At 50.6% G+C, this 109344-nt stretch carries 80 protein-coding genes; 43 read left to right on the top strand and 37 right to left on the bottom strand.

Annotated features, from left to right (window positions below):
• Positions 1-478: 478 nt before the first annotated feature.
• The 3 genes from NDI45_RS17480 to NDI45_RS17470 are packed head-to-tail and all read right to left on the bottom strand — an operon-like array spanning position 479 to position 6640.
• Positions 479-2677 carry a response regulator gene (locus NDI45_RS17480; protein ID WP_348248097.1) on the bottom strand — a complete coding sequence of 733 codons (2199 nt, stop codon included), beginning with the start codon at positions 2675-2677 and terminating at the stop codon, positions 479-481.
• 7 nt (positions 2678-2684) lie between these two features.
• Positions 2685-3152: a response regulator gene (locus tag NDI45_RS17475; RefSeq protein ID WP_190790868.1), complete on the bottom strand. Its 468-nt coding sequence runs from the start codon at positions 3150-3152 to the stop codon at positions 2685-2687.
• On the bottom strand, positions 3143-6640 hold the full coding sequence (locus NDI45_RS17470; RefSeq protein ID WP_348248096.1) for a PAS domain-containing protein: 3498 nt from the start codon (positions 6638-6640) through the stop codon (positions 3143-3145). Before NDI45_RS17470 ends, NDI45_RS17475 begins: the two co-directional genes overlap by 10 nt.
• Positions 6641-7253: 613 nt before the next feature.
• Between NDI45_RS17470 and NDI45_RS17465 the strand changes: the two genes are divergently transcribed.
• The 4 genes from NDI45_RS17465 to NDI45_RS17450 all read left to right on the top strand — a co-directional run bounded on the left by NDI45_RS17465 (position 7254) and on the right by NDI45_RS17450 (position 11474).
• Entirely contained in the window at positions 7254-7991 is a 738-nt protein-coding gene (locus NDI45_RS17465) for a hypothetical protein (protein ID WP_199296632.1), read from the top strand.
• Between the two features lie 4 nt (positions 7992-7995).
• A complete protein-coding gene (locus NDI45_RS17460; RefSeq protein WP_199296631.1) occupies positions 7996-8442 on the top strand; it encodes a surface-adhesin E family protein in 447 nt (148 codons plus the stop codon).
• A 425-nt stretch (positions 8443-8867) separates the two neighbouring features.
• On the top strand, positions 8868-9362 hold the full coding sequence (locus NDI45_RS17455; RefSeq protein WP_348248095.1) for a helix-turn-helix transcriptional regulator: 495 nt from the start codon (positions 8868-8870) through the stop codon (positions 9360-9362).
• A 438-nt stretch (positions 9363-9800) separates the two neighbouring features.
• Positions 9801-11474: an ATP-binding protein gene (locus NDI45_RS17450; protein WP_348248094.1), complete on the top strand. Its 1674-nt coding sequence runs from the start codon at positions 9801-9803 to the stop codon at positions 11472-11474.
• Between the two features lie 256 nt (positions 11475-11730).
• On the opposite strand, the gene NDI45_RS17445 is transcribed toward NDI45_RS17450, so the two are convergent.
• Positions 11731-12660, bottom strand: coding sequence for a protein-glutamate O-methyltransferase CheR (locus NDI45_RS17445; RefSeq protein ID WP_348248093.1), 930 nt, complete (start codon positions 12658-12660; stop codon positions 11731-11733).
• A gap of 511 nt (positions 12661-13171) precedes the next feature.
• On the opposite strand from NDI45_RS17445, the gene NDI45_RS17440 reads away from it, so the two are divergent.
• The gene (locus NDI45_RS17440) at positions 13172-13774 is read left to right on the top strand and encodes a hypothetical protein (protein ID WP_348248092.1); all 603 of its coding nucleotides are present in this window, start codon (positions 13172-13174) and stop codon (positions 13772-13774) included.
• A 265-nt stretch (positions 13775-14039) separates the two neighbouring features.
• Here the strand turns inward: NDI45_RS17440 and NDI45_RS17435 are convergent, their stop codons facing one another.
• Positions 14040-15077, bottom strand: coding sequence for a chemotaxis protein CheB (locus NDI45_RS17435; protein ID WP_348248091.1), 1038 nt, complete (start codon positions 15075-15077; stop codon positions 14040-14042).
• A 247-nt stretch (positions 15078-15324) separates the two neighbouring features.
• Between NDI45_RS17435 and NDI45_RS17430 the strand changes: the two genes are divergently transcribed.
• From NDI45_RS17430 to NDI45_RS17405, 6 genes are all read left to right on the top strand, one after another.
• Positions 15325-18321, top strand: coding sequence for a chemotaxis protein CheB (locus NDI45_RS17430; protein ID WP_348248090.1), 2997 nt, complete (start codon positions 15325-15327; stop codon positions 18319-18321).
• Positions 18322-18388: 67 nt separating this feature from the next.
• Positions 18389-19444: a response regulator gene (locus NDI45_RS17425; protein WP_348248089.1), complete on the top strand. Its 1056-nt coding sequence runs from the start codon at positions 18389-18391 to the stop codon at positions 19442-19444.
• 318 nt (positions 19445-19762) lie between these two features.
• Positions 19763-20257 (top strand): helix-turn-helix transcriptional regulator, encoded by a 495-nt coding sequence (locus NDI45_RS17420; RefSeq protein WP_348248088.1) that lies wholly within the window; start codon positions 19763-19765, stop codon positions 20255-20257.
• Between the two features lie 711 nt (positions 20258-20968).
• A complete protein-coding gene (locus tag NDI45_RS17415; protein ID WP_348248087.1) occupies positions 20969-21409 on the top strand; it encodes a CAAD domain-containing protein in 441 nt (146 codons plus the stop codon).
• A gap of 552 nt (positions 21410-21961) precedes the next feature.
• On the top strand, positions 21962-23002 hold the full coding sequence (locus tag NDI45_RS17410; protein WP_348248086.1) for a YsnF/AvaK domain-containing protein: 1041 nt from the start codon (positions 21962-21964) through the stop codon (positions 23000-23002).
• A gap of 106 nt (positions 23003-23108) precedes the next feature.
• Positions 23109-23624, top strand: a complete 516-nt coding sequence (locus tag NDI45_RS17405) for a BON domain-containing protein (protein WP_348248085.1) — start codon at positions 23109-23111, stop codon at positions 23622-23624.
• Positions 23625-23936: 312 nt separating this feature from the next.
• Here NDI45_RS17405 and crcB (NDI45_RS17400) read toward each other — a convergent pair whose 3' ends face one another.
• The 3 genes from crcB (NDI45_RS17400) to NDI45_RS17390 all read right to left on the bottom strand — a co-directional run bounded on the left by crcB (NDI45_RS17400) (position 23937) and on the right by NDI45_RS17390 (position 25492).
• A complete protein-coding gene (gene crcB, locus NDI45_RS17400; protein WP_348248084.1) occupies positions 23937-24386 on the bottom strand; it encodes a fluoride efflux transporter CrcB in 450 nt (149 codons plus the stop codon).
• A gap of 1 nt (position 24387) precedes the next feature.
• Positions 24388-24882 (bottom strand): fluoride efflux transporter CrcB, encoded by a 495-nt coding sequence (crcB, locus tag NDI45_RS17395; RefSeq protein ID WP_348248083.1) that lies wholly within the window; start codon positions 24880-24882, stop codon positions 24388-24390.
• Positions 24883-25258: 376 nt separating this feature from the next.
• Positions 25259-25492 (bottom strand): hypothetical protein, encoded by a 234-nt coding sequence (locus tag NDI45_RS17390; RefSeq protein ID WP_190789726.1) that lies wholly within the window; start codon positions 25490-25492, stop codon positions 25259-25261.
• Positions 25493-25651: 159 nt separating this feature from the next.
• Between NDI45_RS17390 and pgm the strand changes: the two genes are divergently transcribed.
• Positions 25652-27322, top strand: a complete 1671-nt coding sequence (pgm, locus tag NDI45_RS17385; RefSeq protein ID WP_348248082.1) for a phosphoglucomutase (alpha-D-glucose-1,6-bisphosphate-dependent) — start codon at positions 25652-25654, stop codon at positions 27320-27322.
• A 170-nt stretch (positions 27323-27492) separates the two neighbouring features.
• Here the strand turns inward: pgm and NDI45_RS17380 are convergent, their stop codons facing one another.
• Positions 27493-27687: a heavy metal transport/detoxification protein gene (locus tag NDI45_RS17380; RefSeq protein WP_348248081.1), complete on the bottom strand. Its 195-nt coding sequence runs from the start codon at positions 27685-27687 to the stop codon at positions 27493-27495.
• Between the two features lie 305 nt (positions 27688-27992).
• Here NDI45_RS17380 and NDI45_RS17375 point away from each other — a divergent pair, with 305 nt between their 5' ends.
• Both NDI45_RS17375 and NDI45_RS17370 read left to right on the top strand, forming a co-directional pair.
• Positions 27993-28367: a hypothetical protein gene (locus NDI45_RS17375; protein WP_348248080.1), complete on the top strand. Its 375-nt coding sequence runs from the start codon at positions 27993-27995 to the stop codon at positions 28365-28367.
• Positions 28368-28660: 293 nt separating this feature from the next.
• Entirely contained in the window at positions 28661-29053 is a 393-nt protein-coding gene (locus NDI45_RS17370) for an Hpt domain-containing protein (protein WP_348248079.1), read from the top strand.
• Between the two features lie 182 nt (positions 29054-29235).
• Here the strand turns inward: NDI45_RS17370 and NDI45_RS17365 are convergent, their stop codons facing one another.
• Positions 29236-29517, bottom strand: coding sequence for a hypothetical protein (locus NDI45_RS17365; protein WP_348248078.1), 282 nt, complete (start codon positions 29515-29517; stop codon positions 29236-29238).
• A gap of 86 nt (positions 29518-29603) precedes the next feature.
• Here NDI45_RS17365 and NDI45_RS17360 point away from each other — a divergent pair, with 86 nt between their 5' ends.
• Positions 29604-29948, top strand: a complete 345-nt coding sequence (locus NDI45_RS17360) for a hypothetical protein (protein WP_348248077.1) — start codon at positions 29604-29606, stop codon at positions 29946-29948.
• A gap of 117 nt (positions 29949-30065) precedes the next feature.
• Here NDI45_RS17360 and NDI45_RS17355 read toward each other — a convergent pair whose 3' ends face one another.
• Positions 30066-31730: a response regulator gene (locus NDI45_RS17355; RefSeq protein WP_190791946.1), complete on the bottom strand. Its 1665-nt coding sequence runs from the start codon at positions 31728-31730 to the stop codon at positions 30066-30068.
• 482 nt (positions 31731-32212) lie between these two features.
• On the opposite strand from NDI45_RS17355, the gene NDI45_RS17350 reads away from it, so the two are divergent.
• Positions 32213-33604, top strand: coding sequence for an ATP-binding protein (locus NDI45_RS17350; RefSeq protein WP_190791947.1), 1392 nt, complete (start codon positions 32213-32215; stop codon positions 33602-33604).
• A gap of 118 nt (positions 33605-33722) precedes the next feature.
• Here NDI45_RS17350 and NDI45_RS17345 read toward each other — a convergent pair whose 3' ends face one another.
• Positions 33723-35237: a peptidase S10 gene (locus tag NDI45_RS17345; protein WP_348248076.1), complete on the bottom strand. Its 1515-nt coding sequence runs from the start codon at positions 35235-35237 to the stop codon at positions 33723-33725.
• Between the two features lie 213 nt (positions 35238-35450).
• Here NDI45_RS17345 and NDI45_RS17340 point away from each other — a divergent pair, with 213 nt between their 5' ends.
• Positions 35451-35714 carry a hypothetical protein gene (locus tag NDI45_RS17340; protein WP_190792444.1) on the top strand — a complete coding sequence of 88 codons (264 nt, stop codon included), beginning with the start codon at positions 35451-35453 and terminating at the stop codon, positions 35712-35714.
• A gap of 120 nt (positions 35715-35834) precedes the next feature.
• Here the strand turns inward: NDI45_RS17340 and NDI45_RS17335 are convergent, their stop codons facing one another.
• Positions 35835-36035 carry a DUF4278 domain-containing protein gene (locus NDI45_RS17335; protein WP_190792445.1) on the bottom strand — a complete coding sequence of 67 codons (201 nt, stop codon included), beginning with the start codon at positions 36033-36035 and terminating at the stop codon, positions 35835-35837.
• Positions 36036-36944: 909 nt separating this feature from the next.
• Here NDI45_RS17335 and NDI45_RS17330 point away from each other — a divergent pair.
• The 3 genes from NDI45_RS17330 (at position 36945) to NDI45_RS17320 (ending at position 40987) form a co-directional block, all read left to right on the top strand.
• Positions 36945-38921 (top strand): hypothetical protein, encoded by a 1977-nt coding sequence (locus NDI45_RS17330; protein ID WP_348248075.1) that lies wholly within the window; start codon positions 36945-36947, stop codon positions 38919-38921.
• Between the two features lie 166 nt (positions 38922-39087).
• Positions 39088-39717, top strand: coding sequence for a DUF4126 domain-containing protein (locus tag NDI45_RS17325; RefSeq protein WP_190792447.1), 630 nt, complete (start codon positions 39088-39090; stop codon positions 39715-39717).
• 217 nt (positions 39718-39934) lie between these two features.
• A complete protein-coding gene (locus NDI45_RS17320; RefSeq protein ID WP_348248074.1) occupies positions 39935-40987 on the top strand; it encodes an AI-2E family transporter in 1053 nt (350 codons plus the stop codon).
• Between the two features lie 173 nt (positions 40988-41160).
• Here NDI45_RS17320 and NDI45_RS17315 read toward each other — a convergent pair whose 3' ends face one another.
• The 3 genes from NDI45_RS17315 to NDI45_RS17305 all read right to left on the bottom strand — a co-directional run bounded on the left by NDI45_RS17315 (position 41161) and on the right by NDI45_RS17305 (position 45623).
• Positions 41161-41646 (bottom strand): hypothetical protein, encoded by a 486-nt coding sequence (locus tag NDI45_RS17315; protein ID WP_190794258.1) that lies wholly within the window; start codon positions 41644-41646, stop codon positions 41161-41163.
• 18 nt (positions 41647-41664) lie between these two features.
• Entirely contained in the window at positions 41665-44484 is a 2820-nt protein-coding gene (secA, locus tag NDI45_RS17310) for a preprotein translocase subunit SecA (protein WP_348248073.1), read from the bottom strand.
• A gap of 572 nt (positions 44485-45056) precedes the next feature.
• Positions 45057-45623 (bottom strand): cytochrome C, encoded by a 567-nt coding sequence (locus NDI45_RS17305; RefSeq protein WP_348248072.1) that lies wholly within the window; start codon positions 45621-45623, stop codon positions 45057-45059.
• Positions 45624-46131: 508 nt separating this feature from the next.
• Here NDI45_RS17305 and NDI45_RS17300 point away from each other — a divergent pair.
• A complete protein-coding gene (locus NDI45_RS17300) occupies positions 46132-46638 on the top strand; it encodes a GNAT family N-acetyltransferase (RefSeq protein ID WP_348248071.1) in 507 nt (168 codons plus the stop codon).
• A gap of 204 nt (positions 46639-46842) precedes the next feature.
• Here the strand turns inward: NDI45_RS17300 and NDI45_RS17295 are convergent, their stop codons facing one another.
• Positions 46843-47304: a Fur family transcriptional regulator gene (locus tag NDI45_RS17295; protein WP_190794254.1), complete on the bottom strand. Its 462-nt coding sequence runs from the start codon at positions 47302-47304 to the stop codon at positions 46843-46845.
• A 1254-nt stretch (positions 47305-48558) separates the two neighbouring features.
• Between NDI45_RS17295 and bchL the strand changes: the two genes are divergently transcribed.
• The 3 genes from bchL (at position 48559) to NDI45_RS17280 (ending at position 51550) form a co-directional block, all read left to right on the top strand.
• On the top strand, positions 48559-49422 hold the full coding sequence (bchL, locus tag NDI45_RS17290; protein WP_190794253.1) for a ferredoxin:protochlorophyllide reductase (ATP-dependent) iron-sulfur ATP-binding protein: 864 nt from the start codon (positions 48559-48561) through the stop codon (positions 49420-49422).
• A 163-nt stretch (positions 49423-49585) separates the two neighbouring features.
• A complete protein-coding gene (locus NDI45_RS17285; RefSeq protein WP_190794252.1) occupies positions 49586-50029 on the top strand; it encodes a DUF5331 domain-containing protein in 444 nt (147 codons plus the stop codon).
• 120 nt (positions 50030-50149) lie between these two features.
• Positions 50150-51550, top strand: coding sequence for a ferredoxin:protochlorophyllide reductase (ATP-dependent) subunit N (locus NDI45_RS17280; RefSeq protein ID WP_190794251.1), 1401 nt, complete (start codon positions 50150-50152; stop codon positions 51548-51550).
• A gap of 199 nt (positions 51551-51749) precedes the next feature.
• Here the strand turns inward: NDI45_RS17280 and NDI45_RS17275 are convergent, their stop codons facing one another.
• Positions 51750-52676 carry a UbiA family prenyltransferase gene (locus tag NDI45_RS17275; RefSeq protein ID WP_348248070.1) on the bottom strand — a complete coding sequence of 309 codons (927 nt, stop codon included), beginning with the start codon at positions 52674-52676 and terminating at the stop codon, positions 51750-51752.
• Between the two features lie 30 nt (positions 52677-52706).
• Positions 52707-54020 carry a PQQ-dependent sugar dehydrogenase gene (locus NDI45_RS17270; RefSeq protein ID WP_348248069.1) on the bottom strand — a complete coding sequence of 438 codons (1314 nt, stop codon included), beginning with the start codon at positions 54018-54020 and terminating at the stop codon, positions 52707-52709.
• 470 nt (positions 54021-54490) lie between these two features.
• Between NDI45_RS17270 and NDI45_RS17265 the strand changes: the two genes are divergently transcribed.
• Positions 54491-54676 carry a PCP reductase family protein gene (locus NDI45_RS17265; RefSeq protein WP_190794248.1) on the top strand — a complete coding sequence of 62 codons (186 nt, stop codon included), beginning with the start codon at positions 54491-54493 and terminating at the stop codon, positions 54674-54676.
• Positions 54677-54778: 102 nt separating this feature from the next.
• On the opposite strand, the gene NDI45_RS17260 is transcribed toward NDI45_RS17265, so the two are convergent.
• From NDI45_RS17260 to NDI45_RS17240, 5 genes are all read right to left on the bottom strand, one after another.
• Positions 54779-55609: an SWIM zinc finger family protein gene (locus NDI45_RS17260; protein ID WP_190794247.1), complete on the bottom strand. Its 831-nt coding sequence runs from the start codon at positions 55607-55609 to the stop codon at positions 54779-54781.
• Positions 55610-55733: 124 nt separating this feature from the next.
• Entirely contained in the window at positions 55734-56999 is a 1266-nt protein-coding gene (sigC, locus tag NDI45_RS17255) for an RNA polymerase sigma factor SigC (protein WP_190794246.1), read from the bottom strand.
• Positions 57000-57433: 434 nt separating this feature from the next.
• Positions 57434-58960, bottom strand: a complete 1527-nt coding sequence (locus tag NDI45_RS17250; RefSeq protein WP_190794245.1) for a GTP-binding protein — start codon at positions 58958-58960, stop codon at positions 57434-57436.
• 136 nt (positions 58961-59096) lie between these two features.
• Positions 59097-59399, bottom strand: coding sequence for an RNA-binding protein (locus tag NDI45_RS17245; RefSeq protein ID WP_190794244.1), 303 nt, complete (start codon positions 59397-59399; stop codon positions 59097-59099).
• 213 nt (positions 59400-59612) lie between these two features.
• Entirely contained in the window at positions 59613-61910 is a 2298-nt protein-coding gene (locus tag NDI45_RS17240; RefSeq protein WP_190794243.1) for a PBP1A family penicillin-binding protein, read from the bottom strand.
• A 260-nt stretch (positions 61911-62170) separates the two neighbouring features.
• On the opposite strand from NDI45_RS17240, the gene NDI45_RS17235 reads away from it, so the two are divergent.
• Positions 62171-64264 (top strand): prolyl oligopeptidase family serine peptidase, encoded by a 2094-nt coding sequence (locus NDI45_RS17235; RefSeq protein WP_190794259.1) that lies wholly within the window; start codon positions 62171-62173, stop codon positions 64262-64264.
• Between the two features lie 513 nt (positions 64265-64777).
• Entirely contained in the window at positions 64778-66799 is a 2022-nt protein-coding gene (locus NDI45_RS17230) for an ABC transporter ATP-binding protein/permease (protein ID WP_348248068.1), read from the top strand.
• A gap of 389 nt (positions 66800-67188) precedes the next feature.
• On the opposite strand, the gene NDI45_RS17225 is transcribed toward NDI45_RS17230, so the two are convergent.
• Positions 67189-69801 carry a M1 family metallopeptidase gene (locus tag NDI45_RS17225; protein ID WP_348248067.1) on the bottom strand — a complete coding sequence of 871 codons (2613 nt, stop codon included), beginning with the start codon at positions 69799-69801 and terminating at the stop codon, positions 67189-67191.
• 113 nt (positions 69802-69914) lie between these two features.
• On the bottom strand, positions 69915-70934 hold the full coding sequence (locus tag NDI45_RS17220; protein WP_348248066.1) for a pentapeptide repeat-containing protein: 1020 nt from the start codon (positions 70932-70934) through the stop codon (positions 69915-69917).
• Between the two features lie 193 nt (positions 70935-71127).
• Between NDI45_RS17220 and NDI45_RS17215 the strand changes: the two genes are divergently transcribed.
• The gene (locus NDI45_RS17215) at positions 71128-71691 is read left to right on the top strand and encodes a hypothetical protein (RefSeq protein ID WP_348248065.1); all 564 of its coding nucleotides are present in this window, start codon (positions 71128-71130) and stop codon (positions 71689-71691) included.
• A 34-nt stretch (positions 71692-71725) separates the two neighbouring features.
• On the opposite strand, the gene NDI45_RS17210 is transcribed toward NDI45_RS17215, so the two are convergent.
• Both NDI45_RS17210 and NDI45_RS17205 read right to left on the bottom strand, forming a co-directional pair.
• A complete protein-coding gene (locus tag NDI45_RS17210) occupies positions 71726-72223 on the bottom strand; it encodes a hypothetical protein (protein ID WP_348248064.1) in 498 nt (165 codons plus the stop codon).
• A gap of 126 nt (positions 72224-72349) precedes the next feature.
• Positions 72350-72565, bottom strand: a complete 216-nt coding sequence (locus NDI45_RS17205; RefSeq protein ID WP_348248063.1) for a hypothetical protein — start codon at positions 72563-72565, stop codon at positions 72350-72352.
• 301 nt (positions 72566-72866) lie between these two features.
• On the opposite strand from NDI45_RS17205, the gene NDI45_RS17200 reads away from it, so the two are divergent.
• The 8 genes from NDI45_RS17200 (at position 72867) to aroC (ending at position 85705) form a co-directional block, all read left to right on the top strand.
• Entirely contained in the window at positions 72867-74618 is a 1752-nt protein-coding gene (locus tag NDI45_RS17200; protein WP_348248062.1) for an NB-ARC domain-containing protein, read from the top strand.
• Positions 74615-76201, top strand: coding sequence for a protein kinase (locus tag NDI45_RS17195; RefSeq protein ID WP_348248061.1), 1587 nt, complete (start codon positions 74615-74617; stop codon positions 76199-76201). Before NDI45_RS17200 ends, NDI45_RS17195 begins: the two co-directional genes overlap by 4 nt.
• Before the next feature lie 11 nt (positions 76202-76212).
• Complete coding sequence (locus NDI45_RS17190; RefSeq protein ID WP_348248060.1) at positions 76213-77118, top strand: hypothetical protein; 906 nt, start codon at positions 76213-76215, stop codon at positions 77116-77118.
• Between the two features lie 1092 nt (positions 77119-78210).
• Positions 78211-80946, top strand: a complete 2736-nt coding sequence (locus NDI45_RS17185; RefSeq protein ID WP_348248059.1) for a CHAT domain-containing protein — start codon at positions 78211-78213, stop codon at positions 80944-80946.
• Between the two features lie 284 nt (positions 80947-81230).
• The gene (locus NDI45_RS17180; protein ID WP_348248058.1) at positions 81231-82394 is read left to right on the top strand and encodes an HlyD family efflux transporter periplasmic adaptor subunit; all 1164 of its coding nucleotides are present in this window, start codon (positions 81231-81233) and stop codon (positions 82392-82394) included.
• A gap of 138 nt (positions 82395-82532) precedes the next feature.
• Positions 82533-83753: an ABC transporter permease DevC gene (devC, locus tag NDI45_RS17175; protein WP_190794530.1), complete on the top strand. Its 1221-nt coding sequence runs from the start codon at positions 82533-82535 to the stop codon at positions 83751-83753.
• A gap of 23 nt (positions 83754-83776) precedes the next feature.
• On the top strand, positions 83777-84448 hold the full coding sequence (locus NDI45_RS17170) for a DevA family ABC transporter ATP-binding protein (protein WP_348248057.1): 672 nt from the start codon (positions 83777-83779) through the stop codon (positions 84446-84448).
• Between the two features lie 156 nt (positions 84449-84604).
• On the top strand, positions 84605-85705 hold the full coding sequence (gene aroC / locus NDI45_RS17165; protein WP_190794532.1) for a chorismate synthase: 1101 nt from the start codon (positions 84605-84607) through the stop codon (positions 85703-85705).
• 472 nt (positions 85706-86177) lie between these two features.
• Here the strand turns inward: aroC and NDI45_RS17160 are convergent, their stop codons facing one another.
• The 3 genes from NDI45_RS17160 to NDI45_RS17150 form a co-directional block, all read right to left on the bottom strand.
• Positions 86178-86792 (bottom strand): biopolymer transporter ExbD, encoded by a 615-nt coding sequence (locus NDI45_RS17160; protein ID WP_190794533.1) that lies wholly within the window; start codon positions 86790-86792, stop codon positions 86178-86180.
• A gap of 49 nt (positions 86793-86841) precedes the next feature.
• Positions 86842-87546 carry a MotA/TolQ/ExbB proton channel family protein gene (locus NDI45_RS17155; RefSeq protein WP_190794534.1) on the bottom strand — a complete coding sequence of 235 codons (705 nt, stop codon included), beginning with the start codon at positions 87544-87546 and terminating at the stop codon, positions 86842-86844.
• A 213-nt stretch (positions 87547-87759) separates the two neighbouring features.
• Positions 87760-87891 (bottom strand): hypothetical protein, encoded by a 132-nt coding sequence (locus NDI45_RS17150; protein ID WP_348248056.1) that lies wholly within the window; start codon positions 87889-87891, stop codon positions 87760-87762.
• 168 nt (positions 87892-88059) lie between these two features.
• On the opposite strand from NDI45_RS17150, the gene NDI45_RS17145 reads away from it, so the two are divergent.
• Positions 88060-89880, top strand: a complete 1821-nt coding sequence (locus NDI45_RS17145; RefSeq protein ID WP_190794536.1) for an ABC transporter ATP-binding protein — start codon at positions 88060-88062, stop codon at positions 89878-89880.
• Positions 89881-90138: 258 nt separating this feature from the next.
• Positions 90139-90672 (top strand): hypothetical protein, encoded by a 534-nt coding sequence (locus tag NDI45_RS17140; protein WP_348248055.1) that lies wholly within the window; start codon positions 90139-90141, stop codon positions 90670-90672.
• Between the two features lie 95 nt (positions 90673-90767).
• Here NDI45_RS17140 and folB read toward each other — a convergent pair whose 3' ends face one another.
• The 3 genes from folB to NDI45_RS17125 all read right to left on the bottom strand — a co-directional run bounded on the left by folB (position 90768) and on the right by NDI45_RS17125 (position 93314).
• A complete protein-coding gene (gene folB, locus NDI45_RS17135; protein ID WP_190794537.1) occupies positions 90768-91127 on the bottom strand; it encodes a dihydroneopterin aldolase in 360 nt (119 codons plus the stop codon).
• Between the two features lie 97 nt (positions 91128-91224).
• Positions 91225-92529: a glutamate-5-semialdehyde dehydrogenase gene (locus NDI45_RS17130; protein WP_190794538.1), complete on the bottom strand. Its 1305-nt coding sequence runs from the start codon at positions 92527-92529 to the stop codon at positions 91225-91227.
• Positions 92530-92651: 122 nt separating this feature from the next.
• The gene (locus NDI45_RS17125) at positions 92652-93314 is read right to left on the bottom strand and encodes a class I SAM-dependent methyltransferase (RefSeq protein ID WP_190794539.1); all 663 of its coding nucleotides are present in this window, start codon (positions 93312-93314) and stop codon (positions 92652-92654) included.
• Between the two features lie 572 nt (positions 93315-93886).
• Here NDI45_RS17125 and NDI45_RS17120 point away from each other — a divergent pair.
• Positions 93887-94084 carry a DUF2949 domain-containing protein gene (locus tag NDI45_RS17120; protein WP_190789746.1) on the top strand — a complete coding sequence of 66 codons (198 nt, stop codon included), beginning with the start codon at positions 93887-93889 and terminating at the stop codon, positions 94082-94084.
• A gap of 259 nt (positions 94085-94343) precedes the next feature.
• Complete coding sequence (gene ftsH4 / locus NDI45_RS17115) at positions 94344-96245, top strand: ATP-dependent zinc metalloprotease FtsH4 (protein WP_190789745.1); 1902 nt, start codon at positions 94344-94346, stop codon at positions 96243-96245.
• A gap of 133 nt (positions 96246-96378) precedes the next feature.
• Here ftsH4 and NDI45_RS17110 read toward each other — a convergent pair whose 3' ends face one another.
• A complete protein-coding gene (locus NDI45_RS17110; RefSeq protein WP_348248054.1) occupies positions 96379-99948 on the bottom strand; it encodes a hybrid sensor histidine kinase/response regulator in 3570 nt (1189 codons plus the stop codon).
• 640 nt (positions 99949-100588) lie between these two features.
• Here NDI45_RS17110 and NDI45_RS17105 point away from each other — a divergent pair.
• The 3 genes from NDI45_RS17105 (at position 100589) to kaiC (ending at position 103940) form a co-directional block, all read left to right on the top strand.
• The gene (locus tag NDI45_RS17105; protein ID WP_190789743.1) at positions 100589-101461 is read left to right on the top strand and encodes a circadian clock protein KaiA; all 873 of its coding nucleotides are present in this window, start codon (positions 100589-100591) and stop codon (positions 101459-101461) included.
• A 195-nt stretch (positions 101462-101656) separates the two neighbouring features.
• Entirely contained in the window at positions 101657-101992 is a 336-nt protein-coding gene (kaiB, locus tag NDI45_RS17100) for a circadian clock protein KaiB (RefSeq protein WP_190789742.1), read from the top strand.
• Positions 101993-102359: 367 nt separating this feature from the next.
• Entirely contained in the window at positions 102360-103940 is a 1581-nt protein-coding gene (kaiC, locus tag NDI45_RS17095) for a circadian clock protein KaiC (RefSeq protein ID WP_348248053.1), read from the top strand.
• A 184-nt stretch (positions 103941-104124) separates the two neighbouring features.
• On the opposite strand, the gene NDI45_RS17090 is transcribed toward kaiC, so the two are convergent.
• Both NDI45_RS17090 and smc read right to left on the bottom strand, forming a co-directional pair.
• Positions 104125-105105: a PRC-barrel domain-containing protein gene (locus NDI45_RS17090; protein WP_190790749.1), complete on the bottom strand. Its 981-nt coding sequence runs from the start codon at positions 105103-105105 to the stop codon at positions 104125-104127.
• A 171-nt stretch (positions 105106-105276) separates the two neighbouring features.
• The gene (smc, locus tag NDI45_RS17085) at positions 105277-109008 is read right to left on the bottom strand and encodes a chromosome segregation protein SMC (RefSeq protein WP_190790750.1); all 3732 of its coding nucleotides are present in this window, start codon (positions 109006-109008) and stop codon (positions 105277-105279) included.
• Positions 109009-109344 lie beyond the last annotated feature (336 nt).

The raw sequence follows: 109344 nt of genomic DNA, 5'->3' as shown, positions 1-109344 counted from the left end.
TGATCACCTTATGCTAACCGCAGCAGGATTATGGAACTTCTACCTGACTGCGGCATAGGAAGAACTTGAAAGGTCGCATTGGCTAGCTCTGTTCTTATTTCCCGACAACTCTATTGAGTTTGCTGATTCACCCTGTTGTGCTTCAGACATAGCCTCTAACTTCAAATTGAAAGACTGAATACTAAACCAAAATGGGATTTTAATCGAAGATTAACCTAGATTAAATCACCCAATCGTGTGGTTTTAACCAAAACAAAATCTTTGCTAAGTTTGAGGGATTTAGGGACAGGTACATTACCAAACCTGAGGTAGTGCAGTAGCAATCGAATCGAGTGAATTTGTTTACCTTCTTGATTGCGATCCTATGGCTATGAGTCGAGCCGCACTCTGGGCCCCACTCTGGGCACTGCACGGAAATCAGTCCTAATTCGTACCCTAATTATGCAACGCCGTGCGATGACAAGCTTTGAGCAGCATCCTAAGAACCAACAGAGTAAGTAACGCTTTCACTGAGGTTAACCGCATCGCTGGTTCGGCTAGCCAGATTGGCAATTAGCGCAATGAGCTGGGTTGGGTTAATGGGTTTAGCCAGATGATCTTGAAACCCTGCTGAGAAAGCGGCTTGGCGATCTTCTTCCCTGGCATAGGCAGTCACTGCGATCGCCGGAATTTGTCCACCCTGCTCAGGGTTGAGCGCGCGCACTTGCTTTAAGAGCGTATAGCCATCCTCACCCGGCATCCCAATATCGCTAATCAGTAAGTTGAATGGTTTGACTGCACTGGTTAAGGCTGAGAGTCCTTCGCTGGCAGATGCAGCAGCAATCACTTCAGCTCCACACTCTTGCAGAATTGAAAGCAGCAGGATGCGGGCATCTTGATCATCATCAATGATGAGGATTCGCAGCCTATTGAATTGAGCCGGACAACCAAACGGGTCAGCCACATCAATTTCAGAAGAGCTGGGTTTTGTCTGCTTGAACTCCAGTCTTGAAGCAAGCAGCGGTAGCTTCACGGTGAAGGTTGCTCCCCTCCCTTCGCCCATACTATTGGCAGCAACACTCCCTCCGTGTAAATCAACCAGATGCCGCACGATCGCCAAACCTAAGCCCAAGCCGCCATGCGTGCGGGTAATTGAACTATCTGCCTGTCGAAAGCGATCGAACACGTAGGGGAGAAATTCGGGCTTAATGCCCTGTCCGGTGTCAGTGACGGTAATTTGAGCGTGACGGGAATGGGGAGATGGGGGAATGGCGTATTCTCCCACGCCTCCATCAATTTGCTCTAGTCGCACCTCCACTTGCCCATCCTGCGGTGTGAATTTGACTGCATTGCTGAGTAGGTTCCAAACGACCTGCTGCAATCGTTCTGAATCTCCTGAAATCTGCCCAATCTGAGAGTTTGTAGTGACGTGGAGCTGAATATTTTTGGCTTCTGCGGTTGGGCGCACGGTTTCAATCGCGGCTTCAACCACGGGCAGTAGCTCCAGCGGTCGGAGGGTGAGGCGGAGTTTACCTTGCAGAACCCGGGATACGTCAAGCAAATCTTCAACCAGTCTTGCCTGTGCCCTGGCATTGCGTTCAACCGTTTCTAAGGCACGAGTGGTGGTAGGAGCGTCAAACTGGCGATTGCGAAGGAGGCTCAGCCAGCCAATAATGGCGTTGAGGGGCGATCGCAGCTCGTGGGACAACATCGCCAGAAATTCATCTTTGATGCGGTTGGCTTCCTGCGATTTTTGATAAAGGTGAGCATTATCGATCGCCAGTGCCGCGCGATCGGCAATATCTTGCAGGAAGATTTGATCGTCGTGGGTATAAGGCTGATTGGGGGCCTCTCGAATTAAGATCAAGCTGCCAATGCTCCGTTCGCGGACTTGAAGCGGCACAATCATCAGACTGTGAATGGCAAATTGCTCTAGATAGGGTGAATAGTCTGCTGTGAAAGGGGCAAAGGATTCTGTAGCAGTCGCGATCGGCAAACGCAGGGATTGCTGAGTATGTAGAACTCGGGCAGATAGCCCTTCATTGGCTCGCTGTGGAAAGGTATTGCCCAGGTGTCGCAGCAGGGCGATCGCTTCAGGCGTGGGATGATAAACTGCCCGAATCTGGAGCCACTTACCATCATCAGAAATCAGTTGCAGAATGCAGACCTCTCCAATCAAGTTCCCAACTTGGCGGCAGACCGTATCCAGCAGGGTTTGAAAATCCAGAATGGCTTCTGAGAAGATGCGAGAGGTTTCTGCCAGCATTTGCAGGCGATTCGCATAGTTCACCAGCCGCGCTTCAGCGTGCTTACGAGCTTTTCGTTCTTCTGCTTCTTTAAGGGCACGCTGAACCGAGGGAACCAATCGCTCTAGCCGCTGTTTCAGTACATAATCAGTTGCACCGCTTTTGAGCATCTCTACGGCCACTTCTTCTCCCAATGTCGCCGAAACAAAGAGAAAAGGGATATCGGGGCACTGTTCACGGGCAATTTTTAGCGCAGAAAATCCATCAAACGAGGGCAGCGAGTAGTCTGCCAGAATCAGATCGAAATCATGCTGGGCGATCGCCGCTATAAAATCCTGCCGGGTTTGCACCTGCACCAGTTCATAGTCCAGTCCGCCTTCCAGCAACACAGCCTGGATCAGATCAGCATCGATCGCACTATCTTCGAGCAACAGGAAACGGAGTAGGGTCATCGCAGGTTTAATCTTGGGGAACAGGGCGAGCAGGTGGAAGTGCACCAGGAGGCGGTTGGTTGACGACTGCCCAGAACAACCCTAGCTCCTTAATCGCTTCGACAAACTCATGAAAATCGACGGGTTTGACCACATAAGCATTGGTATTCAAGTTGTAGCTATTGACTAGATCTTTTTCTTCGCGGGAAGAAGTCAGGATCACGACGGGTACCGCTTTCAGTTCTGGGTCAGACTTGAGTTTGGCAAGCACTTCCAGCCCATCAACTTTAGGCAATTTCAGATCGAGCAGCACCACCCCCGGATGCCCTTCTCGCCGCAATCGGTAAATGCCGCGTCGATAAAGGTAATCTAGTGCTTCTTCCCCATCTCGCGTCACGACGACTTCATTGGCTAAACAGTTTTCTGCCAGGGCTGCCAGAATAAGCTCAATATCTCTCGCGCTATCTTCCACCAGTAAAATTCGCTTTAGTTCCATGTCGCCTCCTGGTGTGGGGTGTTGGGGAGCGAAAAGTAGAAGGCAGCCCCGCGATCGAGTTCTCCTTCTGCCCAGACCTTGCCACCATGCCGATGAATAATGCGCTGCACATTGGCTAAGCCGATGCCCGTTCCCTCAAACTGCTCGTTAGTATGCAATCGTTGAAACACTCCAAACAGTTTATGAACATACTGCATGTCGAAACCTACCCCATTATCTCGTATGCAGACGATCGTTTCGTCTTCGGTGCGAGTGCTGATGATTTGAATCATTGCCTGACTGCGGGGGCGACTGTATTTCACCGCATTTTCTAGCAAATTTCGCAGCACTAGCCGCATCATGGTGGGGTCAGCCTGAACCACAGGGAGCGGGTCTATTTGCCAGTCGATGGTTCTGCCCACCAAGTCTTGCTGCATGTCTCGCCGCACTTCCTGAAGCAGTTGGTTGAGGTCGAGCGTGGTCAGGCGCATTTCGGTTCGACCCATGCGCGAAAACGACAGCAGATCATCCACCAATCGCCCGGCTTCTTTTGTCGTGTCAGCGATCGTTCTCAGGTAACGCTGACTGGTTTCATCGAGCGCCGTGGACTTGCCCGCTCGTTTTTGCAGCAAATCGACAAAGCCATTAATGTGCCGCAGGGGGGCGCGTAGATCGTGGGACACCGAGTAGGAAAAGGCTTCCAGTTCTTTATTCGTAGCTTGGAGCTGCTCGGTGCGCTGCTTGACGCGATATTCCAGTTCCTCGTTCATCTGGCGGATCTGGTCTTCTGCCTGCTTACGATCGTTGATATCAATACAGGAGCCAATATAGCCCAAAAATTCTCCGTCTGGCGTAAAGCGCGGCACGCCATGATCCAGCACCCAGCGATATTCGCCATCGAACCGCCGCAAACGGTACTCCATTTTGAATTCCTGACGGGCATCAAACGAATTCGTGTAGATCGCCAGGCAATATTGAAAATCATCGGGATGCACTCCTTCTGCCCAGCCATTGCCCAATTCCTGCTCTGTCGTACGTCCCGTGAAGTCGAGCCAGGGCTTGTTGAAGTAGTTGCAGAGCTTATCAACCCCCGACATCCAGACCAATACTGGGGCAGTATCCGCTAGGTGACGGAAGCGGGCCTCACTCTCTCGCAACGCCTGCTGCTGAGTCTGCAAATTTTCTGCCAAAATTTCTGCCTGCTGCCGCGCCAGCACTTGGTCAGTCACTTCAAACGCAAACGTCATAATGCCTTCAATCCTGCCATCAATGCCTCGCATCGGCTGATAGACAAAGTTGAAAAATCCTTCCTCTAAAGTGCCGTTGCCCTGGCGATCGAATTGGGCTGCCACTTCTTTGCCGATAAAAGGCTCTCCGCTTGCCAGAACGCGATCGAGCAGCTCAAAAAAGCCCTGTCCTTCCAAATCAGGAAACGCTTCGCGCACCGAATGACCCACTACCTCTCGTCCACCCGCAAGTTGGAGATAGAGAGGATTCGCAAATTCAAAAATGTGATCGGCTCCGCGATTAATACAAATATGGGCAGGAGCTTGCATTAACAGGGAATGCAGGTAACTCTGCTGAAGTTCGGCTTCGGCTCTAGACTGCTGTTCCCGTGCCAGGAGCTGTGCCCGTTCTGCTTCTTTTTGCTTGCGCTCGGTAATATCACGCGATACACCCACTAGCTCAGCGACGTTCCCCTGAGTGTCAAAAATCGGAGTTTTGATGGTGTGGAAGTAGTGAAGTTCTCCGTCTGCTCCTCGGTTTGGCTCTTCCAAAACTTCGACAGGCTCGCCAGTCGTAAACACTTTCAGGTCATCTTGCAAATACTGCTGAGTGAAATCCAGTTCGTTGAAGGGCACATCTGTAATGCCACGCAGTTCCTCAACAGTTAAGCCGTAGTAGTCACAGGCTGCCTTGTTGGCATAAATCACCTTTGAACCGGGAGCTTTGCAAAACACCATGTCCTGTACAGAATTCAGGATCTGAGCATAACGGTGTTCGTTTTCGCGGAGTGCCTGTTCAGCCCGGTTTTGTTCCGTAACGTCGATCGACATTCCCGCCATCAGGCGTTGTCCGGCAGAATTTCGCAGCGGAAATTTGAACGATAGATAATAGTGTTCTCCGTCGTTCTGGGGAGCAATTTCGATCGCTTGCAGGGTTTTCCCCTCTGTCAACACTTGTAGGTCGTTATTGCGCAATTGCTGGGCCACTTCGGCAGGAAACAAGTCAAAATCGGTTTTACCCAGCCATTCGTCGAACGATCGCTCAAAGCTTCGCTCCAAGAGTGGATTGACATAAACATATCGCCCTGCCTCATCTTTGATGTAAGCCGTTGCAGGACTGTGCTGCATAAAGTTCTGAAACAGTTCCTGGCTTTCCCGTAACGCCGCTTCTACCCGTTTGCGCTCCGTGATGTCGCGAGAAACCGCTACGACTCCCTCAATGGTCTGCTGCGAAGTCCGCAAAGGGGTGAAAATATATTCGTAATACCGGGGACCATCGGGGGCAGCAAAGCTGGTTTCGCCTTTGAGGGGTTGTCCCGTTTGCATGACATGCTCTCGCTGGGCATCGACTGGCTCCATGAGTGCGGTGGGTAGACCCAACTCGCGCCAGGTTTGACCCAAAACTTGCTCAGGCTGAAAGCCCAGAACCTCCGCTCCTCCCTGGCTGACCTGAGCATAGCGACCCAAACGATCGAACACATAGATATGATCCACCGAAGCGGTCAGAATCCCATTCAAAACCTCTGCCTGGGTCTGGGCATGTTGATGCAGGGCTTGTACTTGCTGTTCTGCCTGTTTGCGGTCAGTGACATTAAAAACGGCACAGCTTACCCCCACAATTTGCTGTCCATCCCACAGGGGTTCTGTCAACAGGTCATACCAATGCTGACGACCGTAAAGGGTCAAAACCACCTCTTGCCGAGCCGATCGCCCAGACTGCATCACCTGCTGTTTATGCCGTGACAGTAATTCTGCTTCAGCCGGAGGAAACAGGTCAGCATCGGTTTTGCCCACCATCTCTTCAGACAGCTTCAACGCCTGGGGGTTATACACCCACTGGTAGCGCAGATCCCGATCCTGATGAAATAAGGCGATCGACGGATTATTCAGGGCGAGCCGAAACCGTTCCTCACTCTCCCGCGTCTTCTTCAAATTTTTTTCAAGCCGCTGTTTTGCCGTCCGGAGTTCTGAACTCAGGGAACTGATAAGCAGTGTAACCAGTACAAATGTCCCATTCTGCACCATACTCCCCAGGTTAGTAACCGCCAGCGAATAAACTGGAGCGATAAAAAAGTAGTTGATGGCGATCGTCGAGAGTGCGGTTGCTATCAAACCTGCGACAATACCACCTGACCAGGCACTAACGGCTACGGCTGCATAAAAGAAGGGAAAGATGGTGGGTCTCAGCAGCGATTGCAGTAGAAACGTGAGCAGCAGTGCCAGTCCAGCTGTGGCTAACGGCACAGCATAGGTTTTGAACCAATGTGGTACTTTGAGAACCATCACCTATATCATTTGGCAGAAGTGTTGAAGGTGTTAGCCTACCATACGAGGGAAGAAATTTCTCTGGCATTCCCCCCAGGATGGATTTAAGGGGCACAGCGTTTACGGATGCGGTTGTGTCGCAACAATCGATCGACAGCCCACCCAAGCTCCACAAGTGATTAATGTAGATAGGAACGCCCCTCATCCGGCGGTATTCATCCAGCGGTATATAGACGCGCTCCCAAAAGAAGAGACGATTAGCACTTCGCGCAACTCTGGAGGAACCGCAAAAGAGACTGGATTAAGGCAGAGCAAAGATTTGAATCAAAATTTGAATAACGATCGCGTTAGCCTGGATGATTCATCAGAAGTTAGAAGAGATACAAGCAAGAGAGATTAAAACTGAATAGAATCAGGTTCTCTAGCACTTTAAACGTCTTTATTTTGCCAGGATAAAGTGTGAAAAAGTGTGAATCGGAATTGCCCTCTAATTTTTATTTACTTCATTCCCTCATTTCTATTGCATTCGCTGTGAGAAAACGGGAAAACCTATCAAAAGAGGCAAAGGAATCCTGTGACTTTTCGCGTAAAGTCATTAACGGTTGTTGCTTAAAGTTTCCGATTTCAGTTGATGTGGTTAATTGTTAAACGATGGATTGAAGGGTCGATGCTGGCAATCGCGATCGGCATTAGTGCAGGAATGCTGCCCGCTCAGGCACAATCTGATCAGCAGGTGCGATCGCTGGTGGAGGCTCTTCGTCTGGCGGCTCCTCAAACGGGTAATGCCAATGACGGGCTTTATAGCGACTGGCAGATTCAGGCACAGAATATTCCCAGATGGTCTGAATCCTGCATTGACAGAACGCTTTCCCCCCAGGAGTTTGAAGCCGATGTAGCAACGGCACGCAGTATTCTGGTTTGTGTGATGCGTGATATTTTGCAGCAGGAGTATCGCAATAGTGGCAACAGTGAGGCGATCGCCGTTCGTCGCGCCGCAGCCTGGTGGATGACGGGTGATTCATCCCGGTATAATGCTGCCGAAACCGCTCCCTATACGCAACGAGTGCTCAGCTTTTATCAGCAGCAGACTGGCACTCCTGCGGCAACCACTCAACCCAACTCAACGGATCAACCTGAGAGCCAAGCTGAAGAACGTCCTGCCCCTCCCCAAAGCCCCCCTTACGATCGCTATATGCAAGCTGGATATGCTGCCGTAGAAGAGAAAAACTACGATGCCGCACTGTTGCATTTTCAACGGGCACTGGATGAACGTCCGAATGACACCTATGCACAACAGGCAATTGAAAATGTGGAACGCTATCGTACTCGGACGGGGCAAGATCAGTCTGAGCAAGAAGGAGCGCAGTAACGCGATGAGGCAATGGATCAAGCAGGGATTGCACCTGACCCTGATGACGATGATGGCTACTCCGGTTGGGATAGGGCTGGGGTATTCTGGGGTTCAAGCAGCCGAAGCCTGGGTTGAAGTGACGACCAATGCGGTTGGCGATCGCTTCCTGATTAATCCAGATTCGATCGAGCGATCGCAAAACACCGTTCGCTATTGGGAATATCGACAGTTCAAGCAGCCCAACAATGCGTTTTTAGCATTTGAAGTCGAGCAACCCGTTTATGGCGTGATGATTTATCGATCGGTAGACTGTACTTCTGGAGTGGAACGCACCCGCCGCCTAGTGATCTTTAATCAGGACAGACAGGCGATTCAGCGAGTCAATTATGACGACAATGGGAGTCTGACGCAGCCCACAGCAGGAAGCAGTGCCGCTCAGGTAATTCGCCACGTCTGCACTCAGCAATAGGTTTTGTCGATATTCACTAATTTCCCAATCAAGATGGGTTAGCTAGTTAACCGTTGTTCTCACACGATTGCAACGCAAATGGTTGTCACGTCACAATACATCGTCACGTCACAATATATCGCCTTTCTTCAATAGATAAAGTACAGGAAAATGAGATCTAAGGGCTGTATCTCTGCACAGCGTCTTCGCCTCCTAATTCTTCCTGTACCTTGTTCTGGTGAAAAATCCTGGTGAAAACGGGGTGACGATAGTTCTATTAATTCACGGTTTAATTCACGGTTTAATTCAGGGCTAGACGCACTCACCCTATTCAACTGAATCGTAAGATTTCTGTTCTTGTCAGTTTTATCATCGACTGCCTTTTTTGAATCAAGCCAGACAACTTTCAGTTAAGCTTGTTTTTTTAAGCTCTTATCTAAACTTCCATGAGTTCACTCAAGTTAAATGAGGAAAGCTGTTCCGCTTTTGGTCGTCTTGTTTTACAGCATCTCAAGGATAACCCTCATACCAATATGAGCCAGCTTGCCAAGCAGGTCGGACTCTCCCAAGCAGGACTGAGCTGGATTTGCCTCGAACGCAATAGCCCCAGTGAGGAAACCGCTCGCAAGATTGCGCCTATCCTGAGGGTGGATTTAACCAAGATTGCTCGGCTGGTCTATGAAAACAAGCTAGAGAGTTTAGCGCGTCTGAGTGCGCTGAGTTATTCAGTCAAGGTAAAACAAGCTTGGGTGACTCGAAAAGTGCCGATTGAAGATGCGATCGCTGGATTAAATGCAGTTTTTCATGCGTTTCACTATGTGATCAGAAGCATACCTGAAGTAGAGAAGCCAACAGATTTTCAGATTTATAAGCAGGCCTATGAAGTGGTTAAAAGACAGTTTCTGAGAAACAGAATTTTAGCCGAGAAGTCAAACTCCTAAAGCTGTGCGAGCAAGGGGCTTTTGTCACAGCCGCTTCTACAGAAACAATGGTCTTCGCGATCGAAGCGTTCTTAAGTAACATCACGATTCTACTTAAGTAATTTTTATCAGCGAGATAGGGATAGGTAATGCTGTAGATCTGTTGATAGCTTCTTTACCCTACCCTGCTCTACCGAGTTAGTTTTAGTGATCACTCGCTAAAACAAATCTGACGAGAGAGGCAAACAAACGGACTTGTACTTAAGGTGAGAATAGCGTGATTGGATGAAGTAATGTGAACCCTGATTGGTTGAGTCAGCAAATGAAGGCGTTAAGTGAGCGAGTGGGTGCCCTCCTGCATTACGCCCATGCCGACTCGTCACAACATCCAGAACTGTTGCCGCAAGCTCTGGCAGAACTGGTAACTCGCTGGAAGAACTGCGGATATCTCAAGAGGCATTGCACCAGCAGAATCAGGAATTGCTTGAGGCTCAGGTGGCGCTAGAAGTTGAACGACAGCGTTACCAGGAGTTATTTGAATTTGCTCCGGATGGCTACTTAATCACCGACACAGACGGCAAAATTCAGAGAGCTAATCACACCATGAGTCAGTTGCTCAGGGTGCCGCAACCGTTCTTGATTGGGAAACTTCTAACTTCATACGTGGCTGAACCTGAGCGTCGAGCGTTTGATGACGAACTCAATCGATTGCCTCAGGTTGGACGACTTCAAGAATGGGTAACTCAGCTACAGCCTTATGGTGCATCTGCTTTCGATGCTGCCTTAACCGTCACTACGGTATCTGATTCAACGGGTACGATTGTCAGCCTACGTTGGTTAGTGCGAGATATTACTGAACGAAAGCAACTGGAAGCAACGCGGTTGCGGGCAACCTTGGCTGAAATGACTAACCAAGCCCTAGAAGCAGAAATTGCCCAACGGAAGCAATTAGAGCAGGAACTACGACAGCAGACAGAATCCCTGCATCAAGCCAACACGCTCAAAGATGAATTTTTGGCGATCGTCTCACACGAACTCCGTTCTCCCTTAAATGTGATATTGGGCTGGGCGCAAATGCTGCGTAGTCGGCAGTTAGATGAGACCATGATGGCTCGTGCCGTAGAAACCATTGAGCGGAATGCTAAAGCCCAGGTAAAACTGATTGAAGATTTGCTAGATATTTCTCGCATCATTCGAGGCAGTCTGCATCTCAATATTCGCCCGGTCAATTTGGTTTCTGTGATTCAGGAAGCGATCGATGCGGTGCAGCTTGCCGTCACTGCGAAAAACATCGAGATTCGGTCAGTGCTTGATGAATCTACGAGTTTAGTGTCAGGAGATAGCGATCGCCTCCAGCAGGTAATTTGGAATTTGCTCTCGAATGCGATCAAGTTCACGCCGAGACAAGGGCAGATCGAAGTCCGGCTAGAGCAGGTTTCCTCTAACGCCGTCATTACAGTAAGTGACACAGGGCAAGGGATCGATCCAGCCTTTCTGCCTTATGTCTTTGACCGCTTTCGTCAGGCAGAACGAGCGACTACACGTCATCACGGTGGATTAGGGTTAGGACTGGCGATCGTGCGGCAATTGGTAGAGATGCATGGGGGAACAGTTGCCGCAAACAGTTCTGGTGAAGGGCAAGGAGCCACCTTTACGGTGCAGATTCCTCTAATGGCAGTTCGCATGGAGCCCAGTGAAGCCCAGACATCTATCCCTGAGAAGACCAATGCATTCGCCTTGCATCACAGCTTGAGCAATGTGGATGTGCTGGTGGTTGATGATGAAGCCGATACCCGCAATCTGTTGACCGTTGTGCTAGAACGCGCCGGAGCCACGGTTAGATCAGCAGATTCGGTCAATGAAGCCTTGCATATGATTGAACGGTCGCAGCCTGATATCTTGATCAGCGATGTGGGGATGCCAGAGCAGGATGGCTACGCACTGATCCGTCAGGTACGGGAGAATGAGTCAGAGCGAGTCGGCACGATTCCTGCGATCGCCCTCACTGCTTACGCTAGAGAAGAAGACCGCAGGCAATTATTAAAGGCAGGCTTTCAGCTTCACCTCTCTAAGCCCGTTGAATCGACGGCATTAGTTGCGGCAGTGGTAAGCCAGGTTGGACGCAGTACCTAGATTCAGCAGAAAAATTAGGTTCCAGAATCGTCTTATTGGGTTGATAACTAATGGGCGTTGCTGAAACGGAGTATGATACGCCCCCCTAGCCCCTCAAATTTTAGGGGAACCAGAATTCAAAGGGGGGAATCCGAATTCAAAGTCCCTCCTCGCTCTTTAAGAGCGGTAACCAATAAATTGGGGGATTTAGGGGGCGATACAGAAGCTAAATTTGCACTCTTCATATCCCGATTCCGCAATGCCAACTGTTTGCTGTCTATCCAAGTTGAGCTGTGATAAAAGGATAGCGGTTCAGTTCTGGCTCTAACCCCTTAGCATAAATTCTTTGCTTCAAGCTGACAGGTGTGAAAAGTTGTCTTTGATGAACTACCAACTCTGTATGACCCAGAAAGAGAAAGCCAGTGTTGTTAAGAACAGAATGAAAGCGAGTCAGGATGGAATTTTGAGCTTCCGGCGTAAAATATATCAATACATTACGGCAGATCAGTAAATCGATTGCAGGCAGGGGAGCATCCTTCATCAGGTCATGCTGCTTAACTGTAACGATGCGGCGAAGCTTGGGGGAGAAGGTTAAACCTTTTGTGGTTTGCCTAAAGTATTTTTTAAGCAGGTCGGGAGGAATATCGAGAATTTCTAAGTCATTGTAGGTAGCGTTCTGGGCTTGGTGAAGCGTATCTCTATCGGCATCAGTGGCATAACACTGAAGTCGCTGCTGGCAGAATTCAACCCCTAAAACTTCTGCTAATAAGATTAAAAGGCTATAAATTTCTGCTCCGGTCGCACAGCCCGCACTCCAAACTCGAATCGGTTCATCTGACGGCTTACAGTCAATGATTTTAGGAATTACTTCAGTGGCTAGATAAATCCAGGCGTTGTAATCGCGGAAAAAGCCAGTAAAGTTAATCAGAACATCACTCAACAGAGCAAGGTGTTCTTCTGAATCACATTGCAAATACTGTAGGTAGTTCTCGTAGGTATCAATGTTGATCCGTTGCATTCGGTGCCGAAATCGGCGCATCAACGTCGATCGTTTATAGTGCGTTAAGTCACATTCTCGGCTGTACTTGAGGTAGTCTAACAGGGTTTCAAATTCCAGACTGGCTTCATCTAGAGTTTGAACTCGATTCCCCCCCAAGGGCTTCGTATCGTACAAAAGGCTATTCTCGAAGTGACTTTGAGCAAACATGTTTCACTCCTTTGTTAAATTCATCTCTTTACTAAGGGGGCATTGAGCGACCCTATATGAGTTGGCTTTCTCTACATCTGGCTGAATCAAGGAAAAATTTGTCCTCCAACCCCAATTCCGGAGATCGCAAAGATATAGCACCTCAAGGAGTTGCCGGGTTATCCTTCGTATGCAAAACGCACTGCATGAACTCTAGGTACGAATAATATATTAACTTTAAGCTGAGATTACCGCTTGCGTACGAATCAGAAAGGTTTATGTAAAAAATTTTAAGCTGCTCTGAGCGTACTGAATATGAACCGGATATGACTAAGAGCTTGCTTGAACAGACATTTTTAATCCTGTTACTAAAGAATTGCTGCTGGAGCAATGATTATATGAACAGTTTTTGTTCCACCATCACATCAGAAGCTGTAAACGCATGATTCGTATGTAAAACTCATGATAGAGTCGATTCGTACAAAGTTATATTATCTTTATACAGAGATGGTCATTTGCGTACGAATTAAGCATGTCCTCATTTGAGAAACTTCAATCTGATCTGGATGCACTTAATGCCCAACGAGCACAAATCGTCGGGGAAGGCTGGTTTTTGCAACATTGCTGGTTGGTGCAGGTTAAGCCAGGAGGCACTGCCCATACTGACTCTAAGTATTGGCAGGTGAGAAGCCGTCAACCGCTCTTTAATGGCAAGACCCTAAAGCACCTAAAAGCGGAGGAAGTGGAGGATTACAGAGCCGCGATCGCCCGAGGTCGGCAGCTCAAGCAGGTCGATCGCCAGATTGAAAAACTTCAACAGCGGCTCAGGCAACAGACTTCTATAACAGACACCTCAAGAGACACTTCAAGTCGCTCATTCCCATCACCCCCACAGGAAACGCCTCTCCAGGGGCCAATGTTCGCGGGTGGTTCTCAGCGATCGTCGGAAGAATCGGTGGAACAGCCTCCAGAGCCAGGAAAATCCACTGATCTGACTGAGCAGGAGCGTCTCGTCAAAGAAGTGCTTGCGAATAGCCAGGCACTGAGAGCTTCACTACGGCGGTCAGTTGCGCTTTGCAAATGGTTAGGGGCAAGAAATATTGACCTGAGAAAAGGACATCCCCGTGCTCAGTAGAAGCGAAGCATCCTTTGCTCCGCCATACTTTGCTTTGGCATCCTTTGCTTGGCGTTGCTGAATTCGAGTATGATTTGCCCCCCTAGCCCCCCAACTTTGGGGGGAACTAATCCTCAAAGTCCCCCAGCATTGGGGGATTTAGGGGGCGATACAGAAGCTCAATTGGGTTCTTCATATTTCTATTCAGCAACGCCCTTTGCTCTGCATATGTTTTGCTTTGCAGATGTTTTGCTTTGCAGATTTAATGCGATCGCCCCCGACAATCCTAAATTTCTTCAATGAGCTTTAATTCTTCAGCTAAATTGTCTTGGCTTAATACTTCGTTGCTCATCACCGCTTGCCGCACTAGTTTTGCTCGCCGCTGAGCGTCCTCAGCTTTTTGCAACAGCAGGTCTGCCGCCTCAGGCTCATTCATCTCGCGCAGATGCTTGGCAGTATGCTTCATTAACATCTCACTCTCTTCGATCGTGCGGATGCCACCCCAGAGCATTTCTTCGATGGATTGTGTCACCTCAGCTAAAAGGGAATTGAGCGAATAGGCGTGCCCAGTGTGGCAGCGAAAGCGCAGCAGGTTTCCTTCTTTCAACTGCAACAGTACGCCGTGGCACTCAGGACAAGTAAAGGGAGACAAATCGCCTAGCTTCATGATGCCCATCTCCAACCCATTGTCTTCCCGCGCAACGCCCACTTCAATATCCATTTTTTCAGACACCGGATTTTTCTCCTGCTCAGGAATCTCTTTGTGAACTAAATCTCCTAACAAAGCTCCCATTTTGCTGAGCGGTAAACAATAATCCACTTCTACCGCTTGCAATGCCGCCCTAGGCATTGAGGGGTGCATCGCATCAAGCGGGTCTTGAACGATGGCAATGCCGCCCCGCTCTTTGATGGCATATAGCCCAGCCGCGCCATCATCCAGGCTGCCCGTTAACACTATGCCAATGGCTCGTGTGCTATACGACCAGGCAGCAGAGCGAAACAAAACATCCACTGCCGGACGGAAGCGGTTTTCTTTGGGTCCCCGGGAGAGCCGAACCGTGCCTGGCTCAACCAACAAATGATGATCGGGAGGAGCCACATAGATATGACCCGAGCGAATTGGCTCCTGGTCAACCGCCTGCGTTACGGATAGGGGAGTGATCCGCCCCAAAATTTGGGATAATAAGCTTGGGTAATCTGGAGAGATGTGCCAAACGATGAAGATTGCCGCAGGAAAGTCAGGGGGCAGTTGAGAAATCAGCGTTTCAAAGGCTCTGAGTCCTCCGGCTGATGCACCGATGACGATGATGTCTGGCTTTGGCACACAATACTCCTTATCGTCGTGAGTCTCAAATGACTCCTAAACGCAAAAGCTATCATACTCACCCAGCAAACAACACTGCCTTAGGGCTAGTCTGAGTCAGAGTGTGATGTAGGCAGTGACAAAGCCCGCGCTGAGCGCGATCGCCTCTTAGCCCCCCAGCAGATTTGCTCCATCATAAAAGATAGTTATAGGAGATACTTATAGGTAAGGGGTCGCCCTTAAGTTCGCAAAATAGTAGCTACGAGACATGGCACCCAGACGCCCTTCTAAAAAGCCTCAATCCGATTCTTCTGATCACCCCTCAGATCAGTCGCAGCAGAGCAGTGACAATCAAACAGACAGCCCTGATGGATTATTTCCGGTTGTCGGAGTTGGAGCTTCGGCTGGAGGCTTGGAAGCTTTTACCCAATTGCTGCATCATTTGTCAACCGATACGGGAATGGCATTTGTTCTGATTCAGCACATGCCTGCCAATCTGGAAAGCACGTTGAGTACGATTCTTTCTAGAACGACTCAAATGCGGGTGCAGGAAGCGCAGGACGGCATGATGGTAGCCCCTAATCAGGTCTATGTGATTCCGTCGAATTTTTCGATGACGATCGCTCAAGGGGTCTTAAGACTAAAGCCTCGCTCAGAGGCAAGCGGCGTATTTATGTCGGTCGATATGTTTTTGCTCTCCCTGGCAGAGGAACTGGGCAACAAAGCGATCGGCATTATTCTATCGGGGGGCAATTCGGATGGAACGCGGGGCATTCAAGCCATCAAAGGGGTTGGGGGTGTCACCTTTGCTCAATGTGAAAATACAGCACAAGTTGATAGTATGCCCAACACGGCGATCGCTACAGGCCAGGTAGACTTTGTTTTACCGCCTGACCAAATCGCCGCGAAACTGGCAGAAATCAGTCAGCACCCTTACATTGCCAGCCCCTCCCCTGTTGAATTGGATGGCAGCTCACCTGAAGACGAGAATTCTCTCACGGTGATCTTCAGTTTGCTGCGGAGGGCGACTGGCGTTGACTTTACCCACTATAAGCAAACGACATTAAGTCGCCGAATTCAGCGCCGGATGCTGTTGTACAAGTTGGAGCACCTAGACGATTACGCTCGTTATCTTGAGGGCAACCCGGCAGAAGTGATCGCGCTCTATCAAGATTGCTTGATTCATGTCACCAGTTTCTTTCGCGACCCTGAGAGCTTTGATGTCTTAAAAAGTCTCGTTTTTCCTGCCATCCTCAAAGACCGATCGCCCGGTAATCCCATTCGGATCTGGGTGGCAGGCTGCTCTACAGGGGAAGAAGCGTACTCGATCGCCATCTCCCTGCTCGAATTTCTCGCGGATCAGCATCCCCGTGTGCCGATCCAAATTTATGCCACTGACATCAGTGAGGCAGCGATCGAACAAGCCCGCAGCGGCATTTACACCGCTAGCCAGGTTGCCAATGTTTCTGCCCAACGGCTCTATCGGTTTTTTGCCCAGGTTGAGGGGAACTACCAGATTAGTAAAGCGGTGCGCGAGGTGTGCGTCTTTGCCAAACAAAACCTGATTAGTGATCCGCCCTTTTCGCGGCTCGACTTAATTAGCTGTCGCAATGTGTTGATTTATCTAGACAATACTTTGCAGAAAAAGCTCTTGCCCATTCTCCATTACGGGTTGAAGCCCACGGGCTTTCTCATGATTGGCACGTCAGAAACCGTTGGTGACTTTACAAACCTGTTCGTGCTGTGTGATAAAAAGAACAAAATTTACGCCAAAAAACTAACAACGGCTCGACCCAACCTTGATCTGACTGCCAGCTCTTATTCTCCAATGATCATTGAGCCTCAGCCGCTTGAACCCGATCATCTCCCCAGCGACTTAGAGCTGCAAAGAGAAGCCGATCGCATTGTATTGAACGAATATGCCCCCGCTGGAGTGGTCGTTGATGCCAACCTGGAGATCCTGCAATTTCGCGGCAAGACCAGCTCCTATCTGGAACCGATTCCCGGTCGCGCCAGCTTAAATCTGCTCAGAATGGCAAAAGGAGAATTGCGGCGAGAATTAGAGTCTGCTATCTATCAGGCCAAACAACAGAAGTTGCCCATCAAACGAGACGGCTTACAGGTGAGAGAAGCGGATCGAATTCGATCAATCACCGTCAATGTCATACCTTTGCAGGTGGGGAAGAACCAGGAGTGTTTTTTGGTGCTGTTTGAAAGTGCTTCAACGCTGGAGTTAACCATTGCATCCGACGATGGCAGCACTTCCACGAAGCACAAGACCCGCGATGTTCAGGAGATCGATCGGCTCAAGCAAGAACTGACCGTAACCCGAGAACATCTGCAATCAATCATTGAGGAGCAGCAAGCCACTAATCAAGACTTGCGGGCTGCCAACGAAGAAATTTTGTCGAGCAATGAAGAGCTGCAAAGTACGAATGAGGAACTTGAAACGGCAAAAGAAGAAATTCAGGCGGCGAATGAAGAACTGAACACCATCAATGATGAGCTGCGTCGCCGCACGCAAGAAGCTACTCAAGTCGGCAACGATTTGCAGAATTTGCTCAACAGCATTCATGTTCCCATCTTGATGCTGGGAGCGGATCTGCAAATTCGGCAATTCACTTCAGCGATGGAAGGGATCTTTAACCTGATCTCGACCGACATTGGGCGATCCCTGAGTGACATAACCCATAAACTGAACGTGCCCAACCTGGAGCAACAAATTTTAGAGGTGATTCGCACGCTCAACTTAAAGACTCAGGAGATTCAAGATCGAGACGGACGCTGGTATCATCTGCAAATTCGCCCCTATCGCACCGTTGACAACAAGATCGATGGGGCAGTGCTGATTTTGATTGATATTAACGACCTCAAACGCAGTAATGCTCAGTTGGTGGAAGCGAGAAACTATGCGGATGCGATCGTGGAAACCGTCTGGGAACCGCTGATCGTGTTAAATGGTGATTTGCAGGTCATCACCGCCAATCATTCGTTCTATGAAACGTTTCAGGTTTCAATCGTGCAAACCGAGCAATCTTCGCTTTTTGAACTGGGTAACGGACAATGGAACATCCCCCAACTGCGATCGCAGCTTGAAGAGATTATTACCAGCAATACCCCGTTTCAAGATTTTCGAGTTGAGCATTCTTTTGACCAAATTGGACATAAAATCATGCGGCTCAAGGCTCGCAAAATGTCGATGAGTAGCAACACCCAGATGATTTTGCTGGCGATCGAGGACATCACGGAGCAAAACCGATGCTAAGAGGAAAAGCTCTTGAAGGAATGTTGGATAGATCATTAGCAGATAGCACTATCAGAAGGCGCGATCGATGAGTCATGAGCAGACTGAGCAGCATTTTCAAATCATTCGTCACTGGCTGATGGCACTGCAACAGCAAAATCTACCCGGTTGGGACAAAATCGATGCCGTACTCGAAGATCTGCAAGTGACCTGTGAGCAGATGCAAACCCGTTTGGAGTTTGCCGAAGCTGCTGAGGAAGAGCGACTCCAGCAGAATCAGCGGCTCGCCGCAGCCTATGACCATTACCGCGATTTATTTCAGTCTGCTCCGATCGCCTACCTCGTCACGGATGCCGATGGGGTAATTTTGGAAGCCAATGGGGCGAGCGCCCAACTCCTCAATGTGCCCCAAGCCTATCTAGTGGGGAAACCGATGGCTCGGTATGTGGCAGAGGGCGATCGTTCAGCCTTTCGGACTCATTTGAATCAGCTTTCTTATCAGAGGGATAGCCAAATTTGGCAAATGACCGTGTGTCCGCGAGGTAGACAACCCTTTGCTACTGAATGGCATATTGCGACCCTTGCGGTATCTGCGAAGCCGGATGTCCCTCATCCTAACGGGCAAATCGAGATACGGATTGCAGTGTACGACTTGAGCCACTCCCAGCCAGAGAATTCTCAATTAGAGCTTGGAGCGTTGATGCAACCTTCAAACCTCAAGCCTCAAACCTCACCTCCTGCATTGCCATTACCCCAATCTCTTGATGGTTTGCGGGTGCTTGTGGTGGAAGATGAAGCAGATATCCGCGAATTTGTTACGGCTATCTTTGAGGCGCATGGCATTGGTGTGAAAACGGTTTCGAGTGCAGCCGCAGCCTTAGAGGCGTTAGAGCAGTTCCGTCCAGATGTATTGCTGAGCGACATTCGAATGCCAGATGGGGATGGCTACAGTCTGATCCAGCAGATTCGAGCGTTAGAAATTGAGCAGGGAAGACACATTCCTGCGGTTGCCATGACGGCGTATCTAGAAGAAGACCGAGAAAAGGCAATTAAGGCTGGCTTTGAGGCACATTTGCACAAGTTGGCTCGACCGATTGAGTGGGTGGAGTTAATCGCTCAATTGGCCAGGCAGGTATCTCATTAGAGACATGATCCCTTTGGGCTAATCTTAAAACAGTTGTCTCAGAAGAGGAATTATTTCAAAAGAAGGCTAAGGATGACAGTGCCTCCTAATTCTTCCTGTACCTTGTTCTGGTGAAAAATCCTGGTGAAAACGGGGTCACGATAGTTCTATTAATTCACGGTTTAATTCAGGGTTTAATTCAGGGTTAGACGCACTCACCCTATTCAACTGAATCGTAAGATTTCTGTTCTTGTCAGTTTTATCATCGACTGCCTTTTTTGAATCAAGCCAGACAACTTTCAGTTAAGCTTGTTTTTTTAAGCTCTTATCTAAACTTCCATGAGTTCACTCAAGTTAAATGAGGAAAGCTGTTCCGCTTTTGGTCGTCTTGTTTTACAGCATCTCAAGGATAACCCTCATACCAATATGAGCCAGCTTGCCAAGCAGGTTGGGCTCTCCCAAGCAGGACTGAGCTGGATTTGCCTCGAACGCAATAGCCCCAGTGAGGAAACCGCTCGCAAGATTGCGCCTATCCTGGGGGTGGATTTAACCAAGATTGCTCGGCTGGTCTATGAAAACAAGCTAGAGAGTTTAGCGCGTCTGAGTGCGCTGAGTTATTCAGTCAAGGTAAAACAAGCTTGGGTGACTCGAAAAGTGCCGATTGAAGATGCGATCGCTGGATTAAATGCAGTTTTTCATGCGTTTCACTATGTGATCAGAAGCATACCTGAAGTAGAGAAGCCAACAGATTTTCAGATTTATAAGCAGGCCTATGAAGTGGTTAAAAGACAGTTTCTGAGAAACAGAATTTTAGCCGAGAGGTCAAACTCCTAAAGCTGTGCGAGCAAGGGGCTTTTGTCACAGCCGCTTCTACAGAAACAATGGTCTTCGCGATCGAAGTGTTCTTAAGTGACATCACGATCTTACTTAAGTAGCTTTTATCAGCGAGATGACCGTAGAAAGTTGCTTATTGCCAAGTGGCTTTTATATCTGCACGCCGAATTAAAGTAAAAGCAGTCAAGTTACTGATGTCTATTCCCAGAAACTGGGCGATAGAGAAACGTTTTGTAGGGGCAGTTTACAAGCAGGAAAAGTTCGCAAACGCTCTCACCCACTTTCTCGTAAGAACGTGCAGTACCTCTTTGACACAAAGCCTTTATACAGAAATAGTAGGCTTCCTGAACGCTGAAGCGGTCTACCTGTTTCTTTTTCCTTGCTGAAATATTCCTGAGTTGTTCTTTGAGTTTTTCCCCTAAAGCTCTGTCTAGAGATCCATGCCTCAACAGAATCTGTCCTGCACTATCTAAAGTAGAAAGCAAAACTTACTTAAGTTAAGCTGGGGTTAGAAGCGAATGCCAGATGAAATAGAGTCGAAGGAGTAAGGAGCATTACGGCTTAAAAGAACGTGACCTAGAGCATTAGCCTGGGCTGTCAACGCACCATGTCAGCCACATGAATTGCCGATGATATTAGCAAACTGGCAGCGTCCACGTATCCTCCAGTAATTTTCTACACTAAACCCGCTTGCAGTTTAAGGAGTCGAAAATGGAAATGCAATTTGCAACAAACGAATTGAGCGAGCCAAAAGCAGAAATAGTTACGATTCAGGCCGATAACGATTCTGAAACTTTAGCGATCGAACCTCAAATGTCATCGGCGGCTGAAGCAGGGCGACAGTTTGCTAAAACGGCGGCTGACATTATGGCTAATCTACCGGCTTACACCATCCAGCTTTTTCAGCGATATCGATCGGTGTTTATTGCTTTAGGCTGGCTATTTATCGCTTTGATTGCTCTTAAATTGGTGGGAGCAGTCCTTGGCGCAATCAACGCAATTTTGTTTGGTCAGTCGTTCCTTGAGCTAATCGGTTTAGCTTATTGCGTCTGGTTCATCAATCGCTATTTGCTGACCGGGAGTAAGCGACGTGAACTTTCACAGCAGATCGATCGAATTAAGCAGCAGGTTTTAGGCGAGGCAAATTCCTAGAGGATGGTTGAGAAGTCGTGATTGCAACCTAAATTGCCCTCTAGTCCCTCATTCGGGGAAGAACTGAGCTGATTATCCTGGCTTTTAGAGTTCCCTAAAGTTGAGTCACTCAGGGAGCAATTTAGGACAGTAAACACTTTTCAAACATCGTTTTAAACTGCCCTCAAACTTAAATGTGTTTCCCATACTCAGCCGCTAGGTTAACATCTGGCGGTTTATTGTGCAGACCATTAAGTGTGCAGAGAGTGTGCAGATCATTGTATTGCTGGTGAGTGTATTACTGGTAAGCCATAGGAATAGCTCAGTACAGCTAATCACAGCTAATCGCACAACACAAATTAAACCTTAATTAAATCCTGAAATCCTGCCGCGATCGAGTGCGTTCAAACCCCTTGATCGAACAGTAGCATTGCTTTTCAGGGGAGCAACGCGCTTAAAAACAGATCTATCGATCGACAATAAACGGTTCTGCCTTTAGGTCAGCACACTCATTAATTTGAACACGCAATATTAAGTGGAGAATGCAGTTTTACTTAAATTAAGGGGTAGTTAATGCAATCAAACCGAATTCGGCGGGCAGTCGGCACTTTTCCTAATCACGCTGCCGCAGAACGCGCACTGACTGAATTGAGAGACAGCGGCTTTCCGATGGACAAAGTATCTGTCGTTGCCAAGGATACACAGCATCACGATCGCATTGCAGGCGTTGAGACGAGCGATCGGGTGGGTAACAAAGCAGACGACGGAGCGAAAGCAGGCGCAGTCAGTGGTGGTGCATTGGGTGGACTCACGGGACTGCTCGTCGGGCTAGGCGTTCTGGCAATTCCCGGCATTGGACCTGTAATGCTGGCAGGTGCGGGCGCAACGGTATTGGCAACAGCACTGTCGGGAACTGCGATCGGCTCTCTAGCAGGTGGATTGTTGGGCGCACTGGTTGGGCTGGGCATTCCCGAAGAACATGCCAGAGGCTACCACGATCGCGTAACTCGCGGCGAATATTTGGTCATGGTAGAAGGCAACGATACCGACCTCGCTCGCGCCGAAGCCATTCTTTCGCATCGTGGGATTGAGGGCTGGGGGATTTATGATATCCCTGGCGCTGTGGCACAGCCTGTTGAAACGAATGAAGCGTCTGTTGCCGCTGTCCGGCCTGCAACATCGGAAACTATCGATCGCGCGCCGCACCGGGATGTAGCAGACACAGAAGCAATCCGGCTGTACGAAGAACGGCTGCGGGTCGATAAAACACGCCGTAAAGCAGGTGAAGTCACGATCAGCAAGCAGGTTGAAACCGAGACGACGAGAGTTACTGTACCGATCGAAAAAGAACGTGTCGTCGTTGAGCGCATTGCTTCTGACGAGATTGGTAAGCCTGTCGCTCCGGGTACGGCAAACTTCCAGGAGGGCGAAGTTTTACGGGTAGAAGTGTACGAAGAAACGCCCGACATTCGCAAAGAAACGATTGTGCGGGAAGAAGTTCATCTGCACAAAGCAGTCGACCACGAAATGGTGAAGGCTGAAGAAACGCTCCGCCGCGAAGAGCTCGATGTGGATGTAGACGGCAATCCGATCATCAAGGGCGATCGCTTCTAATGTCTGAGTTCAAACCTGGAGCGGAAGTGAATCCCTTGCTCTAGTGCGCTTCAGGCTTGAATCTCCCATTCTTTGTCAACCCTTTCAAACTTCAACTTGCAATACCATGAAAAAACTGACTTTAACGCTCTTAGCGAGCTTTCTCATGCTGGGTGCAGTTGCCTGTAGCACAGCCAGAACCACTTCGAGTGCCCCCGATGCTGCTCAGCCTGAAGGCGATCTAACCAAGCAGACTGCGGAAGATAACCAGGGTGATGCAACTTCTGAACTACGCCGCCGACAGCTTAATGCTGACATTCAAGCGCGAGAACAACGCAACAATGTAGATGGCGGTGACGCGGTGAAAGCGGATACTGACCTTGCCAGCCAAGTGCGCTCAAAACTGGAGGCAAATCTGCCTGCGGCTGAAGTGACTGTCGAGGCGAAAGATGGAGTCGTCACCGTGGCGGGAACCGTGGTCGATCAAGAACAGTTCGACAAAATTGAGCCACTGACCAGAGAAATTAAAGGTGTTCAGGCAGTTGTCGTTGATGCAAACTTGAAGTCTGCCGCGGAGCCAGGAGCAGCTGCACCCGATGCAAGCGAGACAATTGATACTCATACCAATACTGATTCAAACTAGCGTTTATCGCGATCGTTGATGAGCATCACTTGATTGATGAAACCCTCTTACTTTCTTGGTAGGAGGGTTTTTTGATTACTAATGAGATGATTACTGATGAGATATTAATTTATCGATCGACATCATCACCCCTATCTGTTAACTAGACCGAATCGGAAATAAGAAGGAGAAGTTGAATAGGAAGAACAGTTCCACATATCGATGAAATCTAATTTATAACTGAAGAGCATAAAACTGAATAATTTCAGAATTAGCGATTCTGCTCTGTGCTAATTTTCTTTTTTTTATAAGCAATGCTAAGTAGTTTTAGGTTCAGAAAACCGATAGAACTCTTCTTGCTAGAAAACATCCTAATTCCAAGCTCAACAAACCTAGCAAAGTACTGCTCACCCAGTAAAGAAAAGCAAACTGCCAGTTTCCTACCGCCACTAGCTTTTCTATATCCAGAATATAAGTTGAGAAAGTGGTATATGACCCCAAAAAACCAACGGCAACAATAAGGCGTACATCCGGCGAAATGATATTTCGTGCGACTGCTATGCTGGTGAAGAAGCCCATAACAAACGCACCGGAAAGATTAATAAAAAGCGTTGCGATCGGAAAATTTATCCCCAACCCTTGATTGATGCCAAGCGAAAGATAGTAGCGACTCAACGCCCCAACAATCGCTCCCAATCCAACTGCAATTGGAATACGCAAGCGACCTTCAGGAGACCGCAAAATCGATCGCCCCGTTTGTTCTCGTCTCTGCAACCAGCCCATTCTAGTGACCTCCCCGATGCAGCAAATGGGCGATCATCATGCCAATTTCCAGACACAATCCCCCCACAATTGAGCTGCCCAGCCAGTAGAACAGAGCTTTCTTACGTTCTTTGTTCTGTAACAACACAGAAGTATCAAGTGCGTAGGTCGAAAACGTGGTGTAGGAACCCAGAAATCCAGTTATCATTAAAAGCTGTAATTCTGGGGACAAAATGACTTGATCGATCGCTAGGGTTGCCAAAAACCCCACTAGCAGCGAACCAGAAAGGTTAATAAAGAATGTACCAAATGGAAAGTGCGTTCCCAGACGTTGACTGAATAAAACCGTTAGATAATAGCGGCTTAGCGCACCTGGAACTGCACCCAAACTCACTGCAACAGGTGCACCGAGATTGAAATAATTTTGATTTGCAAGACTAAAATTAGCAGAACTCAATAAATTAAATAATAAAGCGACGGAAAGCTCTCCTGATGAGAGCATCGAGCCAGTGATCATAGGCTACTCCTGATAGCATTACTCCAAACGGAAAGTAGAAGCTATCATCCACTAGATCACCTGAGAATTACAAATCATTAGCAACAAATATAGCTGCTATCTGTTGCTGTCTCCTCATCGAAGGGCAGCTGGCAAGATTTGCGGCTACTGTTCAACGGCTACTGGTCAGTGGCTATTGTTCAACGGCTATTGTTTAGCGGCTATTGTTTAGCGGCTATTGTTTAGCGGCTACTGCTTCAAGGTGACAGCACGGATTAAAACCAAATAGGATTAAAACCAAGCAATAAAGGGCAGTTGCCCCTGTATCTCTCATCTCAATCATCTGGCAGCAAAGCCTTTTGATGGGTGCCTTAACTCTGTGTCTTAATTCTGTGCCTTAATAGGGTGTTCCGCAAATTTGGCTTAGCTCGGCTTCGGTCGTGCCAAATCGCTGTTGCCGACAGAGAATCACCTGAGCAACTCGTTGGCGATTATAAAATTGGTGAGCAAACCAGCCAATCGGTAGCCATAGAACCGAACCGACCAACACACCAATCGTCAAACTTGATATTAAATCCTTGCGCCGAATCCGGTTCGTCTGGCGATCGGGGGCAACAGGTGCTTCTCTCATTACAGTTAGCCTCATTCATCTGCTTATCTATCAGCAAAGCAAATTTTTTCTCGCCCAACATCTCCCCATCTGCTTATCTCCCAAGTTCGACAGGATGACTTGCGCGACGGTTGTTTCAGGCTATTCTGGTCTTGAGAAACGTTGACGGGAAAAAAAGCCATGCAAACTGTGGACGCTAAAAACAGCCCCCTTGCCGGACAGCCAGTTCCTCCCGATAAGGTGATGGATGTTGAGCAATTGCTAAGCCAGTATTACACCGTCCAGCCGGACGCAGGCAATCCGCTTCAGCAGGTCAGCTTCGGAACATCAGGACACCGGGGTACAGCCGCAAACGGCACATTCAACGAAGCCCATATTCTGGCAGTGTCGCAGGCAGTTGTGGAGTATCGGAAGCAGCAGGGCATCGATGGTCCGCTCTATATGGGCATGGATACCCACGCGCTCTCGGCTCCGGCTCAGAAAACTGCGCTCGAAGTGCTGGCAGCTCATGGGGTTGAAGTGCTGATTGCAGCAGGCGAAGGCAATGCTCAGTTTACGCCCACGCCCGTCGTCTCTCACGCCATCCTGAACTATAACAAAGGCAAAAATAGTCAGGGCAAAAACACTGGACTCTCAGACGGCATCATCATTACCCCTTCCCACAACCCGCCCACCGACGGGGGCTTTAAGTACAACCCGCCTACCGGAGGCCCGGCTGAGCCAGAAGCCACAAAATGGATTCAAAATCGGGCAAATGAACTGCTGGCAACCCAGAATCGCGATGTGCAGCGCATGGCATACGAAGCTGCTCTGCAAGCCAGTACGACCCACGCTTTCGACTACATTACGCCCTATGTGGCTGACCTGGAAAATATTGTGGATCTGGAAGCGATTCGATCGTCTGGCATTCGCATTGGGGCAGACCCCCTGGGCGGATCAAACGTTGCCTACTGGGAGCCGATCGCCGATCGCTATGGCTTAGATATCACGGTCGTTAATCCCAACGTCGATCCCACCTTTCGCTTCATGACGCTCGACTGGGACGGCAAGATCCGCATGGACTGTTCCTCGCCCTATGCAATGGCAAGCCTGGTGAAGCTCAAAGATGACTACGACATCGCCTTTGGCAATGACACCGACTCCGATCGCCACGGCATTGTCACCCGCAGCGTGGGCTTAATGAACCCGAACCATTTCCTCTCTGTTGCTATCTGGTATTTATTCACCCAGCGCAGCAACTGGTCTGCAAATAGCGCGATCGGCAAAACCCTGGTCAGCAGCAGCATGATCGATCGCGTGGCAAAAGAAATTGGACGGCAGGTCAGCGAAGTGCCCGTTGGCTTTAAGTGGTTTGTGTCTGGCTTGCTTGATGGCTCCTTTGGCTTTGGTGGTGAAGAAAGTGCCGGAGCCTCCTTCTTGCGGAAAGACGGCACAGTGTGGACGACCGACAAAGACGGCATCATTATGGATCTGCTCGCTGCCGAAATTACCGCCAAAACCGGAAGAGATCCCGGACAGCACTATCAAGACCTCACCTCGCGCCTGGGCAACGCCTACTATACCCGCATCGACTCCCCCGCCACCCCAGAGCAAAAAGCCCGCCTCAGCAAACTCTCTCCCAACGACGTCAAAGCAGACACGCTGGCAGGCGAACCGATCGTCGCTAAACTCACCAACGCTCCCGGCAACGGAGCTGCGATCGGCGGTCTCAAAGTCGTTACCGACAATGGCTGGTTTGCTGCCCGCCCCTCTGGAACCGAAAACGTCTACAAGCTCTATGCCGAAAGCTTTAAAAGCCAGGAGCATTTGGGGCAGATTTTGCAGGAAGCCGGGGAAATTGTGGGAGGTTGAGGAGTGGATGGGTAGAGGGGTAACGGGGTAAGTGGGTCGGTAGGATTGAGGATTGAGAATGGGAAGGTTTAGGCTTGATCACCGTTAAACAGCAAGTAACTCAAGCCCAACTCATCACCCAATCACTCATTCACCGAATCACTTATCCACTTATCCATCCGCTCACCCTTCTACCCAATCTGATGCCCTGCCGCAGTAATAACCTGCTTGATCGTCTCCTCCGAGGCTCCGGTTTCGATCGTCACTATTTTCTGCTCCAGATTCACATCGACTTTGGCATCGGGTTCTGAAGTCAGGATCGTTTCTTTCAGGTCACGAGCAGCATCAGAGCTATCTAGACTGGGAACGCTAAGTTGCAAATTCATAAGCTTTATTTAACTGTAAGAGGACTAGTCGTACCTTAAGGAGATCGGGCCCGATCTTCTTCTATTAAAGGAAGGATTTTCCTCCGGCTTCTGCGATCGAGTTGAGTACCTCAGCGGGCATTTGAAATCCCATTCCTGAATCATTTCCCTGGAGCCTTGAGGGGGCAATATTGAGGGGACAATGTAGGACATCGGATACTGACCGAATATCCTTCAAACATCCTTGAAAGTCTCTCCTCTGAAAGAAGCAGGAATGCAGTTCGCTGCATAGAATACGCTTCATCATTAAATTCAGAAAATTACCGATGAGACAAGTTTTATCGCAACTAAAACAAAAGCGGCGGGCTGCGATCGTTCTTCTCGCAACGATTTTAATCTGGCTAGGCAGTTTCGCTCTCCTTCCCTCTGCAGCAACTGCGGCGCCTGAGGTTGGTGCCGGACAGCCGGCGGATGAGTCGATCGATCGTGCCTACAGCCAATTCAGCCAGGAAGCAGGTTTACAGGAAGAGATTTTTCAGAAGCGGATGCAGAAGGGCGAGAATCCTGACAAGCTGCCGCAGCCCTATAAGCGGATTGAAAGTTTGGACGATCGAGAAGTGCCAGAAACGAGCCTGGTCGAAACTGCGGTCAGTAAAGCGCGTCAACTGGTGAGCGGATCAAAGGACAAAGCTGAGAAATAACGCTAGTCAGCCATTCAACGAGTAGCCATTGACCGTTTTCCCTACGAAGGGTCGCAGCACAACCAATAGACACAAAAGGCTTCATCCAAAGCTGTATCCATAGTTCACAGAGGCATCATAAGGGAGATGCCTTTTTTATGGTTTAGTTCTGCTTGTTGAGAAAGTCCCTTGCCGGGGACTCTAAGAAAGTTCACAATAGCAACAGCGATCGAGCTGCCCTCTGAGTAGAAACCTGCAGAGTAGAAACCTGCACGGAAAGCGTTCCTGACTCGTCCCCAATCCTTAGGCGACTTATGCAAAGCTCCCCCTCTCATTCGATCCTCGATATCACTGCACTCGCCGCAATTCGCGAAATCGTGGGTGATGATGAACCCATGCTGTTCGTTCAAATCATCGACTGCTACTTGCAAGAGTCTCCAGCCCTGCTCGCAGTGATGCGAACCGCCCTGGTGCAGGAAAACACAGAAGAATTTACGCGGGCGGCTCATTCCCTCAAGTCGAGCAGCCAGTATTTAGGAGCAGTGGAGCTAGTCGCACTTTGCCGACAATTAGAACAGATTGGGCAATTGAACCGGATTGAAGATAGAGCCGAGGAAATTGCGGTGACTATGGCACAGCTCGAAGCCCAATACCTCCAGGTCGAAGTTGCCCTTCAGCAAGAGCGTGACGCAGCCGAGCTGCTGTGATTCGTCTTGATCAAATCGCGCTGTAAAAGCAGGCAAACCCAGCACACTTGACAGAACATCTGATAGACAGAACACCTGATAGAATCGCCCAGTCAGCTCATCCGGGTGTGCGAGGTCGAGCCATCGCAGGCTTTCTATACTAATAGGTAAGTCAAGCAGAAGTCGTTCTACTTTCCTGTCTTTTAGGAAAGATATTTGTCTTTGCTGCCCCAAAGCAGCTTTTCAATAGGGTGATTTCCATTTGAGATGTAGAGTGCCGATCGCAGAACGTCTGCCCTGCTAGAGTTTCTGAGATGAAATTCTGCCGGACAAGTGCAGTCGATTTGATTCTGCAATTTCAACCGAATACGGCATTCTCTCACGACATCTCGCTGACTCCAGGCTTGAGATCGGTTAAAACAAGCTGGAAACTTAAACAGGGAGCAATGCTCCTTTCGCTCAACTGCATACTTTATGGGATTCATAACAACTGCTCCTCGGCAGTCAAACTGTCGGACTTCGCTGCATGAGCAAACAGCGTCAGAGCAATGTTGTGAGGAGGTACACAAAAATGAGAACGCAAAAACAGTGGTTGGAGTATAAACAACTCGAACAAATTCCTTTAACGATCGCTGAACTTCAGCAGGTATCGCAAGACAACTCTGGTCATACCCATCGACTGAGCGACTGGCTGAGGCAAATTTGGCGACCGATCGCCCGCATGCTGGAATCGACAACAGAACCCCATATCTGGAAAACCTACGACCAGATGGGCAATCCGATTTGGCACGCTCACGATCCGATAACGGGGCAAGAAAGCGAATGGATTTCTGAAGACGATCTGCGGGTCTGGCTGGAAGAGCGCTACTATCAGCCTGTACGACAGCCGCTTATCACATCGCTAGAACAGCGGTAAATCTGAGTCGAGTTACGGCTTGAATTCTAATTTCAGTTCATTTTAGGGTGGGCACTGCCCCCCTTTTTTTTACACTGCTGAATTGATTCTCTAGGCTGAATCGATTCTCTGGAAAAATTACACTTTGCTGAGATAGCGATGGATAAACTGCACACAAACGCTGCCCTCGCCAACGCCCGATGCAACCCGCTTTACCGAGCCATGCCGCACATCTCCCGCTACAAAAATACCGGGCACATTCGTTTCCAGCAGAAACGGATCGCGATCGAGCGTCCAGCCCTTTGGACGGCTCTGGTTTTGCAGCAAATCTGGACCCGCTAGAATAAAGCCGTTTTCATCGCGTTCTACCACCCCTGCCAGCCAATCGGTTGCCGGACGTGCGCCAATAAAGATAAACAGCGATGGTGCTGGAACAGTTTCTTGCGCTCCGGTGCGAGTGTCTTGCAGCACGATTCCCTCTAAATTCTTCTCGCCCTTAACTTCTGCAACCTGGGTGTAGGTGCGAACAGTGATGTTGGGGGTTGATTCGATTTGATCAATCAAATATTGAGACATACTCTTGGTGAGGGAATCGCCGCGCACCAGCATCGTGACCGATCGCGCATATTTCGAGAAGTGCATTGCCGCCTGTCCTGCCGAGTTTGCACCGCCCACGACAAACACATCTTCCCCCTGACAGGAGAGAGCCTCGGTCATTGCTGCCCCGTAATACAAGCCCGCACCCGACAATCGCTCTTCGCCGGGGATGTTGAGCTTTCGGTAAGAAACGCCGCTGGCGATCAAGAGCGCGTGACAGCTTACTTCGCTGCCGTCTGCCAGGGTAAGAATGCGGTAGGAATCCTGAAGCCGAATGCCAGTCACCGTTTGTGGCGTTAAAATTTCTACACCAAACCGCTTTGCCTGGGTTACGGCTCGCCGTGCCAGATCCGCGCCGCTGAGTCCCACTGGGAAGCCGAGATAGTTTTCGATTCGCGAACTCGACCCTGCCTGCCCGCCCGGAGCTTCGCGCTCGATCATCACCGTCGTTAGCCCTTCTGATGCCCCATACACCGCCGCCGCCAGTCCCGCCGGACCTCCCCCCACGATCGCCAGATCATAAAAGGGACGTTCTGCCTGGGTTCGCAGCCCAATCCGCGCCGCAATTTCTAAGGTAGAGGGCTGAACCAGGCGCGAACCATCAGTAAACAGCACGAGCGGCAAACGCTGAAGTCCATCGGGTTCGCCATAAGCCAGGAGCTGACAGGCTTCCTGTGCAAGTTCCACATCCAACCACTGATAGGGAATCTGGTTTCGTGCCAGAAAATCCTTCACTTCATGGGATTGCGGCGACCAGCGATTGCCCACCACGCGAATGCCTTCAAATGGCGGACGGAAACCTGCCATCCAGTCATCGAGTAAATCATCCAGCACCGGATACAGCCGCTCCTCGGGCGGGTCCCAGGGCTTCAGCAGGTAGTAGTCAAGCCTGGCACTATTAATGGCGCGAATCGCAGCATCGGTATCAGCGTAGGCGGTCAGCAGTGCCCGCTTTGCTTCTGGAAAGAGCGGAATTGCCTGCTCCAGCAACTCGACCCCGTTCATCTGCGGCATTCGCTGATCGACCAGAAACAGGGCAACCGCTTCATTTCGCAGCTTAATCTGATGCAGCGCGTCGATCGCCACCGCCCCGGAATCTGCCCGCACAATCCGAAATCGATCGCCGTACTGTTTTCGCAAATCTCGTGCGATCGCTTGCAGAACATCTGGATCATCATCTACTGTGAGAATGATTGGTTTCGCCATATCGTTTGCTCCAGAATTATCGGCAACATTCGCTTCGGGCTGCTTTCGGTATTAGTGGTGCATTAATTGTATTGCGACAAAGGCTATGTATTGCGACAAAGGCTATGTATTGCGACAAGGCTGCATTGTGACAAAGTCAATTCTTTGCAGGGTTTCCGGAAAGCAGCAGATTCACACTTTAAAACAATTACTCAAAAACATTCTAAAACAATTACTCAAAATTGGTTAAACCGATCGTTTAGTGCTTTGGTTTGTTGTCTACCTTACAGTTTCCGCTAGAGGTGATTTGAGAAGCTGCAAATGTCCTGCACTGCCCTCTAAATTTCCTAATTCTAAGGGGCTTTGAAACCGAGAGAACAGCGACATTTTTTCCAGAATTGCCATCGTCCAAGTTTTAGTCAACAAGTTTTAGTCAACAAGTTTCAGCTAACAGGTTCTAGCCAACAAGTTTTAGCCAAGTTCTCGATTGAGGCAAAATCATCATGTTATGTGCTGAAGAGTTAGCCAAGCTGGAATTATTTCACCCATTGCCAATCGAGCGGCTGAACTGGATCTGTCACCGCTCGGAATTAGTCGAGCTATCGACAAACCAAATTCTCACCCGTGAGGGAGATGCGCCGATCGGCTTTTTGGTCCTAATGCAAGGACAGATTGGAATGACGCGCAAAAGTGACGGGGTTGAAATGCCGATCGGACATCACGAAGCCCCTGCGTTTTTTGGTGAAATCCCAGTATTAACTGGAGAGGCTTCCCCGGTTACTGTGCGAGGACTAACGGACTGCCGTTTATATCGGCTCTGCAATGATGACTTTTTAGCATTGCTGCACGAATGCCGCGTGTTTGAGCAGCAAATTTTTCAAACCGTTGCCCGTCGATCGCGGGGGCTGGAGTCGTTTATCCGTAATCGAGAAAAGATGGCAGCCCTGGGCACACTGGCAGCCGGACTCGCGCACGAACTCAACAATCCCGCCGCTGCTGTCGTCAGAGCCTTAAAAGATGTCACGCCTGCCCTGATCGAGCTACAGCGAATGAATCTGGTTTACGGACAAACTCAAGTTGAGCCAGAACACACACAGGAATGGCTGGAAACCCGCGACAAGGGCTACGAGGCGATTTTGCACAAGCACACTGACCCGATGGCGCTGAGCGATCGAGAAGAAGAACTGCTCGACTGGCTGGAGGATTACGGCGTTAAGGATGCCTGGAAACTGGCTGAACCGTTAGCACAAGGTGATATTAAAATCAAAACCCTGGAACACTTAATGGAACGCTGGCGTGATGATTCCACCGAAATGAGAGAGATGGGAATTCGCTGGCTAGCATTATCATTTGAGGTGATGTCCATGATTACGAGCGGGCTCCACGGCGCAGAACGGATTGCTGAACTGGTGCGATCGATGAAGTCTTATTCGCATCTTGATCAGGGGGCACAGCAAATCGTGAATGTGCATGATGGCTTAGAAGATACACTGAAGCTATTTAGCTACAAAGTTAAACATGGAATTGAAGTCAAACGCAGCTATGCTCCTGATCTGCCTCAAATCTCCGCGTATGGCAGTGAATTGAATCAGGTCTGGACAAACCTGATTGATAACGCGATCGATGCTATGAATGAAAAAGGAATTCTAGAGTTAACCACGAAAAATCAGGGCGATCGCATTCTGGTACAAATTGCTGATTCTGGTTCAGGAATTCCGCCGGAGATTCGATCGAGAATCTTTGAGCCGTTCTTTACAACCAAAGCGGTGGGAAAAGGATCGGGGTTGGGATTGGAAATGGTGCGCCGAATTGTCGAAAATCGGCATCAGGGATCAGTTACCCTCGAATCGCAGCCCGGAAGAACGCAGTTTACCGTTTGTTTACCAGTTCGCTAACCCAGAGAACCGCAAAAAACATTCGCGAAAAAACGACTGTGGGAAAACCTCTTCTTCCAGCGATTAAAGAAGAGGTAACGGATTGCAATTTGGGATAACTTTGTGATAATTATCTGAATTATTCGATCGCCTTCTGGTAAAACGTTTGCATCTCACCAAACCATTCCTGGCGCGATCGTTCCCAGGTGTAAAACATATGTCCGCCCTCATAATGTTTTAGCGTCAAATTAGGGCGAATTTCAGGATTGAGCTTCATCAAATCTGCAAGATGATTGGAAGCAAAATAAGGCGTAACCAAATCAAAGAGTCCGTGAGTGATATACACCTGCATATAAGGGTTAAGCGTCATGCCGACCCGCAAATCATCGACTGCACCAATAAAACCCTGCTTGAGTTGCCCGTTCATATCAAACTTCCAGGCTTTGAAGGTTTCGTAGTTCAGCAGGTTATAAATCAAATCCGTTTCAACGCCGAGCGTATCGCGCAGATGGCTGTTGATTGCACCCGTAAAGAGGCGATCGAGTCCATCCAGCGTGGGGTCAGTGCCTTCAAAGTTCGTGCGATCGGGAAAGGGATCGATCGCCGTAATCGAAGCATCGTATAAGCCCACAATCCGCTGTCGATCGCGCAGCAGTTCTCGCGAAAACACATCGATCCCAATGCGTCCTGCCTGCCGTTCCACAATAGACTGGGGTAAGCCAATCAGCTTTGCCATCTGCTCATAGGCTGCCTGTCGCTCTTCTAACGCCATTGCATCGCCCATCACCAAAAGGGGAATCAGCGTCTTGCGGGCAAATTCTTCAGCTGCGGTCAGGTGTGCCTGCATATTGCCCGGTTGCCCTGCCCACTCAGCGCGATCGTGGTGTGCTGCCGATGCTGCAAACGAAGGCAATACCGTTGTCCAGGAGGTGAGGTTGTAATCGCTGCCGTAGAGCAAACTAAACTCTAGCGCAGGCGAAATTAGAATTGCTCCCGATAGCCCCACCCCAAATTCCTGCTGAAGCATCCGCGCCAGTTTTGCTACCCGAAATCCGCCATAGCTTTCCCCAGCAATGAAAATCGGCGAGAGCCAGCGGTTTTGTCGCGATAGAAATCGTTGAATAAACTCTCCCAGTGCTTTCAGATCACGATCGACCTCCCAAAATTCGGTTTCCTTCGGTTCCTTCGAGGATTCGCTGTCTTTGGTGGCTGATTTCTCGTCTGGCTTCGCGTCTGCGTCTGCTTTGTCAGATGAATTTGCCTGAGAGCTGCGGCTGAACCCAGTGCCGATCGGATCAATAAACACCAGATCAGTAAAAGGAAGCCAGCTTTCTTGGTTATCGATCAATCGAACGGGCGGTTTGGGCAAGGCGCCATTTTCGCCAAAATAGATTCGCTTTGGACCGAGTGCGCCCATGTGCAAATAAGCAGATGCCGCTCCGGGTCCCCCATTAAATACAAAAGTGAGTGGTCGCGAGGAAGCAGCTTCTGCTTTCGCCAGATACGCGACGTGAAACATATCGGCGATCGGCTTGTCCTTATCAAACAGCGTTTGCCAGTCCGCAGATGCAGTGTAGGAAATCTGGCGATCAAGCAGAGACAAGGTATGTTCAGTAACGCTAGTTTTGCGGGTCGAATTTGGCGTATCGGACATAAGGCGTAGACAAACGGTAATAGGGAAAGTGATTGAACACACTCTCAAGGATAACCCTATCTATCAGGGGGGCGATCGCAAACTTTTCATAACAGCGGGAGTTCTAACCATTGATAAAAACCGCTTCTAACTCTATGCAGACTAATTTTCCCTCAGCATCGCGTTAGGGTTAATCCAAGTTCGACCACTGAAGTAATTGTTGGGTTTAAAAGCATGGTTCCTAACTTAATGGAGTCCACAAAAGAGTACTGGCAAAAGCTGGATACCCTGGACGCTGCCTATAAACGAGGTGAGGTCTCGATCGAAGAAGTGGATGTAAAAGTCGCGCAATACATGACAGAACTGGGACAAGAACGACGCTTTTTCTTCCGGTTTGTCCGCGACCGATTCCATCAGCTATGGCAGGAAAAACCGGATTTCTTAGTAGGAATTGGACTTATGTTTGTCCTGACCTGGATGTGGGCTGCAGTTAACTAAAGCAATCTTCAAGACAACAAAAAACCTAGCCCTTGCGCTAGGTCGATCGATTAACCTTAGGAAGCGTTGACTTTAAAGATCGCTTAGAGATGAGGGCTGAGAATTGGAGCAAGCGAGGAGTTAGGCGATCGGTGTACCAATCGCTTCGTCAAACTTAGTTCCGCGATACATTAGGTGTAGAACCTGCTGAATTGCCAGCTTGTGAATCGGCTGATGAAATCTAACTTTCGCACCGCGATATTGTCCGCTCACTGATGCATTCTCAACGGTCATTGAATTGGAATTTAGGCTGTAGCGAACGCCTCGATACTGGAGTTCCATAACTTCTATTCTGGGGGTGAGGGGTGAAACAAAGGAAATTAATTTTTAGCATCAAACCTCAAGCAATCACCCGATTGGTTCCTCTGGAAGAGGGATAATTCTTACTTGTGAGACAGACTGCTCCGTATGTCGCTACTTCTTGCGCTGGAAGTGGGGTGACTGGAAGTGTGGTGATAAATGTTGGTAGAACGGCACTGCCCCTCAAATTTCTCAATCCTGGTGGATAACGCTGGTGGATTTTCAATTGCTTGATTCTTGCAGCACTCTTCCACCATTCAAGGGCGAGGCATTCATCCGACATCGAATTTAGTAAGACAAGTAATACAACTGTTTGCTCTCAAAAAGACAAAATTCGATCGCCTCTGAGCGCTAATTTAGAGATGAAGGAGCCCCAAGAACTGGGAAACGGGGGAAATCAATGACTTTAGAACAACCGACTTGCAGCTTACTTGCACTCTAGGTTTCTCATTTTTCCCGAAAAAGGTGAGACAGACGGCTCCGTATCGCATCACTAAAACCGAGTTTCTCTTCTTTTTCTATTTAACCCAGCAAAAGAGGTAGCTCTATATCTAGCGTTGCCTGACCATCTCCCACGGCTTCCTACTCAACCTGTTGATAAGTAGAACCAGCTGAGGAACTTTGCTTTGTCTCAGATCAACTTCTGCTGAAAAAAGACAGCAATTCCTCCGCTCGCCCAGCTTTTGGCGTGAGACAAACGGCTCCCAATCCTAGCACGATCGCCTCTGGATCAAGTCACTTTTTCTCCAGATCTCGTCACCTGTAATATTTAAAGCCTTGATTCCACAAGGGTTGTAGGTGGATGAGACAAGCTTTAAACAGTCTGATCAGACTGATCCGGTCTCCTGTTTGCTTAAGACAAACCTGACACAATAGGCGCGATCGATTTCAATGAGGTGCAGCATCGTCGCGTCTGTTGCCACGGAAGCGTTTCGCTATGTCTTAGAGCAGGGAGATGAGTTTCTTGCTCTATTTCCGCATCGATTTGATTTCATTTACGCGGAGCATCCCGAACCGTCTCAATCCCCTCACTGGCAAACCGAGAGCCGCTATCCTTTATCCGATCGTTTGATTCTTCAGGGATCTGCGCTGTATGGAGTGCGGTTTAGCTCTCAGACGCGCTATTGCCTGCTGGATATTGACACAGGTAGTGCCTATCATCCCCAGGCTGATTCGTTTGCGATCGGGCGGATGATGGCTGCTCTAGAGCCGCTTGGCTTCACGGCGTACCTTGCCTGTCAGTCGAGCTATCGCGGCGGCATTCACCTGTATTTACCGTTTCAAGATGCTCGCAGCTCCTGGGACTTAGCTGCTTGCGTGGCAGCCTTATTAGAGAACGCAGGATTTAAGCTCAAGCCCGGACAGCTCGAACTCTTTCCCAATCCCAAGCCTTTCAGCACTACGAAAAAGCCGACGCTCTTCAATGCCCACCGCTTGCCAATGCAGGCAGGTTCCTACTTACTGAATCAGAATTTTGAGACCGTTTGGAGCGATCGATCGCGCTTTGTGCAGCAATGGCGGTTTGTTCAGTCGTGCAATTCTGTTGAGACAAAAGTTTTACGCCAGCTTCTTAAGCAAAACAAACACAGACACTATCGAATTTCAGGAAAAGCAGATAAGTTTTTGAACGATCTCGATACTGAAATCGAACAGGGTTGGACCGCACATGGACAAACAAATCGCTTATTAGGACGCATTGCTCTGAGAACGTATGTTTTTCATCATGTTACACAGGGCGGTGAACCCCTTACTGGACAGGCTCTAATCGATCAAATTGTTTCCATTGCTCGATCACTTCCAGGATATCGAGATTGGTGCAGACATCAGCATGAAATCGAACACCGTGCCGCAGAATGGGCGAGCTGCGCCGAGAATAGCCATTACTTTCACTACACTCATCGCAGTACTGCTCAGGCTCCTGAGGCAAAGGCTACACGTGAGCAGCTTCTTTCCTGGAATCAGCAACAGTCAGAATCCGCTAGAGAAAAAATTCGACGGGCGATCGTGGATCTTTTAGAAAGAGACAGCTTGCCTGCAAAAACAACAGCTCGGTTTCAGGCGTTATTGCAATACGGCATTGGTGGAGCTTCGCTTTATCGCCATCGTGACCTGTGGCATCCTGAGCAGGTGGAAAGCTGGCTGGCTGTGGAAAACGATTTAGCTGTGGAAAACCCCCCGCACCCCCCAACTTCACTTTCAGCTAGACCGTCCGATCAATTGGAAACCAGTTCGAACGGTCTTAGCTGTACAAGCTTGTTCCCCAGTAATGGTGGTAATGTCTCTTCTGAAGAGGGTTCTAGCGATCGATCGTCTGAGCGAATTCTCCAGGCTTCTCAAATTGCTCGCCGTGAAGAGCAGTATGAATCTAGACTTCAGCAGTATCTTAATTCGGGCGATCCTATCCTGATTGCAGAAGCAAAATCTTGCCAGCACGTTCAGCAAATCAACAGTTGTCCTGTTCACTCAACAGGTTCTCAAGCTGTACATGCCCATGATTTGGCTCAGGTTCTTCCTGACTGCGTTCAACCTTCCTCTGAATCTGAAAATCTCCTGTCTAATTCGATCGCCGTTCATTCACCTTTCGATTTATTTCAGCATTCATTCAGAAACCTAGCTAAAGATTCATTTCAGCATTCATCAGACGATCTATCTGATTTGCTGGTATTTGTCTCTGTAGAGATCAGGCGGCTGCGGTGGACGCACGACCAGATTCGCGATCGGCTTTTGCATCGATATACTAAACCCAGCCGCGCCATGTTAACTAAGGAAGAGTTGCTCGACTGGTTGACTTGGTTAAGCAGCCAGGGCGTCGATCGAACAATGAATCAAACAATGAGTAGTTCTGAAGAACACCAGGTTAAGCAGTGAACCTAAAAACGGCTCAAGAGATGTGTCTAGCGGGATAGGATCGGATTGTACTGTTTCGTTTATAACTTCTCACGCATCCTCATATTCCACGTATCCTCATACTCACCTATCCCTAATGGTCTGATGCTGATAAATCTGATGCTGATATAAAGGAGTAGTAAATCCCATGATGAACTGGGAAACATTAGTTGATCTGCTGCTGGGCATTGGTTTGAGCGCGGCAACAGGATTTCGAGTTTTTGTGCCGTTTTTTGTTTTGAGTGTGGCTGCGGTACTGGGACATATTGATCTGCCTACCAACTTCGACTGGATTGAAACCAATCAAGCTCTGATTGTGCTGGCAGCCGCAAGCCTGCTAGAGGTCATCGGCTACTACATTCCCTGGTTAGACCATCTGCTTGATACGATCGCTACGCCTGCCGCCGTGATTGCCGGAACCCTGGTCACTGCGCTGGCAACCTCCGGGCTGAATCCGCTGCTTCAGTGGACGCTAGCCATTATTGCGGGTGGAGGCACAGCAGGCTTAACCAAGGGCATGAACAATATTCTGCGCCTGATTTCCACCTCGATTTCGGTCGGGCTGACCAACCCCATCTTTGCCACGATCGAGCTAGTGCTCGCGATCGGACTGGCGGTTCTGGCGATTACGCTGCCGGTCGCAACCGGAGTGCTGGTAATTGTGCTGGTGCTGACGCTTCTTCGTAGGGCACGGCAGTTTCTTGCAGCGGCTCGATCGAATCTGGCTCAAACCCCAACGCAAACCCCCACTCAGACTCCCACTCAAACCCCGACGTAATCCGCTTTGCAATAGTTCTCTACCGATCGGAGGAATCAATTAACTTACCTCTTGAGCGATATCCAGATCCTGCCTTCTAGTGAAAGAATCAGATAGCGCTCTGTTACAAAGTTTGAATGGGGTGTGAGGGAAGAGTTCTGCGGCGAGCGGATTTTCTTTGTCCAGCAAATAGCCATGATGTGGACGCGATAGCGAATAAATGGGCAGGAATCTGAGGATGAATGAAACTCAAAACAAGCGCACCGATGTCGTGAATCTCTGGGATCGGTTCAGTACGAGTTCTCTCGTCCGTTTTCTGTTGCTGTTTGCTTCGGGTTGGGCGTTAGTTCAGCTATTGCAGTATTTTGAATACGTTATTTTTACCTTTACGTTTGCAGCAATTCTTGCGCTTTTGCTCAACTATCCGGTGCGATATCTGGAACGGTTTCTTGGACGCAGTGCCGCACTTGGCGTGGTGATTGTGCTTAGTTTATTGTCGCTCGTCGTGATTGCGGTGAGTGCCGGAATTGCGCTTGCAAGCCAGCTTCAGCAGCTGATTACAACAGTGATTACTGCACTGGGATCTTCTCAAAATCCGCTCACTCGTCTTGAGAACCTGCTGCTAGCTCGTGACATTCCGCTCGATTTGGAACCCCTGGAACAGCAGATTCAAAATTTGTTGGCGTCTGCGCTCAGCTTTGCAGTGAACTCGATTCCTGCGCTGCTCAGCAACTATGTCACCTTTATTATTATTCTGGTCGTTGCGTTTTTCATGCTGATTGATGGCGCAAGGCTCTGGGGGTGGCTACTCAAGACGGTTCCTCATGCCCACCGCAGGCGAGTTGCTCAGGCAATTCAAACCAATTTTCTAGGGTTTATTCGAGGACAGATTATTATTTCTATTCTGCTGACCTGCGCCAGTTTTCTAGTGTTTGAAATCTTCCAGATTCCCTTTGCTCTGGTTCTGGCGGTGATTGTAGGATTGTTTGATCTGATTCCTGGGATCGGAGCAACGCTGGGCGTGAGTATTGCTTGTCTAATTATTCTGGTGCAGAGCGGCTGGCTGACTGCCCTCAAAGTGCTGGTCGTTTCAATTCTGCTGCAACAAGTTCAGGATAATTTAATTTCGCCGCGTGTTATGCAAAGCACAGTGCATCTACATCCAGTCGTAATCTTTTTCGCACTGCTGGTAGGCACTCAGATCGCGGGACTCCTAGGTGTGTTACTAGCCGTGCCGATCGCCGGAGTGATTGTAAGCCTGTTAGAAATTAAAGAAATGCAGGCAAAGTAATCATTGGTTGTAGAGGGGATTTGAGAAGTTCCAGAAATTCCACATTGTCCCCGAAATTCCCTCAGGTTGGGGGCTCTGAAAGCACCCAGAAAAATAGGTTTTGCCCGAACCCCAGAGGCAAAGAGATGGTTCCGGGCAGCAGGTAACTTCCTGTTAGCAGATTAGTTGGGAAATTAGTTCAGGGAATTGTGACCGTTCGTATTTTTGCCGTTTGAGCTTTGCAGCTCCTGACACTTTGCCTCAGCCGCCGCAAACGCTTCCTGATACTCTTTGCCGCCCAGCATCACGTTGCCGTAATATTCGTAGGGCGTTGTGCCGTAGATAGGCAGAGGATCATCTTCGGGATAGTCTTCTTTTGCCTCTTCTACGGCAGCTTTCAAGCTTTCGACCGATAAACGCTGCGCCGTGAAATAGAACAGGGTTTCTGGATTGCCTTGCAGGTGAGGCAGGTTGGGGTCGATCAGGCAATCGTCCAGTTCCAGCCAACCATGCTCGATCGGCTCACTAGATCTCGCTTTGCTCACCAGAAAACCCTGCACGTAAAGCGCGTCTTTGATCGCCAGAGCTGCTTTATAGGCATTCTCAAACGGCTGTTTCGCTTTGCTGCGGATCTCCTGAGCAATTTCTCTCGATCGCGCTTCGTCTAGCAGTTTGTCCATCCCAAAGTTCTCCTGCACTTACACCAGCTCAGACGGCGTTTGCACTACAGGCTGCGGCTGCGGTTGGAATTGGAACAGCGAGTAGACGACGTTGCGGCGAATATTGGTCATCATTTCGAGGAAGAGTTCATAGCCTTCGCTCTTGTATTCGATCAGCGGGTCGCGCTGACCATAGCCTCGCAGACCGATCGCCTCGCGCAGAGCCTCCATTTGCTGAAGGTGTTCGCGCCAGAGGGTATCAATTTGCTGAAGGATAAAGAATCGCTCTGCCTGCCGCATCAGGTTTGGCTCAAGCTGGTTCACCTGGGCTTCTTTGATGTCGTAGGCAATGCGGGCTTGCTCGTGCAGGAAGGTCTTGATTTCGCCCACCGACAGATCGGCAAGCTGGGACGGCTCTAAATCTTCGAGCAGATAGATGAATTCCTTCACCTTGGTCACGACCTTATCGATCTCCCACTCCTCTGAGGGCAATTCAGGGTTGATGTAAGCATCGACGATATCATCCATCGTTTTCTCGATGTACTTGATCACCTGTTCTTTCAGGTCTTGCCCTTCCAGAACGCGCCGCCGCTCGGCGTAGATGGCACGACGCTGATTGTTCATCACTTCGTCGTACTCAAATACCTGCTTCCGGATGTCGTAGTAATAAGTTTCGACTTTCTTTTGCGCCCCTTCGAGCGATCGCGTCAGCATTCCTGATTCGATCGGCATATCTTCTTCGACGCGGAAGGCATTCATCAAGCCTGCAACCCGATCGCCGCCAAAGATTCGCAGCAAGTTGTCTTCCAGGCTGAGGAAAAAGCGAGTCGAGCCAGGGTCGCCCTGTCGTCCCGCCCGTCCACGAAGCTGGTTGTCAATCCGGCGGGATTCGTGTCGCTCTGTCCCGACGACGTGTAGACCACCCAGCCCCACGACTTCTTCGTGTTCGGCTTTGGTAAACGCTTCGTATTCTTTGCGGATCAGGTTATAAACGTCGCGCAGCCGCAGAATCACCGGGTCTTCGGTCGGAGCTTTTTCAGAAGCAACCGCCACAATGTCTTCTGCCTGAAGTTCGGGAAGCGATCGTTCGCCATACTGCTGCACGGCAAAGTCAACGGCTTCCTTCAGAGCTTTCTCGACTTCTTTTGAGAGTACCGTGGGATAAATCTGCGGCGATGCCTTCCAGGTTTTTACTTTTTGTCCAGGGGTAGGCGCGGAAAACCCCTTACCGCCCGATCTGGAGTCGCCGTGCATCACGCTGGTGACTGAAAAGCCATCGCCATCTTCTGGCTGCACAATTCGGGGCATAAAGAACTCGCGCAGCTTGAGACGCGCCATGTAGTCTTCGTTTCCACCCAGAATGATGTCTGTGCCGCGTCCTGCCATGTTGGTGGCGATCGTCACGGCTCCTTTGCGTCCGGCTTGGGCGATGATTTCTGACTCGCGCTCTACGTTTTCCGGCTTCGCGTTCAGCAAATTATGGGGCACTTGCAGCTCAGCCAGCAGCCGCGACAGCACTTCGGATTTTTCCACGCTGGTAGTTCCTACGAGAACGGGTCGTCCCTGCTGGTTGAACTCAGCGCAGTCCTGAGCGATCGCCCGCCATTTTGCCGCCTCAGTTTTGTACACCACGTCGGGCTGGTCGCGCCGCTGGGTGATGCGGTTGGTCGGAATAATCGTCACTTCTAGCTTGTAAATCTTCTCAAATTCAGCTTCTTCGGTTTTCGCCGTGCCCGTCATGCCCGCCAGCTTTGGATAAAGCAGGAAGAAGTTCTGATAGGTAATGCTTGCCAGGGTTTGCGTTTCCGGCTGGATTTCGACGTTTTCTTTGGCTTCGATCGCCTGGTGCAGACCATCGCTCCAGCGACGACCGGGCAGCACCCGTCCGGTGAACTCATCCACAATCACAATTTCGTCATTGCGAACAATGTAGTTCACGTCGCGCATGAACAGCTCTTTTGCCTTGATCGCGTTAAAAATGTAGTGCGCCCAGGGATCCTTCGGGTCGAACAAATCCTCAACGCCCAGCAAATCTTCGCAGGCAACAAAACCCTCGTCAGACAGCAGGACGTTACGCTGCTTCTCATCGACTTCGTAGTGTCCGTTAGGGTCGTCTTCGTTTTCCTTTTTGGTGAGCGCCGCCGCAATCTGAGCCGCTCGGATATACTTTTCGCTCGGACGCTCGACCTGTCCCGAAATAATCAGCGGGGTACGGGCTTCGTCGATCAGCACCGAGTCTACTTCGTCGATCACGCAATAGTTAAATGGACGCTGCACGACTTCCTCGATCGAGGTTGCCATGTTATCCCGCAGATAGTCGAAGCCGAGTTCGCTGTTGGTGCTGTAGGTAATATCGCAGGCGTAGTTTTTGCGGCGTTCGATCGGGGTCATGCTGTTTTGGATCAAACCCACGCTCAGTCCCAGAAAGCGGTGAACCTGTCCCATCCATTCCGCGTCGCGCCGTGCCAGGTAGTCGTTCACTGTGACGACGTGAACCCCTTTTCCGCTTAGAGCGTTGAGGTAGGCGGGCAGCGTCGAAACCAGAGTTTTGCCTTCCCCGGTCTTCATCTCGGCAATTTGCCCATTGTGCAGCACCATGCCACCGATTAACTGCACATCAAAGTGCCGCATTCCCAGGACGCGTCTGGCTGCCTCTCGCACCACGGCAAAGGCTTCGGGCAGCAAATCGTCCAGCGTTTCGCCTTTTTCGAGCCGCTGCTTGAACTCTGCCGTCTTGCCGGTCAACTGCTCGTCGGACAATGCCTGAATTTCTTCTTCAAGCAGATTGACTTCGACAATGTCGTTTTTATACTTCTTTAATTTACGTGCGTTGGGGTCGCCCAGCAGTTTCTTTAACATGGCAAACGAGAGACTCTAATAGGAGGGAGAAATAGGGAAATTTGTATCGGCGCAGGGTGCAGCTATCCGAGGGATCGCTTTTGGAGTTCGGGCTTTTCTAGTCTAGGTAAAGTGTGACGCATTTTCACGGTTCAGCCCAGCAATTTGACTCACTCGATCGCTCAAAATCCCCCAAAGTCTTCACCAGTACGGTTCTAAAGATTGATTGAGTATTGGCAAAGTTACTTTCATCGTACCATCTGGATTCAAACCGGGGGAAAGTCTGGGTTGGGGGATAGCCGAATAGGGATTGGGGAGGGGTAAAGGAAGTGGAGGGATAGGGAGTTGGGCGATACTGTTTTCTCTGAGCGTGTGACTTGTGTGAGTGTATGACTTGTTTGAATGTATGACTTCGGGTTCGATCGAAAGATTTTGTACTGGAAACTTGAAGCGGGTTACTCAGAGCTAAAATTTCCGAGCTTCTGCTGAACCCACGCAAAAATTTGAACCTAGCCTCCACGAAGCCATCCTTCCCCTAGCAAAGCTAAGATTCTGTCAATTTCTGCACCCTCCATCTCCTCATCCTCTCCTACTTACTCCCCTACCCACTCTGGTGCGAGACTCCGATAATTAAACTGAGCAGCAGCAGGATGGCAGGTGGCGCAGGTTCTTACGCTGGGGGGCTGAGGAAACTCGACTTTGGGATGCAGTGCTTTGAAATAGCGCGATTGCTGGATGCGATAGGGAATGATTTCGTTGCGATTGGTCGATCGCGAAAAGGTAGAGAGATATCGCCAGACTATCTCTAGGTCAGGGCTTCGCAGGGGTTCGATCTGTACTCCATAGTGCTGCGAATCTTGAATGAGCGCTTGCCAGGTTTGGGTCGGCATTGCGGCAGGCGGCAGTGCCAAATGACAGGTAGCGCAGTTTTGCAGATAAAGTTCCTGTCCGACCTGAAACTGCGGGCGAATCACGTCAACTGTGCCAATTGCCTGAGAATCAGGAGCATTGCTTTGGGCGATCGTTTGGGCGATCGAAGGTTTTGCCTGGGCGAGTCCCCAACCTAAGCAAAGACTCCAAACCAGCAGCAGCAGCGTCACCCTGAACCAGCGAAGAGCGGGGCGGCGACGAATCCAGCGGGTAAAGCGCAAAAACGGCATAGATTCAATCAGGCAAACGGGGCAAACAATTCGAGGAGGTATAAAGCGGGGGTGTTTGAGGAAAGAATGACAGGCACAATTGTCAGGATTTCAGAATGGGAAACTTAGAAAAGCGGTAGCCCTTATCACTAATGAAATGAAGCTGGTACCTTCGTTTCCTGCAATTTTCAGCGTCAGCGTCCTCCCAGAGGCGGAGTAAAATTGCGCTGATCCCACCTGCTCAAACCCGAAACTTCAGATTATTCTGATCATCAGTGATGTAACTGGCTGACCTGACTGCTCAGGGTTGCCAAAGTTCCACTAGGGGACTGAAATTGCGTTAAAAGTCATTCGATCGAGTGAAGAATCATTTCTGAGTTTTGCCTTATAAAGCAGAAGACCTGAAGTTATCGTAAGACAGGATAACGCTAAACCTGCAATGCAAACTGCGAGCGAATGCAGCCAACCTAACCATCCAGCACTACTCAAATACTACAACTCAGACGATTTTCGGAGGAAGAGGGAATCCATGCACGATTGCCGTCACGTTCAGTTCAGTATTCACGAAGGCTTTGCAGTGGGAACAGGGTCTCGTCAAATTGATCTTGAAGAACTGCAAGCACTCTTTCAAATTACGGCATTCTGGGCACAGGATCGCAAACTTGAAGACTGGACGATCGCCCTGCAAAATAGTAGACCAATTGTGACTGCTTGGGACGGCGATCGACTGATTGGTTTTGCACGGGCAACTTCGGATGGAATTTATCGCGCCACTATTTGGGATGTGGTTGTTCACCCAGATTATCAGGGATTAGGACTGGGACGGAAACTGGTCGAAACGCTGTTGATGCACCCTCATCTGAATCGCGCCGAGCGGGTGTATCTGATGACCACAAATCAGCAGAAGTTTTACGAGCGCATCGGCTTCGAGGAAAACCAGACCACGACAATGGTGCTGTTTAACCAGCCTGTCTCGCAGCAAGGACTGCCCTTGGTTCAAGAAATGGTGCAGGAAGAGGTGTTGCATCGCGGTTAACCTGGAGTGAAATTGGGCGATCGCTTTGCAGACAGGAAAAAACAGATAAGAAAAAAACAGACAAGAAAAAAGGGAGGTTAACCCTCCCCGTTTGTCTAACCATAAAACTGTCTAGCTCATAAAACTGAAATTGCTACGAAAACTCGTTCTTTTCTGAAGATTCGGACGCAAAGAGTTTTCCTCAATGGAGATAAACTCTCGGAACTAATCTGCTGCGGCGACTTGCTCGGCCTGCCGATAACCAAAAAAGTCGATCTTATAGTTCAGAATGCGAACGCCCGTTTGTGCCTCCACCTGGCGCAGCAGCTCTTCGGGTAGCTCGATGTGAACATCCATAATCTGATTGGTATCAATGCAGTTCACATGACTGTGCGGATCGCTAATGTTGCCATAGAGCCGACCATCCGATCGCTCAATGCACTCGATCACGCCCTGCTCTGACAATGCCTCCAGGTTTTGATACACCGAGGTATGCCCAATTTCTTTGCCCTGCTGATTCAGTCGATCGTAAATTTCTCGCGCTGAGAGATGCTCTTTTGCCTGCCACAGCAGTTCTAGAATGAAGCGACGCTGCTTGCTCAGACGCATTCCGAGCGATTGACAGTGATCTAGAGCTTCTTCGAGCGATCGAATTGGTTTTTTAACTGATGCTGCTCCTGTCTCCATAACTCCCTTCCCTACAGCTTAATAATGGATTGAATAACCCTGTTTTTATTTCGTACTGGATTTCGTACTGGCAATATTTTGACAATTTTGATGCTAAATCCGATCGAACGATGAGTGGCGATGCAAGGAAAACAGTTGAGCAAGCGGGCAGAAACAGGGTTTTCTAGGCAGCGTCTCGTTCGTGATGCTTAAGTCCACGCTGAAAACATGGTATTGGTCAAGCCTAATCTCAGTCTGCAATACCCTCGGCATTCACTCATATTGTACTCATGGGGTTGTTGTACTCATGGGGTGAGGCTCACGGGTGAATCAGTAGGAGCATCAGCACAGTAAAGCAACTTAAGCACCCAATTCCTAAATCGAACTCACTACAACTTTAACTTAGAAAAGCGCAGAATGTCTACCGCAACGCACAAGTAGAGCCATTTTTCAACCCTTTGAGCGAGGTTAATCAACCTGGATTAAAGCGGTTGATTCTGGAAAATTTATCATTTTTTACAAAGCGGCGAGGGTTGGAAGGAAAAAGGGTTTTACTTGATCTTGGTCAGCCCGGAAGTTCAAGCATGTTTGTTGAAGTACCTGGCGAACGGCGAAGGATTGGAGGTTCCCCTAAACTCCTCTTCAAAAAGGGGACTTTGAGCTGCTAAACCTTATCGACTGCTCCAGAAGTGCTCTTAAACAGGCTTGCTTCCCCTTATTGAAAGCGACTCTCAGGGGAATCTCCAGGATTTAAGACCCTCACCCATCCACCTTTCAGCGACGATTCAGGCAACCACCCTTCAGAAGTAAAGCAACCCAGCGATCGCCCTAGAGCTAAACAGCATTTGCCAGATAGAACTCGGAAAAGCGCAGCGCAACGTTTGTCTTTTGTTCTGTATTAACGTAAGGAGTTATTACAAATCGAGCGTGGCATTATTTTCTTGATTAGTTCAGATTTAGACTAAAGCAGCTCATCTAAACTACGGATAGCTTCTTCTTAGGTAGAATTAAACCCCCTTCTGTTTTCAAAGTCCCTTTTACTGTTTGGGAAAGTGAACAATAATGCAGTTATGAACCAGACAAGGTTTTGAGGTTGAGGCTCCGGGTCGTGTTGCTTGTCTGATGCGACCCATCTCTAAATTCCAAGGATTTTTAGCAAGGATTTTTTAGACAGAGACTTAGACAGAGATTCGATCGCCACAGAAACACCAGAAACGACGCGAAAAGCCGCGTTGCGTATTGGGTAAAAAGACTTACAGACAGGAGAGATTTAGCGTGAAATTAGCGGTTTACGGCAAAGGCGGAATTGGCAAATCGACGACAAGCTGCAATATCTCAGTTGCGCTGGCGCGTCGCGGAAAGAGAGTGCTGCAAATCGGCTGCGACCCAAAACATGACAGTACTTTTACTCTAACTGGGTTCCTGATTCCCACGATCATCGATACGCTCCAGGAAAAGGACTACCACTACGAAGATGTGTGGCCCGAAGATGTGATTTACAAGGGCTATGGCGGCGTAGATTGTGTTGAAGCGGGTGGTCCTCCGGCAGGAGCAGGCTGTGGCGGCTATGTAGTGGGCGAAACGGTGAAGCTGCTGAAGGAACTCAACGCCTTTGACGAATATGACGTGATTTTGTTTGACGTGCTGGGCGACGTGGTTTGCGGTGGTTTTGCGGCTCCGCTGAACTATGCCGACTACTGCATGATCGTTACCGATAACGGTTTCGATGCGCTGTTTGCAGCCAACCGGATTGCAGCTTCGGTGCGAGAAAAAGCCAGAACCCATCCCCTCCGCCTGGCAGGACTGATTGGCAACCGGACTTCCAAGCGGGATCTGATCGATAAGTATGTGGATTCTGTGCCAATGCCCGTGCTGGAAATTCTGCCCCTGATCGAAGATATTCGGGTGTCGCGGGTGAAGGGCAAAACGCTGTTTGAAATGGCGGAATCCGACCCCTCGCTGAACTATGTCTGCGACTATTACCTCAATATTGCCGATCAAATTCTGGCGCGTCCCGAAGGCGTGGTGCCTAAGGATGCCCCCGATCGCGAACTGTTTACCCTGCTGTCTGATTTCTATCTCAATCCCACCAAGCATCAGCCCAAGGCCGAGGAAGAACTGGATCTGATGATGGTTTAGTGTGAGTGCGGAGCAGCAAATCTCGATCGCAACAAAAGCTGAAAATCCCTTGTTTCTTTGGGTGATGCGTCGCCATTTTACGGTATGAGTGGGTTTGCATAATTTTTTGCACTATTTCTGCAAAATTTAGCGATCGTCTTTTGCATCCAGCACGATAAATTCCGTGAATACTGAACATCTCCGCAAATCCCTCAAAACTCTGTGGCTCAGCTACTACCGCACCCATCGAGACTGGCTGGTAAAACTGGGCGTTTGGGTCAACTGTGAAGGTCAGCGTCGTCCTTCTTCAAGCTTTATTCTGGCAACCCTGGCAACGCTCGAACCCGATCTGCTTGAGCTACTTCCGCTGATTGTGGATCTCAGCAGCAATCCCGATCGCATTGTGATTGCCTTGGGTTTGAACTTCAACCCCGATGAGGCATTGGAAGAACTTGAAGCTGCTTACATCCCCGCCCAGCCGATCCGACTGCTCCCCAGCCAGACCGATGTGGTCAATTTCTCTCCTATCCCTCAGAACGCGATCGATCGCCCTGCTCCTGCCCAGCCAGACGATGCCTGTGAAGGAGTAGGACCAAACCCCAACCTGAGGTATGAGCGAACGAACTAGCAGAACATTAGGGGGATTGGCGGGACAAAAACATTTGCTTTCGTTCGTTTCAACGATGACCCTCGAAGGGGAAGTGCTTTGCATCGCCCCCATAACATCCCTTTAAGGAAACCGAATTTTATGACTCTGGCAAGCGAACCCCAATCCCTCAACTTCGACTGCGAAACGGGCAATTATCACACTTTCTGCCCGATTAGCTGCGTGGCCTGGCTATATCAGAAGATTGAAGACAGCTTCTTTCTCGTGATTGGCACAAAGACCTGCGGCTATTTTCTGCAAAACGCGATGGGCGTGATGATTTTTGCCGAACCTCGCTATGCGATGGCAGAACTAGAAGAAGGCGACATCTCGGCTCAGCTCAACGACTATGAGGAACTAAAGCGGCTCTGTGCCCAGATTAAGCGCGATCGCAATCCCTCTGTAATTGTCTGGATTGGAACCTGCACCACAGAAATCATCAAAATGGATCTGGAAGGGCTGGCTCCTAAACTGGAAGCGGAAATTGGGATTCCGATCGTCGTGGCACGGGCAAACGGTCTGGACTATGCCTTTACTCAGGGCGAAGATACAGTGCTGGCGGCAATGGCTCATCGATGCCCCGATCGTGCTCCGACCGCAGAGGCAGAGAAGAACGATCGCAATGCCATTCAAAAGCTGCTCAACTTTGGACGCAAAAAGGAAGAAGTTGCGGCTGAAGAATCGGAGTATGTGGATCACCCGCCGCTGGTACTGTTTGGTTCTTTGCCCGATCCCGTGGTAACACAGCTCACGCTGGAACTCAAAAGACAAGGAATTAAAGTTTCGGGCTGGCTGCCTGCCAAGCGATTTACCGAACTACCCGTCCTGGCCGAGGGCGATTATGTGGTCGGGGTGAATCCGTTCCTGTCTCGCACGGCAACGACCCTGATGCGCCGACGCAAATGTAAGCTGATTGGCGCGCCTTTCCCGATCGGTCCCGATGGCACTCGCGCCTGGATCGAAAAAATCTGCTCGGTGTTTGGCATTGAGCCGAAGGGGCTGGATGAGCGAGAAGCGCAAATTTGGGCAGGACTGGAAGATTACGTGAAGCTGATTCGCGGCAAGTCAGTGTTCTTTATGGGCGATAACCTGCTGGAAATCTCGCTGGCGCGGTTCCTGATTCGCTGCGGCATGACCGTGCCTGAAATCGGCATTCCCTACATGGATAAGCGATACCAGGGTGCGGAACTGGCTCTGCTAGAGAAAACCTGTGCCGAAATGAACGTGCCCCTGCCCCGCATCGTTGAAAAGCCGGACAACTACAACCAGATTCAGCGCATTTATGAGCTTCAGCCCGATCTGGTGATCACGGGGATGGCACATGCGAACCCGCTAGAGGCTCGCGGCATCAATACCAAGTGGTCAGTGGAGTTTACCTTCGCGCAAATTCACGGCTTCAGCAACGCCCGCGACATTCTGGAACTGGTGACCCGCCCGCTCCGCCGCAATAATTCTCTCAAGGATCTGGGCTGGGATAAGCTCGTGAAGGAAACGACGGTTTAGAATCTTCTCCTGTTCTTGATTTCTGTTCCCTGCGCTGATATCGGCGTGGGGATTTTTTTAGCCCCTGATGTACTCCAAATTGCTGTACGAAGCTGAAGACTGTGCAGTCGCAGCATGGCATCCTCGATCGCGTCGCAAAACTGATCGATTATTAAGGCTTTTCAAGCATCCGCTGAGTCCCATCAGGAGGTTGCTTTGTTCACATTAGCCCAACTCCCAGAGCGGGTAAAAACAGCAGCCCATCGACCCAAACGTTGTAAATCGATCGCTCCGTTTCTGGGGTTAATGTCCAGACACAAGCCAGCGTCAGCAGCAGCATCGGCAGCACAATTGCAACTGAGGGAATGTTCCAACCGTTAATCCAGCCACCCAGCAATCCAGCGAGTCCAACCGCATTGAATCCAGTTAACAGAATTCGGGTTGAGGGGATACCCACCAAAACAGGTAGAGTGGGTACGCCCTGTTTGCGATCGTCATTCAGGTCACGAATGTCAAACACATGGGCATTGGAACCCGTCACCATCAGCAGAAAGACGGCTGTGAGAACGGCAGCAGGGGTAAATGGCTGATTTGCATAGGCAAGCGGAATGGCAGTCAGTGCGTAAGCGATCGTGGCGCAGACGATCCAGGCTTTTGCACCGGGAATATCTTTGATGCGATGCCAGCGCGTTTGTCGATCGTGCCGATGCGAAAGCTGTCGTGGAAACAAAGGAATGCCATACGCTAGCGCAATGAATCCCACAATGCTGACCTTTTGCACGGCGATCGGAGCTTGAACCAGCAAAACAACTGTCGCCACCCCCGCCCCCAGCATCAGCAGCACAATCGCCGGACTACGATGAAAAGCCGGAAGCTGCTCATTCGAACGGTCCGGCATCATCGCATCGGCAAAGCGATCGAGGTTATAAAACGTTAGCGCGGCACAGAAAATGAGGGCGATCGGGAGAGTGCCGGGAGGCAGGCGCAAAGTCTGCTGAACAAAAAACACTAGAGAAGCAAGCGCGGCAGCTGTCCACAGGCTGGAATCGATCAGAAAATGCAGGCATCTGAGCACCAACGGATAAACCCAGCGTGATCGAGCAGGCTCAAGCACCGACTCGAACAGAAATAAACGAACTTTTTGCATCAGCCAATCAAGAGCAGAATTATCTTGATGCTAGGGAGCAACAGGCTCAATGCGAATCATCTGTCCGTTAGATTCATCCGTTAAAACATATAGCAAGCCATCGGGACCCTGACGCACATCCCGCACGCGCTGATTGATGGCGATCGTCTGCTGACCCACCACGTTTCCTGAAGCATCGAGATCAATGCGCTGAATTGCCTGTCCCACCAGCCCTCCGGCAAACAAATCGCCCTTCCAGCCAGAGAGTCGATCGCCCGTGTAAAAGGTCAGACCAGAGGGTGCAATGCCAGATTGCCAGACCGTCTTGGGATCGATTAAGCCGGGGCGCGATCGTTCTGAGGAAATTTCGCCGCCTGAATATTCCCGGCTGTAAGTGACCAGGGGCCACCCATAGTTATTGCCTGCCTGCACTTGATTTAGCTCATCGCCGCCCCGTGCCCCGTGTTCCGTTGCCCAAACTTGCCCCGTTGCCGGATTAAGGGTCAGCCCTTGAATATTGCGGTGTCCGTAGCTCCAGATTGCCGGATCAGCATTGGCATTCGATGCAAACGGATTATCAGCAGGAATCGAGCCGTCATCGTTGAGCCGCACAATCTTACCAAGACGGCTTTGCAAATTTTGTGCCTGCCTGCGAATTAGATCGCCGTTAAGCGAAACAGGTGGGTTGCCGCCATCACCGATCGACACCAGCATCGTTCCATCGGGGAGCCATTGAATCCGGGAGCCAAAATGCTGCGTGCTCGACTTTTGCGGAGCCGCTTCAAAAATGGTCTGCACATCGCGCAAGGTTTGACCCTCCAGCACACCACGCGCTACACGGGTTTGATTGGCGGAGGCATTGCCGTGAGAATAAGTCAGGTAAACAAACCGATTTTGGGCAAACTGCGGGTGAAGCGACACCTCCATCAATCCGCCCTGCCCCGATGCAAACACGGGTGGTACTCCGGCGATCGGCGTTGGATCAAGCACATCATTGCGCACAATTCGCAGCCGCCCCGGTCGCTCTGTCACCAGCATTGCCCCATCGGGAAGCCATGCCATACTCCAGGGATGCTCTAGCCCGTCTAGAACAACCGTTTGTCGATAGCGTTGCGCTGCACCAGAAGCAGGAGCCTGAGCGATCGTTTGATTAGATCCTCCAGTCTGATTGTTCTCTTTTGTGGCAGTAGCCGGCTCAGAACTAGTGCCCGTTGCCGGAGAACTCGTGGAAGGAGCCGATGAAATTTGAGGCACAGCACAGCCCGCAACTACAAAGAGTAATATGCCCCTGGCAAAGGCAGTCTTGAACGATCGCTGCACAAGCTGCAAACGATTCTGAATTTTGGGTTGAATCCGGTGAAGCATAGCAACTAACTCCTTTTGAATCGGGCTAGCGTAAATCAAGGTTTGAGTAAACAGGCTAAACCTGCGCTAAACATGCTGTAGACCTGCGCGATCGGTTTGCAATGAAACCTTGCAACGAAACCTTGCAGTAAGAACTTGTAATGAAAACAAATTCGTGTCTAGATACTGGGCTACGACTGAGGTAAACCCTGACACAGCAATCGTTGAACAAGGCAAACTGTAAGCAAGGCAAACTGAAAGAGGTGATCGAATGGCAAGTAGATTAATGGCAAGCGACTATCGAAGTGAAAGAATGCTGCTTCAGCTATAGATAATAGCTTATCTATAATTCCATTATGTTGATCTGTTTCCAGAGCAGCTCGAGAGTTCTAAATTCAAGACAAAATTGAACTCAAGCCCCTATCTCTCTCCCACTCTGCAAGCACGTCTAACAGCCTCCCCTTCATCTCCTCATCCCCCATCTCCTCATCATGTCAACCCCCCACTTCTCCGACTCCCCCACCTGGACTGCCGAAGCCGAAGCGAAGCTAAAAAACATCCCTTTCTTCGTCCGATCGCAGGCAAGACAGCGCATTGAAGCCCTCGCCCGTGAAGCAGAACTAGACACGGTGACACCAGAATTGGTCGAGCAAGCCCGATTAGAATTTGGGCAATAGTAATTTGGGCAATCCTATTTTTCTCGAATTGCTTCTCGATTACCCCGTAGGGGAACTGCTTTGCATCGCCTTATTTCCAGCAATTGCTGAAAACTAGCTGCATTAGTTGTCCTGATTTCCGGTAGACATCGCAGCAAGGACCGCTTGCTGGCTCACCTGGGCATAGAGGGATTTGAGATATTCCTGAACGTGCTGGGCTGAGACGATCGCCTGATTGCCTGGCGTGTCAGATTTCAGGGGCAACGTCCCTAAAATATCCAGAACCGTTTCGCTGCTGGGCGGCGGCGCAATCACGACAAGAGACGGCTCAAGCTGCTGATCGTACTGCCAGAAGCGATCGAGGGAAATTTGATTTGTTGAAGCGGTCTCGATCGGGGGTAGGTCAGATTCGCCTTCGGTCTTCGCGCTTCGCATTTCCCGCAGAGCGGTAATGATCTGCTCCTTAGTGCGTCCCCGAAGCTGAAACAGCACAAACGGATCTTCGCTAAAGCGATCGCCCAGCACATAGTAAAGTGCGCCAATATGCTTGCAGGGATTCGCCGGATCAGGACAGGAACAGCGGCTGTGGATGTCAAACTTTGTGAGCGGAAACAGGCTCAGCCCGTTCGCTGTAAACACTTCTTCGATATTTTGCGGCATCTCGCCCGCCAGCAGCTTGGCTGAGAAAATGGCGCGTTCTGCCATCGACTCGATCACATACTGCCACTGCTCATCGTTAAATGGGTCGAGGGAAAGGCTAACTTTGTAGGGTTCGGGTGCGGTGCCCTGGACGAGTGCAGAGACTTTGGCTCCCTGATACTCAATTTTCAGCACATTGCCTTCCCGCGCATAGTTTCGGGCACGGGCGAGTCGTCGCACCCAGCCAAATGACTCCAGCACATCGATCCAGCGTTGTGCCCACCATTCCCGGCTTGCCTGTGTATCGTAAGTCATGCAATCAGTATAAACAAATAAAAAGAACCGGGGATTAGCCCAGTTCCTAGCACTCATCGTTTTTTAGGCGAATCGTTATGATGAAGAATCAGTTTTTGCAAGTGGATTGAACTCGCTGGTTGAACTAGCTGAGTGATTCTAGATAGTCCCGGACGCGGTTGCGTCGCTTTGGCTGTCTGAGCTTTTGCAGTGCCTTGGCTTCAATCTGGCGAACGCGTTCACGAGAGAGATCGAGTGCCCGTCCAATTTCTGCCAGTGAATAGGGTTGACCGTTGCCCAAGCCAAACCGCATTTGGATCACATCGCGTTCGCGAGTAGTGAGGTCGGTGAGGAGCTGTTGAAGATCTCGGTGGAGTGCCTCGCGCATCAGCAGCTCCTCAGGAGTTACACCGTCGCGATCGTCCAGCAGTTCGCCCAGCTCCGTATCCCGCTCTTTGCCCACCTTGGTTTCCAGCGAAACGGCACGGGGCACGCGCAGCAGCACTTCTCGCACCTGGCTAGGCGACATTTCCAGTTCGGCGGCGATGTCCTCCATTGAGGCAGTTCTGCCTTTTTCCTGGGAAATCTTGCGCTGCGCCTTCTTGATTTTGTTGAGCTTCTCGGTGATGTGAACGGGCAGGCGGATTGTGCGGCTTTGAGTGGCGATCGCGCGGGTAATGCCCTGACGAATCCACCAGTACGCATAGGTGCTGAATCGATAACCCTTGGTGGGGTCAAATTTCTCGACGGCACGTTCCAGACCCAGTGTTCCTTCCTGGATCAGATCCAGCAAATCAAGTCCGCGATTCTGATACTTCTTGGCAACCGAGACAACCAGACGCAAATTCGCCTTGATCATGTGATCTTTGGCGCGGGTTCCTTCGTTTTTAACTTGGTCCAGCTCTGCTGGGGTCATTTCCGACAGCTCTGCCCAGCGACGCTTTCCGGTGGACAGCATTATTTTTAGATCAGCAACGGTGGTTTCAGCTTCAACTGCCCACCGTTCCCAGGAAGGACGATGACCAAGGTGCGAGGCAAGCCGATCGTGAATGTCAAGCAGCTTCACGTAGGGCTGGATCTCTGCATCACCTTTTTCGGCAGCTTCATTACGAAGCTCTACCAGGCGCATATAGCGTTGAACGCTTTGGGCTTCTGAAACTTCTTCATCGCGTCCCAGCAACCGCACCCGCCCGATTTCCTGGAGATAGAGCCGCACAAGATCAGTGGTGCGTCGGTTGGCGTTTCGCAAAAGTTGATTTGGATCTGCATCCTCAAAGTCCAGGCTGACTAGCTCTGTTTCTGCCTGTTCCAAAGAGAAGTCAGAGGCATCGTGTTCACCATTCATTTCAAAGTTGACGACACTGGCTGATTCAGCGTAATCAAGATCAGCGCGAAAAGGTCTTGCTGTCATAGTGTTCGTCTCAGTGCTCCGGTGTAAGGGGGCATAGATTGCCTGTCAAGAGTGTTCCCACTTTGGGGGCTAATTAACCACGACTTCTTTAAGCAGCGTGAAGTTTCACGTCTTGCTCGATTGGCTTTGCAAATTGTGACGGATACACCCAATTCGTGATTGATTTAAATCACGGCAGTTCTGAATTATGCAGGGAACTCTCTAACCTACATTCTTTGTATCGGTGATTCCCGAATTGCTGCTTGAAGGAATGAAGTTGCTTTATCAAGTTGAAGTAAAGATTACGGTGCGATCGAGTTTTTTATCAGGCGTTTAGAGAAGTATCAGGGAACTGCAAAACCTACAACGATCGCCGACTTAACGCAGATGTACAAGCTAGCCAGAAACTGGAAGCAGTTCAGGTCACAAGTTCACTTTTCAAATCAAATCGCCTTTCAAGGAGCCTGCTTAGCATTAACTAGCGGCTGCACCACTCGGTCGATCGCATCCTGCATAAAGGCTCGGATGAACTCGTCGCGCTGATTCAGGCGAAACTGTTCCTGCACCACTTCCGTCATGCCGCCGTCGCCCCAGTCTTGATTGCGACGGAAGTATTCGATAAAGCTTTTTCCAGCAATTCGTGTGAGATAGGCTGCCGTCACGCCTTGAATGGCTCGACCGACGAGAAAGGTTCCCACATTGGTTTGCAGCGTAATTGAGAGCAGTTCAAACGCGCCGCGCACTACGCCCAGACTGACCAGGGTTTTTGCTAAGGAAATTGCCAGATCCTTTCCTCGCTCCAGATTAATTTCGCAGCCGTAGATGCGCCCCAGCTCGATCACCATTTGGGCGTTAATTGCCGCCGTTGCTAACAGATCGACTCCCGGTAAAGGAGTGACGGTAACGGCTCCTGCTACAATCCACTGATAGCGATCGACAACTTTTTCTGCCTGCTGTCGTCGCTGGTCGTCGATTTGCTGCCGTGCCGCTTCGCTAAGCTGCTGGGATTGCAGCAGAATGTTGTCCGCCACCAAATTTTCGCCTTCCGATCGCAAAACGGCTGCGATGCGCTGAAGCAAAGGAAAGATATCGGGTTCAGGGGTGAGCCATTCGCCGCTTTCGAGCTGCACGGGCTGAGGGTTGGCGGCGATCGGAATGATATCTTCTGCTGAGATTAAATCTTGAAGCCGCTGCTGAATCTGAGCAATCAGGGCTTCCAGGTCGGCTTCGGGATATAAATCGGTTTTGTTGAAGACGAGGAGCGATCGTTTGCCGATAGTGAGAAGCGATCGAAGCACGGTGTATTCAGACTGGCGCAAATCGTTATCGACCACAAACAGCAGCAAATCGGCTTCGGTCGCTAGCTTTCGCGCCGCCTGTTCTCGTTCTGTTCCTGCGATGCCTGCTTCCAGGATTCCGGGGGTGTCAGTCAGCAAAATCTCTCGTCCCAAGCCGCGAAGCTGGAGTCTTGAGGTGGATTCTACACAGGTGGTTCCCATCGGTGCGCCAACCTGCCCCCCCGCCGTTTGTCCGGTAATGCGATCGATAATCGCGTTGATCAGGGACGTTTTGCCTGCAGAGCCTGTGCCAAAGATCACGACTCGAATTTCCCGACGGCTGAGGCTCTCTTCGATTTCACGGGTGCGGCTGGCAAGAGCCTGACGGGTGACTTCGTCTTCGATCTGGTCAATTTGCTGCTGTACTGCCCGCAGCGTCTCTCTTGCCGCATCGACCTTTTCGACAGGAACAGTCGGCAGCCGCTTGGGTTGCTTTGGCTTCGTGAATCGCAGCGCATAATAGAACAGGACGATCGCCAGTGCTGCAAACAGTCCAATCAAGAGGAACAGCAGCAAATTTGCCAGCAGTGGCGATGTCCACGCAATGCTGTAGTAGAGCTGTGACAAGGAACCGATTAGCCAAATCGTTAGCCCCAACACCAGGATGATGCCAACCAGGACTAACAAAAGACTTGACCGAGACATGAGCGGCTCTAGAAATAAAGGGTTCTTCTTTTGATCTTACCGAACCGATAGAAAGCAGCTTCTTTAGCTCATTTAGAGGAGCTCATTTAGAGGAGTTGCCGTCTGCTGCCGGATGCGATCGAAGAAGCGTTACCATCTAGCCTCTCGGATAGCCACCGCCATTCCGACGACCACCACCGCCACCGCCACCGCCCTCTTCACGGGGTTTGGCTTTGTTGACTCGAATTTCGCGACCGAGCCATTCTGCGCCGTCAAGTTCGTCGATCGCCTTTTGCTCTTGAGCATCGTCTTCCATTTCGACGAATGCAAAGCCCCGCTTCCTTCCGGTTTCCCGATCGGTTGGTAAGCTGACTCGACTCACTTTTCCATACTCAGCGAAAACTTCCCGTAGATCCTCTTCAGTTGCCTGAAAAGACAGGTTGCCAACGTAAATAGTCACAATTCTCTCCAAACCATTCGAGACGAGTGGCAGTTCAAGGAAACGCAGGGTAGACGAGAAGATGATTCCCATTAATACTGCAATCCAGTACTGCTTTGCAAGCAATAATAGCGGATCTATTGAGTTAGCGCAGCAAAATAGAAAACATCTTTTTTAAAATTCAAAAGACACTGATATTTTGCAATAGTATCGATGGAAAATTCTTAGGGTTTTTTATCGGGCAATCTGTCCCATGAAGTTTCCCCAAAGCTGGGCTGCATCGCCGCTTGTGCCGTTCGTTGGGGTGTTGTCATCGTTACCAAACCAAACTCCTGTCACCAGTGATTGGCTAGGAATGTAGCCAACAAACCAGAGGTCAACATTGTCATTGGTTGTTCCTGTTTTGCCTGCTTCACCTAAACCGAGAGAGGCAGCTCGTCCGGTGCCCGACTGCACAACCCCTTGCAGCAAGGAAGTCATGGTATTTGCAACTTCAGGTGAGAGAACGGTGACATTTGCCTCTGCGTCTTTGCTGTAGTCGTAAATCACACGGCACGTTCTTGCATCGTTCACATTCTGGCAATCGCTGCTGTCAAAAATGCGGCGGATTAAGTGAGGACGATGGCTTACTCCCTGATTTGCCAGTACGCCAAAGGCACCCGTGAGCTGGAGCAGATTCACTTCGCTTTGTCCCAGAATCAATCCGGGGGTAGCCTGCAGATCAGCCGTGATGCCCATTCGCTTTGCGGTTTGAATGACGCGATCGAGTCCCACGTCTTGCGCCACCCGCAGTGCGACCGGATTCTCGGATTGAGCCACTGCCCCAAACATATCCAGACTGCCGCTGCCCGATCGACAGCCCTCAAACGACTGTCCCTCCCAGGTCAACGGGGCACAGGAAAACGAGGTATAGGGCGAGGTTCCCTGCTCCAGTGCGGCAACATAGGCAAAGATTTTGAATGTCGATCCGGGCTGGCGATATGCCTGGGTTGCCCGATTAAACTGGCTCTGCTGGTAGTCCGCACCACCGACCATTGACAGTACTTCGCCCGACTGGGAATCTAGCGTCACCATTGCCCCTTCCGAGAAACCTACCGAGGTGCCCGTGTCCGTTACGGCAGTTCTCAGTGAGGATTCTGCGACCTGCTGAATTCGCTGATCGAGGGTGCTTTCGACGACAAAATTTCCTTCCTGGGCGAGCTGCTCTCCTAGCAGGCGTTCGAGTTCCGCAAACACCTCACCGTAGAAATAAGGGGCGATCGTGCTTTGCAGCTGCTTAACGGCTGCGGGATTAATTTCGATGCGCGATCGACGGGCACGTTGGGCGTCTTCCTGGCTGACTTTGCCCTGGGCTGCCATGCGGTTGAGAACGCGATCACGAAACTGCACTGCCGTCTCGTAGTCCCGCACCGGATTAAAGCGGTTCGGCGCAGGCAAAATTCCGACCAGCGTTGCGGCTTCTGACAGCGAAAGGTCTTTAGCAGATTTGCCGAAGTAAAACTGTGCCGCGTCCTCAAAGCCGTAGTTCCCGTTCCCCAGATAAACCCGATTCAGATAGGTCAGCATCAGGTCGTCTTTGCTGTAAAACGTCTCTAGCTTCAAGGCAGCAACCGCTTCACGCAGTTTGCGTCCGGCAGAGTCTTCGGTTCCTACATAGTCACGGAAAATGCTGCGGGCAAGCTGCTGGGTGACGGTACTGCCACCTTCCAGGATTTGGCCGTCCCGAACGTTGATGACGGCCGCCCGCAAAATACCGAGCGGATCAACGCCTAAATGCCAGTAGTAGCGAGTATCTTCTGAGGCAATCACCGCTTCCGCCAGATAGGGCGAAAAATCGCTGAGCTGCTTCATCTCGACGTGCGGACGAGTTTCTACGGTGCTGAGCGGCGTTTTTCCGTCTCGCGTATAAACGACGACCGGACCTTGAACTGAGGCAGGCAGCGGACGCACCGAGAACTTTTGCCACTCTAACCCGACCCAGCAAGCCGTGAGCGCAGTCACCCCTGTTGCGCCATATAGCCCGTAGCGAAAGGCTCTGACATACCAAGGTGGGGGATCGTGATACTGAACGCGGACGGCTGCCGCCAGTTCTGGGGGCCCTAGAGTCAAAATATCCCCATGCCGCAGGGGAAACTTGGTGACTCGCCGCTTGCCGCGATAGATTCCGTTGGTCGAATTTTCGTCGCGCAGCACAAAGGGCGCATTCGGCTTGCGCTTATCCCGCGTCAGCGACAGATGAACCTGACTCACAACCGGATTTCGCACCACGATATCGCAGGACTTGGAGCTGCGTCCTAGCAGGTAGCGTTCGCCCAGCAAGGGATAGGTTTCAGCCTGGGTTGCGTCGGCATCCTGCACCAGAAGTTCGGGGACTCTGGCATTAGGCTTAAGCCGAAGCTTGGTAAAATCGACCCGCGCCTGCACCGTTCGCACCGCCTGAGTCAGTGCCCCCAAGAGGGTTTTCGGCGGGTTGGGTGAAGGATTGGGCGGCTGAGGATTTGGGGCTGGGTTGGGTGTCTGGGGAGGAGTCATGCCAGAATTATGCCGCAATCAGGCAACGCGTATCATCAAACATCTTATTGAGATACAAGTTGGGGCATGGGGGTTTCCAGAAAGGTTGGGGCTTTTTGATCGTTTTTTGTGTGGGGAGTTAGGTGGATGAGTAGATGGGTGAATGGGTGAGGGGATTGGGATTCCGCTTGGGGAGTTTTGGAGATAATTACAATGAAGAGAGCGGCGGATTTGTGTTCGTCGTGGCAGTTCACCTCAGAAAAGCGGCAGGCGATCGTCTTATGACTCCTTCTTCCCACCCCCTTTCCCAGTCCCTAGCTTATCCGCAAAGCCCTGCGGTTGACCAAGTGGATGACTATCATGGCGTTGTGGTGGCTGATCCTTATCGTTGGCTGGAAGACCCCAACAGTGAACAAACCCAAGCCTGGGTTGAGGCGCAAAATCAGGTTTCGTTTGGGTTTTTGAAGGAGATTCCGAGCCGCGATCGAATTCAGCAGCGGTTGACGGCACTCTGGGACTACGAGAAGTACGGCATTCCGTTTAAAGAGGAATCGCGCTATTTCTACTTTAAGAATGATGGGCTGCAAAATCAGAGCGTGCTGTACACCTTGCCGAATCTAGATGCAGAGGCGCGGGTTTTGCTTGATCCCAACAAGCTTTCGGAAGATGGAACGGTCGCGCTGTCGGGGCTGGCGATCAGCAAGAATGCGAAACGGATGGCGTATGGCTTGTCCACCGCAGGGTCGGACTGGCAGGAGTGGAAGGTGCGCGATGTCGAGACGGGCGAGGATCTGCCGGATCATTTGAAGTGGATCAAGTTTTCGGGGGCAAGCTGGACGCCAGATCATCAGGGCTTCTTTTACTCTCGCTACAATGAGCCGAACGAAGCGACCAAGCTGGAGGACGTGAACTATTTCCAGAAGCTTTACTATCACCGACTCGGTACATCGCAGTCTGAGGATGTGTTGATCTATGAGCGTCCCGACCAGAAGGAGTGGGGCTTTGGTGGTGGCGTGACCGAGGACGGACGGTATTTGATTATTTCGGTGTGGCTGGGCACAGATTCGCGCAATCTGGTGTTTTACAAAGACTTGAGCCAGGAAAATGCTCCGGTGGTCGAGCTGATTAATACCTTTGAAGCCAGCTACAGCGTGATTGATAATGAGGGCACGACTTTCTGGATACAGACCGATCTGGACGCGCCGCGCGGTCGGGTGATTGCGATCGACCTGACCAGTCCCGACAAATCAAACTGGAAGGAAATTATCCCGCAGGCAGCGGAAACGCTGGAAGGTGTGGGGATACTGAACAACCAGTTTGTAGCGTCTTATCTGAAAGATGCCCGGACGCAGGTAAAGATTTTTGACCTGGACGGTCGCTTTGTGCGCGAGGTGGAACTGCCTGGACTGGGTTCAGCCGGGGGATTTGGGGGAGAGCGACACGATACGGAAACCTTCTACAGCTTTACGAGTTTCACCACGCCGCCCACAATTTATCGCTATGACATGATCACCGGGGAAAGTACGCTGTTCCGTCAGCCGCAGGTCGATTTCAACCCGGATGATTACGAGACGCGCCAGGTGTTTTACACCAGCAGAGACGGGACGCAGATCCCAATGTTTATTACCCACAAGAAGGGACTGGCGCTGGATAGCAACAATCCGACCTACCTTTATGCCTACGGCGGGTTTAATATTTCGCTCACGCCTTCTTTTTCACCTGCCAATCTGGTCTGGATGGAGTTGGGCGGCGTGTATGCAATGGCAAACCTGCGGGGCGGCGGCGAATATGGCGAAGACTGGCATCAGGCGGGCATGAAGCTGAACAAGCAAAATGTGTTTGATGATTTCATCGCGGCGGCAGAGTGGCTGATCGAGAACAAATACACCCAGCCCCAGAAACTGGCGATCGGCGGTGGTAGCAATGGCGGTTTGCTGGTGGGAGCCTGCATGACTCAGCGACCGGATTTGTTTGGGGCGGCTCTACCTGCGGTGGGCGTGATGGATATGCTGCGGTTCCACAAGTTCACGATCGGCTGGGCATGGTGTGCTGAGTACGGTTCGCCGGAGAATCCTGAGGAGTTTCAGACCCTCTACGCCTATTCGCCGCTGCACAATCTCAAACTGGGAACGGCTTATCCGGCAACAATGATTACTACGGCAGACCATGACGATCGCGTGGTTCCGGCACACAGCTTCAAATTTGCGGCAGCTTTGCAGGCAGCCCATCAGGGCGAGAACCCGGTGCTGATTCGGATCGAAACGAAGGCAGGACACGGAGCCGGAAAGCCAACTGCCAAAATTATTGAGGAAGTTGCCGATCGCTGGGCGTTTTTGCTGCGGACGTTGAGAGTGGAGGAGAAAACGCAGTCATAGAAGGGATTTTGGGCGTGGGAAGATCCTGCATTGCTCCCTAAATCCCCCAATTTTGGGGGACTTTGACAGTTAGCATTATTAGCTCGGTTCCATCAGGGTTGGCTGCGATGTGGACACATCTCTAAGGGGAAAATCTTTCTTATTCGCCCTCTAACCTTTACCACTGCTTAAAAGCCTTCCCTCAGTTCAAAGTCCCCCAGAATTGGGGGATTTAGGGGGCTGCAACTCATCGAACACTGCTTAGAGAACTTGAATCTACATCAGAGCTGATTCGGGAGAACTTTAAATCTGATGTGGGAAAAACAGCTCTCGTCTTGAGTAGGAACATTTCGTCTAACACATCGTCTTTTGCCGTCACACTGCGAATCAAATTCACTGCAATAAATCGAATTCATCTGGATCGAAACAAAAAGAAATCGATCGCAATGAACCACCGATCGCAGAATAAACTCCTAAAATAGGTCGATAGAATGACTGAAAACATCTAAATTTCTATCGCTGGTTCTATTGCGAATGACCACTGCAACTGCCCCGAATTCTTCACAGGAATCATTACGTCGGCTAAGTCGCTTCGACTGGAAACTCTGGAATCGCTTTGTGGCGATCGCCCAGCCCTACTGGTATCCCACTACACCAGGAAGCGGCAAGGTTTTCTTTGGGCTGCTGGTACTACTGATCGTGTTTTTGTTTGCGTTTTTATTTGTGCTGATTAGCGGCGTGACAATGCTTTGTCAGCAGCTTTTTCCGCAGTTTATGGAACAAACGGCAGGCGGATTCGTCGGCCTTGTGCAAGCGGTTTGGACTTCGCCTGGGGTCGCGATCGTCCTCACTGCGCTGCTGATTCCGGCGATCGGGTTTTTCCTAGCAAGACGTAATGTATTACCCCGCTGGAGGCAGTGGCTTTTGCTGTCGTCACTGCTGCTGTTGTCGCTGGCGGTAAGCGGCTTAAACGTGACGATTAGCTATGTTAGCAACTTCTTTATGACTGCCTTGGCAGATAAAGACCAGCCGACTTTCTGGCTGTTTTTGTTTGTGTATGCGGGTGTATTTGTCGTCGGTACGCCGATCGTAGTGATCTACAGTTATTTGCAGGACGTGCTGGGGCTTTACTGGCGAGAATGGATGACCGGAAAGTTTCTCAACGAATACTTCAGCAATCGCGCCTACTACGAAATTAATAACGACGAAAATATTGATAACCCTGACCAACGAATTTCTGAAGATATTCGCGGCTTTACGAATACAAGCTTGTATTATTTGCTGCTGATTTTGGGTGCAGTTCTTGATCTCATTTCCTTTACCGGAATTCTCTGGTCAATCTCCAGAACTCTGTCGGTGTTTTTGATTGGCTATGCCATTTTTGGGACGATCGTCGTTGCCATTTTTGGTAAACGGCTGATTACGCTCAACTTCCTGCAATTAAAACGCGAAGCAGATTTTCGCTATGGGTTGATTCACGTTCGGGACAACGCTGAATCAATTGCCTTTTATCGGGGAGAAAATCAGGAAATTGGGCAATTAGGACAGCGATTTAATCGGGTTCTGCAAAACTTCAACTTCCTGATTCGCTGGCAGCGAAACCTTTCTTTCTTCACTAAAGGGTATGAGTATGCGATCGTGATTTTGCCCTCGTTGATTATGGCCCCGCTGTTTTTTGCTGGACAGATTCAGTTTGGTGATATTACTCAGGCAAACTTTGCCTTTAGCCAGGTACTTGCTGCTTTTGCAGTCTTTGTGCTTTATGGGCAGGTTGAGCGAATCAGTGCCTTCGCTGCCGGAATCAACCGTTTGGAAACCTTTACCGAAGCCCTGCAAGAACAGGACAAGATTTATCCCGAAGGACAAACCAAGATCGATCTGGTTGAAGAACCGCAAATTTCTCTCAATCGCGTGACGCTGCAAACGCCCAAAGGTCAACGGACACTAACCAGTGATTTGTCGATGACGCTGCAACCCGGACAGGGCTTGGTGATTGTCGGTCAGAGCGGGGTGGGCAAAAGCTCGATGCTGCGGGCGATCGCCGGATTGTGGAACACGGGAACCGGGCGCATCGGTCGTCCGAATCTGAAGGAAATGCTGTTTTTGCCGCAGCGCCCCTACATGGTGCTGGGAACCTTGCGCGATCAGTTGCTTTATCCCAATCTGGAAAACAACGCAGTCAACGACGAAGATGTGTATCGTGTGCTGAAGCAAGTTAACTTAGCAGACTTGCCGGAGCGCGTCGGTGGCTTTGATGTAATTCTCGACTGGTCGGATGTGCTGTCTTTGGGCGAACAGCAGCGGCTTGCCTTTGCCCGTTTGCTGCTGACCAAACCGCGCTACGCCATTCTAGACGAAGCCACCAGTGCGCTCGATCTGGCGAATGAACAGCGGCTCTACCAAACGCTCCGTGATACCCAAACCACCTTCATCAGCGTCGGACACCGCACCAGCTTGCTGAAGTATCACGACTACGTACTGAAGCTGGAGCCGGATACAAGCTGGCAGTTGGTTCCGACAGAGGAGTACAAGGTAGATTTGGAGGCGTTTGCTTAGAAACTGAAATTTAATAGTTTGGTTTTTGTGGGGTGAGCATCTTCCTCCGCTTGGGAAATTCTGCTTGGGAAATAGAGATGTTGCACTGAACGGACGGGGACATCCACCTCACAAGAATGCTTAAGAAATCGATCGACGCATGAATTTCCCTCATGGCGCGACGCGGAAGAAGACGATCGGGTGCGATCGACGGGCTGCTTGGTCTAAGGATTGAGCAGCGTTTCTGTTAGAGTTTGGGCTTCAGGGTCAAAGGTGTAGTGTACTTTGGGTGTATGGTACTTTGACTAATCGATCGCCTGTTTCGGTGGTTTCTCCGATCTGACAATCCGCGCAGTATCCTGTTTTGGGCTTTGCGCTGAGGAAGGACAGTGGCGATCGAGGGTTTGCGTTTATTTTGCCTTTGCTTCCAGCGTCTCCAAGCGGCTCTTGAGTTCCTGATTATCTTTCTTGAGCTGATCCAGTTCCTCCTGGAGTTTCTGGACTGCCTGATCTTGCTTCACGGCTTTTTGGACGCGCTCGATCGCCTCTTCTGCCAGACGGCGGACTCTGCCATCAGGGGTTTGGTCTGCCAGTGCGCTGAGGATGCCGATTGCCTTTACGGTTTCCATTTGTCCTAATGCAATGCTGGTGGAAACCTGCGTCAGGAAGAACGATTCGCGGGAAAGTTCGTCCAGACGATTGAGAATGCGCTCCAGGTTGACGTTATTTTGTCCAGTGGAGATTGCGCCGAGTGCCCGGATTGCCGCCAGACGGAGTGCCTGGGGTATGCCTGCTGCGGTGTATTCCAGAATCAGATCGAGGGCAGCTTCTGAAGTTTTGAGTTTGCTCAGTCCAAGGATTACGCCGCTGCGTACCGTTTCGTTCCAGCCTGCCCGCTCCTGTAAAACCGATCGATAGAGCTTCAGCACCTTTTCTTCTTTCGATTTACCCTCCAGTTTTCCGGCGGCGACAGTTCCCAAAGCAGACAATGCAGCCGCCTCGACGTAATAGCTGGGATCGCCTGCTTCTGCCAGTTTCTTCAGTGCTCGGTAGCTGCCGATCCTCTTTATTTGCGCCAGCGCGTTCACCACCGATCGCCGGACTCGTGCTTCTGGATCTTCCAGTCCTTTGACCAGTTCCTCAAATGCCTGATCGAGCTTGACCGATGCAAGCTGATCGGCGGCTTCTGCCCGGACTCCCCAGAAAGAATCAGACTGCATCGCTTGCGCCAGCGCTTTTACCGCTTCCAGACCACCTTTTTTCGCCAGAGCCTCTGCCGCATAGATGCGAGAAACCGGATCGGGATCGTGCTGCAACTGCGCCTTGAGTTCGGCGATCGGATATTCCAGCGTCACCGTTTTCAGCAGATGGTTGCCTAGATCGAAGCTGACAAACTGTGGCTTTTCTGCCAGGGGGAAGTAAAAAGTTTGCTCGCGCTCATGAATGCGAACCGTAAAGGGTTTGATGGATGCCGATTTCTCAGAGCTGGATTCATCGATGTAGCCAAAGCCAATCGTCACGCGCAGGTCAAACAAGCCGCTGTCGAGTCCGTTGCCTTCCTGTGCCTGGGTTTGCGTGACGGTGAGCTTAGCAAGATTGCTGTCGCCGTCCCACCCATAGGCGATCTTGTAATCAGGATGTCCGCCCCGGAAGACGTATTGATCAAAGAGGGGCTGCAAGTTGCGTCCAGTGGCCTGGTCGATCGCCCGCAGCAGATCGATCGTTTCCACGGTGCGATGAGCGTTGTCATTCACAAACGTATGAATCGCCCGGAAGAATAGTTCGTCGCCCAGCTCTGCCCGAATCATATGATAGACGCAGGCTCCCTTTTCGTAGAGATGCCGATCGTAGAGTTCGATCGCTTCCCGGTAAATATGGGTGACGATCGGACGGCGATAGCGGGTGGCATCTTCGCTGAAATAGCTGCGGGCGGTTTCCAGACGGTAATAGGCGGCTTCGTCTGCGCCGTATTCGTGAGTCGTCCACAGCACCTCGGAGTAGGTTGCCATGCCTTCTTTGATCCAGGCGTGCGACCAGTGCTTGATCACGACTAAATCGCCAAACCACTGATGCGCCAGTTCGTGTGCCACCAGCGATTCAGAACTGCGGTTATCGAGGGCAGCCCGTTCATCTAGAAGGCAGCGATCGGTCAGGAGTGTCGTGGAGGTATTTTCCATACCGCCGAAAATGAAATCTTCCACGCAGACCTGAGCATATTTGGGAAACGGATAGTCGTAGCCAAAGGTCTCGCTAAAGAACTGAATCATCTGCGGCGTTTTGCCCATTGTGCGGCGGGCATCGGCTTCGCGTCCCTTTTCCACATAGTAGGTAACGGGCTTGCCGTTCCACTCGTCCTGAAGTTCGGCAAAGTCGCCAACTGCCAGCGTCATCAGATAGCTGGGATGCACCTGCTTTTGATACCAGTGATAAATTTTGTCGTCGCCTGCGGTCTGCGTGTCGATCAGTTCGCCGTTAGACAGGGCAAGATACTGGCGCGGCACTCGCACCCGAATTTCAGAAGTTGCCAACTGTCCCGGATAGTCGAAGCAGGGAAACCAGAAGCGCGAGTCTTCATCTTCGCCCTGTGTCCAGACCTCGACGGATTTCTGGGGATAGTCGGTAGTTGGTGCAATAAAGTACAGTCCGCGCTGGGGCTTCTCAACCCGATAGGCAATCACCAGCATAATCGGTTGACCCGCTTCGGTGGGCTGCTTGAGCCGAACCTGAAGCCGTTCACCGTCATAGTCAAACGGCTGCTCTACGTCCTCAACCTGCACCGAATCAATCTGCAAATTGACTGCATCTAGCGTGAGCCGATCGACCCCGTCGCGCACCGGACAAATCCGAATGCTGCACGTTCCGCTGTAGCTTTGTTCTGGGATATTCAGCACCAGATCCAGCGCAATATGCTCGACCTGACCGGGACGATCGGGGTTGTAGTGAGGCTTCGCACCCGGCAGAACAAACGATTTGCGTCCGTTATTGGTATCAAAGGCGACCGATTCAATTGCAGAGTGAGACATTATTGCAGATTAATCAGAGAAGATTGGTACATTCACCTGATTGATCCTATAACTGTTCGATTCGATCGCGGATCGAATTATGAAAATTTTTAGAGTGCAAAAGCAAATATTCATCAGGCATATCTTAGTGAACGATCGTCACAAGGAGTCAAATTCATCTCTGGAAACTGGGTTTGCAAACTACAGCGAATTCGGCTCAAATCCGTTTGTCGAAGACTTGCCCCCTGCAAATTCGCACCCGATAAATTCGCATCCTGCAAAACGGCACGATCGAGCTTTGCTGCCCAAAGAGAAGCATTCGTGAGGTTCACACTGCTCAAATTTGCACCGTATAGCTTCGCGCCGTTCAGGTTTGCCCGGTTCAAATTGGCATGGTGCAGCGTTGCCTCCATCAGGTCGCACTGGTTCAGATTGGCAGATTCTAGATTTGCGTGATCCAGTGCTGCGCCGTTTAGCGATGCTGCATGAAGATTTGCCCCGCTCAGGTTTGCCCAACGCAGACACACATCGTCGAGATTTGCCACCGTTAAATTTGCGCCGCTTAAATTCGTGCCGTTCAGCTTGGAATTGCTCAGGTCTATGCCATCTAAATCAACTCCGTGCAAATCAACCCCGTTAAGATATGCCTGGCTCAGTCGCACGTTGTCGAGCTTGGCATTGGTGAGAATTGCGCCGCTCAGCCTTGCCCCGCTCAAGTTTGCCCACTGCAAATTGGCCTCGGTCAGGTTTGCCGATCGCAAATTAATCCCACTCAAGTTTGCGCCACAAAAGTTAACCCCGCTCAGGTTTGCCTGCCGCAAATTCACACCCTTCAGAATTGCGCCGCTAAATCGGGCTCGGGTGAGATTTGCTTTCGCTAGATTTGCGCCACTCAAGTTTGCCTTAGTGAAATCTGCGCCGACTAAATTTGCACTGGTTAAGCGGGCATACTGCACCGTTGCGCCATACAAATACGCCCCACTCAGATTGACCTGAGCCAGATTCGCGCGATCGAACTGGGTCGAAGACAGGACTGCCTGGGTCAGGTTTGCTCCGCTCAGATCCATTCCGCCTAGATTCGCCCCGGCTAAATTAATGCCCGCAAAGTTACGCTCTCCAGCAGCGTATTGGGCAGCAAATTCTAAAACATCCATCAATGAAAATCGTCCTACCTTGCGTCGTCCTCTTTCTGGGGTATCACGCGGCGATCGGTTTCTGGGGGAGTTGGATAAGAGTCTTTGGGAATCGCAGCTTGTTGTTACATAGGGGGAACGAGTAGGGCGATGGGGAGATGGGGAGATGGGGGTGGGGGATTAGGATGGGAGTAGTGCAATGGTGAGGTTGGTTATGACGCCACAAGAGATTGGGGATGAGCTGACGAATTTGTTTGGCGAGGGGGTGCAGCAGACTTCGGTGGAGACGTGGCAGGTGGAAACGAATGAGATGCGGCTGCTGGTACTGTTGTCTGAGGATCAGTCCTGGCTGCGGCTGCTGGTGACGATCGCCCCGGCTCAAGAAGCGGCTCCTCTTTTGCCTCAGTTGATGGAAGCGAATTTTGATGAAACGCAGGAAACCCGCTATGCCCTGTTTCAAGAGTTGCTGTGGGGCGTGTTTCAGCATGGCTGCGAGGGATTGACCCGCTCTGATTTTCGATCGGCGGTGGCTCGGCTAATTGCGCTCCAGCAGCAGGGACTTTCTGAAAGTTTTAGTCGATTGGCAGAGGCGCAGATTCGGCAAATTATTCAGGCGGCAAAACAGCAGGGACAGTCCCTCGAAGCCACAATGCAAACCCTCGATCGCCTTTACGAAGAAGGAGTCATGGGCGATATTGATTTGGGCGGTGCAGCGCGGAGCCAGGTTTTGGGCGCATGGCGATATCAGCTAGAGCGGCTTTGGCATGATGAAAATTAATGGGCTGAAATTTGAACCCTGCACCGGAGCCAGTTTAGTGCGGTATGCCGATCCAGGCAGAGCTAGATAATTGATCCTCGGCGGATACTGTAGAGGATTGCTGCATCATGCAGCCAAAATGCTTGCGAAAGAGTACCTGAGTCAGGACGGAAGCTGCAAGGTTATTCTGCCGCTTGCCCTGTGAAAACTGATTGCGATCGTCTTCATGGCTGAACTCTAAAAAAGAGAAACGATGAATAAAACGGTTAAAAAGAATTTGACAGTCCATCGCGTATTTTTCAGTATCGAGAATATGGCACTGCCAAACGTGATCAATATTCTGAGTAGGCACTAAGGCGAGATTTGGATAGTGATCAACCAGATATAGAAAAGCAAAATACTGGGCGATCGTCTTCCTCATCTCTTCCTCTGTCCAATTCGCACTCCTTGGAGAATGATTGAGTTGATCCACTAGCGAGCTGATTTTGAGCGATCGAACACGCTGAATAAATGTCTGAAAAGATTCAGACCAAGCCTGATGAGCAGAAACCATAAGTGACGTTCCGGGGGGCTGGGAAGAATCGGTCTTAACGTGGGAATTAGGGAGGCGCTTTGCGTCGCAAGCAAAGCTGCTCAGACACCTTTTAGAAGAATTAAGCAGGAGACAAATCCGATCGCCTCATGGAGTAAGGCACTGTTGATTGAAATAGGCATTGCAGGGGTTACGATGATCGCTCAGCTCAGGAGTGGCAGAAGGCAGAACAGTGGGCTGTGTGACTTGAGGAGAAACGGAAGGTTCTAACCTAAGTGCAGCTTTGCTGTTGCCGATGAGCGTGCTGCCAAGCAGGATAAGAACGGTGAGGCTGAACAGTTTGGTCGAAAGAGAACACAACATGGTGATGCCTCCAAGACAAGTGGACCATGTATTCAACATAGAAATCCTTGGGTTGGAAATCTCCTAACGGCCATTAGGAATGAGTTGGCAGTCCTGTTAGGTGACATTGGGCGATCGAAGCTTCTACACTACAAATCAATCAAGTTGAACGCTGCCCATTACGCGAACGTGAGCTGAATCTTTTCGTTTGATTCGCTTGATTTTGATGCAATTCGTCTCTATTTATGACAATGCACCCCTGAACGCTCCTGAAATCCTGATGAATGCTGCAAAAATAAATTCACTTCCCTGTGTTTCGACCATGCCCGACGACATCTATGCAGAAGCAGCGCAACAGTGGGATTTACCTCGGCTCTATGCGGATTTGACTGTTGTAAAACGGGCTTGTAACGGCAAGCAAAACAGCGCACTCACGGAGCTAGAGAAAGACTGCCTGCGCGGATTGCTCTGTGGTCATAGCCCGACTGAAATTGCGCTGCGCCTGAATCGAGATGTCACCGGGTTACGAGTCAGCCTGTCCCGGGATGGACTTTATGACTATCTGGAAGTGCTGACCGAGCAGCGTCCTAAAAACTGGCAGCAAATCGCGTTTATTTTGGAGCGATCGGGCTATCGCTTGAACGCAGTGACTCTGTCTGCTGTACCGACTAAATCTGCGCTGCGGCAAGATCTGGCTGCCTATATCGACGTTTCGCGCTTTTACGGGCGCTCGGCTGAACAGGCAACGCTGCACGCCTGGCTGACTGATTTCACAGTGCGAGTTGCGGCGATCGTTGGCATGGGCGGCATTGGCAAAACCAGTCTGGTTGCAAAATTAATTCAAGATAGTTTCAGCGATGCCTCGCTCGAAAAAGCTGGCGTTGAAGGGGTTCTGTGGCGATCGCTGCGGGATGCACCCCCGATCGGCGAGCTGGTTCAGGACATTCGGCAGTTTGTCACCGACTCAACCGAACCGACGACCACTAGCACGATCGATCAGCAAATCTCCCATCTACTTTCTGAGCTACGACAGCGACGGTTTCTCATTGTGCTGGACGACTGGGAAACGCTGTTGCAGGAAGGCGAACTGTCAGGCTACTGTGCCATTCAATATCGGGGCTATAGCCGCTTATTACAACGATTTGCAGCAGAGCAGCATCAAAGTTGTCTGGTCATTCTCAGCCGCGAACAGCCGATCGAGCTTGCTGCATTTGCCGGAGAACCCGTCGTTCAAAGCCTCAAACTGCGCGGCTTGCAACCTGCCGATGCCAAAACTCTACTCAACACACGCGGCTTCGCTGGACAGGAAGCAGGCTTATCGGAACTGGTCAGCATTTATCGCGGTAACCCTGCAGCCCTGAAACTGATCGGCGCGTTGATTCAAGACATTTGTGATGGGCAAGTGTCCCAATTTCTGGCGCAGACTTCGCTCGTTCTAGGCGACGTATTATCTAACCTGCTCGAACAGCAGCTCTCCAAATTGTCTGATGCCGAAAGAAACGTGATGTTCTGGCTTGCCATCGTTGGAAAACCCACCGCGATCGCCGACCTCAAACTCTTAATGAGCACCGAAGAACGATCGCACCTGCTCACCGCCCTCGGCTCCCTCTGGCGACGCTCCCTGATCGAAAAAAACACCGACACAAAACGACTCCTGCCGGAGAGTAATTGTCCTGCAACCGTCCCCCTTCACTCCTCTACCCCTTTACCCACCCTCTTCTCTCTCGAACCCGTTGTAATGAAATGCGTGCTGCATCAGTTGGTCGATGCGCTGTGGCAGGACGTTGAAACAGTCATCGAAGCCCGATCGATTTCTCACTTAGGCATTCTCAAAACCCATCTGCTGCTAAAAGATGAAGAAACCTTTTCCATCACCCTGTATCACGTTCGCCGCATTCTCTATCGAGTTCGCGATCGGCTGGTGAGTACCTTCGCGGGGGATGTGGAACAGTTATCCGACCAGCTACAACAGATTTTAGGATGGCTCAAAGACCAACCGCCTGAAGCGATCGGCTATGCGGAAATTAACCTGACCAAGCTGTTGGAATTGATCAACCTATCGCAAGCGTCATGAGCGCCCTGATCGTGCTAGCTCCCGGAACCCTGCTGCATCACCGCTACGAGATTATCCGACCTCTGGGTGGCGGTGGCTTTAGTCAAGTGTTTGAAATCCGGGACGGGGATGCGACGAAGGTGCTGAAAGTTCTTGACCTCAAAGAGTTTTCGCGTTCACAGCAGCAAAAAGCGATCGAGCTATTTCGACGGGAAGCCACTTTTCTGAGCCAGTTTCACCATCGCGGTGTGCCCCAGGTTGAACCAGATGGCTACTTTGTCTGGCAGCGCGATCGGCTTGCCCCCCTGCACTGTCTGGTGATGGAAAAAGTTCCGGGCATCAATTTGCAGGAATGGCTCCAGCAGGGAAAACGGCTTTCAGCGCGAGAGGCGATCGACTGGATGCATCAGCTCGTCGAGATCTTGATTCCTCTGCATCAGCAGCAGTTTTTCCATCGAGACATTAAACCGTCAAACATTATGCTGCGCCCGGATGGTCAGCTGATGCTGATCGATTTTGGCACCGTACGCGAGGTATCGGTGACGTATCTGGTGAAACAGGAACAGCAGGAAACTGGAACCGCCATTATTTCCGCTGGATATACGCCCCCAGAACAGGCAGAAGGGCAGGCAGTTCCCCAGTCCGATTTCTTCGCGCTCGGACGAACCCTGGTCACGTTACTGACACGCAAACCGCCGATCGATCTCCCCGTTGATCCCCAGACCGGACAGCTCCAGTGGCGCACTCTCACCGATGCCCTGCCGCCCCAATTTGCAGATTTGCTCGATCGCCTCATGGCTCCCTTTCCGGGGCAGCGTCCGCAGTCAGGCGAAATCATCCTGCAAACCATTCGACAAATCGAACGAAAACTCAACTGGGAACGACGGCTGCCTGTGCTGCGCCAGGTCGATCGCCTGCGTGCAAAGCTCGATCGTCGCCTGTTTCAGATCACCCCTCTCAAAACTGCGCTGCTGCTGGTAATGCTGTTCAGCAGCTTTATGCTCTGGGAAAATCGGCCAGAGATTTCCAATCAATTCAACAATTGGGGACTCGATGCCCAAACTGCAAATGCTCATGATCGTGCCTGGTGGTTTTATCAGGTTGCGCTGTTATTCAATCAACAAAATGCTGCCACATTGTTTAACTTGGGCGATCTGTATGAAACGCAAAACAAGCTTGCACAAGCGAGAGCTGCTTATACCCAAGCTATGATTGAAGACCTTGATACAGAACAGCGACCAGATGCTTACAACAATTTAGCAAGACTATATATTTTGAATCAGGAATATCATCGTGCCATTCTACTATTAAATGAAGGTCGGAACATTGCAAAAAGACCGATCGATCACTATGCGCTTCTAAAGAATTTGGGTTGGGCACAGCTTAAGCTTAAGCAATATGACGTTGCCCAGGAGACGTTGAACAATGCAGTTAAGATTGACGACAAACGAGGAACAGCCTATTGCTTATTGGGGCAAGTTTATGAGGAAATTGAAGATATACCAAACACAGTAAATTCCTATCGACAATGTCTTCAATATGGCGATCGAAAAAATTCTGACGAACAACAATGGATGACGCACGCTCAACAATTTTTAGAGTGAGTTAAACAGCCATGAACGATCGTTTTATTCAGGGTGCTGGAATTGCAGGTTTGCTGTTAGTGATCCCAGCGGCAACGAGTCCAGGAATCTCTGCGGTGCGGGAACTCAACCCCGTCTCGCCTCCGATCGAATCGACTGCAGAATATCTCATCGCCCAGTGTCGCACTGCTCGCACTGCCAATCCGCGCGGTCCTGAAGATGCCTTGATTCCCTACATCATTGAGCCTCGCAACTCGGCGGTCTTAAGCGATCGTCCCAATCTGCGCTGGAATAAGGTTTTGGGTGTAACCCAGTACACCGTAACGCTGAAAAACGGAGACACAATCCTATGGACAAAACAGGTTGAGACGGATGCAATTTCCTATCCGAGTGATGCGCCTGCCCTTCAACCCGGAATAAACTACACGCTAGAGGTGAAAACCAACACCGATCGCTCCTCCACCGAAGAAGACATTCAGACCACTTTCTACCGCCTGTCTGACACTGAAGCCGATCGCATCCGTCAGGCAGAATCCCTGTTCGATAACGCCTCCGAATCCACAACGCTGCTTAAAACCGATCTCTACATCGGCTCCGAACTCTATGCGGCGGCGATCGACACCCTCGAATCTCTGATCAAGCAAGGCAGCCAAAACCCGATCGTCTATCGCAAACTGGCAGACCTCTACGCCCAGGCAAACGTCGATTTGCTCGCAGAATTCTACTATCCCAAAGCACTCTCCCTCGCCGAAGGAAATCTGCCAGAGCAAGCCCGCATTCAGGCATCGCTGGGAGAAATTTACATCCGGTCTAACCTCAGGCCGCAGGCGATCGAATGGCTAACGCAGGCGAAAGAAAGCTACGAAACGTTAGGAAATCAGGCGAAGGTTGAAGAAATACAGCAAAAACTTACGGATCTCTCAACTCAAGCCGGATAATGAGCGCAGACGAAGGTAAATTTATGACGATCGCTCACTGAAAAAATTGGAGACGGGTTGATTTTAGCGATCGTGTTTCCTGATGTGTTGGTGGATGGGCGATCAATGCTTTTCTAAATTGAGTCGATGTTCAGGTAGTGAATACCAGTTGTAAAGAGGCTGGAGAAATATAGAAACAGTTTCTATTTCACAAGACCTAGAGATTCGCAGCGTTTCAAGTTAAGGACAAACAGAATCATGCTATATCAACTCTTTCTTAGTGCCAAAGAGCTAAGACGACAACTAAACACAGACATTGAAGAGTCAAAGCAGAAGGGGGAAGAAATTAACCCTTTAGGGGAAATGCCTGAACTGCAAGGATTTGCAGAAATGTTAGCGATATCCTTAATACAAAACGCTCTGGAAGGTTGCCAAACTCCGCAAGAGCTGGAAGCGTTCGTTGAGAAGCTAAAAGTCCTTGAGGAACCACCCTTTCCAGATAGCGATAAAGCTAGCGCAATAATAGCTATACGAGAGTGGTTTAGTACTGTTCTCATCAGGATAAGAACGGGTACAGCGATAGAACCTCGATCGGGTGGAACGATTCCTCCCCCTCCTACAATGATAGCTTTTTCTAGTATGCCTCCCTTAGTGAATTCTCCTGGTCCAGGTGGCACGCCCCCGCCGCCGCCAAGTGGCACGATTCCCCGATAGAACCTCAATCGGGTGGAACGATTCCTCCCCCTCCCCTGCCGCCAGGTGGAACGATTCCTCCGCCAGGTGGAATGGTTCCCCTGTCCGGTTGAACGATTCGTAAGATGGCAGTATTCCGCCCGGTGACACAATTTCTTTGCCTTAGATCGAATGATTCTTCCATGTTTGAACCTGACTCTCCACATAGAGCGGATCCGGGTGAGGTTGCTCCGCTTCATTATCAAAGCATTGCCCCTTAAACTCTCCATTAACGAGAGGCTTTGAATTGCTAGATACTCCAGTTACAAAAGAAGGCTTGAAGGGGTTTAGCTTTTCTTAGTACTAGGAGATCATTTGAGCAGCAATACTCATCTAGCTAGCTGTGCACAAACTTCTTATGTTTTAATCTGCTCTGAATCTATGAATAGATATACTGTCATGGCACAGTGGGGCTTCAAGTCGCTTCAGATACTTGGTGCTACTTCTGTAATTTTATTAATGAGTGAGGTTGAGCCGCTAAGGATTCTAAGCCCCTCTACAACTCCTGGTAAAAACGTGGGCTTTTTTGAAGGTAGAGCATGGGCATTAGATCCTGTCGGACAGAGCCTTGTAGAACAAAGGCAAAAGGAAGCAGATGAGCTATATGAATCAGGGACAGCTTTTGATGATAGAGGTGAGCTAAATTCAGCCTTAGAAGCTTACCAGGAAGCCCTTACGGTTTATAGAGCAATTGGTGATTCTCGCGGAGAACTCCGTACCTTGTATCGAGTTGGAACTGCGTATCATCAACAAGGAAACTATGAACAGGCAATAAAAATTTATGATCAGGTTTTGGCAATTTCTAGAGAGCTAAATAATCCTAATCTAGAGTGGCGTGTACTGACTGCAAAAGGTCTAGTTCTAAATCTTTTAGGAAAATATGATGATGCGATTGAGTGTCACCAAAATGCCCTATCGATCATCCGTGAATTATCTCTCCTACAATACGAGCCTGTTATCTTTGATAATCTTGGACTAGTCTATTTTTATTTAGGTGAATATGAAGAAGCAGTTCAATTGTATCAACAAGGCTTAGAGCTTAATCGCACAGCTCAAGTTACTTCGGAGGATAAAGCATTGCTGCGCCGCAATCAGGGCAGCCTACTGCACGACCTTGGACTCGCTTACCTGCGAATGGAGCGGTATGATGACGCAATTCAGCGTTATGAACAGGCTCTTGCAATCTATCGAGAAATCGGAAATCAGTCCAAGGAAGCGGCAGCAGTTAGCGGATTAGGTTACATTTATTACAAACTTAAGCAGCCAGAGCGTGCCCTACCACTTTTAGAACGTGCAGCATCAATGTCCCAAGAGTTAGGTGATTTAGAGGGCGTTGCTTATGCACTCGACAGTATCGGCAGCGTTAATTTTCAATTAGGCAAATTTGACGAAGCCTGGACTGCATATCGGCGAGCATTGACCATCTTTATTGGGAATGGCAATCGTCAGGAAGAACGAAGTGTTTTAAGTAATATCGGCGATCTCCTCGCGCAACAAAATCAGCCCCAACTCGCCATTCTTTTCTATAAACGATCGATCAACGTTACCGAAGCGATTCGTCGTGATATTGTGGGATTACCGCCCGAGCAACAGCAGTCCTATACCAATACCGTTGCAGATACCTATCGTAGATTAGCGGATTTGTTATTGCAGCAAAATCGCATTTTAGAAGCGCAGCAGGTTTTGGATTTGCTGAAAGTGCAGGAAATTCAGGACTATTTGCGGCGAGGGGTGAGGAGCAGTGAGCAGACGGCTCAGGGCGTGGATATTCTTCCGGCAGAGCGGCAGATTTCAGAGCAGTATGATGAGCTGATTCAAGGGGCGATCGAATTAGGGAAAGAATTGACTGAACTAGAAGGCACTCCAGCCGAGCAGCGAACTCCTGAGCAGCAGCAACGCGTCGAAGAACTCCGTGGTCGGCAAAGCCAAATTAACCTGGCGTTTCAAGATTTTCTAGAGCAGCCTGAGATTGTGGCGGCGATCGAAGCTCTCGAAGTCCAGATCAGCCAAGAAATCGATCCTAGCGCGATCAGGTCTATTCGCAGCTCGATTCAGCAGGATGCCGTTTTGCTGTATCCGCTGGTGCTGGACGATCGGCTTGAACTGGTGGTGCTGTCTCCTCATACTCCACCCCTGCGTTATCCCGTTCCGGTTGGGCGGTTAGAGCTAAATCGCGCCATTTCTGCTCTGCTCAGCGATTTAAAAGATCCTAACTCCGACCCCAAACCCAACGCTCAACGGCTCTATAACTGGCTGATTAAACCGATCGAATCGACCCTCGCTCAGAGCAATACTAAAACCATTATTTACGCACCAGACGGACAGTTGCGCTACATTCCGCTTGCCGCACTTCATGACGGAAACCAGTGGATCGCCGAACGATTTCAGGTGAACTATGTGACGGCGGTGAGCCTGTTTAATCTTAATTCTCAGCCGCGAACCCAACCCCGTGTCTTAGCAGGCGCATTTTCCGAAGGACGCTACAGCATTCCACGCGGCGGCACAGTCCTTCGCTTTAGCGGGCTACCCTATGCCAAACCGGAACTGGAGACGATCGCCCGGCTATATCCCAATACACGCCAGTTAATCGATCGAGCATTCACCCGCGCTGCCATCGAACCCATCTTGAATGATTACAATATCGTTCATCTTGCCACTCACGCGATGTTCACCACGGGATCACCAGAAGATTCATTTATTTTGTTTGGGGACGGCAGCACGATCACGATGCGCGATGTTAGTAGCCTGACGCTGGATAATGTTGATCTAGTCGTGTTGAGTAGCTGTCAAACCGCAGTGAGTGCAACGCAGCTTGGAGACGGCAAAGAAATTCTGGGATTTGGCTATCAGATTCAGGCAACCGAAGCCAGAGCCGCGATCGCATCTTTGTGGGCAGTGGATGACGGCGGCACAGAGGCACTGATGAGCCGATTTTATACCGCACTACGATCGGGCAATTCCTCTAAAACTGCCGCACTCCAGCAGGCACAAATTGCCCTGATTCAGGGAGCAACCAGAACTCGTCTCGAACATCTCGTGGACAGTGAAAATCAGCCTGTGACGCTAGAGCATCCCTACTACTGGGCATCGTTTATTCTCATCGGCAATGGCTTGTAAAACCCGTTTCTAACGCTTGTTAGAAGTCAGACTAAGCGCAGTTTTTTATGCTGAATACAGACATTATCGATCGTGGGATGGATCACGCTTTGCAGGTAGGCTTTGACGCTATGCTTTAAGTGAAGTATTGATTCATCCTGCCTTCCTTTAGTCTTTCGCTAACCTTCATCCTTATCGTTAAGAAGTTTCTCAGTTTTCGGAGTTGGGTTTCTGGAAGCAGTATCTCTATGCGATCGTGCCTGATTCTCGATTCCTGCCCAGATCATCTAAATCCTCCCTTTCCTATGCAGTCCAGACTCAAATGGCTTCCTTTTGTGCTTCTACTGCTCCTGAGCGGCAATACTGCCTGTTCTGCAATTTCTAACTCTTCCCAGGCACAGCCCCAGCCTGCTCCAGCCGTTCAGCCGATTACTTCTGTGGTGGCGATCGGGCGATTAGCTCCTCAGGGCGAAGTGATGAAGCTGTCGGTGACGAATGCAGCAGATAGTCGTGTAAATCAAATTTTGGTAGAAGAAGGCGACTGGGTAAAAGCCGGACAGGTAATTGCGATTCTTCAGGGAGCTGATCGCAAACAGCGTGACCTGGAAGAAGCCGAAAAGAACGTGGAATACTATCGGGCAAGACTGGCGCAAACCCAGGCAGGAGATGCCAAAAATGCCGATGTCGCCGCACAGCAAGCTACGATCGCCCGCTTAGAAGCACAGCTCAAAAACGAAGTCGTTGGTCAAGAGGCTGCGATCGCCAGTGCAGAAGCAGTTTTGCGGCAGGCACAGACCACTTACAATCGCAACGTTTATTTGCAGCAGGAGGGCGCACTTAAAGCGTCTGATCTGGATCAGGCAAGACAGGAACTAGAAACCGCGCAGGCAACCCTGAGACAGCGGCAGGCAGAACGCCAAATGACGATCGAAACCCTGACGCAGCAAATCCGGCAAGAGCGAGAAAATCTGGCAAAGTTGAGCGAAGTTCGCCCTGTTGATCTGCGGGTGGCACAAGCCGATCTGGAAAAAGCGATGATTGCGGTGGAACAGCGTCGCGCTGAGTTAGAGGATACCCAGGTGAAAGCCCCGATCGCAGGTCAGGTACTCCGAATTAATACCCGTGTGGGTGAACAGGTGAATACGCAGCAGGGCATTGTGGAACTGGGACGAACTGACCAGATGTATGCGATCGCCGAAGTGTATGAGACGGATATGGCAAAAGTTAAACCCGGACAAAAGGCGACGATCGCGAGTGAATATGGCGGATTTGAGGGCAAGCTTCAGGGCGTGGTCGAGCAGGTCGGGCTACAGGTCGGTAAACGCAAACTTTCTGAAGATAGCAATGACCCAACCAGCGATCAGGATACGCGAGTGGTAGAAGTAAAAGTTCGGATTAATGCAAGCGATAACGCAAAAGTTGCGGCTTTGACGAATATGCAGGTGCGACTTGAGATTCAAACTAATTAATTTCAAGTCAATTAATTCCAAATCAATTAATTCCAAACAATTCATTTTAAGCCAATCAATTCTAAACCAGGCAATAACTGATTGATGCTACGGGGAATCACTGGTTGCTGACTCAGGAGATAATTTGGAGATCGTTTAATGAAAGCACTGCGTCAATTTTGGCAAATCCATAAACCCCTTGGCTGGGCACAGCTTTCTCACCAGAAAGTACGTTTAGCTGTCGCGCTGACGGGCGTTGCGTTTTCCAATATTTTGATTTTTACCCAGCTTGGGTTACGGGCAATGTTGTTTGATGGAATCACGCTGCTGCCGGAGGCACTGAAAGGCGAACTGTATTTGCTGTCTGCGCGAGTTCCGTCGATCGACTTTGGGTTTGGCGGTTTGCCCAAGTCTTACCTGTATCAGGCAGACACTGTTCCTGGTGTAGAGTCGGTGCGTCCGCTTTACATCGGCAGAGTGCGCTGGACAAACCCGGAAACGCTGCGGCAACCTAAATCTCCCGATGCTCAGCCTGTGCCGATCGACATTTTTGCCGCCAATTTTATCAAAGTGCTGGCGTTTAACCCGGTGCAGCCTGTTCTGAATCTGCCCGAAGTCGATCAGCAGGTCGATCGCCTCACCACCCCCGGAACCGTATTGTTCGATCGCCTGGGACAACCCACGCTCGGAAACGTGCCCCAACTATTTGCCGAAGCAGGCAGCGTCAACACCACGATCAATAATCGGCGAGTGCAGGTTGTGGGGCTATTTAGCCTGGGCAGCAACTTCAACGACAAAGGCTATGTGTTGATGAGCGACTGGAACTACGAGCAAATCAGCCGCCAGGGCAGCAATTCTATCAACGTGGGCGTGGTGATTCTGGAACCCGGCGCAGATATTGGTGCGGTGCAGGCTCAGCTCCAGGCACGATTGCCGCCTGAAGTGCGAGTTGCTACCAAAGCCGAGCTAATTGCTTTAGAGCAGGAGTTTGCCGCTTCTTTTCCTCAAGGCAAAGTGCTGAGCTTTGGCGCGATCATGGGCTTTGTAGTGGGTATGGTGATTGTGTATCAAATTCTCTATACCGACATCAGCAACCATCTACCCGAATACGCCACGCTCAAGGCAATGGGCTATAGCGATCGTTCCCTCTGGATAATTGTGCTGCAAGAAGCGTTGATTTTGGCAGTGCTGGGCTTTATTCCCGGATGCCTGGCTTCCTACGGCGTGTATGGGCTGCTGGCTCAGGCAACGCGAATTCCAGTTGTGATGCGGTGGGATGTTGCTGTGCAGGTGTTTGTCTTAACGGTGGTGATGTGTAGCGTGGCGGGCACGATGGCAATGAATAAGCTGCGATCGGCTGATCCGGTGGATGTGTTTTAGGGAATTCATTTTTGAGAATATCTATGAATTCGATCGTCGCCATTCGCAATCTCAATCATTCTTTTGGTAAAGGCTCGCTGCAAAAAACCGTTCTCTCTGATATCACTTTGGATTTAAATGCGGGAGAGGTAGTGATTCTTGAGGGTCCGTCAGGTGGGGGAAAAACGACGCTGTTGACCCTAATCGGAGCACTGCGATCGGCTCAGTCGGGCAGCCTCAAAATTTTGGGACAGGAACTTTTGGGCGCGAAAAAGCAGCAGCTCATGCAGGTTCGCAATCAGATTGGTTTTATCTTTCAGGCGCACAATTTGCTCGATTGTCTCACTGCCTGGGAAAACGTCAGTATGTCGCTGAAGCTGCATCCCAAAATTCCCAAGTCGGAGTATCGGCGGCGATCGGTTGAAACCCTTTCGGCAGTTGGGCTGAGCGAATTTGTCGATGTTTACCCAAAGCAGCTCTCTGGGGGACAGCAGCAGCGCGTCGCCATTGCCCGTGCTTTGGTCAGTCATCCCAAACTGGTGCTTGCGGACGAACCGACTGCCGCTCTGGACAGCCAGACAGGGCGCGATGTGGTGAACGTGATGCAAAGTCTTGCGAAAGAAGAAGGCTGCACGGTTTTGCTCGTCACCCACGACAACCGAATTTTAGATGTCGCCGATCGCATTTTGCATATGGAAGATGGTTGCTGTCGTTAGCAAACAGAACGATTTGCAGTACTTGTTCCTGGCACAAATTTCTTGCACAAATTTCTTGCACAAATTCCTCGACAAAAAGAGTGAGTCATTTGCACGCTGGTCGTTCCTCCCCTATCTTGGGTAAAATCAAAGACTTACGACCTTTGCATAACATCTATGGGCAACACTTTCGGACATCTGTTTCGCGTCACCACCTTTGGCGAATCTCATGGCGGTGGAGTCGGTGTCGTGATCGACGGTTGCCCGCCGCAGCTTGAGATTTCGATCGAAGAAGTTCAGTTTGAACTCGATCGCCGCCGTCCGGGGCAAAGCAAAATCACTACGCCGCGCAAAGAAGCTGACCAGTGCGAAATTCTCTCCGGTGTATTTGAAGGCAAAACCCTGGGAACGCCGATCGCCATTCTGGTTCGCAACAAGGACACTCGCCCGCAGGACTACGATGAAATGTCCAAGGCATATCGTCCTTCCCATGCAGATGCAACCTACGATGCCAAATACGGCATTCGCAACTGGCAGGGCGGCGGCAGATCCTCAGCACGAGAAACGATCGGACGAGTCGCAGCGGGAGCGATCGCCAAAAAGATTTTGCGGCAGGTGGCAGGTGTTGAAATTGTCGGCTATGTGAAGCGAATTAAGGATCTAGAAGGCGTGGTCGATCCGGCAACGGTGACGCTAGAGCAGGTAGAGAGCAATATTGTCCGCTGTCCCGATAGCGACTGCGCCGATCGCATGATTGAAATGATCGAGCAAATTGGGCGATCGGGCGATTCGGTCGGGGGTGTAGTTGAATGCGTTGCCCGGCAGGTTCCCAAAGGTCTAGGCATACCCGTGTTTGACAAACTCGAAGCCGATTTAGCAAAAGCGGTGATGTCGCTGCCTGCCACCAAAGGATTTGAGATCGGCTCAGGCTTTGCCGGAACGCTGCTGGTCGGAAGCGAACACAACGACGAATTCTACCTCGACGACGCAGGTGACATTCGCACCACAACCAATCGATCGGGCGGCGTCCAGGGCGGCATTTCTAACGGGGAAAACATTCTGATCCGGGTGGCATTTAAGCCGACAGCCACAATTCGTAAAGAGCAGCGCACCGTTACGAAAGAAGGCGAGGAAACGATTTTGGCAGGCAAAGGACGACATGACCCCTGTGTGCTGCCTCGGGCAGTGCCGATGGTCGAAGCGATGGTGGCACTCGTGCTGTGTGATCATCTGCTGCGAGACGCTGGACAGTGCCATGTGCTCGACCCTTCCCGGTAAGCGAAACACTCAAACAAAAAATTAGCCCTCCTCTACGGGGGGCTTTTTATGAAGGCTTTTTACTTTTTACAATGAGCTGATTGTCCAGGAAAGGGCGAGCGAAAAGAATTTAGAGATTGCGCGCATCACGCTTTTTGAGCGAATCGAGCATTTGCCTTCTAACTGCACTTGCCCAACGATCGAAGTCAAACTCAGTCTCGCGATTGGTAGCGGTCGTCAAACTTGTTAGAGAAAGATGTAACGGATTGGGTTGAGCGTTACGCGGCGTTTTTCGATTCATTACTGTCACATTGAAATCCCACTTCACTAATTTGCCCATAGGCAGGGGGAACAATTCTATATCCCTAGGCACATTTTTCTACAAGCGTTGCAAATATCGCATCGTGTTGATGCCGATTCTACATAAAGCACTTTTCCTGAGGAAGCATTTAGAAAGGCAAATGAAGACAGGCATAAACGCTCGCCTGAAACGCTAAGGTGCTACTGGCTTGGGCGCGTTTGATTTGGGGGCGGGAGCGGGGCTTGTGCGGGGTGACTCAATGCCAGGAAGCGGTTGAGCCGGAATTGGAGCCGGGTTCAATGGGTCAACCTGACCCGGAATCTGGTAGGGAGCCTGAGGATTAATCGATCCACCCGGAAGGGTAAAGGAATTTGGTAGCGGAGCCGGGTTTTGTCCGTTATCCGGCAGGGTTGCCAGTGCGACGCGATCGCCCCCGACATCTCTCAGCAAATCGAGCACTTGCACCACATCGTTATAGCTAGCGGCTTTAGAGGCATATAGCACCATCAGCCCATCGGGATTCTGCTGCTTAAAGTTTTGCAGGGCAGCGGCAAGCGATTCGCGGGAAATCGGCTGTTTTTCCAGGTAGGTTTGACCGATCGGGTCAACGCTAACCACGAGCAACTGTCGCAGTTGTGGCGCACCTGTGCCAGCACGGGGCAGATCGACACTAATTGCAGTCTGCCGAGTTAACGTGACTGCTGCCAGGATGAAGAAAGTGAGAATACAAAAGATAACGTCAATTAGCGGGACAATTTCAATGCGAACATCAGTCTCGGTCGATTCGAGGTGAGTTTTAATCGGCATGACAACTCGGTAAGAAATGTGAGGAACAGCGTAAAATTCAACCGCAACGCTATGGGTTTTCTCCCGCAGTGGACTGAGGGACGATCGATTCAGAACTCAGGCTGGAAGCATTCAGCGCGTTTCGTCTTACCAAGGGAAGGCGTTCTTTGCGGTAAAGCAGTTCTAGCTCGTTACCTGACTGTCGGAAAATTTTTGCCTGACCGAACACAAAACTCTGGAACAAACGGTAGAAAGCTAGTGCAGTGATTGCCACAATCAAGCCTGCTGCCGTACTAATCAGGGCTTCTGAGATTCCCAGCCCCACGCCTTCTGCTGCACCTGTACCCAGGTCTCCAATGCGAATCGAGCTCAGCGAACTAATCAAACCCAGCACTGTTCCCAATAGACCCAGCAGAGGGGCGAGCGCGATTGTTGTTTCTAGCACCTTGTCTCCGCGCCGCATCGCGTTAAGTTCTTCGTCTGCTGAGGCTTGCAGGGCGAGTTCAAACACTTCGGGATCGGGGTCTTGCAGTTCCAGCGCGGAATAGAGAAAACGACCGATCGGCTGACTGCTGGATTTGCGAGCAATCTCGGTTGCTGCATCCCAGTCCCGTCGTGCTGCCTCCAACACCCGCCCGGAAATTTCCCGCTCGTGGGTCAGAATTTTTGACCAGAACCACGCCCGCTCAATAATGGTGCTGAGGGTCAGGAAAGAGAGAAATAGCAGGGGCCACATGGCGACTCCGCCCCTGGCAAATAGGTCAGAAATACTCACTGCTTCGTTTTACCTCCAGTTATGCCGCATGCCAGACGGAGAAGATAGGCAAGATCCGCCCGGAATTCCTTCTTTAGCTGTTCGAGCGAAACCCCGAACGATCAGGATGACCTATCATCAACAGTCCAATATAGTCCATATAGACTGCCATTCTGGCAAAAGGATTCATGGGACTTCAGGAAGCAAAATCGTGCGAAGCAGTGATTTCAGCAATTAACCTTTTGTGCGCTTCACATGGTCGAGGATTTGCTGCTTGCGCTCATTTGAGTTACGCGGCGTGGATTGAATGAAGTTGCCGCTGCTGCGTGCCAGATGTTCCATAATGCGTTTTTTGCGATCGTTCATAGCCATATCCAAGTCCTCCAGAATTAAGCAATTTCAACGGTTAGGCAGTCGTTACTTCTTCAGTATAGAGAGATGCTTTGAGTGAGGAGGGTTTAATCCAATACCGCTTCTTCCCTGACGGCAGCCCAGTTCTCCTCGTTTGCGGCGCAATTCGCTATGGTGGGAATTATGAAGAGATTTGAACGTTCCTTCCAGGCATTGCGCCAATCGCTGGCAATTTTTCGATATAGCTATCGGGCACTAGAACTCGTTTGGACAACCGATCGCCGTTTGACTGTGATTGTGGCAGTTTTGACGCTGATTGCGGGTCTGTTGCCCGGAGCCATTGCTTATATCGGAAAGCTAATTGTCGATGGCGTGGTGCAGGCGGCTCAATTTGGGGGAATTGGACGAGAAACAGCTCTGTTTTATCTGGGGCTGGAGGCGCTGTGCGTTATCGTGCTTTCCGGTAGTCAGCAGGGGATTGCACTGTGTCAGTCTTTGCTGCGAGTGCTGCTGGGGCAAAAGGTGAATGTGCTGATTTTAGAAAAGGCACTCACGCTCGATCTGCGGCACTTTGAAGACTCCGAGTTCTACGACAAAATGAGCCGTGCCCGCCGGGAAGCTTCAACTCGTCCGCTGAGCTTGGTGGCGCGTACCTTTGGGCTGGTGAAAGATGTGCTGTCGCTGTTGACCTTTGGCGGCTTGCTGCTGCAATTCTCGGTCTGGTCGGTGATTTTGCTGATGGTGGCGGCAGTTCCGGCATTTGTGGCTGAAACTCGCTTTGCAGGCGCAGCTTTTCGGCTCTTCCGCTGGCGTGCCCCCGAAACGCGGGAGCAAACTTACCTGGAAACGCTGATCGCCCGCGAAGATTTTGCAATGGAGGTAAAGCTGTTTCAGTTGGGCGACCTGCTGCTGAGACGCTACCGTGCCGTGTTCGATCGCCTTTATCGCGAAGACCGGGATCTGACGATTCGCCGCAGCGGGTGGGGTTATGGGCTGAGTCTGGTGAGCACGATCGCTTTTTACCTCACTTATGTCTGGATTGTGCTGGCAACGATTAATGGACGGATTACGATCGGCGATCTGACGCTGTATCTCGTCGTGTTTCGGCAGGGACAGTCTACGTTTTCCTCGGTGCTGTCCGCGATCGGCGGAGCCTATGAGGATTGTCTGTACCTATCGAACCTGTACGAATTTCTCGAAGAAGATGTGCCGCCGCAAACCGGAACCGTGACCGAGGGTAGCCTTCCCGGAGATGGGATTCGGTTTGAGCAGGTTTCGTTTCGCTATCCCGACAGTTCCCGCTGGGCCGTGCGCGATATTTCCTTTCATCTGCAACCCGGAGAAAAGCTGGCGATCGTTGGACAAAACGGCTCTGGCAAAACTACGCTGATCAAGCTGCTGACGCGCCTTTATACTCCTGACTCCGGGCGAATTTTGCTGGATGGCATCGACCTGCGCGAGTGGGATCTGGAAGTGCTACAACGGCGAATCGGCGTGATTTTTCAAAACTTTGTGCGCTATCAGTTCACGGTGGGTGAAAACGTGGGCGCAGGCGATGTGACGCAGTTTGAGAATCAGCAGCGATGGGAAATTTCTGCCGAGAAGGGCACGGCGCGATCGTTTATCGACCATCTCCCCCAGGGATTTTATACGCGGCTGGGTCGCTGGTTCAAAGGCGGACAGGAGCTATCGGGTGGACAGTGGCAGAAAATTGCTCTCTCGCGGGCATTTATGCGATCGGGCGCAGATTTGCTGGTGCTGGATGAACCGACCTCCGCCATGGATGCCGAGGCTGAAGCAGAAATCTTCGATCGCTTTCGAGAAATGACCGAAAACCAGATGGCAATCTTGATCTCTCACCGCTTTTCGACCGTTCGCATGGCAGATCAGATCCTGGTGATGGAGCAGGGTGAAATTCTAGAGCATGGGACTCATGAAGAACTGCTGGCTCAGGGCAGACGCTATGCCAGGCTGTTTTCTTTGCAGGCGGCAGGATATCGGTAGGCACTGCTCGTTGAATGCAACGCTAGACAATGCAGGTTGTGACAATGCGGGTGGTGTCGCAAAAACTGGTCAAGGGTAAGGTAGGTAAGCTCAGACACGCCCGATTCCTCTGCGCGAGAAGCACTTTGAGTGGGATCGAGGCAATGAATATAATTCGAAAAGGACAAGTGATTTATCGTCTAATCGTAGTTATGCCGCTTAGTCTCCGGTGGAGGGGCAGTTTGAATCCCAGCTGTTTGTATTAGAGGTGAAGCTCGCATGAGTGAATTTAGTGAGTCATATCATCTACGTGGAGCCTCTCAAGAAGATGCTGTCCAGTTGTTGCAAAGGGCAGGATTGAATGGGATTGTTTTTCCCTCAAGTAACCAATGGACAAGTTTTGTCCCAACGGGGCAAGATTGGGAAGGTCTGCCAGCGATCGTTCAAGCAAATCTTGGACTGTTGCTGCATTACTCCTATGGTGAGGATCACGGTTGGGTTATTGAAGTTTATGAGGGTGCAGAGCGTCAAATGGTGTTTCAACACTGGTGGGATGATTCCTTAGACGAGGAATTTGATGATCTGAGCGCATCTCGACCACCTAATAATCCAGATCTCAATCTGTTGACTCAATGGATTCCGCAATCTTCTGAAAATGTTGAAGCTCTGCGAGAGTGCCTTATAACTGACGGTGAGGACAGAGCTTACCGCTTTGCTCATCTAATTAGGTTGGAGTATTTCAAATGGCTATCTCCTAATCATTGGAGTCACAATCCAGACAGTTTGCGTAAGCCAGGAACTATCGAGTTATGAGCAGTATGAAACGCGGCACAACAACCCTACTGGAGCGGACTGAAGAGGGCTCTTGGTCGTAGGCACAGGCTATTTGCATCCGCTCAGTAGGAACGTTATACAGATGGGCGGGTAAGTTCCACGGTAATTGAGCCGCTAAAGTTGGGAATGGGGGGTGTGGGCTTTGTCAGGCGAACCTGCACCTGCTGAATTGAAGTAGAAGTCAGGATGGACTGGGCGATCGTTTCCGCTAGCTTTTCGATCAGCGCAAACTTGCAGGTTTGGATAATCTGCTGCACGATTTCAACGGCTTGAGCATAGTTGTAAGTATCGGAGAGACGATCGCTCTCCCCCGCTTCGGACAAATCCAGCCAGAGCACCAGATCGACGGAGAACCACTGTCCTAAAATTTGTTCTTCTGCCAGCGCACCTGTGTATCCGTAGGCGCGAATGTTATTAACGTACAGTCGATCCATGGGGGCTGACCGAGTGGGTAAGGAGTGGAGGGGTGAGGAGGTGAGGGGACTTGTGGTATTGCTCCTTCTAGCAATGTAGATCCTAGCAAGGTGGATCCTAGCAGGGAAAATCTCGATGGATAAAGGGTTTTGCGTCTGTGCCGCTGTAGGTGGCCACGATTTGACCCTGTCCGACAAGCTGATATTTGTAAGTCACCAGTCCTTCCAGTCCGACGGGGCCACGTGGGGGGAGTTTCTGGGTGCTGATGCCGACCTCTGCGCCAAAGCCATAGCGGAAGCCATCTGCAAAACGGGTCGAGCAGTTATGAAATACGCCTGCCGCATCAACCTGTGCCATAAATTCTGCCGCGGCTGCCTGATCTTCAGTGACGATCGCCTCGGTATGGCGAGAGCCGTAGGTATTGATGTGGGCGACGGCATCCTGAAGGGAATCGACGACTTTAATGGAAAGAATCAAATCGCTATACTCGGTTGACCAGTCTGCATCGGTGGCAAGTTCAGCGGAAATGATTTGACGAGTGCGATCGTCTCCGCGAAGCTCCACGCCTTTTTCACGCAGGGCAGTCGCAGCTAGGGGCAAAAACTCTGGCGCGATCGATGGGTGAACCAAGAGGGTTTCGATCGTGTTGCAGGCGGAAGGATACTGGGTTTTAGAGTCCAGTGCGATCGAAACTGCCTGCTGGAGATTGGCAGCGCGATCGATATAAAGATGACAGATGCCGTCTGCATGTCCCAGCACCGGAATGCGGGTATTTTCCTGCACAAAGCGGACAAACGCATTTGAGCCTCTGGGAATGATCAGATCCACACAGGATTCAAGTCGGAGCAGTGCCAGCGTTTCTTCGCGAGTCGTCAGTAGCCGCACAACAGCAGGATTGATATTGGCCTGGGTTAGCCCCGTTTGGATCGCCTTGACCAGTGCTTCACAGGAGCGAACCGCCTCTTTCCCGCCCTTGAGAATCACGCCGTTGCCCGACTTCACCGCCAGCGATGCAATCTGAATGACCGCATCGGGACGCGCCTCAAAAATGACTCCAACGACACCGAGAGGACAGGCAATTCGCCGCAGAATCAGCTCGGTATCCAGTTCACGATGAATCTGGACTGCCCCGATCGGATCAGGCAAACGCCCTACATCGCGCACTCCTGCGATCGCCGCCTTTAGTTTTGGCGCATCCAGCTTGAGCCGTCCATAGAGGGCATTGGCTAACCCTTCCGCCAGAGCCGCTTCACAGTCTGCCTGATTTGCCGCCAGAATTTCTGGGGTTGCCGCTTCGAGTGCCTGGGCGATCAATTCAATGGCGTGATCGCGATTTGCTAAAGAAAGCACAGCCAGTTGGCGGGCAGCGTCGCGAGTTTGCTGGGCAAGTGTGGTCAGATCTGGGGTAAAGGTCGAAGTCATAGCGGGGCGGCAGGTGAAAGGAGCAGGTAGCCAATCCTATCATTTTGACTGATTTTGCTCTACATCGCGGCTCGGCGCGGGATTGAAGCCGATTCATTAATAAATGGATGATTGCTTGAGGGCTATCGCTTAAGGGCAAGGGTTAGACCATCGGCGATCGGCAAGAGACTCAGTGTAATGCGATCGTCTTGATGAAGCTGTTCATTAAAGCGGCGGATCAGGTTAGTGCGGTTGTCCTGCTCCTGTGGGTCGGCGACTCGTCCAGACCAGAGAACATTGTCGATCGCAATCAATCCCCCCGGACGAATGAGCTGAAGGGCGCGATCGTAGTAGGCAGGATAGCTACTCTTATCAGCATCGATAAAAGCGAAATCAAAGGTGTTTGCCTGACCTTCTTGCAGAAGGCGATCGAGAGTTTCTAGGGCGGGGGCAAGGTGGAGGTCAATTTTATGGCTGACTCCAGCCGCTTTCCAGTAGCGACGGGCGATCGAGGTGTATTCTTCGCTGACATCACAGGCGATCAGTTTGCCGTCGTCGGGAAGTGCTAGTGCCACAGAGAGCGAACTATATCCGGTGAACACGCCGATTTCTAACGCCTTCTTCGCGCCCATCAGCTGCACTAAAAACGCCATAAACTGCCCCTGCTCCGGCGAGATTTGCATTTGACTCATCGGATGGCTTGCAGTTTCCTGACGTAGCTTTTGCAGCAGTTCGGGTTCGCGAAGAGAGTGGTTGAGCAGGTAGTGGTAGAGGCGATCGGTCAGGGAAAGATATTTGGCAGGCATAGGGGATGGGAAAGTGAGGGGTGACGGGGTGAGATACGAGGTGAGGAATAAATTCGGTTGACGGTTTGCCTATTTTGCTATATTCTAAAATGCGCCGCGAGCAGTAATTTTGTACTAAAACGAAAGACGTTTCCAGGGTTCAGCCTGCGGTAGGCAGTTATACCGGGCTTAAACGCCGAATGGAATGACAGCGAAATAAACGACAAACCAAATAAATGACAAACGAAATGAATGACAAATCTACTGAGGTATTTCTGAGCTGGACGAATTCAAGATAGTCTTTCAAGAAAATTTATTTTCGCAATTTTGTTGCTTAGGAAATTCTTTGAGGAACTCTATCAGGAACGATCGTCCTGAATGAGAAGCTGTTCTGGTCGAAGTCTCCCTTCTGGTAGATATCGGTCTTCTCTACGAATTGGAAGCTGAGTAAATAAAGGCTTTGTTTGCAATTCTTGAGAGAGATACCTCAATTTTGCAGTTTGTCGCTATAATTACCATCAACAAATTCTGAAAGAAGTTTACAAAACTTAAACTAATCGTTACAAACACTTATATTTTCAAGGCAATCAGCAATGGCACAGGTGTCTAACGCACAGGCAAAACTAATCGATTTTTTGAAAGATGAGCTGGCAGTTCCGACTCAGGCAATTGCCTTTGCGCTGCGGCAACCTCATCAGGGGGTTAATCTGCTGCCGATGATTCTCTGGCAGTATGGGCTGATCACGACCGAACAGCTCGATCGCATTTTTGAATGGATGGAAACAGCTTGAGAACGCGGAACGACGCAGCCTGGACGGAGGCAGTGTGGATTTCCGCCCCTTTATAAATAAGACAAAGTATTTAGAATTGTGAATAAGATGCTTCTCAGAGTGAGATGATTTCCCCCGCTGGGGGCAGGATGCTCATTCTGAGACAGGGCTATTCTTTTGAGGATGTGTTTTTGCGATTGGCAGTACGCTGCACCGGATCGATCGCCAGAAAAATTCTCATTTAGCCCACTAAACCTATAAGAAAGGAAACGCTGTACAAATGGCGATAAAAAATCAACCTCAGCCCTCCCGTTTCCGCCAGATAAGCAATATTTTGCTGCTTGTCTCAGGGCTGTTCCTGCTGGCAAACATCTTTTTGCCGAATCTATTCGGTTCGCAGGTTCCCCGCGTGCCCTATAGCCTGTTTATTCATCAGGTGCAGGATCAGGAGGTGACACGGGTTTCTGTCGGGCAAAACGAAATTCGCTATCAGCTCAAAGCGGATAATGACACCGCTGGGCAAGTTCTGGAAACCACACCGATTTTCGACCTGGAATTGCCCAAGCTGCTGGAAGACAACGGCGTTGAGTTTGCGGCTGCACCTCCGCCCAAAAATAACTGGATTGGCAGTGTCCTAAGCTGGGTGGTTCCACCGCTGATCTTTGTGGCAATCTGGCAGTTCTTCATCAGTCGCGGCAGTGGTGGACAGCAGGGTGTGTTGTCGATCGGTAAGAGCCGTGCCAAGGTTTATGTCGAAGGCGAAGCGGATAAAGTCACTTTTGCAGATGTTGCAGGGGTGGAAGAGTCTAAAACTGAGCTGGTTGAAATTGTTGATTTTCTGAAAAGTCCGCAGCGATTCACCCAACTCGGCGCACGGATTCCGAAAGGGGTGCTGCTGGTTGGTCCTCCCGGAACCGGGAAAACGCTGTTAGCAAAGGCGGTTGCCGGAGAAGCAGGAGTTCCATTCTTCAGCATTTCGGGTTCGGAGTTTGTGGAACTGTTTGTAGGCGTTGGGTCTTCTCGCGTGCGCGACCTGTTTGAACAGGCGAAAAAGCAGGCTCCCTGCATTATCTTTATTGATGAGCTGGATGCGATCGGTAAATCTCGTGCCAGCAACGGCTTTTACGGCGGCAACGACGAGCGCGAGCAAACCCTGAACCAGTTGCTCACTGAAATGGATGGCTTTGCCGCAGGCGACCGGACCGTGATCGTACTGGCAGCCACCAACCGTCCTGAAACCCTCGATCCGGCGCTGTTGCGCCCTGGTCGCTTCGATCGTCAGGTCTTGGTCGATCGCCCCGACTTACAGGGAAGATTGGCAATTCTCAACATTCACTCTAAGGATGTGAAGCTGGGTCCCGATGTGGATCTGAAGGTGATTGCTACCCGCACTCCCGGATTCGCTGGAGCAGATTTGGCAAACCTGGTCAATGAAGCTGCACTGCTGGCAGCCCGAAATAACCGTCAGGCAGTGGCTCAAGAAGATTTTGCTGAAGCGATCGAGCGCGTTGTGGCAGGTCTGGAGAAAAAGAGTCGCGTCCTTAACGAGAAAGAGAAAAAGATCGTTGCCTACCACGAAGTTGGACATGCCATGGTAGGGTCAGTGATGCCCGGATCGGGTCGAGTCGAGAAGATTTCGATCGTGCCTCGTGGCATGGCAGCTCTGGGCTATACGCTTCAACTCCCGACCGAAGACCGTTTTCTGATGAGCGAAGCTGAGCTTCAGGGCGAAATTACTACGCTGTTGGGCGGGCGATCGGCAGAAGAAGTGGTGTTTGGCAGCATCACGACCGGAGCCTCCAATGACCTGCAACGGGCAACCGATCTGGCAGAGCGTATGGTGACAACCTACGGTATGAGCAAAGTTCTGGGTCCACTCGCGTATCAGCAAGGACAGCAGAATACCTTCCTTGGTGGTGATACGAATCCGCGTCGGATGGTCAGTGCCCAAACCGCAGAGGCGATCGATCAAGAAGTGAAAGGCATTGTCGATCGTGCCCACGAAACGGCTCTCACCCTTTTGAGAACTAATCGAGATTTGCTGGAAACGATCGCGATCAAGCTGATTGAAACCGAAGTGATCGAAGGGGAATCGTTGACGCAACTGCTGAGTCAGGTGAAGTCGATCGACGCCGAAGTGATCGAAGTCGCTCAAGCAGATCAGATGGCAGCAGCCCACTAGTTCTTGATGGCTTCGCTAAGCCTTCGGAATTAACCGAATGAATTAAAGGGGCGATGAGTGGTACACAAACCATTTCTTGCCCCTTATTTTTGTGTATTTATTTTGCGTATTTATTTTTATGCATTTAGTTTCGTCACTGGATCGGGTGACACAAAATTTGCTGAAGGCGATCGAGCAGTTTAGAAATGGGGATGCCATCCGGCAAGACTTCGGTTGCGATTCCTTCTTTAGACAACTGCAAAACAAACGATTGCCAGAACGCGACGAACTGCTGTTGCTCGGCGAAGAGGCTTGCTGCGTCAGGGACGGGTTGTTCTCCTCCTAGGGAAATGGGTTGCGGGTTCCAAACCAGAATCGGAGGCTTTCCTGGCATTTGGGCGAGTTCGTTCGCCATCTCAGGCAGTTGTGCTGGAGTATGACCGGGATAAACGCAAAACAAAAGTAGATTGACGCTGTGATGCTGAAGCTGATGCAGGACATCCGCCCAGGATTGAGCGACGGTACTCTGTAGTCCTGCCATTTGAAGATACTGAGCGATCGCCTGGGGGGTATGGGGCAATTTTGGCACGTTCACCTCAGCTCTACCGATTGCCTCTGTTGACTCCTGCTGCGGCTTGAGAGAACCAGAAGCGATGCTCCCTTCGGGGAACTGCAAAGCAAGCGTCTCCGCAAGGGAACTGCTCTGGGCTACAGCAGGATTGGCTGCAAGTTGGCTATAGTCAACAATAAGCACATGGGGCGTCCAGTTCATTCCTGCCGCCATCTGGATCACTTGCAGCAAATCCTGGAGCGGGCAGTGAAGCTGTTCCTCTGGGCTGTCCCACGCCCCAGATAGACAGGGGAACACTCGCAGTGCCGGAATGTGATTGGCTGCTTCTGTTGCTTTTACCGTTAGTGTGACCAAGGGCAAGTTTGCCAGACAAGAAGACTGGCTCAACTGATGCAATGTGCTTGCCGGATCAGCAATATTCTGGTCTAAGAGCAGGACATCGGGCTTCCAGACTCGTGCCAGTAAATCTGCCTGATCCAGATCCTCAACTTCTAGCACCCGGCACTGCTGCTGATGAAGCTGGTTGGCGAGATGGGTGGGCTGTTGCCCCTGCGCTGGATTCAGGTAGAGAACCGTCAGGTTGGACTGCGATCGTTCTATCGCAATGGGTGTTCTTTTGATCAGCCGATCGAGGCAAGCCTGCAAAGCTGTGACCTGCACAGGCAGACTCAAAAAGCCATCGGCTCCATTCTGATACGCCAAATCTTTTTCCACCCGCATTGTGGTGACGACGACGGGAATATGCTGCGTTTCGGGGTCGGTTTTGAGAAGTGTCAGCACGTCCCACCCAGACAGCAGCGGCAAAATTGGATTCAGGAAGATGATGCCCGGCTGGAGCCGTCGGATTTTTTCCAGGGCTTCTGTTCCCGATCGGGCAATGGCTGCCCGGTAGCCCAAGCCCATTAACTGGTGCGTCAACCCCTCAACCGCAAGCGTGTCTGCCTCAATCACGATCGCTATCCGATTGCGATGCCCCGCCTGGTTTAATGCGGGCGATCGAAAATGCGACATGACCTGCGGCGGGCTAGGCGGCAACAGCAGCGTGAACTCACTGCCGCGACCTTCCTGGGAAGTAAAGGTGACATCGCCACCATGCAGCCTGGCAAGTCGCTGCGTCAGGACTAAGCCCAGCCCCGTTCCCTCAAATCGACGCGTCATCGGGCTTTCAAGCTGCTGAAACTTCTGGAAAATGAGATGCTGCTTCTCTGCTGGAATCCCAATTCCGGTGTCCCAGATCGTAAACGCAATCCAGCCTTCCCAGGTTTCAACCCGCAGCCCCAGTTCACCCTCCAGCGGGGTAAATTTAATCGCGTTTGTGAGCAGATTGGTGAGCATTTGCCGCAGCCGCAGCTCGTCCGCTATCAAATTGTGCAAATCAGGCTGGATGTTCAGGGTAAAGCGCACCGGGGGATGGTGAGGCAAGGCAGAGTCGGTGTGTTGCTCAACCATTTGGAGCTGACAGGCTTGCTCGTAGGCACGACGGCACACTTCTTCGATCGCCACGGGTTCTGGCAGCAAGTCAAGCTGTCCGGTTTCAATCCGAGTCAAGTCGAGAATGTTGTTGACGATTTGAATCAAATGCCGACCGCTCTGGTGGATTAACTGGGTGTAGCGTGCCTGGCGATCGTTCAACGCGCCGAGTGCCTGCTCCTTAAGCAGACTGGATAAGCCCAAAACTGCCGTCAGCGGTGTTTTCAATTCGTGGCTAATGCAGGCGAGAAATTCATCCTTCAGGCGGTTTAACTGCACCAGGTCTGCATTTTTGGCGGCGAGTTCCTTGGCCACCTGCTGCTGTTCGGTGATGTCCTGTGCCAGCACCAGCCAAAGGGATTCAGTTTGGTGCAGGCAATACCAATTCGGGTCAGGATTAAAACTCAAGGTTGCCAGTTTAAACTGGGGCAGCCAATCTGCCTGAGATTCCAATTCCCAGTGAGAAACAGCGTCATTTACCCTGCTGGAAAACGGCGACGTAGCCGAAGGCTGGCTTGTGGTTCCCATCGACACTTTCATAAACTGCCAGATCCGCTCCTGACCGTTTTTCATCGGGCACAGGCAAACGCAAGCATCGGGCGTTGTGCCAATCCGGCAAAGACCTGTAGCGTCGGCTTCTGGAGAAATTTGGCTAGCGGTTGCGTTCCAGTTTTCCCAGTCGCGGTTGCTTTGTCGTTCCACAGCAGGAGCGTCAAGGCGTGGAGGAACGCTGGCAGGCATTTTCTCAGCGGTGGCAGATCCGGTCTCAACTGAAAGCACCGCGTGCCGCTCAGCAGATTCTAGAGCCAGGGCTGCCTCGCACTGCACCTGATGGGGGTCACGCAGTTCGCCGATTTGCTGTCGCCATGCCAAATTTTGCGCGATCACCTGGCCGGCAGCGGTTTGCAGCATCAGGGGAATGGGCAAGCGTTCTAACAGTTCGACCAGCGGATCGGGGGCAGCAGACGGTTGTAGGGGAACGGACTTTTGGGCTGCCGGTTTTCCATCTGTGGGTTTTCCAGCTAAGGAATGACGCGACGCTGTACCCGAGGCTTGCCACTGTTCTTCGACCGTCTTCACCTCTTTTGCAGAGGCACGCTTTTTTGATGCCTGTTGGGTTTTGCCGGCTTTTGACTCACGCTTTGGCTCGCGAACCGTTTCAACGCTGAGCGGAGGGGTCTGGTGCGAGAGAAATTGCAGAAGACTGAGGCGATCGACTAAGCCGACAAAGTGGTGATTCGCGTCCAGCATGCCCCAATGCTGCTGATGAATCTGACCCAGATGGGGCTGGAGCTGATTGACTTGCTGATCAGCTGGCAGTAGGGTTAAATCTTCCAAAAGCATCTGTCCCTGTTGCAGGGCAGTTTGACAAAGCTGATAAATGCTCTGCTGAGCTTCTGTCGGTGCAGGTGTCGGTGCGGGCGAGTTTGTCTCCTGCTGCTGATCGGCTGATCGAATTCCCGATCGAATTCCCGCTTTAGAGAACTGGGGAGACACCCCGGGGGGCAAATAGGGCAAAAGCCGCAAAAGCCGCAGCACGCCGATCGGATAGCTCTGCTGGTCCAGCACCACAATTTGTTCACAGCCACGCTGACGAAAAATCTCCCACGCCTGGGCAACAGAATTCGTCACGGCGATCGCTGGAACAGAAACTAAAAACTTCTTGAGACGAACAGTAGCCATGAATTCATGCCGGGAAAGGTTCAAGAGACAAGCTGTGGCGCATGGGACAGCTCAAGGAACAGGCTTGCGGAAATAAAAGGCAGAACAGCGGAAATAAAAGGCAGAACAAAAGCAAAGCGTGGAAGCGGTTTTGAAAGGCGATCGTAGAAGTCGTCACACGACAGCGTATGCCAAGATCGAGCGAAACAGTAGGAATAAAAGCGCGACAGGTAACAGGGGTGATCAAAACTTAATCAGCCGAAGAAAAGCTCAGATTGACTGCATTTCAACGAATGAAGCGAACAGTGAGAGCAAAACCAATCCGATCGGGTAATCGAGTCAGGGTAGACGAGGGAAGGGTGGATCAGGAACTCGATCGCAACCTCCTAATCTGCTGGAAGGACATCTGGAGAGCGTACCTCAATTATGACGGCAGAAGGACTGAACCAACGGCTTTTTCAACTACAATGAATGTTAAGTATTCTAAGCATGACTGATATTTTTGCTTGGATTGCTTGTTTGAGCTTGTTTGAACTGATTGACTGACAAACAATAAACGACTCTGGCTTTCCCTCTGGTTTCTTCTGTTGTTCAGGTTGTTGTCCAGACTGCGATCCAGGTCGTATGGCTCAGGTATTTGTCTTCCACGGGTCGCCTAGCCTTGCGTTCACTTCTCTCGATCGGGATTCTTGCTGCCACAGCCGTTGTTCAGAAGCTGTCTGAAGCCTTAAAGCAGTCTGCTTCTGGTGACCAAGGGATAGTTGACTATGCCTTGAATGCTTTCACCGATACAGCAGATCTATTCAATTTTGTTCAGTCCAATCATGTAGACTGCCTGCTGCTTCAGGCGAACCCAACGCTGCAAGTCTTGCTCGACCAGCTCAATCGAGAAGCTATTTTTCTACCCACAGTCATCATTCAGCCTGAACCTGAGCGACCCTTGAGCGATTGCCAGTTTACTTATCACGCTGCAGTGCGACAGCTCAGTGTCCAGCAACTCGGACAGCTTGGGCTAGCAATCGACCAGGCAATCAGCAAATTTATTCAGCTTTCTCCGGGTAGCGCTGAGTCAGGTATGCCAGTGACCGCGACTGCGATTGAGGCTCTCGCAACCCACAAATCCCTGATGGAACAGCAGCTTCGTCTCGCCGAAAAACTTAAAGAGCGACTGGGTTACCTGGGAGTTTACTACAAGCGCAATCCCCAAAACTTTCTGCGTCACATGGCGCTAGAGCAGCGGGATGACCTGCTTCGGCAGCTCAAGGCAGAATATCGGGAAATTATCCTAATTTACTTTCTGAATGAGCCGTCGCTCAACGAGCAAATCGACAACTTTGTGAATGTCGCCTTCTTCGCTGATGTCCCTGTTTCGCAGATCGTTGAGATCCACATGGATTTAATGGACGAGTTTTCCAAGCATCTTAAGATCGAGGGGCGCAGCGACGAAGTTTTGCTGGATTATCGGCTCACACTCATTGACACGATCGCCCATCTCTGTGAAATGTATCGCCGCTCAATTCCGAGAGAATCCTAGCCAAGAGACAGTTCTTGAAGGGTTCCTGCAAACTTGAGCAGGGCTAGAGACGAAGGCAAACTGCCCACAAAAGCCTGCATTGCTGAATCAAAACAGGCTGAGTATGATGGTATCTTTGTGGTGAATTCATTCGCAATACGCCTTGATTGCTTGGTTAAAGCATTCAGCTAAGGCAACCACCCCTCTCTATGCTCCATGAGTCCCCTTAAAAAAACTTACATTCTGAAGCTTTATGTTGCAGGCAATACACCCAACTCGGTACGAGCGTTAAGAACGCTGAACAATATCCTGGAAAAAGAGTTTCAGGGGGTGTACGCACTTAAAGTAATCGATGTTCTTAAAAATCCTCAGCTTGCTGAAGAAGATAAGATTCTAGCCACTCCTACCCTGGCAAAAATTCTGCCGCCTCCGGTGCGGAAAATTATTGGCGACCTCTCCGATCGAGAGCGAGTTTTGATTGGGCTAGACTTGCTCTACGATGAGCTTCAGGAGGAAGAAACCGAAATTGAATCGATCGAGGAACCGGAATAAGGCGATGGGGTAATTAGTAATGACTGAATTTTTCTGACAGGCATGATATTACAAAGGAGTTGTGATGAAACTGTTTTAATCTCGACTGCTGAGAATCCCACCTTTTAAGCAACTTAAAGCAATCAGTCACCAAGCAATCAGTAATTAAAAGCAATAAATAACCACGCAACCAGTAACACCGTAGCAGTCAAGTCACGCTGCGTAAGCATAAGTTCTAGCAGGAAATCATGCTGCCTGACCAAGGGCACAGCGCAGTAAATTTTCAAACGCGATGGAGAACATTACCAAACCCTTTTCCATTTATTTGCTATATTTTCAAACTTGTCTCTTTTAACAAATTGATTTTAGGTGAAGGCTACGTTAACCCATGACCCAGATTAATCAGGATGGACAGCTTAGCAGTCAAAATGGTCAAACCCTGTTAGGGGTTCAGAAAATCCGTACCATGATTGAAGGCTTTGATGATATTAGTCATGGGGGGTTGCCTGCGGGCAGAACAACGCTTGTGAGCGGCACATCGGGAACAGGGAAAACGCTATTTGCAGTCCAGTTTCTCTACAGCGGCATTATTTATTTTGACCAGCCCGGAATTTTTGTCACCTTTGAAGAGTCGCCTGCTGACATTATCAAAAACGCTTTTAGCTTTGGTTGGGATCTGCAAAAGCTGATCGATGAAGGCAAGCTGTTTATTCTCGATGCGTCCCCCGATCCCGAAGGGCAGGACGTGATTGGCAATTTTGATCTTTCCGCATTAATCGAGCGAATTCAATACGCGATCCGCAAATATAATGCAAGGCGGGTGTCGATCGACTCAGTCACCTCAGTGTTCCAACAGTATGACGCAGCATCCGTGGTTCGTCGGGAAATCTTTCGTTTGGTTGCCCGCCTGAAGCAGGTTGGCGCAACGACGATCATGACGACTGAACGGGTAGAGGAATACGGACCTGTTGCTCGTTTTGGCGTGGAAGAGTTTGTGTCAGACAATGTGGCGATCGTGCGAAATGTGCTGGAAGGTGAACGACGCAGACGAACGATCGAAATTTTAAAGCTGCGCGGCACAACCCACATGAAAGGGGAATATCCTTTCACGATTACCGATGACGGCATTAATATTTTCCCGCTGGGGGCAATGCGCCTGACGCAGCGATCGTCGAATGTGCGCGTCTCGTCTGGAGTCAGAACACTGGACGAAATGTGCGGTGGCGGCTTTTTCAAAGATTCAATCATTCTGGCAACCGGGGCAACGGGAACCGGAAAAACGCTGCTGGTCAGCAAATTCCTTCAGAACGCCTGCCGGATTGGTGAACGTGCCCTGCTGTTTGCCTACGAAGAATCTCGTGCTCAGCTTTCTCGCAACGCCTACTCGTGGGGCATTGACTTTGAGGATCTGGAGCAGCGCGGCTTACTCAAAATTATCTGCGCCTATCCTGAATCTGCTGGACTCGAAGATCATTTGCAGATCATCAAATCGGAGATCGCCGAGTTTAAGCCTTCTCGCATTGCGATCGATTCCCTTTCTGCGCTAGCGCGGGGAGTAAGCAACAATGCCTTCCGTCAATTTGTGATTGGTGTAACGGGATTTGCTAAGCAAGAGGAAATCACCGGATTCTTCACCAACACCTCTGATCAGTTTATGGGAGCGCACTCAATTACCGATTCCCATATTTCTACCATTACCGACACGATCATTCTGCTGCAATACGTCGAGATTCGCGGCGAAATGGCGCGGGCAATCAACGTCTTTAAGATGCGCGGCTCCTGGCACGATAAAGGCATCCGTGAATATGTGATTAGCGATCGAGGTCCAGAAATCAAGGATTCCTTCCGCAACTTCGAGCGGATTATTAGCGGCTCGCCCAGCCGAGTGAGTATAGATGAGAAAAACGAGCTGTCGCGCATCGTCCGCAGCTTCCAGGAAAAATCGGACGAAGGCACACCGGAACGCTAAGGCAGCGAAACGCTTTTACTTTATCTTGTAATTTATTAATTTATAGAGATATAGAGACTCTGGATTACCGGGGCTTCCTATTCATCAGACTGAAATATCAGGTTGAAATAGTCGCAAGGGCAGTTTTTAAACCGCCCTACAGGATCAACAGGAGCGATGACTTGATCGGAGATTCCCTCGAAATCTAATAATCCGTCTCTTCCTCGTATTCCACAACTCGTCTCCGTTCAGGAAGATTCACCGGAGGAGCAGGCTGTGGGTTTTCGTCATCTGCCCAAGCATCCTTTGTCAGATCCTCATCGGGAGTCGCGTACTCCATCTGGCGATATTCTGGGCGATCGACAGGAATCTCTTGATACTCGACTTCGGCATACTGCTGCTGCTTGCCGCCCCAGTTATCTTCCTCTTCGAGATACACAGGCTCGGGTTGGCGTAGCTCTTTTAGCTGGCGGCGGGGTTGCGCTTCGCTCCAGTTGTCTTCGTCCCAGGTTTCTTCAGCGACAGGCGTTCTGACTTGCAGTGGCTCAACGGGCGTACGAATCCCAGAAGGAAGCTGATTGACGGCAGCCGTGGGCGTCACGTAAGCATCGTCTTCGTCTCTCGCCCAGGCAGGTCTGGCAATACCAATCCGCTCCAGTAGACCCACTGTGAGTTGACTGAGTTTCTCTTCTGCTCCCTCAAACACAATCAGACGATCGGGTCCACTGCTAACCACCTCATCCATTGACAGCTCGTAGGTGCTAACCAACTGATCGGGGATCTGAGGTAGCCCAAAGGTGGCAATTACGATCGACTCAACGCGACCATCGCGCTTGTCAAACTTAAAGCCGCGCACCTTGCCCAGCATCTCTCCTGTCTCGGTGATGACTTCGCTATTAATCAGCTTGCTATATGCCTCGGTGTTGAAATCGTCTTCGATCACATCGTCATCTTCCACCAGCAGCACATCCCCAATCTGGCTGATACTGCTCAGCAACACTGTTTGCTGTACCGAGGACACTACCCCAGACAGCAGACTTTCACGAATCCCGATCGCCACCACTTCCCGGCTATCGACATCAACCCAAAGCTGACTGACCACCCCCAGCCGTTTCCCGCCATCGCGAGTAATCAACTGTGTTCCAATCAGGTCAGACCGTTGGCAATACTGTTGTTCAAAATTCATTTGCGCGTCCCAATCCCGAAACCGCGTTTGGTATTCGTTCAGTTTGAATAAATCTAATAAAGATACCGTTAGATATCAATATTAATCAAGATTAGAATCAATCTCCAAAATCTGTGGACTAGCCCCAAACAAGTTATTCCACTATAGCGGACGCTGGTTACTTTTGTTGACCTAGCTCGAAGCGGGTTGAGCCTGTAGATCGATGCCTAAAACCTGGGTGTAGGCACCCCTTGCCTGAGTTACGCCGATCGTCCGCTGAGCCGACTCAATCATCGGTCGTCGCAGACTGACCACGATAAATTGTGCCTGCTGCGCTTGATGCTTAATCATTTTTGATAATCGTTCGACGTTTGCTCCATCCAGGAACATATCAACTTCATCAAAAGCGTAAAAAGGCGAAGGGCGATAGCGTTGCAGCGCAAAAATAAAGCTCAGGGCTGTGAGCGATTTCTCGCCTCCCGACATTGAAGCTAAGCGCTGCACAGGCTTACCCTTCGGATGCGCGACCAGATTTAGCCCGCTCGCAAAGGGATCCTGCGGATTGTCGAGCTGCAAATAGCCGTCCCCGTCGGACAGCTCCGCAAAGATGACCTGAAAGTTTTGATTTACCACATCAAATGCCTCTTTAAAGGCTCGCTGCCGCAGGGTTGTAAAGTTCTCGATCCGCAGCAGCAGTTCGGTACGCTCTTCATCCAGCGTTGCCAGCTTTTGACTCAGCTCTTCCAGCCGCGCCTGGGTGCGATCGTATTCTTCCAGCGCCAGCATATTGACAGGTTCCATTGCCTGAAGCCGCTTTTGCATCGAGCGCAGTTCATGTTGCAGGGCAGTCAGGTCCGCAATCGTTTCAGGGATCTCCGGCAAAGGATCGGGCAATTCGGCACGCTGGGCTTCAATCTGTTCCTGAAGCGCGACGAGTTCCTGACGACGGTTTTGCTGGGTTTCGTGCAGTTTTTGCCCCTGCCACTCAAGCTGCTGCTGCTGGTTTTGCTGTTCCCGAAGCTGTCGCTCTGCGCGATCGCGCTCTTGCTTTTCGGCGGAAAGGGTTTGGTCTAGGGTTGATAAGGCAGTTTGCACCTCTGTAATTTGATCGCGCAGCGAGAACTGCTGGCTACTGAGAGTCGATCGCTGATTGAGCTGAGAAGCTTGTTGTGTCCGGCATTCCTGCAGTCGCTGTCGAAGCTGATTGGTCTTTTCTTGAATTCGCTGTCGCTGGGTCTCTAGCTCCTGGAGTCGCTGCATTGCTGCCTGGAGAGCCAGCTGACGATCGCTCAACGCTGCCTCTTTCGATCGAATGGTTGCCTGCATCTGCTGCCATTCGCTGTGGGTTTGGGATTGCTCTAGCTCTGCCAGGACTTGTCGCTGCTGATTCAGCTCAGTTTCCTGCTGAGGAATGTTCTGCTCCAGATGGTGCAGTCGCTCCTGGGCGGTCGTTAGCTCCTGGGTGAAGTGAGAGATTTGCGTCCGCAACTGTCCTTCCTGCGCGACGGCATGGGCGAGCTGATGCTGGAGTTGCTCTGCCTGAAGCTGGGTTTCGCGATGCTGCTGACGGGCTTCCTGCAATGCCTGAGCCTGCTGTCGCACATGGCGATTTTCTTGGTCGATCGCCTGCTGACACCGATCGAGAATCCGGTCAATTTCACGCAGCCGATCGCGTAGTGCCAACACTTCCACCGATTCCGCAGGTTCCACTGTGCCAAAGTGAAGTGAGCCACGCTGAGACTGAAGGCTTCCCCCGGTCATCGCGCCGCTCGGCTCCAGCAGTTCTCCGTCCAGCGTCACGATGCGGTACTGTCCCAGGTGACGACGGGCAGCTTCCAGGGTTTGAAAGACAACAGTGCTGCCGAACACGTAGGCAAACACATCTCGGTAGCGATCGTCGCATTCAATCAAATTGCTGGCGTAGTCAATAAACCCATTGGGGCGTTTCCAGGCTGAGATCGGATCGAACTGAGGTGGCTTAATTTTGTTAAGCGGCAGAAACGTGGCTCGTCCGCCTCGCTTTTGTTTCAGCAGCGCAATTCCAGCCGCTGCCACTCCATCATCTTCGACGACCAATTGGGCTAATCGTCCGCCTGCCGCAATCTCCAACGCAAGCTGATACTGCGGATCAACCCGTCCAAGCTGTGCGACTACGCCGCAAATTCCCGGCAACCCAGCCTCCAGGAGCATTTGCGTGGTGCCCGTTCCCTGGGTTTCGCGAACTGCCTGAATCTGCGCTTCTAGCTTGTCGAGCTGTCGCTGCTTGTCTCGCTGTTCTTTCAGGAGCCGAGCCTGGGTTTCCTGCTGGGTTTGCAGTTCTCGTTCTGCCCTAGCATGGTACAGATCAAAGGTGTCTACCTGCTGTTTAAAGTAGGCCAGCTGATTTTCTGCTTCAATTCGTTCGGCTTGCTTTGCCGCAATTTCTTCGGCGATCGTTCCCAGTGTCGCTGTCTGTTCTGCAATTTTCTGGCGAAGCTGGGTGACTCGTTCTTGGAGACGGGCTTGCTCGGTGCGTTGGGGCTCGAGGGTTTGCAGAATTGCTTCAATGCCGTGTCGGAGAGCGGTCTGCTCCTGAACCCAAGCTTCTGACGCGGACGCGATCGCACTTGCTGCTTCCCGACTGGCTTCAAGGGACTGCTGCGCCTGATGATAGTCCGACTGCAAAGAGACGAGCGCTTGCGTTTCAAGCCTGTTCTTCTCTTGCGTCACCTGCTCCAGCGCACCAATCTGCTCCTGAATCTCCCGCTGCGTCCGCTCCAGATTTGCAGCAATTTCCTTACTAGAGTCCAGCAGATTTTGTTCTTGCCGCTGTAGCTGTCTTAGCTCTGCCTCACGAGTTGCCAAGGTTGCCTGGAGTGCCAGAAGCTCGTCTTCTCCGAGTGCTTTAACCCGCGTATTCAACCGATCGAGTTCATGAACGGCAACCTGAATTTGCTGTACGAACTCTGCAATCTGTGTTTGGAGTTCTGCTTGGGTACGATCGCCTGCGGTAATTTGTGCCTGAAGATGGCCTGCCTGCCGTACTTGAGCCTGCCAGACTAACACAGCCTCCCATTGGGACTTGAGTTGCAAGTCAGCTTTGAGCCGCTGATATTTCTCAGCCTTGATGCGATCCTGGGAGAGCCGATCGCGCTGCGCCATTAGCTCTCGTTCTACAATTCGAAATTTCTCTTCGCGTTCCTTGACTGCATCCAGCTTGTCTTTTGCCTGAACGATTTTGCGATCGAAGGCAGCAACCCCCGCCAGCTCATCAATAATTTCCCGCCGTTCCCGCGGATTCATCGAGATAATGCTGGTAACGTCTCCCTGTAGAACAACGTTGTAGCCTTCGGGATAAATTCTGAACTTGTGAAGCTGTTCGTGTAGTTCAGTTAGGGTGCAGGGCAGCCCGTTAATTGCATAGCTAGAGGTATAGGTTCCTTGCTGAGTAACACGCAGCTTACGGGTAACGCTCCATTCCCGAAGATGACCATTGGAAACGTAATGCTCTGACGTTTTACCGTTGGTGGAGTGACCTGTAGAGTGACCGTTTTGGAAGGGATGAGTTGCTACAATTTCCTCTTCGGAGGAATCAGGCTGGGTGAAAGGATTTTCAACATCGCTACTAGAGGGTTCATCTGCACCGTTGTCCTCTCGATCGTCGCTTTCCCATTCTGTCTCATCCAGGGCAAACGTGACCGTTACACTTGCCTCAACCATCGACCTACCGCGTCCCATCTGGCTCTGGTTCACCAGATCGGGCAGTCGCTCTGCCCGCATTCCCTTAGAGCTAGATAAACCGAGCGCAAACAGCAGGGCATCTAGAATATTTGATTTCCCAGAGCCATTTGGACCCGAAATCACGGTAAACCCCGGCAGCAGGGGAACTCCTGTTGTGCCGCCAAAGGACTTGAAGTGGGATAACTCAACGCGCTTGATATACACGTCGTAAAGTCAGAAGGTTAAGTACGGATATACTAATCGCTCTGGGCGAAATTCGCAACAGAACAATGCAAACTAAGAGGGAATCATAGCGGCAAATTCAGAATCTGCACCGAAAAAATAAAAGAATTCTGGATAAGTTATAGGATTTAGGCGATCGTCACTGAAAGTCTTTCCTCAAATGTAAAAATCAAATGCAAAAAGACACCCTCCTTGAGGAGAGTGCCTTGATTGCTAAGCAGCGAGAGCTTAACCGTGGATAGCGGGAGCGGTGACTGCAACAGGAGCAGCCTCACCCGCAGCCAGGTCAAGCGGGAAGTTGTGAGCATTACGCTCGTG

The organism is Leptolyngbya sp. GB1-A1 (assembly GCF_039962475.1).
In the GTDB taxonomy this organism is placed as follows: Bacteria; Cyanobacteriota; Cyanobacteriia; order Elainellales; family Elainellaceae; genus Leptolyngbya_A.
This window is presented reverse-complemented; position numbering and strand designations above follow the sequence as displayed.

Bases quoted from the DNA above. Each gene is read 5' to 3' on its own strand.
- NDI45_RS17320 (WP_348248074.1), top strand. From the start codon at position 39,935: ATGAATGAAACTCAAAACAAGCGCACCGATGTCGTGAATCTCTGGGAT.
- NDI45_RS17185 (WP_348248059.1), top strand. From the start codon at position 78,211: ATGAATAGATATACTGTCATGGCACAGTGGGGCTTCAAGTCGCTTCAG.
- sigC (WP_190794246.1), bottom strand. From the start codon at position 56,999: ATGACAGCAAGACCTTTTCGCGCTGATCTTGATTACGCTGAATCAGCC.
- NDI45_RS17345 (WP_348248076.1), bottom strand. From the start codon at position 35,237: ATGTCCGATACGCCAAATTCGACCCGCAAAACTAGCGTTACTGAACAT.
- NDI45_RS17275 (WP_348248070.1), bottom strand. From the start codon at position 52,676: ATGCAAAAAGTTCGTTTATTTCTGTTCGAGTCGGTGCTTGAGCCTGCT.
- NDI45_RS17330 (WP_348248075.1), top strand. From the start codon at position 36,945: ATGAGGTGCAGCATCGTCGCGTCTGTTGCCACGGAAGCGTTTCGCTAT.
- NDI45_RS17440 (WP_348248092.1), top strand. From the start codon at position 13,172: ATGTCCTCATTTGAGAAACTTCAATCTGATCTGGATGCACTTAATGCC.
- NDI45_RS17405 (WP_348248085.1), top strand. From the start codon at position 23,109: ATGAAAAAACTGACTTTAACGCTCTTAGCGAGCTTTCTCATGCTGGGT.
- NDI45_RS17270 (WP_348248069.1), bottom strand. From the start codon at position 54,020: ATGCTTCACCGGATTCAACCCAAAATTCAGAATCGTTTGCAGCTTGTG.
- NDI45_RS17260 (WP_190794247.1), bottom strand. From the start codon at position 55,609: ATGACTTACGATACACAGGCAAGCCGGGAATGGTGGGCACAACGCTGG.
- NDI45_RS17190 (WP_348248060.1), top strand. From the start codon at position 76,213: ATGAACGATCGTTTTATTCAGGGTGCTGGAATTGCAGGTTTGCTGTTA.
- NDI45_RS17455 (WP_348248095.1), top strand. From the start codon at position 8,868: ATGAGTTCACTCAAGTTAAATGAGGAAAGCTGTTCCGCTTTTGGTCGT.
- NDI45_RS17205 (WP_348248063.1), bottom strand. From the start codon at position 72,565: ATGTTGTGTTCTCTTTCGACCAAACTGTTCAGCCTCACCGTTCTTATC.
- NDI45_RS17390 (WP_190789726.1), bottom strand. From the start codon at position 25,492: ATGAGAGAAGCACCTGTTGCCCCCGATCGCCAGACGAACCGGATTCGG.
- NDI45_RS17120 (WP_190789746.1), top strand. From the start codon at position 93,887: ATGGCACAGGTGTCTAACGCACAGGCAAAACTAATCGATTTTTTGAAA.
- ftsH4 (WP_190789745.1), top strand. From the start codon at position 94,344: ATGGCGATAAAAAATCAACCTCAGCCCTCCCGTTTCCGCCAGATAAGC.
- NDI45_RS17315 (WP_190794258.1), bottom strand. From the start codon at position 41,646: ATGGACAAACTGCTAGACGAAGCGCGATCGAGAGAAATTGCTCAGGAG.
- crcB (WP_348248083.1), bottom strand. From the start codon at position 24,882: ATGATCACTGGCTCGATGCTCTCATCAGGAGAGCTTTCCGTCGCTTTA.
- NDI45_RS17375 (WP_348248080.1), top strand. From the start codon at position 27,993: ATGAGACAAGTTTTATCGCAACTAAAACAAAAGCGGCGGGCTGCGATC.
- NDI45_RS17090 (WP_190790749.1), bottom strand. From the start codon at position 105,105: ATGAATTTTGAACAACAGTATTGCCAACGGTCTGACCTGATTGGAACA.
- NDI45_RS17235 (WP_190794259.1), top strand. From the start codon at position 62,171: ATGACTCCTTCTTCCCACCCCCTTTCCCAGTCCCTAGCTTATCCGCAA.
- NDI45_RS17470 (WP_348248096.1), bottom strand. From the start codon at position 6,640: ATGGTTCTCAAAGTACCACATTGGTTCAAAACCTATGCTGTGCCGTTA.
- secA (WP_348248073.1), bottom strand. From the start codon at position 44,484: ATGTTAAAGAAACTGCTGGGCGACCCCAACGCACGTAAATTAAAGAAG.
- kaiB (WP_190789742.1), top strand. From the start codon at position 101,657: ATGAGTCCCCTTAAAAAAACTTACATTCTGAAGCTTTATGTTGCAGGC.
- NDI45_RS17295 (WP_190794254.1), bottom strand. From the start codon at position 47,304: ATGGAGACAGGAGCAGCATCAGTTAAAAAACCAATTCGATCGCTCGAA.
- NDI45_RS17160 (WP_190794533.1), bottom strand. From the start codon at position 86,792: ATGCCGATTAAAACTCACCTCGAATCGACCGAGACTGATGTTCGCATT.
- NDI45_RS17305 (WP_348248072.1), bottom strand. From the start codon at position 45,623: ATGCCGTTTTTGCGCTTTACCCGCTGGATTCGTCGCCGCCCCGCTCTT.
- NDI45_RS17220 (WP_348248066.1), bottom strand. From the start codon at position 70,934: ATGGATGTTTTAGAATTTGCTGCCCAATACGCTGCTGGAGAGCGTAAC.
- NDI45_RS17195 (WP_348248061.1), top strand. From the start codon at position 74,615: ATGAGCGCCCTGATCGTGCTAGCTCCCGGAACCCTGCTGCATCACCGC.
- NDI45_RS17210 (WP_348248064.1), bottom strand. From the start codon at position 72,223: ATGGTTTCTGCTCATCAGGCTTGGTCTGAATCTTTTCAGACATTTATT.
- NDI45_RS17225 (WP_348248067.1), bottom strand. From the start codon at position 69,801: ATGTCTCACTCTGCAATTGAATCGGTCGCCTTTGATACCAATAACGGA.
- NDI45_RS17480 (WP_348248097.1), bottom strand. From the start codon at position 2,677: ATGACCCTACTCCGTTTCCTGTTGCTCGAAGATAGTGCGATCGATGCT.
- NDI45_RS17280 (WP_190794251.1), top strand. From the start codon at position 50,150: ATGACTCTGGCAAGCGAACCCCAATCCCTCAACTTCGACTGCGAAACG.
- devC (WP_190794530.1), top strand. From the start codon at position 82,533: ATGAAAGCACTGCGTCAATTTTGGCAAATCCATAAACCCCTTGGCTGG.
- NDI45_RS17300 (WP_348248071.1), top strand. From the start codon at position 46,132: ATGCACGATTGCCGTCACGTTCAGTTCAGTATTCACGAAGGCTTTGCA.
- NDI45_RS17265 (WP_190794248.1), top strand. From the start codon at position 54,491: ATGTCAACCCCCCACTTCTCCGACTCCCCCACCTGGACTGCCGAAGCC.
- NDI45_RS17365 (WP_348248078.1), bottom strand. From the start codon at position 29,517: ATGAATCCCATAAAGTATGCAGTTGAGCGAAAGGAGCATTGCTCCCTG.
- folB (WP_190794537.1), bottom strand. From the start codon at position 91,127: ATGGATCGACTGTACGTTAATAACATTCGCGCCTACGGATACACAGGT.
- NDI45_RS17215 (WP_348248065.1), top strand. From the start codon at position 71,128: ATGACGCCACAAGAGATTGGGGATGAGCTGACGAATTTGTTTGGCGAG.
- NDI45_RS17340 (WP_190792444.1), top strand. From the start codon at position 35,451: ATGGTTCCTAACTTAATGGAGTCCACAAAAGAGTACTGGCAAAAGCTG.
- NDI45_RS17335 (WP_190792445.1), bottom strand. From the start codon at position 36,035: ATGGAACTCCAGTATCGAGGCGTTCGCTACAGCCTAAATTCCAATTCA.
- NDI45_RS17110 (WP_348248054.1), bottom strand. From the start codon at position 99,948: ATGGCTACTGTTCGTCTCAAGAAGTTTTTAGTTTCTGTTCCAGCGATC.
- NDI45_RS17360 (WP_348248077.1), top strand. From the start codon at position 29,604: ATGAGAACGCAAAAACAGTGGTTGGAGTATAAACAACTCGAACAAATT.
- NDI45_RS17230 (WP_348248068.1), top strand. From the start codon at position 64,778: ATGACCACTGCAACTGCCCCGAATTCTTCACAGGAATCATTACGTCGG.
- NDI45_RS17140 (WP_348248055.1), top strand. From the start codon at position 90,139: ATGAGTGAATTTAGTGAGTCATATCATCTACGTGGAGCCTCTCAAGAA.
- NDI45_RS17410 (WP_348248086.1), top strand. From the start codon at position 21,962: ATGCAATCAAACCGAATTCGGCGGGCAGTCGGCACTTTTCCTAATCAC.
- NDI45_RS17240 (WP_190794243.1), bottom strand. From the start codon at position 61,910: ATGACTCCTCCCCAGACACCCAACCCAGCCCCAAATCCTCAGCCGCCC.
- NDI45_RS17445 (WP_348248093.1), bottom strand. From the start codon at position 12,660: ATGTTTGCTCAAAGTCACTTCGAGAATAGCCTTTTGTACGATACGAAG.
- NDI45_RS17125 (WP_190794539.1), bottom strand. From the start codon at position 93,314: ATGCCTGCCAAATATCTTTCCCTGACCGATCGCCTCTACCACTACCTG.
- NDI45_RS17180 (WP_348248058.1), top strand. From the start codon at position 81,231: ATGCAGTCCAGACTCAAATGGCTTCCTTTTGTGCTTCTACTGCTCCTG.
- NDI45_RS17355 (WP_190791946.1), bottom strand. From the start codon at position 31,730: ATGGCGAAACCAATCATTCTCACAGTAGATGATGATCCAGATGTTCTG.
- NDI45_RS17170 (WP_348248057.1), top strand. From the start codon at position 83,777: ATGAATTCGATCGTCGCCATTCGCAATCTCAATCATTCTTTTGGTAAA.
- NDI45_RS17150 (WP_348248056.1), bottom strand. From the start codon at position 87,891: ATGAACGATCGCAAAAAACGCATTATGGAACATCTGGCACGCAGCAGC.
- NDI45_RS17415 (WP_348248087.1), top strand. From the start codon at position 20,969: ATGGAAATGCAATTTGCAACAAACGAATTGAGCGAGCCAAAAGCAGAA.
- NDI45_RS17350 (WP_190791947.1), top strand. From the start codon at position 32,213: ATGTTATGTGCTGAAGAGTTAGCCAAGCTGGAATTATTTCACCCATTG.
- pgm (WP_348248082.1), top strand. From the start codon at position 25,652: ATGCAAACTGTGGACGCTAAAAACAGCCCCCTTGCCGGACAGCCAGTT.
- NDI45_RS17250 (WP_190794245.1), bottom strand. From the start codon at position 58,960: ATGTCTCGGTCAAGTCTTTTGTTAGTCCTGGTTGGCATCATCCTGGTG.
- NDI45_RS17420 (WP_348248088.1), top strand. From the start codon at position 19,763: ATGAGTTCACTCAAGTTAAATGAGGAAAGCTGTTCCGCTTTTGGTCGT.
- NDI45_RS17145 (WP_190794536.1), top strand. From the start codon at position 88,060: ATGAAGAGATTTGAACGTTCCTTCCAGGCATTGCGCCAATCGCTGGCA.
- NDI45_RS17460 (WP_199296631.1), top strand. From the start codon at position 7,996: ATGAGGCAATGGATCAAGCAGGGATTGCACCTGACCCTGATGACGATG.
- NDI45_RS17325 (WP_190792447.1), top strand. From the start codon at position 39,088: ATGATGAACTGGGAAACATTAGTTGATCTGCTGCTGGGCATTGGTTTG.
- aroC (WP_190794532.1), top strand. From the start codon at position 84,605: ATGGGCAACACTTTCGGACATCTGTTTCGCGTCACCACCTTTGGCGAA.
- NDI45_RS17465 (WP_199296632.1), top strand. From the start codon at position 7,254: ATGTGGTTAATTGTTAAACGATGGATTGAAGGGTCGATGCTGGCAATC.
- NDI45_RS17475 (WP_190790868.1), bottom strand. From the start codon at position 3,152: ATGGAACTAAAGCGAATTTTACTGGTGGAAGATAGCGCGAGAGATATT.
- kaiC (WP_348248053.1), top strand. From the start codon at position 102,360: ATGACCCAGATTAATCAGGATGGACAGCTTAGCAGTCAAAATGGTCAA.
- NDI45_RS17425 (WP_348248089.1), top strand. From the start codon at position 18,389: ATGAGTCATGAGCAGACTGAGCAGCATTTTCAAATCATTCGTCACTGG.
- NDI45_RS17430 (WP_348248090.1), top strand. From the start codon at position 15,325: ATGGCACCCAGACGCCCTTCTAAAAAGCCTCAATCCGATTCTTCTGAT.
- NDI45_RS17370 (WP_348248079.1), top strand. From the start codon at position 28,661: ATGCAAAGCTCCCCCTCTCATTCGATCCTCGATATCACTGCACTCGCC.
- NDI45_RS17130 (WP_190794538.1), bottom strand. From the start codon at position 92,529: ATGACTTCGACCTTTACCCCAGATCTGACCACACTTGCCCAGCAAACT.
- NDI45_RS17380 (WP_348248081.1), bottom strand. From the start codon at position 27,687: ATGAATTTGCAACTTAGCGTTCCCAGTCTAGATAGCTCTGATGCTGCT.
- crcB (WP_348248084.1), bottom strand. From the start codon at position 24,386: ATGGGCTGGTTGCAGAGACGAGAACAAACGGGGCGATCGATTTTGCGG.
- NDI45_RS17200 (WP_348248062.1), top strand. From the start codon at position 72,867: ATGCCCGACGACATCTATGCAGAAGCAGCGCAACAGTGGGATTTACCT.